The sequence below is a fragment of the Halococcus morrhuae DSM 1307 genome (genome assembly GCF_000336695.1).
In the GTDB taxonomy this organism is placed as follows: Archaea; Halobacteriota; Halobacteria; order Halobacteriales; family Halococcaceae; genus Halococcus; species Halococcus morrhuae.
This window is the reverse complement of the sequence record NZ_AOMC01000070.1, coordinates 1-99,045: the sequence shown is the minus strand read 5'-3', so window position 1 is coordinate 99,045 and position 99,045 is coordinate 1. Positions and strand designations below refer to the sequence as shown.

Annotated in this window: 104 protein-coding genes, 1 tRNA gene and 3 pseudogenes; 49 read left to right on the top strand and 59 right to left on the bottom strand. The window is 65.3% G+C overall.

The annotated features are described in order from the left end of the window. Positions 1-233 precede the first annotated feature (233 nt). Together C448_RS04810 and C448_RS04805 are read left to right on the top strand one after the other, a co-directional pair. Positions 234-422, top strand: coding sequence for a DUF4177 domain-containing protein (locus tag C448_RS04810; RefSeq protein ID WP_004052187.1), 189 nt, complete (start codon positions 234-236; stop codon positions 420-422). Beyond that, positions 419-1,507: a hypothetical protein gene (locus tag C448_RS04805; RefSeq protein WP_004052186.1), complete on the top strand. Its 1,089-nt coding sequence runs from the start codon at positions 419-421 to the stop codon at positions 1,505-1,507. The genes C448_RS04810 and C448_RS04805 overlap by 4 nt, the downstream gene beginning before the upstream one ends. Here the strand turns inward: C448_RS04805 and C448_RS04800 are convergent, their stop codons facing one another. Further along, positions 1,508-1,906 (bottom strand): hypothetical protein, encoded by a 399-nt coding sequence (locus C448_RS04800; RefSeq protein ID WP_004052185.1) that lies wholly within the window; start codon positions 1,904-1,906, stop codon positions 1,508-1,510. Between the two features lie 88 nt (positions 1,907-1,994). Here C448_RS04800 and C448_RS04795 point away from each other — a divergent pair, with 88 nt between their 5' ends. Continuing rightward, the gene (locus C448_RS04795) at positions 1,995-2,177 is read left to right on the top strand and encodes a hypothetical protein (protein WP_004052184.1); all 183 of its coding nucleotides are present in this window, start codon (positions 1,995-1,997) and stop codon (positions 2,175-2,177) included. Positions 2,178-2,325: 148 nt separating this feature from the next. After that, on the top strand, positions 2,326-2,985 hold the full coding sequence (locus tag C448_RS04790; protein ID WP_004052183.1) for a helix-turn-helix domain-containing protein: 660 nt from the start codon (positions 2,326-2,328) through the stop codon (positions 2,983-2,985). Between the two features lies 1 nt (position 2,986). On the opposite strand, the gene C448_RS04785 is transcribed toward C448_RS04790, so the two are convergent. From C448_RS04785 to C448_RS04755, 7 genes are all read right to left on the bottom strand, one after another. Further along, positions 2,987-3,373: a DUF2267 domain-containing protein gene (locus C448_RS04785; protein WP_004052182.1), complete on the bottom strand. Its 387-nt coding sequence runs from the start codon at positions 3,371-3,373 to the stop codon at positions 2,987-2,989. A 64-nt stretch (positions 3,374-3,437) separates the two neighbouring features. After that, positions 3,438-4,310 (bottom strand): amidohydrolase family protein, encoded by an 873-nt coding sequence (locus C448_RS04780; RefSeq protein ID WP_004052181.1) that lies wholly within the window; start codon positions 4,308-4,310, stop codon positions 3,438-3,440. Positions 4,311-4,463: 153 nt separating this feature from the next. After that, positions 4,464-5,279 (bottom strand): hypothetical protein, encoded by an 816-nt coding sequence (locus tag C448_RS04775; protein WP_004052180.1) that lies wholly within the window; start codon positions 5,277-5,279, stop codon positions 4,464-4,466. A gap of 149 nt (positions 5,280-5,428) precedes the next feature. Continuing rightward, positions 5,429-5,890, bottom strand: coding sequence for a MaoC/PaaZ C-terminal domain-containing protein (locus C448_RS04770; protein WP_004052179.1), 462 nt, complete (start codon positions 5,888-5,890; stop codon positions 5,429-5,431). A gap of 111 nt (positions 5,891-6,001) precedes the next feature. After that, entirely contained in the window at positions 6,002-7,390 is a 1,389-nt protein-coding gene (locus C448_RS04765) for a zinc ribbon domain-containing protein (RefSeq protein ID WP_049916048.1), read from the bottom strand. Further along, positions 7,387-8,559, bottom strand: coding sequence for a thiolase C-terminal domain-containing protein (locus C448_RS04760; protein WP_004052177.1), 1,173 nt, complete (start codon positions 8,557-8,559; stop codon positions 7,387-7,389). Before C448_RS04760 ends, C448_RS04765 begins: the two co-directional genes overlap by 4 nt. Before the next feature lie 42 nt (positions 8,560-8,601). Then, the gene (locus C448_RS04755; RefSeq protein WP_004052176.1) at positions 8,602-10,170 is read right to left on the bottom strand and encodes an O-antigen ligase family protein; all 1,569 of its coding nucleotides are present in this window, start codon (positions 10,168-10,170) and stop codon (positions 8,602-8,604) included. Positions 10,171-10,281: 111 nt separating this feature from the next. Here C448_RS04755 and C448_RS04750 point away from each other — a divergent pair, with 111 nt between their 5' ends. Both C448_RS04750 and C448_RS04745 read left to right on the top strand, forming a co-directional pair. Then, positions 10,282-11,100 (top strand): undecaprenyl-diphosphate phosphatase, encoded by an 819-nt coding sequence (locus C448_RS04750; protein ID WP_004052175.1) that lies wholly within the window; start codon positions 10,282-10,284, stop codon positions 11,098-11,100. A 38-nt stretch (positions 11,101-11,138) separates the two neighbouring features. After that, positions 11,139-12,335 carry a GNAT family N-acetyltransferase gene (locus tag C448_RS04745; protein WP_004052174.1) on the top strand — a complete coding sequence of 399 codons (1,197 nt, stop codon included), beginning with the start codon at positions 11,139-11,141 and terminating at the stop codon, positions 12,333-12,335. Between the two features lie 15 nt (positions 12,336-12,350). On the opposite strand, the gene C448_RS04740 is transcribed toward C448_RS04745, so the two are convergent. Next, positions 12,351-13,499: an acyl-CoA dehydrogenase family protein gene (locus tag C448_RS04740; protein ID WP_004052173.1), complete on the bottom strand. Its 1,149-nt coding sequence runs from the start codon at positions 13,497-13,499 to the stop codon at positions 12,351-12,353. A 68-nt stretch (positions 13,500-13,567) separates the two neighbouring features. Continuing rightward, a pseudogene (locus tag C448_RS04735) lies at positions 13,568-14,428 on the bottom strand (AMP-binding enzyme); the annotation flags it as partial. A 129-nt stretch (positions 14,429-14,557) separates the two neighbouring features. Here C448_RS04735 and C448_RS04730 point away from each other — a divergent pair. Further along, a complete protein-coding gene (locus tag C448_RS04730; protein ID WP_049916046.1) occupies positions 14,558-15,955 on the top strand; it encodes an IS701 family transposase in 1,398 nt (465 codons plus the stop codon). A 174-nt stretch (positions 15,956-16,129) separates the two neighbouring features. Here the strand turns inward: C448_RS04730 and C448_RS04725 are convergent. Together C448_RS04725 and C448_RS04720 are read right to left on the bottom strand one after the other, a co-directional pair. Continuing rightward, positions 16,130-16,996: pseudogene (locus C448_RS04725) on the bottom strand (AMP-binding protein); the annotation flags it as partial. 93 nt (positions 16,997-17,089) lie between these two features. Beyond that, positions 17,090-17,656: a thioredoxin family protein gene (locus C448_RS04720; protein WP_004052169.1), complete on the bottom strand. Its 567-nt coding sequence runs from the start codon at positions 17,654-17,656 to the stop codon at positions 17,090-17,092. A gap of 112 nt (positions 17,657-17,768) precedes the next feature. Between C448_RS04720 and C448_RS04715 the strand changes: the two genes are divergently transcribed. The 4 genes from C448_RS04715 to C448_RS04700 all read left to right on the top strand — a co-directional run bounded on the left by C448_RS04715 (position 17,769) and on the right by C448_RS04700 (position 24,541). Then, positions 17,769-21,200, top strand: a complete 3,432-nt coding sequence (locus C448_RS04715) for a PAS domain S-box protein (RefSeq protein ID WP_049916045.1) — start codon at positions 17,769-17,771, stop codon at positions 21,198-21,200. A gap of 90 nt (positions 21,201-21,290) precedes the next feature. Continuing rightward, positions 21,291-22,877, top strand: a complete 1,587-nt coding sequence (locus C448_RS04710) for a bacterio-opsin activator domain-containing protein (RefSeq protein ID WP_239640523.1) — start codon at positions 21,291-21,293, stop codon at positions 22,875-22,877. Between the two features lie 39 nt (positions 22,878-22,916). Beyond that, complete coding sequence (locus tag C448_RS04705; protein WP_004052166.1) at positions 22,917-23,405, top strand: Lrp/AsnC family transcriptional regulator; 489 nt, start codon at positions 22,917-22,919, stop codon at positions 23,403-23,405. Beyond that, positions 23,402-24,541 carry a pyridoxal phosphate-dependent aminotransferase gene (locus C448_RS04700; RefSeq protein WP_004052165.1) on the top strand — a complete coding sequence of 380 codons (1,140 nt, stop codon included), beginning with the start codon at positions 23,402-23,404 and terminating at the stop codon, positions 24,539-24,541. The genes C448_RS04705 and C448_RS04700 overlap by 4 nt, the downstream gene beginning before the upstream one ends. A 113-nt stretch (positions 24,542-24,654) precedes the next feature. Here C448_RS04700 and C448_RS04695 read toward each other — a convergent pair whose 3' ends face one another. After that, the gene (locus C448_RS04695) at positions 24,655-25,566 is read right to left on the bottom strand and encodes a hypothetical protein (protein WP_004052164.1); all 912 of its coding nucleotides are present in this window, start codon (positions 25,564-25,566) and stop codon (positions 24,655-24,657) included. Between the two features lie 155 nt (positions 25,567-25,721). After that, a complete protein-coding gene (locus C448_RS04690) occupies positions 25,722-26,951 on the bottom strand; it encodes an inorganic phosphate transporter (protein WP_004052163.1) in 1,230 nt (409 codons plus the stop codon). An 87-nt stretch (positions 26,952-27,038) separates the two neighbouring features. On the opposite strand from C448_RS04690, the gene C448_RS04685 reads away from it, so the two are divergent. Genes C448_RS04685 through C448_RS04675 form a run of 3 tightly spaced genes read left to right on the top strand, consistent with a single transcriptional unit; the run spans position 27,039 to position 32,813 of the window. After that, positions 27,039-29,165 (top strand): type II/IV secretion system ATPase subunit, encoded by a 2,127-nt coding sequence (locus C448_RS04685; protein WP_004052162.1) that lies wholly within the window; start codon positions 27,039-27,041, stop codon positions 29,163-29,165. Beyond that, positions 29,162-31,168 (top strand): type II secretion system F family protein, encoded by a 2,007-nt coding sequence (locus C448_RS04680; protein WP_004052161.1) that lies wholly within the window; start codon positions 29,162-29,164, stop codon positions 31,166-31,168. Before C448_RS04685 ends, C448_RS04680 begins: the two co-directional genes overlap by 4 nt. A gap of 1 nt (position 31,169) precedes the next feature. Continuing rightward, complete coding sequence (locus C448_RS04675; RefSeq protein ID WP_004052160.1) at positions 31,170-32,813, top strand: Ig-like domain-containing protein; 1,644 nt, start codon at positions 31,170-31,172, stop codon at positions 32,811-32,813. Positions 32,814-33,098: 285 nt separating this feature from the next. Here the strand turns inward: C448_RS04675 and C448_RS04670 are convergent, their stop codons facing one another. From C448_RS04670 to C448_RS04660, 3 genes are read right to left on the bottom strand one after another with little or no spacing between them, the layout of a single operon-like run. Further along, on the bottom strand, positions 33,099-33,395 hold the full coding sequence (locus tag C448_RS04670) for a hypothetical protein (protein ID WP_004052159.1): 297 nt from the start codon (positions 33,393-33,395) through the stop codon (positions 33,099-33,101). A gap of 55 nt (positions 33,396-33,450) precedes the next feature. Next, positions 33,451-33,891 carry an adenylyltransferase/cytidyltransferase family protein gene (locus C448_RS04665; RefSeq protein ID WP_004052158.1) on the bottom strand — a complete coding sequence of 147 codons (441 nt, stop codon included), beginning with the start codon at positions 33,889-33,891 and terminating at the stop codon, positions 33,451-33,453. Then, a complete protein-coding gene (locus C448_RS04660) occupies positions 33,888-34,370 on the bottom strand; it encodes a Mov34/MPN/PAD-1 family protein (RefSeq protein ID WP_004052157.1) in 483 nt (160 codons plus the stop codon). Before C448_RS04660 ends, C448_RS04665 begins: the two co-directional genes overlap by 4 nt. A gap of 98 nt (positions 34,371-34,468) precedes the next feature. Between C448_RS04660 and C448_RS04655 the strand changes: the two genes are divergently transcribed. Together C448_RS04655 and C448_RS16110 are read left to right on the top strand one after the other, a co-directional pair. Then, on the top strand, positions 34,469-36,361 hold the full coding sequence (locus C448_RS04655; protein ID WP_004052156.1) for a DHH family phosphoesterase: 1,893 nt from the start codon (positions 34,469-34,471) through the stop codon (positions 36,359-36,361). 150 nt (positions 36,362-36,511) lie between these two features. Continuing rightward, the gene (locus C448_RS16110) at positions 36,512-36,661 is read left to right on the top strand and encodes a hypothetical protein (protein WP_160162776.1); all 150 of its coding nucleotides are present in this window, start codon (positions 36,512-36,514) and stop codon (positions 36,659-36,661) included. 29 nt (positions 36,662-36,690) lie between these two features. Here C448_RS16110 and C448_RS04650 read toward each other — a convergent pair whose 3' ends face one another. From C448_RS04650 to C448_RS04640, 3 genes are read right to left on the bottom strand one after another with little or no spacing between them, the layout of a single operon-like run. After that, positions 36,691-38,319, bottom strand: a complete 1,629-nt coding sequence (locus tag C448_RS04650; RefSeq protein ID WP_004052155.1) for a phospholipase D-like domain-containing protein — start codon at positions 38,317-38,319, stop codon at positions 36,691-36,693. A gap of 54 nt (positions 38,320-38,373) precedes the next feature. Beyond that, complete coding sequence (locus tag C448_RS04645; protein ID WP_004052154.1) at positions 38,374-39,693, bottom strand: HEAT repeat domain-containing protein; 1,320 nt, start codon at positions 39,691-39,693, stop codon at positions 38,374-38,376. Positions 39,694-39,716: 23 nt separating this feature from the next. Then, on the bottom strand, positions 39,717-40,421 hold the full coding sequence (locus C448_RS04640) for a protein sorting system archaetidylserine synthase (protein WP_004052153.1): 705 nt from the start codon (positions 40,419-40,421) through the stop codon (positions 39,717-39,719). A 98-nt stretch (positions 40,422-40,519) separates the two neighbouring features. Between C448_RS04640 and C448_RS04635 the strand changes: the two genes are divergently transcribed. After that, the gene (locus tag C448_RS04635) at positions 40,520-40,936 is read left to right on the top strand and encodes a plastocyanin/azurin family copper-binding protein (RefSeq protein ID WP_004052152.1); all 417 of its coding nucleotides are present in this window, start codon (positions 40,520-40,522) and stop codon (positions 40,934-40,936) included. Position 40,937: 1 nt separating this feature from the next. Here C448_RS04635 and C448_RS04630 read toward each other — a convergent pair whose 3' ends face one another. Genes C448_RS04630 through C448_RS04615 form a run of 4 tightly spaced genes read right to left on the bottom strand, consistent with a single transcriptional unit; the run spans position 40,938 to position 43,398 of the window. Beyond that, positions 40,938-41,573 carry a 30S ribosomal protein S3ae gene (locus tag C448_RS04630; RefSeq protein WP_004052151.1) on the bottom strand — a complete coding sequence of 212 codons (636 nt, stop codon included), beginning with the start codon at positions 41,571-41,573 and terminating at the stop codon, positions 40,938-40,940. Further along, complete coding sequence (locus C448_RS04625) at positions 41,570-41,830, bottom strand: KEOPS complex subunit Pcc1 (RefSeq protein WP_004052150.1); 261 nt, start codon at positions 41,828-41,830, stop codon at positions 41,570-41,572. The genes C448_RS04630 and C448_RS04625 overlap by 4 nt, the downstream gene beginning before the upstream one ends. Beyond that, positions 41,827-42,936, bottom strand: a complete 1,110-nt coding sequence (locus C448_RS04620; RefSeq protein WP_004052149.1) for a hypothetical protein — start codon at positions 42,934-42,936, stop codon at positions 41,827-41,829. The genes C448_RS04625 and C448_RS04620 overlap by 4 nt, the downstream gene beginning before the upstream one ends. Then, positions 42,937-43,398 carry a 30S ribosomal protein S15 gene (locus tag C448_RS04615; RefSeq protein WP_004052148.1) on the bottom strand — a complete coding sequence of 154 codons (462 nt, stop codon included), beginning with the start codon at positions 43,396-43,398 and terminating at the stop codon, positions 42,937-42,939. A 177-nt stretch (positions 43,399-43,575) separates the two neighbouring features. On the opposite strand from C448_RS04615, the gene C448_RS04610 reads away from it, so the two are divergent. The 5 genes from C448_RS04610 (at position 43,576) to C448_RS04595 (ending at position 46,223) form a co-directional block, all read left to right on the top strand. Next, positions 43,576-43,647, top strand: a tRNA-Ala gene (locus C448_RS04610). A gap of 298 nt (positions 43,648-43,945) precedes the next feature. Further along, the gene (locus C448_RS16255; RefSeq protein WP_169316344.1) at positions 43,946-44,113 is read left to right on the top strand and encodes a hypothetical protein; all 168 of its coding nucleotides are present in this window, start codon (positions 43,946-43,948) and stop codon (positions 44,111-44,113) included. Positions 44,114-44,209: 96 nt separating this feature from the next. Further along, positions 44,210-45,517: an acetamidase/formamidase family protein gene (locus tag C448_RS04605; RefSeq protein WP_004052147.1), complete on the top strand. Its 1,308-nt coding sequence runs from the start codon at positions 44,210-44,212 to the stop codon at positions 45,515-45,517. Between the two features lie 65 nt (positions 45,518-45,582). Continuing rightward, entirely contained in the window at positions 45,583-45,897 is a 315-nt protein-coding gene (locus tag C448_RS04600) for a DUF433 domain-containing protein (RefSeq protein ID WP_004052146.1), read from the top strand. Positions 45,898-45,899: 2 nt separating this feature from the next. Then, positions 45,900-46,223 (top strand): DUF5615 family PIN-like protein, encoded by a 324-nt coding sequence (locus tag C448_RS04595; protein ID WP_004052145.1) that lies wholly within the window; start codon positions 45,900-45,902, stop codon positions 46,221-46,223. 14 nt (positions 46,224-46,237) lie between these two features. Here C448_RS04595 and C448_RS04590 read toward each other — a convergent pair whose 3' ends face one another. From C448_RS04590 to C448_RS04565, 6 genes are all read right to left on the bottom strand, one after another. After that, positions 46,238-47,515, bottom strand: a complete 1,278-nt coding sequence (locus C448_RS04590) for an RNB domain-containing ribonuclease (RefSeq protein ID WP_004052144.1) — start codon at positions 47,513-47,515, stop codon at positions 46,238-46,240. 86 nt (positions 47,516-47,601) lie between these two features. Next, a complete protein-coding gene (locus C448_RS04585; RefSeq protein WP_004052143.1) occupies positions 47,602-48,357 on the bottom strand; it encodes a DUF5803 family protein in 756 nt (251 codons plus the stop codon). Beyond that, positions 48,354-49,019, bottom strand: a complete 666-nt coding sequence (locus tag C448_RS04580; protein WP_004052142.1) for a DUF2110 family protein — start codon at positions 49,017-49,019, stop codon at positions 48,354-48,356. The genes C448_RS04585 and C448_RS04580 overlap by 4 nt, the downstream gene beginning before the upstream one ends. Beyond that, positions 49,019-49,534, bottom strand: a complete 516-nt coding sequence (locus tag C448_RS04575) for a transcription factor TFIIE subunit alpha (protein WP_004052141.1) — start codon at positions 49,532-49,534, stop codon at positions 49,019-49,021. Before C448_RS04575 ends, C448_RS04580 begins: the two co-directional genes overlap by 1 nt. 39 nt (positions 49,535-49,573) lie before the next feature. Beyond that, a complete protein-coding gene (locus C448_RS04570) occupies positions 49,574-50,116 on the bottom strand; it encodes a tRNA (cytidine(56)-2'-O)-methyltransferase (protein WP_004052140.1) in 543 nt (180 codons plus the stop codon). Then, positions 50,116-50,769 carry a DsbA family protein gene (locus C448_RS04565; RefSeq protein WP_004052139.1) on the bottom strand — a complete coding sequence of 218 codons (654 nt, stop codon included), beginning with the start codon at positions 50,767-50,769 and terminating at the stop codon, positions 50,116-50,118. The genes C448_RS04570 and C448_RS04565 overlap by 1 nt, the downstream gene beginning before the upstream one ends. Before the next feature lie 115 nt (positions 50,770-50,884). Between C448_RS04565 and C448_RS04560 the strand changes: the two genes are divergently transcribed. Continuing rightward, positions 50,885-51,814 (top strand): NAD-dependent epimerase/dehydratase family protein, encoded by a 930-nt coding sequence (locus C448_RS04560; protein ID WP_004052138.1) that lies wholly within the window; start codon positions 50,885-50,887, stop codon positions 51,812-51,814. Position 51,815: 1 nt separating this feature from the next. On the opposite strand, the gene C448_RS04555 is transcribed toward C448_RS04560, so the two are convergent. Continuing rightward, complete coding sequence (locus C448_RS04555) at positions 51,816-52,148, bottom strand: BsuPI-related putative proteinase inhibitor (RefSeq protein ID WP_004052137.1); 333 nt, start codon at positions 52,146-52,148, stop codon at positions 51,816-51,818. 80 nt (positions 52,149-52,228) lie between these two features. Here C448_RS04555 and C448_RS04550 point away from each other — a divergent pair, with 80 nt between their 5' ends. The 3 genes from C448_RS04550 to C448_RS04540 are packed head-to-tail and all read left to right on the top strand — an operon-like array spanning position 52,229 to position 53,929. Then, positions 52,229-52,957: a DUF2797 domain-containing protein gene (locus tag C448_RS04550; RefSeq protein ID WP_004052136.1), complete on the top strand. Its 729-nt coding sequence runs from the start codon at positions 52,229-52,231 to the stop codon at positions 52,955-52,957. A gap of 45 nt (positions 52,958-53,002) precedes the next feature. Further along, complete coding sequence (locus C448_RS04545; RefSeq protein WP_004052135.1) at positions 53,003-53,431, top strand: hypothetical protein; 429 nt, start codon at positions 53,003-53,005, stop codon at positions 53,429-53,431. A gap of 57 nt (positions 53,432-53,488) precedes the next feature. Then, complete coding sequence (locus tag C448_RS04540) at positions 53,489-53,929, top strand: hypothetical protein (protein ID WP_004052134.1); 441 nt, start codon at positions 53,489-53,491, stop codon at positions 53,927-53,929. 35 nt (positions 53,930-53,964) lie between these two features. Here the strand turns inward: C448_RS04540 and cysE are convergent, their stop codons facing one another. Then, the gene (gene cysE / locus C448_RS04535) at positions 53,965-54,561 is read right to left on the bottom strand and encodes a serine O-acetyltransferase (protein ID WP_080503153.1); all 597 of its coding nucleotides are present in this window, start codon (positions 54,559-54,561) and stop codon (positions 53,965-53,967) included. A 67-nt stretch (positions 54,562-54,628) separates the two neighbouring features. On the opposite strand from cysE, the gene C448_RS04530 reads away from it, so the two are divergent. Next, a complete protein-coding gene (locus C448_RS04530; protein ID WP_004052132.1) occupies positions 54,629-55,771 on the top strand; it encodes an acyl-CoA dehydrogenase in 1,143 nt (380 codons plus the stop codon). An 11-nt stretch (positions 55,772-55,782) separates the two neighbouring features. Here the strand turns inward: C448_RS04530 and C448_RS04525 are convergent, their stop codons facing one another. From C448_RS04525 to C448_RS04515, 3 genes are all read right to left on the bottom strand, one after another. Further along, a complete protein-coding gene (locus tag C448_RS04525; protein WP_004052131.1) occupies positions 55,783-56,097 on the bottom strand; it encodes an AzlD family protein in 315 nt (104 codons plus the stop codon). Further along, positions 56,090-56,833 carry an AzlC family ABC transporter permease gene (locus C448_RS04520; protein ID WP_004052130.1) on the bottom strand — a complete coding sequence of 248 codons (744 nt, stop codon included), beginning with the start codon at positions 56,831-56,833 and terminating at the stop codon, positions 56,090-56,092. The genes C448_RS04525 and C448_RS04520 overlap by 8 nt, the downstream gene beginning before the upstream one ends. Positions 56,834-56,971: 138 nt before the next feature. Next, positions 56,972-57,241 carry a hypothetical protein gene (locus C448_RS04515; protein ID WP_239640522.1) on the bottom strand — a complete coding sequence of 90 codons (270 nt, stop codon included), beginning with the start codon at positions 57,239-57,241 and terminating at the stop codon, positions 56,972-56,974. A 148-nt stretch (positions 57,242-57,389) separates the two neighbouring features. Here C448_RS04515 and C448_RS04510 point away from each other — a divergent pair, with 148 nt between their 5' ends. Next, positions 57,390-57,665, top strand: a complete 276-nt coding sequence (locus C448_RS04510) for a DUF7111 family protein (protein ID WP_004052128.1) — start codon at positions 57,390-57,392, stop codon at positions 57,663-57,665. 103 nt (positions 57,666-57,768) lie between these two features. Here C448_RS04510 and C448_RS16895 read toward each other — a convergent pair whose 3' ends face one another. Next, positions 57,769-57,903, bottom strand: coding sequence for a hypothetical protein (locus tag C448_RS16895; protein ID WP_004052127.1), 135 nt, complete (start codon positions 57,901-57,903; stop codon positions 57,769-57,771). A 35-nt stretch (positions 57,904-57,938) separates the two neighbouring features. Then, the gene (locus C448_RS04505) at positions 57,939-58,136 is read right to left on the bottom strand and encodes a DUF5800 family protein (RefSeq protein ID WP_004052126.1); all 198 of its coding nucleotides are present in this window, start codon (positions 58,134-58,136) and stop codon (positions 57,939-57,941) included. Between the two features lie 86 nt (positions 58,137-58,222). On the opposite strand from C448_RS04505, the gene C448_RS04500 reads away from it, so the two are divergent. Beyond that, positions 58,223-59,182 (top strand): polymer-forming cytoskeletal protein, encoded by a 960-nt coding sequence (locus C448_RS04500; RefSeq protein WP_004052125.1) that lies wholly within the window; start codon positions 58,223-58,225, stop codon positions 59,180-59,182. 7 nt (positions 59,183-59,189) lie between these two features. Then, entirely contained in the window at positions 59,190-60,368 is a 1,179-nt protein-coding gene (locus C448_RS04495) for a redox-regulated ATPase YchF (protein WP_004052124.1), read from the top strand. A 93-nt stretch (positions 60,369-60,461) separates the two neighbouring features. On the opposite strand, the gene C448_RS04490 is transcribed toward C448_RS04495, so the two are convergent. The 5 genes from C448_RS04490 to dnaJ all read right to left on the bottom strand — a co-directional run bounded on the left by C448_RS04490 (position 60,462) and on the right by dnaJ (position 65,952). After that, positions 60,462-61,313, bottom strand: coding sequence for a UbiA family prenyltransferase (locus C448_RS04490; protein ID WP_004052123.1), 852 nt, complete (start codon positions 61,311-61,313; stop codon positions 60,462-60,464). Positions 61,314-61,416: 103 nt separating this feature from the next. Next, on the bottom strand, positions 61,417-62,847 hold the full coding sequence (locus C448_RS04485; RefSeq protein ID WP_004052122.1) for a sugar porter family MFS transporter: 1,431 nt from the start codon (positions 62,845-62,847) through the stop codon (positions 61,417-61,419). Between the two features lie 207 nt (positions 62,848-63,054). After that, the gene (locus C448_RS04480) at positions 63,055-64,176 is read right to left on the bottom strand and encodes a pyridoxal phosphate-dependent aminotransferase (protein ID WP_004052121.1); all 1,122 of its coding nucleotides are present in this window, start codon (positions 64,174-64,176) and stop codon (positions 63,055-63,057) included. A 44-nt stretch (positions 64,177-64,220) separates the two neighbouring features. Beyond that, positions 64,221-64,370 carry a hypothetical protein gene (locus tag C448_RS16250; RefSeq protein ID WP_004052120.1) on the bottom strand — a complete coding sequence of 50 codons (150 nt, stop codon included), beginning with the start codon at positions 64,368-64,370 and terminating at the stop codon, positions 64,221-64,223. Positions 64,371-64,758: 388 nt separating this feature from the next. Beyond that, the gene (gene dnaJ, locus C448_RS04475; protein WP_004052119.1) at positions 64,759-65,952 is read right to left on the bottom strand and encodes a molecular chaperone DnaJ; all 1,194 of its coding nucleotides are present in this window, start codon (positions 65,950-65,952) and stop codon (positions 64,759-64,761) included. A gap of 104 nt (positions 65,953-66,056) precedes the next feature. Here dnaJ and C448_RS04470 point away from each other — a divergent pair, with 104 nt between their 5' ends. Continuing rightward, positions 66,057-66,737, top strand: a complete 681-nt coding sequence (locus C448_RS04470; protein ID WP_004052117.1) for a helix-turn-helix domain-containing protein — start codon at positions 66,057-66,059, stop codon at positions 66,735-66,737. A 30-nt stretch (positions 66,738-66,767) separates the two neighbouring features. On the opposite strand, the gene C448_RS04465 is transcribed toward C448_RS04470, so the two are convergent. Both C448_RS04465 and C448_RS04460 read right to left on the bottom strand, forming a co-directional pair. Next, entirely contained in the window at positions 66,768-67,499 is a 732-nt protein-coding gene (locus C448_RS04465; RefSeq protein ID WP_004052116.1) for an RNA methyltransferase, read from the bottom strand. Then, complete coding sequence (locus C448_RS04460; RefSeq protein WP_004052115.1) at positions 67,499-67,993, bottom strand: hypothetical protein; 495 nt, start codon at positions 67,991-67,993, stop codon at positions 67,499-67,501. Before C448_RS04460 ends, C448_RS04465 begins: the two co-directional genes overlap by 1 nt. Before the next feature lie 81 nt (positions 67,994-68,074). Between C448_RS04460 and folP the strand changes: the two genes are divergently transcribed. Both folP and C448_RS04450 read left to right on the top strand, forming a co-directional pair. Further along, a complete protein-coding gene (gene folP, locus C448_RS04455; RefSeq protein WP_004052114.1) occupies positions 68,075-68,893 on the top strand; it encodes a dihydropteroate synthase in 819 nt (272 codons plus the stop codon). Then, positions 68,890-69,582 carry a 6-hydroxymethylpterin diphosphokinase MptE-like protein gene (locus C448_RS04450; protein ID WP_004052113.1) on the top strand — a complete coding sequence of 231 codons (693 nt, stop codon included), beginning with the start codon at positions 68,890-68,892 and terminating at the stop codon, positions 69,580-69,582. The genes folP and C448_RS04450 overlap by 4 nt, the downstream gene beginning before the upstream one ends. Here the strand turns inward: C448_RS04450 and C448_RS04445 are convergent. The 3 genes from C448_RS04445 to C448_RS04435 are packed head-to-tail and all read right to left on the bottom strand — an operon-like array spanning position 69,579 to position 72,979. Next, a complete protein-coding gene (locus C448_RS04445; protein WP_004052112.1) occupies positions 69,579-70,547 on the bottom strand; it encodes a quinone oxidoreductase family protein in 969 nt (322 codons plus the stop codon). The two genes, C448_RS04450 and C448_RS04445, sit on opposite strands and share 4 nt — an antisense overlap. Positions 70,548-70,592: 45 nt before the next feature. Next, entirely contained in the window at positions 70,593-71,858 is a 1,266-nt protein-coding gene (locus C448_RS04440) for an AI-2E family transporter (protein ID WP_004052111.1), read from the bottom strand. A gap of 47 nt (positions 71,859-71,905) precedes the next feature. Beyond that, positions 71,906-72,979, bottom strand: coding sequence for a mechanosensitive ion channel family protein (locus tag C448_RS04435; protein WP_239640521.1), 1,074 nt, complete (start codon positions 72,977-72,979; stop codon positions 71,906-71,908). A gap of 276 nt (positions 72,980-73,255) precedes the next feature. Here C448_RS04435 and C448_RS04430 point away from each other — a divergent pair, with 276 nt between their 5' ends. After that, positions 73,256-74,665: an FAD-binding oxidoreductase gene (locus C448_RS04430; protein WP_004052109.1), complete on the top strand. Its 1,410-nt coding sequence runs from the start codon at positions 73,256-73,258 to the stop codon at positions 74,663-74,665. 3 nt (positions 74,666-74,668) lie between these two features. Here C448_RS04430 and C448_RS04425 read toward each other — a convergent pair whose 3' ends face one another. Continuing rightward, positions 74,669-75,538, bottom strand: coding sequence for a DUF7537 family lipoprotein (locus C448_RS04425; protein ID WP_004052108.1), 870 nt, complete (start codon positions 75,536-75,538; stop codon positions 74,669-74,671). 42 nt (positions 75,539-75,580) lie between these two features. Continuing rightward, entirely contained in the window at positions 75,581-77,269 is a 1,689-nt protein-coding gene (locus C448_RS04420) for a thiamine pyrophosphate-binding protein (protein ID WP_049916050.1), read from the bottom strand. An 80-nt stretch (positions 77,270-77,349) separates the two neighbouring features. Here C448_RS04420 and msrA point away from each other — a divergent pair, with 80 nt between their 5' ends. Both msrA and C448_RS04410 read left to right on the top strand, forming a co-directional pair. After that, on the top strand, positions 77,350-77,892 hold the full coding sequence (gene msrA, locus C448_RS04415; protein WP_004052106.1) for a peptide-methionine (S)-S-oxide reductase MsrA: 543 nt from the start codon (positions 77,350-77,352) through the stop codon (positions 77,890-77,892). Positions 77,893-77,948: 56 nt separating this feature from the next. After that, positions 77,949-78,986 (top strand): DNA-methyltransferase, encoded by a 1,038-nt coding sequence (locus tag C448_RS04410; RefSeq protein ID WP_004052105.1) that lies wholly within the window; start codon positions 77,949-77,951, stop codon positions 78,984-78,986. 33 nt (positions 78,987-79,019) lie between these two features. On the opposite strand, the gene C448_RS04405 is transcribed toward C448_RS04410, so the two are convergent. Next, entirely contained in the window at positions 79,020-80,027 is a 1,008-nt protein-coding gene (locus C448_RS04405; RefSeq protein ID WP_004052104.1) for a TIGR04024 family LLM class F420-dependent oxidoreductase, read from the bottom strand. After that, on the bottom strand, positions 80,024-80,794 hold the full coding sequence (locus tag C448_RS04400) for an SDR family NAD(P)-dependent oxidoreductase (RefSeq protein WP_004052103.1): 771 nt from the start codon (positions 80,792-80,794) through the stop codon (positions 80,024-80,026). Before C448_RS04400 ends, C448_RS04405 begins: the two co-directional genes overlap by 4 nt. A gap of 161 nt (positions 80,795-80,955) precedes the next feature. On the opposite strand from C448_RS04400, the gene C448_RS04395 reads away from it, so the two are divergent. Both C448_RS04395 and C448_RS04390 read left to right on the top strand, forming a co-directional pair. Beyond that, positions 80,956-81,651: an HAD family hydrolase gene (locus C448_RS04395; RefSeq protein WP_004052102.1), complete on the top strand. Its 696-nt coding sequence runs from the start codon at positions 80,956-80,958 to the stop codon at positions 81,649-81,651. A 32-nt stretch (positions 81,652-81,683) separates the two neighbouring features. After that, positions 81,684-82,886, top strand: a complete 1,203-nt coding sequence (locus C448_RS04390; RefSeq protein ID WP_004052101.1) for an alpha-hydroxy-acid oxidizing protein — start codon at positions 81,684-81,686, stop codon at positions 82,884-82,886. Here C448_RS04390 and C448_RS04385 read toward each other — a convergent pair whose 3' ends face one another. The 3 genes from C448_RS04385 to C448_RS04375 are packed head-to-tail and all read right to left on the bottom strand — an operon-like array spanning position 82,887 to position 85,604. Then, on the bottom strand, positions 82,887-84,059 hold the full coding sequence (locus C448_RS04385) for a CaiB/BaiF CoA transferase family protein (protein ID WP_004052100.1): 1,173 nt from the start codon (positions 84,057-84,059) through the stop codon (positions 82,887-82,889). It lies immediately after the preceding gene. Between the two features lie 37 nt (positions 84,060-84,096). Then, complete coding sequence (locus C448_RS04380; RefSeq protein ID WP_049916049.1) at positions 84,097-85,083, bottom strand: BtrH N-terminal domain-containing protein; 987 nt, start codon at positions 85,081-85,083, stop codon at positions 84,097-84,099. A 44-nt stretch (positions 85,084-85,127) separates the two neighbouring features. After that, a complete protein-coding gene (locus C448_RS04375) occupies positions 85,128-85,604 on the bottom strand; it encodes a redoxin domain-containing protein (RefSeq protein WP_004052098.1) in 477 nt (158 codons plus the stop codon). 73 nt (positions 85,605-85,677) lie between these two features. On the opposite strand from C448_RS04375, the gene C448_RS04370 reads away from it, so the two are divergent. Together C448_RS04370 and C448_RS04365 are read left to right on the top strand one after the other, a co-directional pair. Further along, entirely contained in the window at positions 85,678-85,923 is a 246-nt protein-coding gene (locus C448_RS04370; RefSeq protein WP_004052097.1) for a glutaredoxin family protein, read from the top strand. Positions 85,924-85,965: 42 nt separating this feature from the next. Further along, a complete protein-coding gene (locus C448_RS04365) occupies positions 85,966-86,454 on the top strand; it encodes an HVO_2922 family protein (protein ID WP_004052096.1) in 489 nt (162 codons plus the stop codon). A gap of 45 nt (positions 86,455-86,499) precedes the next feature. On the opposite strand, the gene C448_RS04360 is transcribed toward C448_RS04365, so the two are convergent. Next, the gene (locus tag C448_RS04360) at positions 86,500-86,898 is read right to left on the bottom strand and encodes a cupin domain-containing protein (RefSeq protein WP_004052095.1); all 399 of its coding nucleotides are present in this window, start codon (positions 86,896-86,898) and stop codon (positions 86,500-86,502) included. A 58-nt stretch (positions 86,899-86,956) separates the two neighbouring features. Beyond that, on the bottom strand, positions 86,957-88,168 hold the full coding sequence (locus C448_RS04355) for an acyl-CoA dehydrogenase family protein (protein ID WP_004052094.1): 1,212 nt from the start codon (positions 88,166-88,168) through the stop codon (positions 86,957-86,959). Positions 88,169-88,411: 243 nt separating this feature from the next. On the opposite strand from C448_RS04355, the gene C448_RS04350 reads away from it, so the two are divergent. The 5 genes and pseudogenes from C448_RS04350 to C448_RS04330 all read left to right on the top strand — a co-directional run bounded on the left by C448_RS04350 (position 88,412) and on the right by C448_RS04330 (position 92,122). Continuing rightward, positions 88,412-89,479, top strand: a complete 1,068-nt coding sequence (locus tag C448_RS04350) for a phosphotransferase family protein (protein ID WP_004052093.1) — start codon at positions 88,412-88,414, stop codon at positions 89,477-89,479. Positions 89,480-89,531: 52 nt separating this feature from the next. Beyond that, a pseudogene (locus C448_RS04345) lies at positions 89,532-90,743 on the top strand (3-hydroxyacyl-CoA dehydrogenase); the annotation flags it as partial. A 23-nt stretch (positions 90,744-90,766) separates the two neighbouring features. After that, positions 90,767-91,219: a PaaI family thioesterase gene (locus C448_RS04340; RefSeq protein ID WP_004052091.1), complete on the top strand. Its 453-nt coding sequence runs from the start codon at positions 90,767-90,769 to the stop codon at positions 91,217-91,219. After that, the gene (locus C448_RS04335) at positions 91,216-91,656 is read left to right on the top strand and encodes a MaoC/PaaZ C-terminal domain-containing protein (RefSeq protein WP_004052090.1); all 441 of its coding nucleotides are present in this window, start codon (positions 91,216-91,218) and stop codon (positions 91,654-91,656) included. The genes C448_RS04340 and C448_RS04335 overlap by 4 nt, the downstream gene beginning before the upstream one ends. Positions 91,657-91,699: 43 nt before the next feature. After that, the gene (locus C448_RS04330; protein ID WP_004052089.1) at positions 91,700-92,122 is read left to right on the top strand and encodes a universal stress protein; all 423 of its coding nucleotides are present in this window, start codon (positions 91,700-91,702) and stop codon (positions 92,120-92,122) included. A 6-nt stretch (positions 92,123-92,128) separates the two neighbouring features. Here the strand turns inward: C448_RS04330 and C448_RS04325 are convergent, their stop codons facing one another. After that, entirely contained in the window at positions 92,129-92,653 is a 525-nt protein-coding gene (locus tag C448_RS04325; RefSeq protein WP_004052088.1) for a winged helix-turn-helix domain-containing protein, read from the bottom strand. A gap of 91 nt (positions 92,654-92,744) precedes the next feature. Next, on the bottom strand, positions 92,745-93,881 hold the full coding sequence (locus C448_RS04320; RefSeq protein ID WP_004052087.1) for an acyl-CoA dehydrogenase family protein: 1,137 nt from the start codon (positions 93,879-93,881) through the stop codon (positions 92,745-92,747). A 140-nt stretch (positions 93,882-94,021) separates the two neighbouring features. On the opposite strand from C448_RS04320, the gene C448_RS04315 reads away from it, so the two are divergent. After that, complete coding sequence (locus C448_RS04315; RefSeq protein ID WP_004052086.1) at positions 94,022-95,083, top strand: zinc-dependent alcohol dehydrogenase family protein; 1,062 nt, start codon at positions 94,022-94,024, stop codon at positions 95,081-95,083. Between the two features lie 41 nt (positions 95,084-95,124). On the opposite strand, the gene C448_RS04310 is transcribed toward C448_RS04315, so the two are convergent. After that, a complete protein-coding gene (locus C448_RS04310; RefSeq protein ID WP_004052085.1) occupies positions 95,125-95,496 on the bottom strand; it encodes a 30S ribosomal protein S8e in 372 nt (123 codons plus the stop codon). Between the two features lie 81 nt (positions 95,497-95,577). On the opposite strand from C448_RS04310, the gene C448_RS04305 reads away from it, so the two are divergent. The 3 genes from C448_RS04305 to C448_RS15845 all read left to right on the top strand — a co-directional run. Next, the gene (locus C448_RS04305; RefSeq protein ID WP_004052084.1) at positions 95,578-96,024 is read left to right on the top strand and encodes a DUF2240 family protein; all 447 of its coding nucleotides are present in this window, start codon (positions 95,578-95,580) and stop codon (positions 96,022-96,024) included. Positions 96,025-96,277: 253 nt separating this feature from the next. Further along, positions 96,278-97,837 (top strand): aldehyde dehydrogenase family protein, encoded by a 1,560-nt coding sequence (locus C448_RS04300; RefSeq protein ID WP_004052083.1) that lies wholly within the window; start codon positions 96,278-96,280, stop codon positions 97,835-97,837. A gap of 262 nt (positions 97,838-98,099) precedes the next feature. Next, positions 98,100-99,045: IS66 family transposase (locus tag C448_RS15845; RefSeq protein WP_394294941.1), on the top strand; the 946-nt coding region annotated here is incomplete at its 3' end.

The window sequence follows — 99,045 nt, the reverse complement described above, 5'->3', positions numbered from 1 at the left end:
GCGGCTCAGGATTTCGGGGTAGTCGTGGCTCCACGACTCCCGTGCGATCGCCGTGATCGCCTCGGCATCGTCGATCGCGGCCTCGCGTATTGTCATATGATGACGTACTACATGAAAATGTATAGCCATTGCGACGCTGCCAGCATCGAGCATGTCACTCGTCGGGACGGAACTGTCGAAAGCATAGCCATTTAGCATTCGAGTGGCGACGGGGTACGTGTGACTATCGACCAATGATCGAGTGGGAGTACGAGACGTTGCGCCCGCCGCGCGGGCCGACACAGAAGGAGACGAGCGATCCGAAGGCGGAGTTGAACGAACTCGGCGCTGCGGGCTGGGAGCTCGTCACGAGCGTCGAGTACGCCGGCGGCGGGACGAAGTTCCTGCTGTTCAAGCGACCCGTCGACGAGGCATCGGAATGAGCGCCGACCCCGATGCGCGCACGGACGTCGGGGTCGATCCGGAGACCGAGAGCGAGATGGGTGCGGCAATCGATCCCGACGTCGATATCAGCACCGCGAACACGATGCGCGAGCGCGCGAACGAGAGTCGCATCAAGCTCTGGGTGATGCTCGGCGCGAACCGCCTGCTCATCACCGGGCTGCTCGCGCTGTTCGTCTTCGCCGCGTTCGTCGCCCTCGGGGTGTTCGTCTACCCGCCGTTCGAGGCGAGCCTCCGGAGCGCCGACACGATCGAAACGATGTTCTCGACGATGATCGGAGCCATCGTCACCGCGACGACGCTCGTGCTCACCATCTCACAGCTCGTCATCTCTCAAGAGAACGGCCCGCTCGGCGAACAACACGCCCGCATGAGCGACACGATGGACTTCCGGTCGTACACCCGCGACCTCATCGGCCAGCCGATGCCGGCCGACCCCTCGATGTTCCTGCGCGTCGTCATCGACGCGGCACGGCGGCGTGCCGAAGCCCTGCGCAGCGCCATCGCCGACAACGACGACGACCAGCTCCGCGCGGAGGTCGACGAGTTCACCGAGTCCATCGTCGGCAACGCCGAGGAGGTCGACGAGGAGCTCGACGGGGCGACGTTCGGCGAGTTCGACGTGCTCTTCGCCGCGCTGAACTTCAACTACGGCTGGAAACTGTTCCAGGTCGAGCGCATCGCCGACGATCACGAGGAAAGTCTGACCGACGAGGATCACGCGATTCTCGACGAACTCCGCACGTCGCTGTCGATGTTCGGTCCGGCGCGCGAGCACATCAAGACGCTCTACTTCGAGTGGGCGCTGATCGATCTCTCCCAGCTCATCCTCTACGTCGCGGTGCCGGCGCTGGTCGTCGCCGCCGCGATGCTCGCGTTCGTCGACGGGAGCACGCTGACGGGTGCGACGGTCGGAATCCCGGATATCCTCTGGCTCGTCGCCGGCGGGTTCACCGTCACGACGCTCCCCTTCCTCCTGCTCATCGCCTACATCGCCCGCGTCGCGACGATCGCGAAACGCACGCTCGCCATCGGCCCGCTCATTCTGCGCGGCTCCCAGCGCTAGTCAGAACAGTTCGTCGCCACCGGCTTTGACGCTCTGACTCTCGATCGTCGTACCGTTGATCGAATCGGTGGCGGTGATGGTCGCGTTCTCGCCCGCCGGGAGATAGAGGGTGAGCCCGCGGCTCTGGCCGCTGCTGACGGTCGTCGAGTCGAAGCTCTTGCCGCTCTCGGTCGTCACCGTCAGATCGGTGACGTCCTGCTCGCTGGTCGCGTTCGCGGCGAGCGTGATCGAGGCCCGGACGCGACCGCTCGCCCACGGCTCGTCGGTCGCTATCTCCTCGAAAACGGCCGATCCCGCGGTGTCGGCATCTACCGTCGGATCGAGCGTGAGACAGCCGCCGAGGCCGAGACCGGCGGCGAGCGGGAGTGTAGCGAGAAATCGGCGACGAGGCTGGGGCATTGTCCCGGGTTCGAGGTGTGACGCCTTGAATCTGTAGCCCGACCGATGCAGGCAGCGCGCTTTTCCGTCGGCCACCGACACGGACACCATGCTCGGCAGCACGGCAGCGATGAAAGCGGCGAAAAAGGGCTACAAACGATACGGCGTCCCCGGGGCGCTGGCCGCTGGCGGTGGCGCGATCCTCGGGATCCGGTTCATCAAGCGACGGTTTCTGAGCGGCACCAGCGAGAACGATACCGGCGACGGCACGGCAACGACCGACGACCAGTAACCCGCGAACGCCCTCTCCGGTCGTAGGTCGCGTTCGGGATCGTGCTCGGTCCTGGGATGCGAGTCCGCGGGGATGCGTTCCGACCGCTCCGCCGCACGACGCCCGATCCCGCTTATTTATCCGTTTGCTCCCGGTAACCCGTGTATCGATGGCGACAGTCGTCAAGGGACGCGTACCGGCCGGCGAGTTCGCGCTCTACGAGACACTCACAGCAGAACCCGACATCGAGTGTGAGATCGAGCGCATCGTCGAGACCGGTGACGACGTCGTCATGCCGCTGGTCTGGCTCCGCGGTGCTCACACCGAGAGCTACGAGGCGGCGCTCGCCGACGATCCGAGCGTCGACGATCCGACGCTGCTGAGCGATCTCGACACCGAATCGCTCTATCGGATGGAGTGGATCGGCGACATCCAGCTCGTTCTCCAGATGCTTACCGGCGTGGAGGCGACGATCCTCGACGCCTACGGAGCCGACGGCTGGTGGTATCTCCGCGTTCTCTATCCGACCCGTGAATCGCTGTCCGAGACCTACGAGTTCTGTGACGAGAACGGCCTCACCTTCGAGGTCGAGACCATCCGCGAGATGGACGGCAACCCGGTCGGCCGGCACGGCCTCACGAAAAAACAGTACGAGGCGCTCCGGCTGGCGACCGAGCAGGGCTACTTCTCGGTGCCGCGCGAAACCGATGTCACCACGCTCGCCGACGAACTCGGCATCTCCCATCAGGCACTTTCCGAGCGGCTGCGCCGCGCTCAGCGGGTGCTGGCCGAGGACACGATCCTGATGGGCACGCGCTCGGACGAGTGAACTAGCCCGCCCGATAGAGGCGCTCGTACTCGTCGGGGAGCTGGCCCCGAACGTCGTTCCAGGTCGTGCCGTCGACCGACTGCGCGAGGCTCTCGAAGACGGCCTGGGTGTGGAGCCGTGCTCGGTCGACGTCGACGTCGGTCGTTTTCTCGCGTACGGCCTCGCGCACCCAGTCGACGAACTCCTCGGGCGTGAACCCGGCAGCTTCCTGGCCGGCACCGTCGAGTGCCGCCGCGAGGTTCCCCGTGAGCTCGTCCGCAAGCGCGTCTGTCGTGTCGAGTCGCTCGCCGAGCACGTCGAACACCGATTCGGCTACCGCGACCGTCTGCTCGCGTGAATCGAGGTTGGCGCGCGATTCCACGTCGGCGAAGAACTGCTCGTCGTCCATGTGGGCTCGTCGCCCACGCGCAGTTCGGCGTACTGCCTGCAAGCGACGGTTTCGTTTCCCGTCGTCAGAGTCCGAGAAAGTCCTCGGCGTTCTCCCAGAGGAGCTTGCGCTGTGTTTCCTCGGAGAAGTCGGTGTGCTCGGCGAACGATTCGAGCCACGCCTCGGGGCGGATCATCGGGTAGTCGGTGCCGAACATCACCTTGTCGCGGAGCAGCGAGCCGGCGTACTGGAGCACCTGCTCGTCGATGTACTTGGGGAGCCAACCCGAGAGATCCATGTAGACGTTGCCCTTCTGCTGGCAGATGGCGAGCTGTTCTTTCTCCCAGGGGAAAGCCGGATGGGCGAGTAGGATCTGCATGTCCGGAAAGCGCGCGGCCACGTCGTCGACGAGCAGCGGGTTGCCGTGGCGGACCCGCAGCCCGCGCCCGCCCGGCGCGCCGGCCCCGAGCGTCGAGTTGCCGCCGTGGAAGACGACCGGAACGCCGAGATCTTCGATCATCGCCCAGAGCTCGTCGTGCTCCGGCGCGCTCGGATCGAACCCCTGGGCGATCTGCTGAAACTTGAACCCCGAAAGATCGAGCTCCTCGATCGCGCGCTCGGCCTCCGCGACGCAGTCGTCCTTGAGCGGATCGACGCTCGCGAACCCGGTGAAGAAATCGGGGTAGTCGTCACGGACTTCGGCGACGTAGTCGTTCTCCACGGGTGGGTTGCCCGTGTTCGTTTCGGCATCCCATCCCAGGAGAACGGCGTGGCGGATGCCCGCTTGGTGATACTCCTCGCGCATCTCCTCGTAGCCCCACGTTTCGAGTTCGGTGCCGAATTTGCCGGCCGCGTCGCGCATCATCTCGCCGCCGGCGTCGTGGAGGAACTCCGCGGTCGGCTGGTGGGCGTGGGTGTCGATGGCGCGTGGCTCGTCGAGCAGGTCGATATTGGCCATGTTCACGTGTCTCGTAGCCGCCGGATAAATAGCTGTGTGGCGGTGGACGATCGGAGCAATGGCCTGCGGAACCATCACCGATCTCGGTGTCTGCTCCGTGTCGTCGACAGTCTCGATCCCGGCAATCGGGTCATGCGATGCCGAACAAGGTGGTCACACCGAGACGGACGCTTCCTCACTGACCGTCAGCGACAGCAGCATCTCCTCCGTCTGCTGGTCGACCGACGAGGAGTACGCCGGCTCCGGGAGGGTGATCGCGGCGGTATAGAGGGTATCACCGACGAGCGTGAGAACCGCGTTCTGTCGAATGCGCATGGCGACGTCGGCCGAACTGAGTCGCAGATCGAGATAGATGGCATCGTACTCGTTCGGGAGCGTGACCTCTCGCCGGTCGAGCGTTTCGTGCTCCAGATCGCTTTCCCCGGCGGACTGCTGATAGCCGCTCAGGAACTGGTCCGTCGCCTGTTCGAGCGTCACCGACGACGGCGCATCCTCGCTGATGTAGATGGTGAGATCGCCGGGTGTGGCCGGACTCGTGAAGGAAACCTCCGTGGGATCGGTTTCGTCGACTCGCCACTCGGTCGGATATTCGATCGTGTACGGGTAGGAGTCACTGCTGTAGGTTTCGCGATCCGAGAGGTCCATCTGCATCGACTGCATGGTCGTGGCCATCGCTGCCGTTTCGGCAGCCGTGGTTGCTGACGTGGGCCGGGCTGTCGCCGTCTCGGTCGGGGTGGGAGTGGCAGTAGCAGTCCGGGTTTGCGTTCGAGTGCGCGTCCGGGTGGCGGTCTCCCGTGCGGTTTCGGTCATCGTGGTCGCGACCGTCGTCGCAGTCGACTCGTTGTCCGCCGTCGTGTCGGAACCGTTTGCGGACTGGGTGGCGTTGCCGCCGCTACCATCGGTACTACTGCAGCCGGCGAGGAGCGAGGCACCTGCTATGAGACCAGTCAGGACTCGGCGTCGTTGCATAGCACTGATCCGTTCATACAGTACATGAAGGTTCCTCTTTCTGCATCGAGAATGCAGAAAAATCAGGATTCATTCCGCAAGAAACAGCGATACTCTCGCGGACGGTTCGTCTGCGAGTGACTGGCCCCGATTCCAATGGGTGCTGACGCTCACTCTTTGTTCTTGAACAGGAATTTCATATCTCCCTCCAACTTTACCTCTCCCTCGTGGTTGGTGGTCACGACATCGACGACGACGAGGCCGGCGTCGTCACGGCTCTCCAGGTCACGTTTCTCACCGATCTCGAACTCGCAGCTGATCGTCTCCCCGATCCCTATCGCATTGGGGAGGTCCATGTAGTTCATCCCGAGGAACGCCACCACGGTCCGCTCAACGATCCCCGTGCGCTGGAACAGCCCTGTGGAGAGGATGAACGTCATCGGTCCTTGGGCGATGCGTTCGCCGAACGGTCCGTCTTCGGAATACTCCTTATTGGTGTGGAGTTCGGTCCAGTCGCCGGTGAACATCGAGTGGAGGGCGAAATCCGTCTCCGTGACCGTGCGCCCGGCGCTCTCGAAGCGCTGACCCACGTCGAGATCCTCGAAGTAGTGTGGTTCGTAACTGTATGGCATACCCAATCATCGACGGTGTGGTATATGAAACCCACTGCTGATATCCCGCAATTTGCCTCCTTCGATCACATCCTCGCTTTCGTTCCGACCGCACTCCCGACGCCGCCGCGACTATTCGGTCGGGACGAACTTCACGCCGTAGCGCGCGATCCCCTCCTGTTCGTAGATCCGACGGACGACCGCCCGGAGCTTGTCGCCGATCGCCACCGATTCGGGATCGCAGTCAGTGAGCTGTGCCGGCAGCGTCGCATCGATCTCCTCAAAACCGACCACGACGACCCCGTAAGCTCCGTCACGGCGCTGCTGGGCGGCGAATTCCGGTGGCGCGCCACCCTGACCAACGACCGTTCGCGCCTTCACGATGCCGACGTTCGGCAGGTCGTACGGCTCGAACGCCGCCCGTGAGCCGCAGTTCGGACAGGCACCCTCTGGCGGGAACGCCACCGTCTCGCAGTCGGGACAGCGCCCGGCGCGGAGTCGGTAGCGCTGGCCGAGACTCTCGCGCCACGTCGGGAGGCTGACGCGTGCGCCGCCGCCAGCAACCTCTTCCTCGTCGAGCACGCCGCGCTTGCGGAGGGCGTTCGTGTACGAAATCCGCTCGCCACTGGGAATCTCTCCATCAGCGAGCCCCGCGGTGTCGAGGCCGCCATCGAGGACGAACGCCGCTCCCGCGCCGCCGCTGCCGAACGCGCCCACGAGCGTCCGGTCGTTCGCGTCGGCACCCCCGAGCGCGCGAGCCAGCCCCAGGAAGACGGTGGCCGCGCCGGCATCGCCCACCCGATCGACGACGGTGCCGCGCTCGATCGCCTCGTCGTCGATCGGGAGGTCGCCCGCGATACGGCTCGGCATCCGCGCGTCGGGCTGGTGGAGCGCGGCGTGCGCAACGCGCTCGATGTCGTCGATCCCTGCGGCAGCTCCGGCCACGCATTCGCGGATCGCGTCCCGCTCGTACGTCGTGACGCCGATCGACTTCACCTCCTCCGAACCACGCTCGCGATAGCGGAGCCCCGGATACTCGTCGGTGTGCCATGCCCGTTCGGGGACCCCGACAGCGGCGTCGTCGGCGACGAGAAATGCGACCGCGCCGGCACCCCAGCCGTCGGCCGGATCGCCGGCGGGGCAGTCCGATATGACCACGAGCGCCGATCCGTCGGCGTCGATCGCCCGTGAGAGTGCCTCGGCACCGGCGAGCGTGCTTCCCGTGTGCTCGCTCGTTTCCACGTTCCGTCCCAGCCCGAGCGCGCGGCCGAGTCGCGGCGCGAACAGCCCTTCGTCGAGCAGTGGTGTCGTGCTCGCGAGGGCGACGTGTTCGATCGCCTCGCGCTCGGCACTCGTCTCGAACAGTTGCTCGGCCGCCGCGATAGCCATGGTGAACGCGTCCTCATCGGCTCCGGGCACCACCATCTCTCGGTGCGGGCTTCGGCCCCATGCCTCTTCGACCGCCTCACCGGCGAGTCGATATTGCGGGAGGGAGACCGCGGCGGCGTCGATTCCCCTCATCGCGCTCCTCCCACGTCCGTGCGTTCGAGAACCGTCACCGTGGCTCCGCCGCCGCTTCCGCCGACGTTGTGGGCAAGGCCGATCTCGGGCGAATCGACCTGGACGTGCGCGGTGCCCTGCAGCTGCTCGAACAGCTCGACGAGCTGTCCGGTACCGGTCGCGCCGATCGGATGACCCTTCGATTTCAGACCGCCGGATGTGTTGACGGGCAGTTCGCCGTCGGGATCGGTCCGTCCGTCGTCGAGGAGTATCCCTGCCTCGCCGCGCTCGCAAAAGCCGAGGTCCTCGTAAGCTAGCAGTTCGGCGATGGCGAAGCAGTCGTGGACCTCGGCGACATCGACGTCTCCTGGGCCGATGCCGGCGCGCTCGTAGGCACGCTCGGCGGCAGCTGCACTCGCCGGGATCGAGGTGAGAGTGTCTCGCTCAAACAGACCGACACGACCGCTCGCCGCACCGACGCCCGCGACGCGAACGGGTGCGAACTCTTCGGCGACGTCCTCCGAAACGACCAGCACGGCGCTCGCCCCGTCGGAGATCGGACAGCAGTGATAGCGGTTGAGGGGCTCGGCCACCGGCGGCGCGTTCGTCGCGTCGTCCATCGAGCAGGCGAACCCGAGATGTGCGTTCGGGTTCTCGGCACCGTTGGCGTGATTCTTGACCGCGACCCGTGCAAGTGCGTCCGGGTCCGTGTCGTATTCGTGGAAATAGGCGTTCGCCATCTGGGCGTACACTCCCGCGAACGTCGTCCCGCTGAGGCGCTCGTACTCGGTGTCGCCGCTCACGCCGAGCCACCACCGGGTCTGATCGGCGCTCGTGTCGGTCATCACCTCGTAGCCACCCGCGAGAGCGACATCGGCCCGGCCCGACTGCACGGCCGTGACCGCCGACCGGAACGCGTAGCCGCCGGCCGCACAGGCGTTCTCGACGCGCGTCGTCGGAGTCGTGTGGAGACCGACGTGTTCGGTGACGGCCGGCGCGCTCAGACCGATCTGACGGCCGCCGACGCCGAGCGTTCCGAGGAAGGCTTCGTCGATGCGGTCGGGATCGAATCTCCCACTGGTGCTGTCGAGCGCGCGCTCGAAGGCCGTCTCGAACAGCGAGCGGTAGGTCGCGTCCGGGAACGAGCCGAACGGCGACTGGGCCGCACCGACGACGTATGCATCGCGCATGCGAACGGTATCGCCGCGGATCGGTAAAACCGCTCGGTGGGGTCAGCCCTGGACGCGACCCGTCGTCGACAGTTCGTCCTTTTCCACCCCGGCGTTCGTCGGCCAGCCACGGTATCGGCGACTCGCCGCGCCGATCGTCGCGCCGGCGAGCAGCCAGAACGCCGCGTTGCCGACCGTCCAGTGGTAGGCCGCCATCCACGAGGAGTAGGCGTGGAAGGTGGCCATCGAACAGAGCATGGCGATCCACAGCAGGCGCTCGATGCCGTCAGTGCTCACGATCAGCCGGAAAGCGACGAACGCCACGGCGAGAGCGGCGAGGAGATAGAGGCCACCGCCGACGAACCCCGTCGCGGCGAGGTTCGACAGGATGGTGTTGTGAACGCCGAGATCCGCCGGCAGCCCATAGCGCTCCGAGAACACGTAGAAGTTCTTCCCGCCGATGCCGAACAGCGGATATTTGACCGCGAGCTGGATCGCCGTGACGTACTCCTCGATCCGTATCGCGAGCGTATCGGTGCGGAAGATCGACGTGTCGCCGTCACCCGATTGGAGGACGAACAACAGCACGCGGGCGATGACCCCCCAGACGGCGATCGCGACAACGCTGGCGGACGCCGTCACGGCGATCGAATGGCGTCGCTTCGCGGTGACGAGCAGCCAGAGAGTGAGACATGCGCCGAAACCGAGTCCGAGCAGGATGAGCGTCGCCCAGCCGGCATCCGTGTCGGCGACGCGGATCGAGAGCACCGAAACGACGGCCGCGGCCGCGACGAACGGCGAGAGCCACGCACGCCGGATCGCGACGGCGACCGCGAGTGGGAGCGCGAGCAACAGCACCATTACCAGTTCGCGGCCGTGGCCGACGAACCCGCCCGCGTAGAAGCCGGTCGCGATCTCGAACGAGCCGAGCACGAACGAGCGCAGATAGCGGTCGGGCGGCTCGCCGAGAAACGGGAAGCCGAGCATCCCCTCGTTGACGATCTGTGCGAGCGAGAGCAGCAGGTTGCCCGCGACGGCGATGAGAAACGGGTAGACGACACAGCGGATGTCCGATCGGTGGACGATCAGCGCGGCGACGGCGAACACGACGAGATTGCGCAACTGCTCGATGGCGTACATGACACCGGCCCCCGACGAGCCCCCGTTGGCGACGAGGCCGGCGACGAACGCCCAGACGACGAACGCGATCAGCCCGAACGTCGCGATCGACCGCCCGTTGAACCCCACCGACGGTCGGTCGTCGAGAAACTCGTAGAGGAGGACGAACAGCAGCGGGACGGTGACGACGTCGGCGGCCATCACGTCGATCATCGCGATGCCGGGACCCTCGACGAGCGTCGTGGAGATGTCAAACAGTGTGAGGACGATGGCGGCGCTCGCGAGCCCCGCGAGGGCATGTCCGCTCGCGAACACGACCGCGAGATAGCAGAGACCGGCGACGACGACGAGCACCGGGGTCGGGAGACCGCTTGCCGCGGCGACCACGGGCACGCAGACGGCGATCAGTGTGGTCAGCAGTAGTGCCGTCCACACGTAGGTCCGCACTTCGCTTTCGCCGACCGCCAGGGCGTTGTCCGCCGTCCCGAATCGCTCGGCGAGATGTCCACTCACGTCTGTACTCTGACAATATAGGTCGCATCCCCACATACATCTATCGGTTTTCGGAGTTATGTCGCGGCGACGATCGAACCGCCTTTATCCGGGGCCCGTGGCCGGTCGAACATGGACCCCTCGGTCGCGCTGTCGCTCATCGTCGGAATCCTGCAGGGTATCTTCGAGTGGCTGCCGATATCGAGCGAGGGGAACATCACGCTGTATCTGACGGTGGTCGAAAACGTCTCGCCGGCGGTCGCCGTCCAACTGTCGCTCTTTCTTCATGCCGGCACCGCGCTCTCGGCGCTCGCCTACTACCGCGACGAGGTCGCGGCCCTGCTCGGCGAGATTCCAAACTGGCGACCCGATCGGGCGTTCGACCGCGATCGCTCCGAACTCACCTTTCTGGTCGTCGCCACGCTCGCAACCGGTGTCGTCGGACTGCCCGCGTACGTGGTGCTCGAAGAGGTCGTCAGCCAGCTCGCGGGCGGGGCGTTCGTCGCGCTCATCGGTGCCCTGCTGATCGTGACGGGTCTGGTCCAGCGCGGGGTCGAGGGCCGTGGCGGACGGCGCGGGACGCCGGACCTCATCGATGCGGTACTCGTCGGCGGGCTCCAGGGATTGGCGATCCTGCCGGGCGTCTCCCGGTCGGGAACGACCGCGAGCGCGCTCCTCCTGCGGGGTCACGACGGTCCGTCGTCGTTCCGACTCTCCTTTTTGCTCTCGATCCCGGCGGCACTCGGCGCGGGGGCGATCACGACGCTCAGCGACGGGATCCCGGCGATCTCGCCCGCGATGGCTGGCGTCGCGCTCCTGACGAGCGCGGTCGTCGGCTACCTGACCATCGACGCGCTGATGCGACTGGTCGAACGCGTCTCGTTCTGGCTGGTCTGTGTCGGGCTCGGGTCGCTCGCAGTGATCGGCGGTGCTGGCGTCTTCCTCGTCTGACCGAGTGGCTATTTCACCGTCCGGATCGCAGGCATCCCATGCCCACCTACCGCCCGGTGTCCGACGACCGGATCGACGAGTTTCGGGCGATCCAGCAGTACGCCTTCAGCCTCGCCGAGCCGACGGAGCCCGTCGAGAGCGTCGACGAGCTTCCGCGACGGGCGACACTCGGCGCGCGCCGCGGTCTCTTCGACGGCGGGGAACTGCTCTGTACCGGTACTCATCACTGGTTCACGACCACGGTGCGCGGCGGCGAGCATCCGCTGGCGGGGCTCGCGGGTGTCGCCACGCCACCGGAGAACCGCCGACAAGGGCTGATCGCACGGCTGCTCAGCGAATCGCTCGCCGAGTACCGCGAGCGCGGTCAGTATCTCTCGGCGCTCTGGCCGTTCGAGTACGCCTTCTACCGGCAGTACGGCTGGACACAGGCCGGCACCACCGCGATCTACGAGTGCGATCCGGAGGCGCTCGCCTTCGCGGCCGAAACCGAACGCGACGGGGAGTTTCGGCGACTCGACGCCGACGATTTCGAAACGATGGACCCGGTGCTCGCGGCCGCCGGCGAGGGCGTCTCGCTCTGGATGCGCCGCAGCGAGGAGTGGTGGCGCGATCGGGTCTTCACCGGTCGCGAGAACGACCCCTACGTCTACGGCGTCGAGCGCGATGGCGACCTCCGAGGATACGTCGTCTACCACGTCGATGCCGACGACGGGCGCACGATGCGGGTCAAGGAGTGCAACGCGATCGACAACGCGGCATTCCTCGATCTCCTGCGATTCCTGTTCTACCACGATTCACAGGTCGAGCGCGTCCGCATCCGTGGCCGAGCCGACTGGCCGCTGGCCGATCTCGCCGACGATCCCCGTGCCATCGACTGCGAACTGGTTCCCGACGGGATGGTCCGCATCGTCGACGTCGAGCGTGCGCTCGCTGCTCTCGACTATCCCACCGCTGCCGAGGGACGCGTCGTTCTCTCGGTCGAGGACCCGACCGCCGCGTGGAACGACGACACGTTCGCGCTCGCGGTACGGAACGGAGAGGCGACCTGCACTCCGGTCGACGAATCACCGGATGCACGCATCGCGATCACGACGCTCTCACAGCTGTTCGTCGGTCATTTCTCGGTCGAACACGCGAGGATGGCTGGCGATCTCACCGTCGAATCAGGTGAGGTGGCGGCACGTCTCGCAGCGATGTTCCCACAACGAGAAGTGATCCTTAGTGAAGACTTCTGAGCCGGGAGTAGTTACCTACTGGCGCTGGCTGTAGATCAGGTTGCGCTGGACGGCGTTCGCACCCTCGTAGATGACGGGCACCCGGCAGTCGCGGTAGACACGCGCGATGCGGTTCTCGGTCAGCACCGAGCGTCCGCCGTGGAGCTGCATGCCGGTCTCGGCACAGTCGACGGCCGCTTCCGTCGAGTTCGCCTTGGCGAGAGCGGCCCAGTAGCCCGCGTTGTTCTGGTTGGCGACCTTCTCGGCGGCGCGCCAGTTGAGCGCGCGAGCGCTCTCGAACTCGATGAGCATGTCCGAGAGATCGTGCTGGACGGCCTGGAACTCGCTGATCTCGCGGTTGAACGCGTCGCGGTCGTGGACGAACTCCCATGCCTCCTCGATGGCCGCCGCGGCGAGCCCCAGTCCGTGACCGCCGACGACGACGCGACCGTGGTTGAAGAACTCGGCGAGCATGTAGAAACCGGTACCCTCGTTGCCGATGAGGTTCTCCTCGGGGATCCGGCAGTCCTCGAAGAAGATGTGACCCTGTTTGGAGGCGCGAAAGCCCATCTTCTCGGGGATATGCTCGGCCTCGTAGCCCGGCGCGTCCGTCGGCACGATGAACATCGAGTAGTTCGAGTAGCGGTCGTCGGAATCGCCGCTCTTGGCGTAGACGGTGAGCCAGTCGCCCTCGACGGCGTTGCCGACCCAGTATTTCTCGCCGTTCAGCACCCACTCGTCGCCGTCCTTCTCGGCGGTGGTCTGCATCCCGGCGAGGTCGCTGCCGGTCTGGGGTTCCGAGACCGCTAATCCAGTGATCTGCTCGCACTCGGCGACCGGCCGGAGATACTCCTCGTGTTGATCCTCGTTGCCGTATTTCTCGACGATCTCCGCGCCGAAACTCGCCAGCTGGAGCGTGAGTGCGATGCCCGCGTCAGCCCTGTAGAACTCCTCGCCGATGGCGAGCATCTGCTCCAGATCGAGGTCGCACCCGCCGAGTTCCTCGTTGATGTCCTGAGCGACCAGCCCCGCCTCCTGTCCGGCTTCGAGGATCTCCCAGGGATACTCGCCCGTCCGGAAGTACTCCTCGGCGTTCGGGGCGATGTGTTCGTCGGCGAACTCGCGAGCGTCCTGCTTGACCTCGTGAGCGTGTTCGGGAACGATCGACTCGTCCAGTAGCTCCATGTCCGTCGGTCGGGAGCGCGACGCAAATAACTCGTGTAAACCGGCAACGAGTCACGGAGAGTTGTCGGTCAGTCGCTCTCGGGCGCGGCCTCCTCCGGTGCCTTGCCCGCGATCAACGACTCGTCCGAATATTCCTCGCGAAGGTCCTTCTTCGAGAACTTCCCGGTGGCGGTCTTCGGCACTTCGTCGATGAACAGCACGTCGTCTGGCACCCACCACTTCGGGTAGTCCTCGGCGACGAGATCGATCAGCTCGTCCTTGAGCGAATCGCGCTCCTCGCCGGCGACGACGAAGGCGACGGGGCGCTCCTGCCACTTCTCGTGGGGCACCCCCACGACTGTCGCCTCGCTCACGTCGTCGTGGGCCATCAGCGCGTTTTCGAGTTCCACACTTGAGATCCACTCGCCGCCGGATTTGATGACGTCCTTCGCTCGATCGACGATCTCGATGTAGCCGTCGGGATCGACGCTCACCACGTCGCCGGTCTTGAGCCAGCCGTCCTCGAAGTCCTCGGCGTTCGCCTCGGGTCGCTCGAAGTATTCGGTCGTGACCCACGGCCCGCGGACCCAGAGCTCACCGAACTCCTCGCCGTCCCAGTCGATCTCGTCGTCGTCCTCGTCGATGACTTTGAACTCCAGTCCGGGCACCATCAGTCCCTGTTTGGCGCGCTTGGCGTAGCGATCGGTGTCGTCCCACTCGTCCATCCCGTTCTTGAGCCGTGCGACCGAGCCGATGGGGCTCATCTCGGTCATCCCCCACGCGTGGAGCACGTCCACGCCCAGTTCGTCGAACCGTCGAACCACGGACTCGGGGGCGGCGCTCCCGCCGATGATGACCTGTTCGAGCGAGGAAAGATCGACCTCGTTGCTCGGCTTGGCAACTCTACGGTACGCTCGCTGACTGGTCAGCGAGCAGTAAGTCATGAGACCGAACGGCGGTTGTCGGTGTAGTCCTGANCTCGGCTTGGCAACTCTACGGTACGCTCGCTGACTGGTCAGCGAGCAGTAAGTCATGAGACCGAACGGCGGTTGTCGGTGTAGTCCTGATGTTTTCGTCCTGTGCTCGGTGTTACTCGTCTTCCGCCGTGGTTCGAACAAGCTCTCTCGACGTTTGAGCCAGCATTCTCCGACAGCCGTAACGTCGATTCGTTCAAACACCTCGTAAGCGCGCTGATTCACAGTGAAACGCAGTGGACCGTGAGTGGACTCTCCGAAGGGATTTCGCGTCCTGACGTGGACGCGAAATCCCGTAGAGCCTACGACTACTTCTTCGGTGGTGCCAACTGGTCGGCCACCGATCTCGCCCAGTTCCACGCTGAGTACGTCTTCGACCAGCTCCAGGTCGGTGCTGGTGACGACGTTCTCCTCCACATCGACGATACGTTCGCTCCCAAAACCGGCGACGCCACCGATGGCGTCGCCCGGTTGTACAATCCCGTCGCTGCCGAGACCGAACTAGGCAACAAGATCGTTACTTCCTGTCTCCAGATCGGCGACGTCTATGTTCCGTACCTTGCGCGGATGTACGTTCCAGAGGATCTCGCACCGAATTTCGACGAGCCGTTCAAGAAAAAGACCGAGATCGCCGTCGAAGAGATCGTCACGCCGCTCCAGCTGCCGGCTGGAGCGGCTCTTACCGTCGTTTTTGATTCTGCGTACTACGGCGACGAGAGAGTGGCCACGATCCAAAATCAAGGTCATGACGTCGTTTGTCGGCTGAAATCCGACAAACACGTCTCACCACAAGGTGTTGTCTGGACCCAACGCGTCGACGCCTTCGCGTCGACGCTGGAGTACGAATCGACGACGATCACCGTTCGTGGGAAGGAGAAAACCTACGACGTTGCGAGCGAGGTCGTCGAAATCGAAGGCGTCGGTCCAGTGAAGGTCGTCGCGAGCAAGACCGAGGACACGATTCGGCACTACTTGAGTACGGATCTCGGCCGGTCAGCGGCCGAGATCCTCGAACTCATCGAGCAGAGGTGGAACATCGAGACGGTCCACGAGGAATCGAACGCGAAGTTCGGCTTCAAGCAGTACCAACTGGAGCGAAAACAGGCGATCGAGCGCTACCTCCAGTTAGTGTTTCTCGCATGGACGCTGGTAACGTTCGCTGAACGGGCGAACGTGGCGTTCTGGGACGAACGAGGCGGACTGAGCGTCCGCCTCGATCATGCCAAAGAAGCGTACCTCGTGGAGACGTTGCTCGAAATCAACGACAGGGTTGCCCCGTCGCTCCCACGAGCGGAGCGACGGGAGCAACTGCATGAACTGGTNTACCTCGTGGAGACGTTGCTCGAAATCAACGACAGGGTTGCCCCGTCGCTCCCACGAGCGGAGCGACGGGAGCAACTGCATGAACTGGTACGTGAGTTCTCGTGGTCTTCTCTTGCGATTTCGTTTATTCCAGCCGTCAAAGTATATACTCGATTGAATTATTGGTGTGGTTTCTATTGATGGTTAGTTCGTAGATCCAGTTATGATGAACCGAATGCGAAACTTCTGAGGATTTTAGCCACAATCCACTGAGTCAAACGATCTTGCCAAGCCGAGNTTCGTAGATCCAGTTATGATGAACCGAATGCGAAACTTCTGAGGATTTTAGCCACAATCCACTGAGTCAAACGATCTTGCCAAGCCGAGCTCGTTGTCGGTCATGTATTCGAGCAGTCCCAGCCACACCGTGGGGACGCCCGCCGTGATCGTGACGCCTTCCTCCTCGATGAGGTGAGCGAGATCGGCGGGATCGGGCGATGGGCCAGGATAGACGTGTTTCGCGCCCGCCGCGGTCGCCGTGAAGGGCATCCCCCACGCGTTGACGTGGAACATCGGGACGACCGGCATCACCACGTCGGTGTCGTCGAGGCCCAACCCTTGGGGCGTGATCGTCGCCATCGTGTGCGACCAGAGCATCTGCTGAGTGTACTCGACGCCCTTCGGCTTGCCGGTGGTGCCCGAGGTGTAACACATCCCGGCCGGCCGATCCTCGGAGAGCGTCGGCCAATCGTACTCGTCGCTCCGACCCGCGATGAACGACTCGTAATCGGTCGCGTCGAGGTCCGTTTCCGGTACCGTCTCGCCCATCACGACGAACTGCTCGATCGAGGCGAACGCATCGGGATCGGCCGCGCCGGCGAGCTTCTCCAGGAGAGACGGATCGACGAACAGGAGCTCGTCGCTCGCGTTCTCGACGATGAACTGGATGTGTTCGTCCGGCAACAGCGGGTTGATCGTGTGGAGCTGCCGGCCCGAGTCGGGCACGCCGAAGTACGTCTCGAAGTGGCGGTGGTGGTTCCAACAAAAGGTCCCCACGCGTGCGTCGTCACTGATTCCGGCCTCGTCGAGGGCGTTCGCCAATCGGGCGACGCGCCCGCCGAATTCGGCGTAGTCGTAGCGTTCGATTCCGTCATGGGTGCGCGAGACGATCTCGACGTCGGGATACATGCGCTCGGCGCGCCACAGGAACGGTCGCAGGGTCTGGTCGGTGCCTCCTGGCATACGTTCACAGTACGACCGCTCGGTAATGATTCTTCCCCACGGTAGCACGTCACGTGTTTCCAAAATGATGGAAAGCGAAGCGAACCAGAGAGTTCAGCGCCACTTTATCGAACAGCCGCGCGAGGGGCGGAACTGCTGGTCGACGGGGACGCCCCCGAGCACCGATTCGATCGCTCCGGCCATCTCGAAGCCTGCCTCGCCCGACGGCCGCTGGTCGGGGCCGTGGGCGTCGTCGAAACGACCGTGGTAGGCGAGTTCGAAGCCCGCATCGCCGTTGCGAAAGAGGAACGGATCGGGGGTACAGACCGCGCCGTAGGCCCGTGCCACGTCCTGGGATTCGTCGCGCAGGTAGGCATCGTAGTCGACGGTGCCGTCGGCGACGAGCTCCTGCATTCGCTCGAAGGAGTCGTCGGGATACTCCTCGGCGTCGTTCGGGTTGATGCCGACGACGGCGACGTCGTCGTAGAGGGCGGTGAGTTCGTTGAGCGTCTCCATCTTCGCCTGTGCGTAGGGACAGTGGTTACAGGTGAAGACGACGAGCAGTGCCCGATATTCGTCGAAGTCGCCGAGTGTGTGCGTTTCGCCGTCCGCACCGGGCAGTTCGAAATCGGGGGCCGTGTCGCCGCGTTCGAGTTCGCGCGTGGACTCTTCGAGGACCATGCGGGCCGCACGACCGCGAGGGCTAAAGGTTCGACGAACCACACGACGCCACCATTGGAGCGTGATCCGAGACAGGTTTTTCTCGCTCCGGCGGCATTCGAGCACAACGAAGATGTCAGAGGCGATGTCGGTGCTGATGGTCGACGACGAACCGGCGGTCGCCGACCTCGCCAGCACCTCTCTCGAACGGATCGACGACAGGCTGACAGTCACGACCGAGACGGATGCCGAAGCGGCGCTCGACGCGCTCGCGGAAGCGGGGGTCGACTGTGTCGTCAGCGACTACCGCATGCCAGGAATGGACGGGATCGCGCTGCTCGAACGGGTGCGCGAGCGCCATCCGAACCTCCCCTTCATCCTCTTCACCGGCGAGGGCGGCGAGGGGGTCGCGAGCGAGGCCATCTCGGCCGGCGTCACCGACTACCTCCGGAAGGGGACGGGCAGCGAACGGTACGAACTGCTCGCCAACAGCATCACCAATGCCGTCGAGAGCTACCGTGCCGAGCGCGCGCTCGCCGAATCCGAACGGCTCTATCGCTCGCTCATCGACGCCACGCCGGACGCGGTGGTGATCGCCGACGCAGGAACGGGACGGATCGTCGAGACGAACGACGTCGCTGCGACGCTGTTCGGTCGCCCGCGCGAGGAGCTCGTCGGCATGGATCAGACGGTGCTCCATCCCGCCGACCAGCGGGAGCGCTATCGCGACCTGTTCGAACAGCATGCCGCGTCGTCGAGCATCGACGCTGCCCGGTTCGGCGACGGCTCGGCGGTATTGATCGAAACCGCCGCCGGCGAGACGATACCCGTCGATCTCAGAGCACGCACTGTCGAGATGGACGATCGTACGCTCCTCCATGGCGTGTTCAGGGAGCGCTCGACGCGGACCGAACGCGACCGCGACCGGGAACGCGCCATCACCGACGGCTTTTTCGAGGTGCTGCCGGATCCGGCCTATGTTCTCGATCCCGACGGCACGATGGTTCGCTGGAACGGGGAGTTCGCGTCCGTCGTCGGCTACGACGACACGACGATCGCCGAAACGGACTATTCCGAGTTCGTCCCCGATGCGGATCACGACCGCATCGGCGAGCGCATGCAGGAAATCCTTCGAACGGGCGAGAGCGCCGTCGTCGAGTCGGCGCTCGTGACGAACGCCGGCGAGACGATCCCCCACCAGTTCAGCGGCGCGCGCGTTCCCCTCGGCGACGGCTACGGCATCGTCGGCGTCGGGCGCAACGTCGTCGAGCAGCGCCGCCGCGAGCGGGCAATCGGGGCGCTTCACGAGGCGACGCGGCGGTTCGTGGCCGCCAGGGATGCCGACGGGATCGCCGACGCCGTCACGACGACGATCGAGGAGATCCTCGGCTTTCCGATCGCCGTGGTACGGCTGCACGACGACGAGCGCGACAGCCTCAATCCCGTTTCCGTGACCGCTGCGACGCGTGAGCGTCTCGGCGAGCGGCCGCGCTACGCGCGCGGCGAGGGGTTCCCGTGGCGAGCGTTCCGTGCCGGCGAGGCGATCGTCGTCGGCGAGGCGAACGCACCCGACGACGGCATTCCGCTGCGCCATCGGCTCTACCTCCCGCTCGGCGACCACGGCACGATCACCGTCGCCTCGCCCGACGAGTCGTTCGACGACAGCACCGTCAGACTCGCGCGCGTGCTCGCGGCGAATGCCGAGGCGGCGCTCGACCGTCTCGAACGCGAGGAGCGACTGCGTCGGTACGGCCGGATGCTCGACGCCGCCGGCGACATGATCTACACGCTCGACGCCGACGGGCGATTCGAGACGGTCAACGACACGCTCGTCGCGGAGACGGGCTACGCTCGCGAAGAGCTCCTCGGCGAACCCGTCTCGATGCTGCTCGATGAGGACGACATTGCACTCGGCCGGTCGGTGATCCAGCGGCTGCTCGCCGACGGTGCCAACGCCGTCAGCGATTCCTACGATGCGACCGTCCGCACCGCCGACGGCGACTTCATCCCGTGTGAGATCCAGCTCACGGTGTTGGAGAGCGACGCCGGCTTCGCGGGCACCGTCGGCGTCGTCCGGGACATCACGGCCCACAAGCGTCACGAGCGACTGCTCGAAGCGCTCCACGACGCCAGCCGGGAGATGATGACGGCCACCACACGGCGCGAGGTCGCCGACGTCGCGGTCGAAACCGCTGCCGACGTGCTCGACATGGAGCTGAACGGTATCTGGCTCCACGAGGCGGGCGAACTTCGGCCGGTAGCGATCTCCGAGGCCGGTACGGAGCTGTTCGACGCGCTACCGACCTTCGCCGGCGACGAGAGCCTCGCGTGGTCGGTCTTCGAGTCCGGCGCAATGCAGCAGTACGACCGCGTCGACCGTGCTTCCGGCGCTCACAACCCGAACACACCGATCAGAAGCGAGCTGCTGTTGCCGCTCGCCGACCACGGGGTGTTGACCGTCGGCGCGACCGAACCGGGCGTGTTCGACGATCGCGACGTCTCGCTGGCGAAACTGCTCGCGGCGAACACCGAGGCGGCGCTCGAACGCGCCGAACGCGAGCGCGAACTCGTCGTCGAGCGCGATCGCCTCACGGCGCTGTTCGAGAACGTGCCCGACGCGGCGCTGCGCTACGAACTGGTCGACGGCGAACCGATCACCAGACGGGTGAACGAGCGCTTCGAGACGGTGTTCGGCTACAGCGCGGCGGAGATCAGGGACGAGAACGCCGGCGATTACATCGTTCCGTCGGATCGCGAGCCGGCCATCGAGCCGATCGACGCGGCGCTCGCCGACGGCGAGAGCCGCCAGACGACCGTCCGCCGGCTGACGGCCGACGGCGTGCGCGACTTCCTGGTGCACATCGCTCCGCTTGAACCCGGCGGGCGCAACGGCGGCTACGCCATCTACACCGACATCACCGATCAGAAGCGCCGCGAGCGCGATCTCGAACGCCAGAACGAGCTGTTGGACGGGTTCGCGAGCGTCATCTCGCACGACCTCCGCAACCCGATGGGCGTCGCGCGCGGCCGGCTCGAACTCGCCGAGGCCGATCACCACTCGGAGCATCACGACGCGGCGCTGTGGGCTCTCGACCGGATGGACACGCTCATCGAGGACGTGCTCACACTGGCCCGTCAGGGACGGGTCATCGACGACCCGGAACCCGTCGAACTCGCGAGCACGGCCGAGCGGGCGTGGCGGACGGTCGACGGCGCGGACGCGACGATCGACGTCGAGCTTTCGGGGACGGTCGCGGGCGATCCCGACAGGCTGACGCGGCTGTTCGAGAACCTCTTTCGCAACGCGATCGATCACGCCGGCAACGATGTCCACGTCACCGTCGGCACGACCGAGACGGGCTTCTTCGTCGCCGACGACGGCCCCGGCATTCCCGACGGTGAGGGCGAGCGGATCTTCGAGCACGGCTACTCGACCAGCGAGTCAGGCACCGGACTGGGACTGATGATCGTCCGGAGAATCGCCGACGCACACGGCTGGACGGTCTCGGCCACCGATGCGGCCGACGGTGCTCGCTTCGATGTCCGTACCGTGGACGACGGGTGACGGCTACTGACGGCGCAGCGATAGCAGTGAAACTATCGGTTTGTCGGCATACTGTTTTTTGTTTATGCGCCCACTGTTGTATCGCAGACCGTGACCGAACGGATGGATGGCGAGGACGAGGTTCGCGTGCTCTTCGTCGACGACGAGCACCACGTCGTCGAGCTGGCAGCGACGGCGCTCGAACGCGCGGGCGAGGGGTTCGTCGTCCACACCGAGACGAGCGGCGCGGCGGCGCTGTCACATCTCGACGAGGCACGCGTCGACTGCGTCGTCAGCGACTACCGCATGCCGGGAATGGACGGACTCACGCTGCTCGAACGGGTACGCGAGGAGTATCCGAACCTCCCCTTCGTTCTCTCGACTGGCGAGGGCAGCGAGGACGTAGCGAGCGAGGCCATCTCGGCCGGTGTCACCGACTATCTCCAAAAGGGTGGCGGGCTCGATCAGTACACGGTGCTCGCCAACCGCATCGGGAACGCGGTCGCCCAGCGACGTGCCGAGCGCCGCCTCGAAAGCCAGCGCGACGAACTGGCGACGCTCGATCGCATCAACGTCGTCATCCAGGACATCGTCCGTGGGCTGGTGGCGGCGGCGACGCGCGAGGAGATTGCGGCCACGGTCTGTGAGCGCATCGCGGCCGCCGAGCTGTACGAGTTCGCATGGATCGCCGAGCGCGACGCCGGCGGCGAGTTCGCCGTCCGGAGCGGTGCCGGCGTCGACACCGATGCCGTCGAGATCGCGGCTACGGACGGCGGCACGGCGCGGCTGCCCACTGAACTGCCCGAGACGGACGTCGTGGAAGTCTTCGAGAACGGTGGGGGCCCGTGGCAGACGGACGGCGAGATGACGGGCCCGGTGGCGGCCGTCCCGCTCTCGTACAACGAGGTGGTCTACGGCGTGCTCGTGGTCGCGGCGACGCGGCCCGACGCCTTCTCGGAGCGCGAGCGCGCCGGCTTCGCCGTGCTCGGCGAGGTGGCCGGCTTCGCCATCGACGCCGCACAGAACACGAAGCTGCTGCTGTCGGACACGGCGCTCGTGCTCGAACTCCGTGTCGTCGACGAGGCGGCGTTCCCGACGACGCTGACGCGCCGCCTCGACTGTCGGTATCTCGTCGACGGGGTCGTGCCGGCCGGCGACGGGATCGTCCTCCAGTACGTCACTGTCGAGGGTGCCGATCCCGATCGTGTGCGCGAGCTCGCCCGGGAGTCGTCGGTCGTCGAGGACTGCCGACTCGTCAGCAGCCACGACGAGGGTGGCGTCTTCGAGATCGCGACGCGGGAGTCGCCGGTCAACAGCATCGTCGCCGCCGGCGGCACGATCGACGAGTGGTTCGTCGAGGACGGCGACGGAACGATGGTCGTCGCGGTCGCTCCCGAAACCGACGTGCGGACGATGATCACCGCGTTCGAGCACGCCCATCCGGGATCGGAACTGCTCTCGAAACACACCGTCGATCGATCGGACGACGCGACCGCTCGACAGGCGGTCGACGAGCGCCTCACCGACAAACAGCGGGCGGCGCTGCGGGCGGCGTATTTCGCGGGCTACTACGAGTGGCCGCGCCGATCGACCGCCGAGGAGATCGCCGATTCGATGGGCGTCTCCTCGCCGACGCTGCACAACCACCTCCGGAAGGCCCAACAGCAGCTGCTCGTCGCCTTCCTCGGCGAGGAGTAGCGACGGAACGCTTTTGTCCCATGGCGCTGGCGTCGCTGTATGGACATCCGCGCGGAACTGCTCTCCTTGCTCCGTGAGAACGCGCGCTACACGACCGCCGATCTCGCGCGCATGCTCGGGGTCGACGAGAGCGAGGTCGCCGAGCGCATCGAGAGCCTCGAAGACGAGGGCGTCCTCAAGGGCTATCAGGCGGTCGTCGACTGGCGACGGACGGACGAGGAGCCGGTGCGCGCGCTGGTCGAGTGCAACGTCACGCTCGATCGCGAGACGGGCTACGACGACATCGCCGCGCGGCTCGTCGGATTTCCCGAGATCCAATCACTCAGACTCGTGAGCGGTGAATACGACTTTTCCCTGACCGTGGAAGCGGATTCGATGGGCGAGGTCTCCCGGTTCGTCTCCGAGAAGGTCGCACCCGTGCCCGAAATCACCCAGACGGTGACGCACTACCTGATGGAGTCGTACAAGGAGCGCGGCATCGAGTTCAGTAGCGATGGGGACGACGATCGGCTCTCGGTCTCGCCATGAAGATCTCCGAGCGCGTCGAACGCGTCCCGCCCTCCGGAATCCGGCGGTTTTTCGAACTCACCGAGGAGATGGACGACGTGATCTCGCTCGGTGTCGGCGAGCCGGATTTCACCGCGCCGTGGAGCGCACGCGAGGCGGCCATCGACTCGCTCGAACGCGGCCGGACCTCCTACACCGCCAACCGTGGGATGATGGAACTCAGGGAGGCCATCGCCGAGCGCTCGCGCGAGCGCTACGATCTCGACTACGATCCCGACGAGGAGGTGCTCGTGACCGCCGGCGCGAGCGAGGCCATCGACGTCGCCTTCCGCGCGTTCGTCGATCCCGGCGATCGGGTGGCGATCGCCCAACCATCGTACGTCTCGTACGTGCCGGGCGTGACCTTCGCCGGCGGCGAGCCCGTGCCGATCCCCACCAGGGAAGCGGACGATTTCGAACTCACTGCCGAGGCACTCCGCGAACACGGGGCCGCGGACGCCGAGGCGCTCGTCTTCTGCTATCCGAACAACCCGACGGGCGCGACGATGAGCGAGCGCGATCTCGAACCGATCGCCGCCTTCGCCCGCGAACACGATCTGACTGTGCTCGCCGACGAGATCTACGCCGACCTGACCTACGAGGGCGACCACGCCTCGATCGCGACCCTCCCGGGCATGCGCGAGCGCACGGTCGTCTTCAACGGTTTCTCGAAGGCCTACGCGATGACCGGCCTCCGGCTCGGCTACGCGCTCGCCCCGCCCGAGGCGATCACGGCGATGAACCGCGTCCACCAGTATTCGATGCTGTCGGCTCCAACGACGGCACAGCACGCTGCCATCGACGCCCTCGACAACTGCGAGGCACAGGTGAGAGAGATGCGCAGCCAGTACGACCGCCGCCGTCGGTTCGTGCTCTCGCGGTTCGACGAGATGGGCATCGACTGCTTCACGGCCAAGGGCGCGTTCTACGTCTTCCCCGAGAGCCCCTGGGAAGATGCCGAAGCGTTCGCCGAGACGCTACTTGACGCCGAGGGCGTGGCGGTCGTTCCCGGCGACGTGTTCGGTGCCGGCGGCGAGGGTCATCTCCGCGTCTCGTACGCCACGGGGATGAACGAGTTACGCGAGGCGATGGATCGGATCGAGCGGTTTCTCGACTGAGCGCGGTTCACAGACCTCGTACGTTACGGCAACAGTCAACTTCGAACATATCATCCGAGAGAGCTATCCAGCTGTCTTCCCCCCCCCCAATGGCCGTCTGTCGTTCTCGATTCCTACGGACCGTTCATCGGATCGACCCCGCCCGGTCCGACCGTCGTTTTCAGCTCTCCGTCGATATACACCTGTAGCGTGGCGTTGCCGTCGTTGGAGAACCCTTCGAGATACGGCCATTCGACGCTGTACGTGTCCTTGGCGTGATCGCCGGTGATACCCTTTGCCGTCGGGAAAATCCCGTCGTTTTCCGTGTTCACTATCGCATCCGTCTGCTCGGTGTCCTGGGCGGGATACGCACTTTCGCCGACACCGTTCGCGACGTACTGTGACGTCCCATCATCGATGGCTCGTATCGTGAGATTGTGAGTCGGGCCATCGTCGTCCGCCGTCGTGGTCGATGGGCTCGCGTTCCCGTTCGGCTCGTACGTCCCCTGCAGTTCCCCGTCGATGTACAGCTTGAGCGTTGCCGTCCCGTTGTTCACGACCCGCCCGACGCTTTCGGTTCGGATATCATAGGTGTCTGCGGCCCGCTCCCCGGTGATGCCCGTGGCGTAGGTCGCCGTGTCGTTTGCAACGACCGAGTCCGTTTTCTCGGTACCCGCTGCGGTCTTCGCGCCGTCTCCCACGCCGAAGATCGTATAGCTCGATGTCCCGTTGCCCACGGCCTCGATTTTCATCGTATGCACGTCCGATCGTCCATCCGCCGTCGCGGTCGGTGTCGCAGTTCGTGTTGCCGTCGCTGAGGACGTCGGTGCGGTCGTGGTATCGGACGTTTCGGTCGCTGTCGTCGCTGTGGTCGACGTTTCACTCGAACCGACGGTCGTCGCGTTCGCCACCGTTTCCGTCGGGGTCTCCGATTCCCGGATGACCGTCGGTGTCGCGGTCGATTCGTCGTCGTTTCTGGCGAGACTCGAACACCCGGCTGATACCACCAACATCACGAGGAGGACGGTACCAACTGACCGTTTCATGCCTCATCAACACGTGACCGGCATATAATCGTCCGGTCTCGGATCGTCGACTGTTGGAAATACGACAGCCGAGAGCGATGAAACTCTCGTGAACGATGGCATCACCCACGACGGATCGTCGACAGCCTGGAACGCGAGTCGTGTGTCCGCGTCGGCTACGCACCGCCGTAGACGGGAAGGAACTCGAAGAGCAGGAAGGAGGCGATCGCCGACAGCGATGGCGTGAGGATCCAGAGCATGACGACTCGCCCCGTGGCCGAGGGATCGAACAGTTCCTCCGAGGTGAGCTCGGTCGGTTCCTCGTCGCCGATCGGGCGGACGCGCTCGCCCGCTCCTGGGCCGTCGGCGGTGCCGGCGTTGCTCGTCCTCCCAGGTGTCTCGGCGGCGAGCGCACCCGTCGAGAGCGTCGCGCTCTCCTCTCCCTGGATGGCCGCCGACGCGGCGTCGGCGATCGTCGTCGTCCGCGTCGCGCGCCCCCAGCCGAGCCCGACGATACACATCGTCGCGCTGACCGCGAGGCTCGCCGGGATGCCGAGCTGTGAGAGCACCGAGATGATCGAGGCGCTCACGCTGGCGACGATGAGCGAGGCTAGAAGTGGGAGATCGGTGAGATCGTTGCCGATCGTGTCGAGCGTGCGCCGGGCGATCGTGAACGCGCCGACGCCGATGGCTCCGACGGCGAGCAAAACGCCCTGGTCGATCGTGATCGAACCGTTGCCGACCAGCGGTGCGACCGCGTTGGCGACGTTCGACGCGCCCGCGGAGAAGGCCATGTAACAGCTGATGGCGAGGACGATGGCGCTCCAGAACACCTCCTTCGGTCGGGTCGTCTCGGCGAGGCGCGGGAGCGGAACGGCCCCCGATCGATCGATCTCGAACAGGGCGTCGTCGGACCTGTCGAGGGCGAACCACGCGTCGAGATAGGGGTAGAGATACCGGCCGATGACCGCACAGACCCAGAACGCGAGCACGGGAGCGACCAGCCACCACGAGACGATCCGGCCCATCACCTCCCAGTCGAGCGTCCCGCTCGCGAGTCCCAGCCCCGCGATCGCGCCGACGGCGGTCATCGAGGTCGAAGCGGGGACGCCGAAGAGATTGGAGATGAGTAGCGCGAGCCCGACGAAAAAGAGCACGCCGACGCTCGCGGCGAGCGTGAACTGGCTCGACGGGACGATATCGCCGCCCAACGTCGCCACGACGTTGCGCCCGACCGTCCAGCCGCCGATGAGCGCGAACAGCGTGAACAGCCCGGCTGCACCCGTCTTCGAGACGAGACGGCTGCCGACCGCCGGCCCGAACGCCACGCCCGTCGAGGAACCGCCGATATTGAAGCCGACGAAGACTGCAACCGCGAGACCGACGAGAAGAAGGACCGTACTCATATCCGATACTAGCTCTGGCGTCGGGTAAACGGTATCGTTCTCGCCAGGCCGAGGGTTTTTGTGCGATACCGCGGCCATCGACTCCCAATGTCGGATAGTGGTGCAGATGGTAGTACGGACGACGGCGGCACGGGCGACGCTGGCGACGACGTGCGCGGCCGTCTCGCGGACGCGATCGACACCGCGACCGCCCTCGCGGGCGTCGTCGACGACCGAACCGTCGCGACGGGCCCCGACGACGAGGACGCGTTCTTCACCGGGTCGGATGGACGGACGACGATCGCGAACCGCTACGATCTCGAAAAGACCGTGTCGACCGGGCGCAAACGTCACTTCCGCGAGGTGACGCGCTACTGGGTCAACGAACCCTACGCGTTCGTCGTCATCTTCCACTCGACGCGCGAAAACGAGGGGAAATACTATCTCGTCGAACCACATCTCACCCCCATCGAGGCGGAGCTCAAGGAGTTCCTCACCGGGAAGCTGAAGACCGCGATCACGTATTCGGGCGAGGACAGCGCCATCCAGGACGACGACGCCGAACGCGCGGACGTCATCGAAGCCGTGACCGGGCGCTTGCTCGACAGATACGACCTCTACGACGGCTCAATTGCCGGCGCGGGGCGTTCAGGATTGATGTCGAAACTGAAGGGACTGTTCGGCGACGACCCGGACGACTCGCCGACGGAACGAGGGGTGTCGGGGATCGCCGCCCGGCCGGAGCCGGCGGTGGTCGACGAGGACGCGAAATCGCTCACCGAATACCAGGTCGAGAAGCTGCTCTACTATCTCAAGCGCGATTTCATCGGCTACGAGCGCATCGACGGCATCAAACACGACGTCAACGTCGAGGACATCTCGTGTGATGGCTACGACTCACCCGTCTTCGTCTATCACGCCGATCGCGAGCAGCTCATCACCAACGTCCACCACGGCGAACAGGATCTCGACGATTTCGTCGTGAAGCTCGCCCAGCGCTCGGGCAAGGGGATCTCGAAACGCCAGCCACAGGTCGACGCCACGCTGCCGGACGGCTCGCGCGCCCAGCTCACGCTCGGTTACGAGGTCTCGGATCACGGCACGAACTACACCATTCGCCAGTTCAAGGACGTCCCCTTCACCCCAGTGGATCTCATCAACTGGCATACGTTCTCGCTCGAAGAGATGGCGTATATCTGGCTCTGCATCGAGAACAACAAGTCGATGCTCTTCGCCGGCGGCACGGCATCGGGCAAGACGACGAGCCTGAACGCCGTCTCGCTGTTCATCCCGAGCAAGGCGAAGATCGTCTCGATCGAGGACACCAGAGAGCTCGAAATCCCCCAGCGCAACTGGGTTGCCTCGGTGACGCGCCCCTCGTTCACTGGCGACGAGGCCGGCGATATCGACGAGTTCAAACTTCTGGAGGCGGCGCTGCGCCAGCGGCCCGAATACATCGTGATGGGTGAGATCCGTGGCGAAGAGGGGCGGACGCTGTTCCAGGTCATGAGTACGGGCCACACGTCGCTCACGACCTTCCACGCCGACAACGTCGGCGAGGTCATCAAGCGGTTCACGACCGACCCCATCAACGTCTCGAAGACGATGTTCACGGCGCTTGACCTCGTGAGTATCCAGACCGCGACGCGCGTGCAGGGCCAGAAAGTCCGCCGGAACAAGGCACTCACCGAGATCAACTACTACGACGCCGAGAACGACGAGATCAACGTCCAGGACGTCTATCAGTGGCAGGCCGAGACCGACGACTACCTGAAACTCGGCACGTCGAACACGCTCGAATCGATCAAGTTCGACCGCGGCTGGAGCCAGGAGCGCCTCTCCGAGGAGCTGTTCCAGCGGAAGGTGGTGCTCGCCTATCTCGTCGATCGCGGCCTCAACACGTACACGCAGGCTGCGGCCACCCTGCAGGCGTTCATCAACGATCCGGAGGCGATCCTGACGCTCATCGCCAACGATCGCTTGGAGGAGAGTCTCGACGATCTCCGGGGGATGGAGAGCGTCCACATCGACACCGACCCGGCGATGGAGGCGATGGTGCCGCGGCCGGACCCGAGCGAGGAGCTGCGCGAGCACACCGCGGCGATCCTCGACGAGGCCGACGAGCGTCTGTTCGACGAGTACGCCGGCCACGAGACGCCGGATCTCGCCTCCGCCATCGCCGACGGCGGACGGGCCGGCGAATCGGCGGCGACCGGTAACGAGGACGCGAAATGAGCTACGGCACCGACGGCTACGGCGGGCACACGCGGACGCTCGGCGATCGCTTCTACCCGCTGTATCGGTATCTGTTCGACGAGGACGGCGATTTCGTCGATGACGTGCAGCGGAAGCTGGCCGCGGCGCGCATGGCCGATACGGTCGAGATGTATCTCTCGCGGGCGCTCGCGATCGGCGTCATCGCCGGTGGACTGCTCTGGCTGCTTGCCTCGCTCTCGGGCTACGCGGTCGTCGAGCTGTTCGTGACGGAAGTACCGAAACTCACCGATCTCCGGGTGCTTCACGGGCCGGCGCTCGCGGTCTTCGAGGCGGTAAAGCTCCCATTGCTCGTACTGCTCTCGGGGCTGGTCTGTGGGCTGGTCGGGTTCGTCGCCGGGTTCGGTACGCTCGTCGCCGTGCCCTACGTCCGGGCGAACTCACGCAAACGCGAGATCAACATGTTGCTCGCCGATTCGGTCTCGTTCATGTACGCACTGTCGATCGGCGGGCTGAACCAGCTCGAGATCTTCGAGGCGATGGCCGACGCCGACGACACCTACGGTGCGGTCGCCGCGGAGTTCGAGAGCATCCACCTAGAGACGGAGTATTTCGACACCGACTACCGAACCGCCATCAGAAAACAGGCGCTTCGGACGCCGAGCGAGGAGTTGAGTCAGTTTCTGACCGACATGCTCTCGATCATCGACTCCGGTGGCGACATGACCGACTTCCTGAACGACAAGAAGGACAAACATCTCCGCACCACCAAACAGGAGCAGTCGCTCGTCCTCGAAACGCTCGAACTGTTCGGCGAGATGTATATCACCCTCTCGGTGTTTCCGCTCCTCCTCATCATCATTCTGGTCGTAATGAGCATGATCGGCGGCTCGCAGACGCTACTCCTCTACGTGACCGTCTACGGGCTGATCCCGCTCATCGGGATCGGTTTCACCGTCATGGTATCAACAGTCAAACAGGACGAGGTGGGCGATGGCTATCTCCATCCCGAGGGAGACGACGAGGACGGAGCGACGACGGGTATCGATCGCATCAGCGATCTCGGGCTCGTCGAACGCTACACCGATTCGTACGGCGTCTTCGAGCGCGTAAAGAGCCGCGAAGGAACCCATCGAACGATGGAGCTGCTCGCCAACCCGCACCACTTCTTCCGCGACCACCCGCTGGCCGTGCTCGCGCTCACGCTACCGGCCTCGATCGTGCTGGTCGCCTTCGCGGTCGTGTCGGGGCGTGCGCCGACCTCGGTCGACGGGTTCATCGAGCACTCCATCGTCGGCACCGTCCTCTGGGTGTACGTCCCGCTGTACGTGAACTGTCTGCCGGTGGCGGTGTTCTACGAGTGGAACGTCCGCACCCGCCGACATATCACGGGCAAGCTCTCGGAGAACCTTCGGAAACTGTCGAGCGCGAACAGCACGGGGCTCACGCTGCTGGAATCGTTGAATCTCGTCGCCGACACCTCCTCCGGCCGGCTCGCCGAGGAGTTTCACACGATGTATGCGAAGGTGAACTACGGGACGAACCTGACGACGGCGCTGGTCGAGTTCAACAACAAGTACCATATTCCACGGCTCTCGCGCACGGTGAACGTCGTCAGCAAGGCTCAGGAGGCGTCGAGTCAGATAACGGAGGTGCTTTCGACGGCGGCGCGAGCGAGCGAAAATCAGGACGAGATCGAGCGCGAGCAGCGCTCGCAGGCCCGGATGCAGATCGTCATCATCGTGATGACCTTTTTCACGCTGTTGGCGGTGATGGCGATCCTGAAAACGAACTTCCTCGACACGCTGGCGGGGCTCGACACGAGCGGTGCGGGCGGCCAGGCCGGTCTCGGGGCCAACATCGACGTGGAACTGATGGGGATGCTGTTCTTCCACGCGGTGACGATCCAGGGGATCATGTCCGGGTTCATCGCGGGCTACATCCGCAGCGGCGACCTGCTCACGGGCGCGAAGTTCGCCGTCGTGTTGCCGACGTTCGCGCTCGCCATCTTCGCGGTGATATAACATGAAGGAGACACTCAAACGACGGCTGCAGCGGTTCGTGGACGACGAGCGCGGCGTCTCGCCGGTCGTGGGGTTCGTGTTGATCTTCGCGCTGGTGATGATCGTATTCACGCTCTATCAGTCGAGCGTCGTCCCGGCACAGAACGAGGAAATCGAGTTCAAACACAGTCAAGAGGTCGAAGGAGAGATGGATGAGTTGAGTGCCGCATTCGTATCTACAGGGCCAGAAGATCCGCCCAAAGCAGTGTCCCTCCAGCTCGGCGTCCAATACCCGAATCGGGTACTCGGAATTAATCCAGGGACTCCGATTGGAAAACTCAACTCCACAGACCCCCGCACTATCGAACTCGCAAGCGACGACGGTAGCGAGAATCTCAGTACCTCGTTCATCAATTACAAGCCGAGCTACAACCTGAAAACCCAGGAAACCCAATATTCTATCGAACACGGAATGTTGGTGAAAGACTACTCCGGGTCCAGCGCCACTCGTCTTGCGTCGCCCGGGGCTCTTTTTTCGTCTGACGGGGAAGACGTCAATCTAAATCTGATCAGTGGAGATGTATCGGCAAACGAGATGTCGACGGTAGTCACGACCGATAACGTCGACACTCACAACATCACCGTCATGTCGGACAATATCACGATTACGCTCCCGACTACGCTGGAAGAAGACGAGTGGAATAGAACACTGTACACTGAGGATACCAATTACATATCACAAGTTGACGACCACGAATACTTATCCGACTCTTCTGAGATCAGGATCAATTTGGAGAACGGGACTGAGATTGATCTGAATAAGGTTACGACCGGCGATACTCCCAACGATAGCGAAAACGAAATCGAGATGGACCGACGGATTACGAACGTGACGCCCCTCCATCCCGCCGTAGGGTCTGTCAGTTCCAAGAGAAAACTTACTGTTCGAACGACAGACATATTCGGCAGTTCACTCAGTGGTGTTGGGGTGAACTGGAGTACGGATGGCTCCGGAAAATTATCGGCAAACAATACGATATCAAGCGACGGCAACACGACAATAACCTACGATCCGGTCGCTGCCGACAGCGGGAGTACGGTGGGTATCACTGCCGAGCTCGCCAACGCGAGCGGCGGCAACAGCTCCGTGACGTTCGGACTGAACTATCCACCTGCGTCAGGCCCTCCTCGCTGTAACCTGGGATCGGAACTCGAATCTCCTGGTTTGTATAGTTCAGAGCCTGAACAGCTCAACTTCGAAATCACGCCCAGCTCATCCGTCAGCATAGAAAAATTCTCGGTGATAACTGCGAACGATCTCAAAGATGTGAAAAAATCTCGATCCCCTCACGAGTTTGTAATTAAAGATGGCGGTAGTGAAATTCTGAGCTATTCGACTAACCCTCAAACTACCCCAATAATCTTCAATGAATCAAATGAATATCGATTCAACAGTGGCCCCACGGCGGTTAATACCTCTACCGTCTATATTGATATGTTCGATGACGAGGATGACGTGGATGGCGAGGATGACCGGGATATTAAATTTGAGAGTCTCGCTTCTTCATGCAAAGATGCTGATGTAATTGTGAACTTCATACTTGAAGACGGCACCGAGCGTCCAGTTTTCATTGATGCTACTGTCGGAGATGACGATGATGATTGACCTTTAGATAAGATAAACTCAATGGACGTCATACGATCAATAAAATACCGTTCCACATCTTCGTGTTCAGCGCGATACACCAGCCCTAGCCGTGCCCGCTATTGCGTACTGTCTTCCGCTCCTGAGTGATCCCGCATGTGCCGATTCCCCCTCTTTAGAGCAAAATTCGTCTTCGTCGGTGAGTGGAGTTCGACGCTGATCGGGGCTCATACCCGGAAGTCGTGGTGGAGAACAGCGTCTGGTCGTTTCCACTACGTGTCATAGCGATCGCCTCGTCGCCGCTACTCATTCAGGCACGTACCGCCACGTCGCCGTGCCCGGTCCGGGCGGCGACACACCGGGGAGTTCGCGGAGCAACGGCGAGACCAGCAGTTCGTACCACTCCCGCGAGTCGAGTCCAGCGTCCCGGCGCGGATGGACGTTCGCCACGAGGCCGAGCCGCGAGACGCTCCGATGGGTGATGAGATACTTGTAGGCGGCGAGGACGGCATCGTCGCGGGCTGGCGTCCGATCGAGCGGAGCGTCCCGATAGGAGAGCGACTCGACGACCGCACGCGCGTTCGTCGCATGGGTGGTTGACATACTCTCAGTGGGTGTGCGCTACAATAAAAGGCTCAGTCAGACGGTCGTCGGACGGTCAGCAGCGCTGTTCGCAGATGCGCTCGATGATCCGCCCGGTCGAGAGCAGCTCGTCGTCGAATTCGGGCTCGCGGCCGGAGGCGCGCGCGACCGCACAGTCGATGCCGCGTTCGGTCAGCGCGTGTTCGATGCCCGCTTCGTCGTGGTGCTGGTCGTGACCGAGCACGATGACGTCGGGATCGATGCGCTCGATCGGGACGAAGATGTCCTCCCTGTCGCCGAGCAGCGCGCTGTCGACGGGATCGAGTGCGGCGATCATGTCCCGACGCTGGCGGTCGGCGAGCACCGGCTGTTGCTTGTGGGTGACGTTTTCACGGCGGGCGATGATCACGTGTAGGACGTCGCCCATCGCCGCCGCCTCGCGGAGATAGTGGAGGTGGCCCGGATGGAGAACGTCGAAGGTCCCCTGTGCGATGACCGTCGTGGCGTCGTCGCTCATCGGAGCTCCTCGTCGATGTCGGCCTGTGTGAAATCGAAGAACTCCTCGGGATCGGGGAGCGAGACGTCGAGCACGGGGAGATCACGTTCGTCGCCCTCGCGGTCGAACGCGCGCCAGTCGTCGGGCCCGTAGGGTGCGCCGAGAATGACGTGTGCGTCACCCTTGCCGAACGTGGCGCGGTCCTCGGCGCTCGGTCGGAGCACGCCGTTGGGATGGGAGTGGATCGATCCGGCGGCGCGCATGTCGTTGGGCACGAGGCTCGTTTTCACCGTGGCGCTGACCGGGTTCGACTCCGTCGCGGGGATGACGAGCACGTCGGTGATCACGCTGCCGGCGTCGTCGAGATCGAGCTCGTCGGCGGGTTGGCTTCGCAGGAGCCCCATATACTCGTTCGGGTGGGTCTCGGCGGCCGCCGAGCGAGCGAACTCCATGGTGTCGGCGGCGATGCCGAGTAGCTCACGTGACCGGAACAGCCCCATATGGGCACACGTCGCTCGGCGTCCATCTAAGCGTTCCGGAGCGCCGACCACCGTGTTTGCCAAGCGTTAAAGTCGGTCGCGGCGAACGACTGTCAAGAATGTCTACGCCATCGCGCTCCGAGGCGACCGGGGACGACCCCGTGTACGATCTCGCTCCCGACTGTACGATCGAGGACGTCGAGGAGGGTGCGTGCTACCGGGCGACGGTCAACGGTGTCGTCGAATACGGTGTCTTCGTCGATCTCTCTGCATCGGTCTCCGGTCTCGTTCACGAATCGAACCTCGACGGGAGCTACGACGTCGGCGACGAGCTCACCGTACGCCTCGTCGACGTCAGGGAGAACGGCGATCTCGGGTTCGAATCGATCGATGCCGCGGACCGCGAGACGGTCCAGGTCGACCACGATCCCGACATCACGGCGACCGACGATCTCACCGAGCGGGTCGGTGAGTCGGTCACCGTCGAGGGCGAGCTCGTCCAGATCAAACAGACCGGCGGGCCGACCGTGTTCACGCTGCGCGACGGCGTCGGGATCGTTCCGTGTGCGGCCTTCGAGGCAGCCGGCGTCCGTGCCTACCCGTCGTTTGAACTCGGCGACATCGTCAGAGTCACCGGCCGGGTCGAGCGCCGCGAGGGCGCGCTCCAGCTGGAGGTCGAATCGCTCGACGCCGTCGACGAGAGCGACGAGATCCGCGAGCGCCTCGACAGCGCGCTCGAAGAACAGGCGACGCCCCACGACGTGCAGCCGCTCGTCGACTGGCCGGCGCTCGAAACGATGCAGGACGATCTCGAAGCCGTGGCGACGCGTCTACGTCGTGCCGTGCTGGAGAACCGACCGATCCGCATCCGCCATCACGCCGACGGCGACGGGATGTGTGCCTCGATCCCCATTGCGCTCGCGCTCGAACGGTTCATCGAGGAGGTCCACGGCGACCCCTCGGCGGCGCGCCATCTGCTCAAGCGGCTGCCGAGCAAGGCACCCTACTACGAGATGGAAGACGTCACTCGCGATCTGAACTTCGCGCTCGGCGACCGCGACCGCCACGGCCAGCAGCTCCCACTTCTGGTGATGCTCGACAACGGATCGACCGAGGAGGACGTCCCGGCCTACGAGGCGCTCGCCCAGTACGACATCCCCATCGTCGCCGTCGACCACCACCATCCCGATCCCGATGCGGTCGACGGGCTGCTCGCCGAACACGTCAACCCCTACCTCCACGGCGAGGATTATCGAGTGACGACCGGGATGCTCTGTGTCGAACTCGCCCGCATGATCCATCCCGAGATCACCGATGAACTCACACACGTGCCGGCGGTCGCCGGTCTCACCGACCGCTCGGAGGCCGACGCGATGGCCGACTACCTCGCCCTCGCGCGCGAGGCAGGCTACGACGAGGACGACCTCCAGTCGATCGGCGACGCGCTCGACTACGCGGCCCACTGGCTGCGCTACAGCGCTGGCGAATCGCTTCTCACGGACGTGCTCGGCGTCGATGCCGCCGACGACTCCCGACACGACGCCCTCGTCGAGTTCTTCGCCGAACGGGCCGCACGCGACACCGACGAACAGCTCGACGCCGCCATGCCACACGTCGAGAGCGCGACTCTCGACAACGGTGCCGATCTCTACCGGATCGACGTCGAGCGTCACGCCCACCGATTCACGTATCCGGCCCCCGGCAAGACCACGGGCGCGATCCACGACCGCAAAGTGGCCGACAGCGACGGGCCCGTCGTCACGGTCGGCTACGGCCCCGACTTCGCCGTGCTCCGTTCGGACGGCGTGCGTCTCGACATCCCGCAGATGGTCGAGGAGCTCGAAGCCGAGACCGACGGCGGCGTCAGCGGCGGCGGCCATCTCGTCGTCGGCTCGATCAAGTTCGTCAAGGGGATGCGCGAGGAAGTCCTCGACGCGCTCGAAACGAAGATGGGTGCGGCGGAGATCGACGAGGAGCTCGGCAGCGCATCCGTCGCCGGCTTCGAGGACTGAGAGACCCGGCGAAACCCGAACAGACCCCACCGGCCGACGGACCTAAGCACGTGTAGCGCCTATTTTGCATTCCATCATGAGTGTCGCACCGCTCTTCATCGAGACGAATCGGTATCGGGTGATCGAACGTGTTCGGAACGGGTGGTCCTGATGCCTTGGGGCGTTCACACCGAGTTCACCGAAGAGGAGGGCCCGGAAGTCGAGATCGATGAGGATCAGGAAGGGGTCGATCGGGGTGAGGAAGGCTCCGAGCAGACCGAGGCGTTCGACATCGACGACGCGATAGCGGAGCTGGACTGAACGGCAGGCCGACCTGACGAATTACTCGTCTACTCGAACTCGATGCGGCGAGCGACGACGGCAGCGAGCACCACGACGCCGGCCACCGCCGCGATCACACCTACGGGAAGCGGTGTCTCGGTCCCGGTGTCGAGGCTGCGTTCCTCGCCACCGGTCCAGTCGGCCTCGAACACCTTTCCGTAGTAGTCGCCGGCCGCCTCGCCGTCGAGCACGAGAGCTATTTCACGATTTTCCCTGGCGGAGTTGTTGTTCCAGTTCATGCTGCCGACCACGACCTCCTCACCGTCGATGATCACGCCCTTGGCGTGGATCTTCTCGAAGCGCGATCCCGATTCGGCGACCTTCGCTTCGAGCGAGAGGTTTCGGGCGGCGGCTCTCCCGTTCAGCCACTCGGCGAGGGCGCTGTTGTCCTCCTCGGAGTACCACGCGCCGCCGAGCAGGATTCGCACCCTGACGCCGCGTTCGGCCGCGCGGATCGCCGCCCGGAGGAACGGCTGTTGCCGACTGCCGATGGAGGCCTGGACGATGTCGATCGACTCGTCGGCGTCGTCGAGCCGCTCGACGAGCGCGTTTTCGGCGTTGTCGGGCGCGGCGAGCAGCTGGGCGCTCTCGATGCTCACGTTCGTCGGCTCGAAAGTCGTCGGATAGCTCTCGTTGGCCACCTCGTCGTCCTCGAACGTGTGGTTCGCGCGGAACGTGCTCCACGGGGCGGTGTCGCGCCAGTCCGCGTCCGCGTGGAATACCGCGGCGAGTCGGTCGGCGACGTCACCCTCGACGACCGCGCCCCAGCCACGGCTCGACTTCCCGCCGATACCCGACGGCTTCCAGTTTTCGGTCATGACGAGCGCACGGTCGTCGACGACGGCGTATTTGGGATGGTGATAGTCGTATCGTGCCCAGTCACCGCCGATGACGTCGACCGGGATGCCCGCCCGCGTGAGTTCGTCGAGCAGTTCGGCCTGTCGCTCGCTGATGCCACCGACCGGTGCGTCGTCGACCACCATCCGCACCTCGACGCCGCGCTCGGCGGCCCGTTCGAGCGCACGCGCGGCGCGCTCGGAGGAAAAGGAGTAGCCAGCGAGCAGGATACGTTCGTCCGCCGAATCGAGAACGTCGATCGGGACGTCCGGTGCGTCGGGCAGAACGAACGCCCGCGCCGTCGCAGCCTCGGATCGCACCGCCTGGAAATCAGTCGCGCCGCGATGTTCCCACATCCAGCCATCGGCGGTCCGGTTCCATACCTCGGCGTCGGGCGCGTTCTCGTAGGTCGTTTCGTCGACGACGCTCCCGCCGTCGGCGAGGACGAGTTCCTCGCCACCGTTGGCGAGACTCAACGAGTCGTTCGAGATCACCGTCGACGCCGAGAGGTTCGTCGCGTTCGGATCGTTCGTCACCGCGACGCGCCCCTCGGCGGTCTCGTTGGGTAGCGCGATCGTCGTCTCGTTATCGCCGATCGACAAGCCCGAGAGGTTCGTCCGGTCGGGAACGTCGACGACGACGTACTCGCCCGCATCGCCATCGGCGAGGGGGTTGGGATAGACCGTCTCGATATGTGGACCGTCGGGTTTCTCGACGGATTCGTTGTCGGCCGCCAGCACCGACCCGCTCAACGAGGCGACGACGAGAACCAGTGCGAGCACGACGGCACGAACGGACACACGCCGCGATGGTCGCGTTCGAGTATATAAACGTTCGTCTCGATGGAACGCGTCTCAGGCGGTCGTTTCGGCGGCGTCGCCGTTCTCGTCGGCCAGCGCGTGGTCGGCCTTCTCTGCCTCGCTCTGGACGAGGAACGAGCGGTCGTCGGCGTGCTCGCGGGCGGCGTCGAGCGCGTTCTCGGTGCCGATCTGGTTGAGCGCCCACGCCGCGCTCGCGCGCACGGCGTTCGAGTCGTCGTCGGAGAGCACGTCGGCGAGTGGCGCGATCGCGCGCGTGTCGCCGATAAGGCCGAGCGCGCGTGCCGCATTCGAGCGGACGGTCTCGTTGTCGGCCACCAGCCGGTCGGCCACAGGTTGTGTCGACTCCGTCGAGCCGATCTCGCCGATGGCCTTGATCGTGACCTTCTGGAGCGCCGGATCGCTCTCACCTTCGATATACTCGTGGAGAGTGTCGAGTGCGCGATCGTCGCCGATCTTCCCGAGCACCTCGATCGGCGGTTTGTTGCGCTTCTGAGCGCGCTCCTCCATCACGTCGTAGGCCTCGGGCGCGCCCATGCGCTTCAGCGACTCGATGCAGTGTTCCTCCATGAACTCCGACCCGAACATGTCGAGTCCGCGCAGGATGGGTTCGGGATCGCCCTGCTCCTCGTAGATCTTGATGGCGTTCCACTCCGGCGGGAAGTCCTTCCGGGTCTCGGGCGTGAGCACGTCGTAGAACCCCTCGACGGTGAGTTTCTCTCGCACCGAGAGATCGTCCCACTCCTCGGCGTCGTCGAGCCCCGTCGTGAGATCGTCGGCGGCCTCGATCAGTTCGGCGACGGTTTCGGCATCGTCGTCGGGATCGAGTGCTCGCTCCTCGATCGCCTCGATCACGTCGTCGAGCGCCGCCGCGAGCCCTTCGGATTCGTCGTTCGCGGCCGTGAACTCCTCGTCGAGCGTCTCGCCGACGGTGTCGAGGAAGGAGTGCACCGTGTCGGCGATCTCGTCCTCGCCCTGCTCGGTCCAGCGCGTCTCGGTGAGCGTCGATTTCGCACCCTCGATCTCCTCGACCGCGTCCTCGGCGTACGGGCCGCGCTGGTCGTCGAGCGCGTCGCGTAGTTCCGTCACGCGCGATTCGAGCTCCTCGCGCGGGTCGTCGGCGTCCTCCTCGTCTTCGTCGGGTTCGGGGAGATCCGCCGCTTCGATCTCCGCTTCGACCTCGTCGAGATCGCTTTCGACGCTATCGAGGTCGGCTTCGGTCTCGGCCTCGTCGAGTTCCGCTTCGATCTCGTCGAGACGTTCGTCGAGCGCCTCGGGCGTCCGTGCCTCGAGTTCGCCCCCGTCCTCGTCGGCCGGCTGCTCGCCGTCGTCCGCAGGCTCGTCCCCGTCGCTCATGCTGCGGCGTTCGCCCGAATCGCCTAAGTGCGTTTCCCTTCGCCGCCCGTCGGATAGAATCGCGGCCCGAGCACGAGATACGCGAGCGCGCAGACGAGGAGTGCGCGCGGAAATACCCGAAAGAGAACGGTCGGCGCAACGATCGCCCCCGCCTGCACGACGCCCATGATGAGCGCGTCGCGCACGCGGAGATCGGGATAGCCGATCGGCGCGACCATCAGCCCGGCGAAGACTGCGGTCGCGCCGATGAGGACCGCCGGCGTCGCGATCCCGGCGAGCAAGCCCGCTGCCAACACCGTCGCCGCGAGCGTCGTCTGGACGCCCTCGGTCAGCCCGCGCTCGACGTCGTAGGCCGTGTAGAGGCCGAGTCTGACGACGCCGCTGACGACGAATAGCGCCGCGACGGCGAGCGCCAGCCATTCCATCCCCGCCGACAGCGTCATTCCCCGTCCGAGGCGCACTGTCGAGACGACCAGCAGCGCGGGCGCGACACAGAACGATGCCACGTCGGCCAGCGAATCCAGGAACTCGCCGACGGGCGTGCTGCCGACGTGCGTCGCGAGCACGCCGTCGAGTCCGTCCGCGACCGCCGCCAGCAGGACAAGTCGGGCGGCCAGCGGGGGCGAGAACGGCGCGAGCGCGGCCGCGAGAAAACCGAGGGCGGCGTTCGTCGCCGTGACGCCGTCGGCGAGGCTGAGGGCGGCGACGAACCGCGGCCGAGTAGCCATGTCAGCGCCATCGCCGACGGGCGGTTTAGGCGTTTCTGCTCGCCGTCGGACGGGCCGGTATCGCGGGGCCTATACCCCCGGCGCTCGAAGCCGAATCCATGAACCGCCGCGCGTTTCTCACCGCGACCGTGGGCGTTGCCGTCGGTCTCACCGGCTGTATCGGCTCCTCGCGCGAGCAACCCGACTACGACATCGGGATGAGTTCGAGCGACTTCCTCCCCGAGGACGACTTCGAGCCACGCGTCGGCGAGCCGGTCGTCTGGCACAACACGGGTTCGCGAACCCACACCGTGACTGCCTACCAGTCACGCATCCCCGACGCGGCGACGTTCTTCGCCTCCGGCGGATTCGACGACGAGGGAGCCGCCCGCGAGGCGTGGAACTCGAACGGTGGCGGCGGTATCGCGAGCGGCGAAACGTACAAACACACCTTCGAGGTACCTGGGACGTACAACTACTTCTGCATTCCACACGAGCCGACGGGAATGGTCGGAAAATTTACCGTTGTCGAGTAGCTCAGACCTCGACGTCGCTCTCGTCGACGTCGACGGCGGTCGCTTCCTCTTCGGCGACCTCGTCGGGGTGTGCATCGAGCGCGAGCTTGCCGATCTCGACGCGTCGCAGCGGGTAGATCGTCCGTGCCTCGCCGTAGATGGCGCTCGACAGTCGCCCCTGCGTGACGCTGTCGGTGAGCTCCTCGAAGGTGCGCTCGCTCGCGGCCTCCTCGACGAGCTCGGTCATCTCCTTGCGGATCGCCTTCTCCTGGCTGTCGTCGGCCTTTTTCGTGGTGAAGGCCACCGGCTGGATGCGCACGCGATAGTCGTCGCTCGTGCGCACGGTGAGGTAAGCCTCGACCTTCGAGGCACCGCGGCGCACCAGGCTGCCGAGGTAATCGCGCGTGAGTTCGTGTTTCTCGAACTCGGTGTAGGCGGCGTCGCTGCCGATGTCGGTGATGCGGAAGGTGAGCTTGACGTTGTTCGCACCGGCATCGTCGGTCAGCTCGCCGAGGGTCGTTTCGATGGTGCGATCGAGCACCGCGTTCGGTTCGTCGGCGGGGGTCTCACCGAGCTCGGCCCGGTCGAAGGACTCGGGCGCGAAGACGGTGTACCACCGCTTGGTCTGCTGCTGTCGTGATACTGAACGTTCGCTCATGCTATGTCGTTGTCCGTTCTGTCGTCGTCCGCTTCGTCGTGTTCGTTCGCGATCCGTACGATTCGTTCGGCCACCGTGAGGTTGACGACGTAGTCGTCGACCGTCGAGCGCAACCCGCCGACCCGCTCGCGCTCGAGCACCGTCTCGATGCTGTCGCCGACGACCGCAGTGTCCATCTCCGCCGTGTTGTCCGGTTCGAGCGCCGCCGCGACGATCCCCGCAGCTGCGGAATCCGTCCGGAGTCGTGCGCGCTTCACGCCGACGCCTCCCGGAACGCCGTGACGAACGCGTCGGCGTCCTCGAAGCGCGCGCGACCGCGCCGGGCGCTCCCGTCGCCGTCACCGCCCGCGGCCGCTGCCGCCTCGTCCATCCGTCCGCCGATCTTCACATCGTCGATCGCTGCGGCCGCTGCACGCGTCTCCGAGACGGCGAGCGCGACCGGTTCCGGCGAGCGGAAATCACGCAGAAGGCGGGCGACCGTTGCGAGCGGTGCGTCGTCGACACGGGCAACGAACAGGCCCCGATGGCGTTCGGTCGTCATCCCGTCGAGCGCCGCGTGTGCCCGGTTTCCATGTGTCCGCCAGGCCGCGAGCGCGGCGTCCCACACGTCGTGACCGAGCGCCAGCGCGAGGCCGACGCCGGGTCGCTCGCGGGCACACGCACGGAGCACGTCGGCGTAGCCGCCGACAGTCACCGGCTGCCCGCTGATCGCGCGTTCGTCATTCTCGATGATGGTGTACGGTCTGAGCGCACGCGCCACCGACTCGGCGGCCCGTGGCGTCGCGTCGTCCGCGGACGCCACCGAGAGCGCGAGCAGGGAGGCGATCTCCCGGGGATCGTCCCGTCCATCGAGCGTCGCCGCGGCCGCCTCCTCGTCCCCCGAGAAGGGGGCGTGGACGAGCGTCGTGTGCGCCAACCCGTCGGCGAGGTCGGCGACCGGCACCGCGACGCCGGGCCGCTGCTCGACGAGATCACGCTCGCGGGCGTCCGCGAGGGCAGTGCTCTCGTCGAAATCGGTCGGAAAGGAACCGGCGAGCGCGAGAATCGGGTCGGGATCGCCACCGAGATCGCGGGCGATCCCGACGGCCGTCTCGCTGGCCGACGGTTCCCCGAAGAGGGTGAGATCACCACCCTCGACACCGATGTGGACGGTCGTCGCATCGTCGGTCGCCGCCGTGGCTCGCCCGGTGACGCGCGCCTGGAACGGGACGTCCCGCTCGGCGAGCGCGCGACCGAGCAGTCCGGCCGCCGCGAGCGAGTCGGCGTCGTCGCTCGCGAGCAGTCGGACGAACGCGGCCTCGCGAAGCGCGTCGGCGGCGCTGTCGGCCGCGGGCGAGTCCTCGGGGCGACCGGCGATCGCCATCTACAGGAGTTCCTCTGCGTGCTCGTAGGTGTACTCGAAGTCCGCGTCGAGTTCGTCGCCGCGGTAGTAGTCGGCGAGCCGGCGGACCTTCGCCTCCGTGTTCTGGAGCGCGCGCTTGTTTTGGGCGTCGTTCGGGTTCGTGGTCATGTGCTCGCGCAGTCTGACGGCCCGTTCGAGCAGGTTCCGGAAGTCCTCGGGGAGCCCCGACGCCGCGTCGTGCTCGTCGAGGATCTCGGTGACTTTCTTGTCGGTCGCCAGCTGGACGTTCGGCACCGGCGTGCCCTGGACGCCCTCGTCGCGGAGCTTGAGACCGATCTCGCTCGGGCTGTGGCCCTGTTCGGCCAGCTCGACGACGCGGTTCTCGACCGCGTCGGCGTCGACGTCGCTCCACTCCGGTGGATCGTCCGCCACGGGCTTGTCCGAATCGGACGAGCCGCGGCGTCGTGTATGCATTCGTGCCATTGTTGAGGATAGGAGTCGCACGAAACGCTACGGACACTACCGCAATCTCGGAGTCCACGTGGACGAGTCGGATTTGCGGCCGTGCTGTTCCCACTCCCAACACTTCCCGCACCGAAGTAAACCGTTTCGACTCGATGACGATGGGTTTATGAGATAGACGGCGATAGCAGGGGATGCGGGCTCGTAGATCAGTGGTAGATCATCCCCCTGGCACGGGGAAGGCCTCGGGTTCAAATCCCGACGAGTCCATCCCACCTTTTTGCACTTCGCTCGCGCGCCAGCGGCGCGCTTCGCTCAGGCAAAAATCTGGACCAAAAAGCGCATCGGACTCCCTCCGGTCGTCCTCGCGCCCGCTCGCTCACTGCGTTCGCTCGCGGTGACGGTGGCTCGCACTACCGCTCCGGAGTGGATGATGATCGTCTCTTTGCTCGCGAAACCGCCTTCCTGCGTTCGTCGAAGCTCGTGGTCGAATTGACCCGATAGTGAATCATGGACGCTTGCATAGGACGGCCAAACGGTGAGGGGACGTCACCTCAATGGAACGAGTATGGGCGCAATCACCGACCTCGCGGAGAGCATCAACGACGCACGGCGTTCGATCTGGGGCGAGGCGAGCACCGTCGGCAAGATCCTGATTCTCGTGGTACTCATCGCATCGGGCATCGGCATCCCGGTCATCATTATCGCGCTCGTTGCACAGGCGATCGCCGAATAGTCGGTCGGGCTCGTCCGGCGCGATCCACCGGTATGGGTTCTTGGCATTGATCCGACAGAGGTGCTTATGTCATTGTGTGTCATAGTGACTCTGGTCATGGCACAACGCGAGATCCAAGAAGAACTCACCGTCGACCAGTACACGCTCGGGTTGGTCGGCCCCGATCAGGAGTGGGCCGGCACCGTCGCCGACGGTGGCACCGTTCGCACTCACACGCCGCCGGCGTGCTGGGGACCGATGATCACGCCCGACTTCAGGGGTGGCCACGAGGTGACACGGCCGATCGCCGTCGAGAACGCCGAGGTGGGCGACGCGATCGCGCTCACGATCGAGGACATCGAAGTGACGAGCGTCGCGACGAGCACCGGCAGCATGCGAGAGCGCGACGAGGCCTTCGGCGACGATCCGTTCGTCGATCATCGCTGTCCCGAATGCGGCACCGAGTGGCCAGAAAGTATCGTCGAGGGCACAGGCGAAGAGTCCATCAAGTGTGCCGAGTGCGGTGCAAACGCCTCGTCATTTGGCTTCGAGTTCGGCTACACCGTGGCCTTCGACGAAGACAGGTCTGTGGGGCTGACGATGGACGATGCGGCGGCCGAGGAGCTCGCCGAGAACGCCCGCGAGGCGATGGCGCTGCCCGAGAACTCCCGCCAGCATCCGATCCTCCTCTACAAACCCTCTGGAATGGCCGGCACGCTCGGTCATCTCCGACCCTTCATCGGCAACGTCGGCACCACACCGCCGGTCGAACTGCCGGACTCGCACAACGCCGGCGACTTCGGTCAGTTCCTCATCGGAGCCGAGCACGATTGGGGGCTTCCGGACGAGGAGGCGCTCGCGGAGCGCACGGACGGCCACATGGACGTCAACGCTGTCCGCGAGGGCGCAGTGCTCATCTGCCCGGTGAAGGTCGACGGCGGCGGGGTCTACGTCGGCGACCTCCACGCAAACCAGGGCGATGGCGAGCTATCGCTGCACACCACCGATGTGAGCGGGCGCACCGAACTTGGCGTCGAGGTCATCAAAGGGCTCGACATCGACGGCCCGCTCTTGCTCCCGAACGAAGCGGATCTCTCGCACATCGCAGCGCCCTACACCGAGATGGAACGCGAGACCGGCCGCGCGCTCGCCGACGAGCACGGCGTCGAGATGGTCGAGGAGATGGGGCCGATACAGGTCATCGGCAGCGGCGAGACCATCAACGCCGCGACCGAGAACGCCTTCGACCGCGCGGGCAATCTGCTCGACATGTCCGAGGGCGAAATCCGCGGCCGATGCACCTTCACTGGCGGCGTCGAGATCGGTCGCCTGCCCGGCGTCGTGCAACTCACGATGCTCGCGCCGATGGACCGTCTCGAAGAGCGCGGCATCGGGGAGCTGGTGAGAGGGCAGTACGACCTCTAACGGCGGGCATCCACTACGACTGCACGCCGCGATAGGTTTTATCCGCTGGCGTGCATAGAGCCCACATGGCCGAGATCGTCTCGACACCGGAGGTACTGGGCGGCAAGCCCAGAATCGAGGGGCGGCGTATCGGCGTCCACCAAGTCGTCTCGCTAGTCGTCGACGGCAACCTCATGCCCGAGGAGATGGCCGTCCGGTACGACCTCGAACTCGCGGACATCCATCGTGCGATCACCTACTACTACGACAACCCCGAGGAGATCAGAGCGGTGCAGAAGCGCCGCCAAGAGAACATCGAAAACGCGGATCCGATCCGACCCGAGGACCTCGGCATCGAACCGCGAGACACCGCCGACCCGAAACCGAGATCGGACGACTGATCGTGCGGATCATCGTCGACGAGAACGTTTCGGACGCTGTCGTCAACGCGGTTCGCGCGGCGGGCCACGAACTCGAACTCGTTCGGGATGCGTACGGAACCGGGACCGACGATACCGAAATCGAGAGCAGAGCCGGCGAGGACGCCCGAGCAGTGCTGACTCATGACGACGATTTCCTCGGTTTGGACGCGCCACACGCCCCGGTTCTGTTCATGCCGGATGATTCCCCATCGGTGGCACGCGTCGCCAGTGCGATCAACCGGATGGAGGACAATGGAATCGACCTGACCGACGGCGAGTTCTTCGTTCCCGATGGCTGGGCCTGACCACGACTGAACCGCTATTCGTCGTCGACGATCTCGATTCCCCGATTGTTCACTGCATCCGCATCCAGGCCGACCTCCTCCAGGAACTGCTTGTACTCGCGTTCGCATTTCTCGGCGGCCTGCTGTTGGTCGGAAGCGTGATCGCAGAGTCCCAGCAGGTCCTCGGGCACGTCGTTTTCGTGGACGATCCAATGGTTCACCAAGTCCGACAGCCGGCGGATCGGACTCGTGAAGTGGCCATAGATGTCGAAATTGAGCGCGTGATGGCCCCCGAACGGATCGTTCATGTAGCGTGCGCGGGGCATGACCTTCATCACGGCGAACTGGATCTTGCCGAGCTGGCGCTCGGGTGCCTCTTCGAGCGTGGCGTTGACCGCGATGCGCGGGTCGTCGCCCCATGCCTCGCCGGGGATCGAGACGCCGTCAAGCTCCTGGATCTCCTGGAGTGCATCGTCCCACTGCTCGGGCGAGGGCTGTGGGTGGACGCGGTACATCGCCTCCACACCCCTGTTCCACATCAGTTCGTGCGTGACGGCTTTGTTCGCCTTCAGCATGCACTCCTCGATGATGGTGTGTGCGCGGTCGCGGCGCGGGTTCAGCACCAAGGAGCCGTCGGCCTTGCGCTGTTCATGCATGCGATCGGCGAGTTCGAACACCAGCGAACTCTCCTCGTGGAGATCGCTCTCGGAGTCGTCGAGGCGCTCCTCGGCCTGCGTGTAGGTCAGGCGTTCGTCGCTGCGGATCACCGATTTGTAGATGTCGATCTCCTCGTACGTGAGCGTCTCGCGGTCCAGGTGCATCTCGACGGTGTGGGCGAGTCGGTCCTCGTCGGGGACGAGCGAGCAGACCGTCTCGGCGAGCGCCGCGGGCAGCATGTGGATGGTGTAGTCGGGTAGGTACACCGTGTTCGCGCGCCTGACGGCTTCGGCCCACATCTCGCTGTCGGGATCGACGTAATGAGTGACGTCGGCGATGTGGACCCAGAGCACGTACTCGTCGTCGCGTTTCTCGATGCTCAGCGCGTCGTCGAAATCGCGCGCGTCGATCGGATCGGTCGTCCACGTCGTCAGCTCCCGGAGGTCCTCGCGCACGTCGAGTTCGGTCTCGATGTCCCCGGCGATGTCGTCGGTACGCTCGGCGGCCTCGTCGAGCACTGCGTCGGGGAACTCGTCGTGGACACCGAACTTCTCCAGCAGCTCCTCGCGCTTGTTTTCGAGATGGCGGGCGAGTTCGTCGTCGATCTCGACGGGTCCCTGTGCCTCGACGGTCCCGGCGGCTGCGTTGTCGCTCATAGGGTTGCTACGCGCGGGCGTCAATTAGTCGTTCTGGCACTCGGTCGCGACGCAGTCATCGTCGAAAATCGAGCAATGGAGTGCTCTCAGAGACCAGGACCGTCGTTCTCGCCGGTATCGACGTCCGGACCGGCCTGCTCGCGCCGGCGCTCCAGTTCGCGGATCTGGCGGAGGTAGTAGAGCGCGCCGGCGAGCGCGACCACGACGAGCACGGCCGCCCCCGCGGCGAAGATGTAGAGGTCGCGCGCGAGATAGTAGCGGACGATGACTGCGTTGCTCTGGACGTCCGGCCAACTGATCTGCACCCGTCCGGTGTCGGTGCGCGTCGTCCGATGATCACCGGGTGAGACGCGCGCGAGCGGTTCGTAGGTGACGCGCATCCCCTGGGGGATCGTCACCTCGTAGGTGCCCGAAACGAACGTCTGCGTCGAGAGTCGCTTGCCCTGTGCCGATGCGCTGAAGGCGAGCTTGCCGTTGCGCGCGGGCAGCGAGATCATCGTCCGTTTCTCCTGATTGGTCGCGTTCAGCGCCGGCGACGATGGACCGACGACCGTCCCGTTCGGATACTGGAACCTGAGCGCCGAGATCGCGAGCGGCCCTTCGCGGCCGAGTCCGTCGCGGCTGTGGATGGGGAACTGCGTGCGGTTGTCGACCTTGTAGACGGCCTCGTACTCGCCGCCGGTGACGTTGATCGAGGCGTTGGCATTGCTGCTCCAGTCGTAACTTTCGTTTTCCGCGAGCGCCTGCTCGTCGACGGAATCCGGACCGAGCACCGACGAACAGCCTGCAAGGACGAGAAAGGCGACCAGCAGGACGCCGGCGAGCGCTCGCTTGCGGCTCATGGCACGACACAGAGCAGCTCGGCCGGCAGGTAGCCACCGATGCTCGACAGCAGGCCGGGCGGGTCGGTCCCCTCGCCGCAGATGATGCTCTGTTCCAGCAGGCCGAGTCGCTCGACGGTGACGATGTCGGTCGCGTGGCCCGCACGGTTGACGGTCGCCCGCACCTCTCCGCGCGTCGCGCTGTTTGCGTTCACTCGCCCCGCACCGCGCGACCACTCGTAGAGCCGATCGCGCTCGGCGTCGGCCAGTCGGTGTGGCTCGCCGTAGACGAACTGCATGGGAACGTGCTGGACGAGCCCGAATCGCGTGCGGATCTGTTCGGGCGTGCCCGGCCCGAGCCCGAGCTCGGCGCTCGGAACGCGGATGTCTTCGCCGGCGTCGAGGACGAACCCGGACTCGTCCCACGATTCGAGCGTTCCGGTGTAGGTGTCACCGCTCTCGAAATCCGGCGTGATCGTCCCCCATCGCTCGTCGAGGACGTTCCTGGCGACGGTCTCGTCCTCGCCCTCGACGGTGACGCTCGGGAAGTCGTCGTGACGGACGCCGACGTCGTACTCGACGCCGAGCTCACCGATGGCGTTGTCGACCAGCGAGCGGAGCCCGTCGAGCGCGCGCTCGCGGGCGTCGCCCTCGACGTAGCATTTGGTTGCGAGAACGACCATCAGGCCACGTTGAGTTCGGCGCGGAGTTCATCGATGCGGTCGTCCATCGCCGTGACGAGGTGGTCGTTGTCGAGCGCGTCGAGCTCGGAGCCACACTGAGGACACTCGAAGTCGAACTCCATCGCCTCCTCGAACTCGAACCGGATGGAGTCGACCTCACAGAGGAAGAACTCGTGGTTGCGCTCGTACTCGCGGCGCTCTTCGAGCGCGTCGAGCAGTCGGTGCATCTCGTCGCGGAGGTTCTCGGGGATCGAGCCGTATTCGAGCGTCCAGAGATAGGTGAGCCAGCCCGAGTCCTCGTCGCGCAGCCGTCGGTAGTCGGCCAGATCGTTCTCGTAGAGGATGAACAGCGCTCGCCGGACGTCGTTGAGTTCGAGATCGAGCTCCTCGGCGAGCTCTTCGTCCGTCACTTCGCCATCGGGCGGCGCTGCGGCGACGGGCATCCCACGCGGACCGACGAGCTCGTGGAGATAGGTTTGGACGACGGGGTCTTCGAGAAGCTCCTCAAACGCCATTTACCGTACGGGGGTGCGCCAGCGCCGTAAACCCATCGTTCACCGCTCGTCGGTCCCCTCGACGCGCTTGCCGCGCTCCTCGGGAATCACGCGCCGGTCGGCATCGACCCACTCACGATCGAGTTCGCGTCCCTCGTGGAGTCGATCCAAAAAGACCGCGAGCGAGGCGACCTCGGAGTGGGGCTGGTTGGTGACGGCGACGTTGTGATCGGCCGCCTCGTAGACGTCGAACGGAACTTTCTCGGCCCCGACGACGACCAACAGCGGCCCGCTCCGATGCGTACTGCGGATCTCTTCTTCGACCTCCTGAACTGGTAGTCCGTACATCGTGAGATGGACGACGCGCCCATCGAACTCCTCCATGAGCGGTCGGTAGGAGTCACTTACCTCGACATCGAACGGGCCGCCGAAGCGGTCGGTGATGTCGGTGACGGTCTCCTTCGGTCCCTCCGCCTTGCCCGCGAACACCACCCGGTCGGCACCGAGCGCACGGGCGGTCAGGCCGACGTGCGTGCTCATGCGCTCGTCGCGGCCGGGCCGATGACCGAGTCGGAGAACGGTGAGTTCGGGATCGCCCCGCATCAGGCCGACTCGATGGCCGAGCTGATCGCCTCGACCGTCGGCTCCACGGTTGTATCGCCGACGAACACCGTCGGCGTCCCCTCCACGCCACGATCCTTCCCGGTCTGCTTGTTCGCCGAGACGGTCGATTCGTGCGTCTGGTTTTCGGCGGCCTTCCGGACGGCGCTCCCATCGAGATCCATCTCCTTGGCCAGCGAGGCGTAGGTCTTCGATCCGAGCGACGACTGGTTCTCGTAGAGCGCCGTCGCGTATTTGAAGAACTGCTTCGCGCCGGTGCGTTGCTGCACTGCGCGGGCGGCGCTCGCCGCGCGCCAGGAGATATCGTTGACGACCGGGAAGTCGTAGTGTTCGTACCGGATCTTCCCCAGGTCGATATACTGCGAAGCGATCGTCGGCAGGACGTCGAGGACGTACGTCTGACAGTGCGGGCAGGCGAAGTCCTCGAAGACGGTTACGGTCGTGCTCGCTTCGGGGTCGCCCTGCACCGGCGTCGGCAGCGTGTCGCCACCGCCGGAGCCGTTGGAGCCGCTCGACGCCCCGCCGAGACAGCCGGCCAGCGTGCTCGCGGTCAGCCCACCGATGCCGAGTAACGCTCGTCGCCTGTCGATGCGCGGTAGGCCCGGCGAAGCGGGCGAATCGCGGTCCTGGTTCATTGGTCCGTTATCGCGGCGGACCGGGGATAAATCCCGCGACCGTCGACGCCCAGATGGGGACGGACGGCCGAATAGCAACCGGAAGACACATGGTTCGAGCCTCGGCATCCGAGACATGCAACTCTCCGGCAAGCGCGTGCTCGTTACCGGCGGGGCGGGACTCGTCGGCTCGCATCTCGCCGCGCGGCTCTGTGCCGACAACGACATCGTGGTCGCCGATGACCTCTCGAAGGGTTCGCGTGAGCGCGTTCCCGACGGCGCGACGTTCGTCGAGGCCGATATGACCGATCCCGACGACGTGGCGTCGGTTCTCACCGAGGATCTCGACTGCGTGTTCCACTTCGCGGCCTACACCGATACCAACTACGCGGACCCCCGAAAGCTGTTCGAGGAGAACGGCGCGATGACCTACAACGTGCTCGAACGCGCCCGCGAGGTCGGTGTCACGAACGTAGCATTCACCTCTTCTTCGACTGTGTACGGTGAAGCGCCGATGCCGACCCCCGAGGACTACGCGCCGCTCGAACCCATCTCCATCTACGGCGCGAGCAAGCTCGCCGACGAGGGGATCCTCTCGACGTACGCCCACTCCCACGAGTTCACCGTCTGGCTCTTCCGCTTCGCGAACATCGTCGGCCCGCACCAGCGCGGCAACGTCGTCCCGGACTTCATCGAGAAGCTCGCCGACGATCCCCACGAGCTCGAAATCCTCGGCGATGGCCGTCAGGAGAAGTCCTATCTCCACGTCGACGACTGCATCGAGGCGATCACCCACGTCGTCGAACACGGAGACCGGTCGATGAACACCTACAATCTCGGGACGCGGACGACGACTTCCGTCACGCGCATCGCGGACATCGTCGCCGACGAGATGGGACTCGATCCGGAATACAGCTACACGGGCGGCGATCGCGGCTGGACCGGCGACGTGCCACGGATGCGCCTCTCGATCGAGAAACTCTCGGCGCTCGGCTGGTCGCCCGAACTGTCGAGCGACGCCGCGGTCCGTCGTGCGACACGCGAACTCATCACGGAACTGACCTGAGCTACATCGAGATCTCGGTGCTGGCCTCACAGTTCTGATTGTCGGCTTCGAGCGTCGCCACCGCGGTGTGCGTACCCGTTTCCGGCTGCTGCCACTCGCCCTCGTAGCTCACCGACTCGCCGGGATCGATCGATTCGGACTGAAGCGCCTGGGTGAACATCCGGCCGTGTGACCAGCGCCAGCGCTCCTCGTCGCCGTCGAGAACGGCGAAATCGGCGCTACACGAGTCCCGAAAGGAGAGGGTCACGGGGTCGTCGCCGTCGTTTGCGACGGTGAAGGTGAACGAGACGCGATCGGATTCGACGGTCGCGTCGAGACTGCCGGTGAGTGCCATGCGGAGTGTCGAGCAGCGATAGAAAAAAGCGTGCGGGCCGATGGCGGTGGGGTTTTGTCCCGCGCCCGCCGACAACCGGTGTGCAGATCGTGGGGTATCGCAACGACGAGCCCGCCCTCCTGGTCGCCGAGGCGGGAGCCGTCCGCCGACTGTCGCTCGCCCCCGGAACCGAACTCGCCTACACCCTCTCCGAGCGCCACTGTGCCGGGACGATCGACGGCGAGCGCCACATTGCTTGTGAGCGCGATCGCTCGCCGTACTGCGAACTCCACACCACGCCATGGTCAGTGGCGAACAACCGCGACTCCGAGGCCGAGCACGCGATCTACCTTGCCGCCTTTGCGCCAGCCGTTTTCAAGGTGGGCGTCACCAGACTGGAACGGCTCGAAACCCGCCTGCGCGAGCAGGGTGCCGACCGCGCCGCCCACGTACGAACCGTTCCCGACGGCCGGATCGCGCGCGAGCGCGAGACGGCGATCAGGGTCGAACACGACATCACCGAGCGCGTGCGCGTGGCGACGAAGATCCAGGGATTCGGTGAGATCATCGACGAAAACGCTTGGAACGACCTCCTCGCCGAGTTCGACGTTCGCAAGCAGTTCACCTTCGACTACGGACTCGACCTGGATGGACGCCCGCTCGCCGAGACGATGCTGAGCGGCGTCGTCCGTGGGAGCAAGGGACGGGTGTTGGTGCTCGATCATCGGGGCACGACCTACGCGGTCGATCTGCGCGATCTCGTTGGCTGCGAAATTGACGAAGGAGCGACCGATCGGGAACTCCAGGCCAGTCTCGATGGGTTCGCTTGATATCGGTACCGAACGCTTTTCCGGCGGGCCGGCGAACCGGGGCGCATGGCAGACGACGAACCCGAACACACCGACGACGAGGCGACCGAGCAATCGGGCGAGGACGAGGAACAGTCCTTCCGCGAGCGCGTCGAAGAGATCCGCGAACAGCGCGACGAGGAAGGAGAGGGCGACGAGATGAGCCGCGAGGAGCGCATGGAAGAGATGATGGGCGGCGGTGGCGGTCCCGGCGGCATGGGTGGCGGTGGCGGCAACCCGTTCGCACAGATGATGGGCGGCATGATGGGCGGCGGTCCCGGCGGCGGCATGGGTGGCGGCCCGGGCGGCATGGGCGGCGGTCCGGGTGCAGGCCCCGGCGGCCCGGCCGAAGAGGGTAGCAACGAGGAGATGGTCCGCGAGGTCCGCCAGCTCCGCGACGAGGTCCACGACATCCGCCGAACGCTCGAACGCATCGCCGACGCGCTCGAAGACTGAGACGACCACTTTTCGTGACACGCGAACGAACTATCCACGGATGAACCGATCCGACGGATGATCGACCCGCGAGCCGTCGTCGCCGGGAGCGGGGTCGCCATCGCGGCGGCTGTCGTGGGGGCCACGGTGCCCGTTCCCGAACTCTTGTGGCCGCTCGCGATCGGTCTCGTTCTCGCCGTCGGCCTCGGCTGTGGTTTCGTCGCCGGCCGCCGATCGGCTGGTCGGTGGCGATCACGAGCACGCACGGGTGCGCTGGCGGGGTTTCTCGGCGGCACGATGCTGGCGATCGTTCTCTGGGCGAGCATGAGCAACGTGCTTCCGCGGGCGGAGTACAGCCCGTTCTGGCTGCTGAACGCGCTCGTCGCGGCCAATCCGATCGGCATCGAGCGCGTGCCGTGGCTTTACACCGGCAACACGCTGTTCTGGCCGCTGCTCGCGGCGTTCACCTGCCTGTTCGCCATCGAAGGCTACGTTGCCGGTGGTGCGACGAGTGGTTGAGAAGCGGGATCGAAACGCGTTCGGTGATCGAGCAGCTACTCCGCGAACTCGCCACCGAGTTCGACGCCCTCGTCGTCGAGACAGTCCCCGACGAGCTTCGCGGGGTTGCCGACGACGGTGCAGTTGGGCGGCACCGATTCGAGCACGACGGAGCCGGCACCGACGCTCGCGCCCTCGCCAACGGTGATCGGGCCGAGCAGGGTGGCGTTCGCCCCGATCGTCGATCCGTCGTCCAGTGTCGGATGGCGCTTCTCGTCGTCGAGCGTGTCGCCACCGAGCGTCACGCCCTGATAGAGCATCACGTCGTCACCGATGTCTGTCGTCTCGCCGACGACGACGCCCGCCCCGTGATCGATGAAACATCGCCGGCCGATCTCGGCTCCCGGATGGATCTCGACGCCGGTGAGCAGTCGGGTGATATGCGAGAGAACTCTGGCGAACAGCCCAAACCCGCGCTTCCAGCAGGCGTGTGTGAGTCGGTGTGTCCAGAGGGCGTGCATGCCCGGATAGGCGAGCACGACTTCGAGCGCGCTCTTGGCCGCCGGATCCTTCGCCAGCGCCGTCTCGATGTCCTCTCGAACCCGCTCGATGATCGATGGCATGGATATACACACTCGGGAGCCGATAGCCATAAGCGACGCGACCGGGTGTGCGATCGCTGGGCGGAACAGTAAAGCAACGCGGGCCGGATGAACGATTATGGACTTCAGTCTCTCGGCCGAGCAGCGCCAGATCGAGGAGATGGTCTCCGAGTTCGTCGACGAGGAGATCAAACCCCGTGCCGCCGAGATCGACGAGACGGACGAGTTCCCCCACGATCTCGTGAGCGAGATGGGCGAGCTCGGACTGATGGGCATGCCCTTCGCCGAGGAGTACGGCGGTGCGGGGCTCGACTACCACTCCTACGCCATCGGCCTGTCGGAGATTGCACGCGGATCGGGCGGGCTCGGCACCGTCGTCGCCGCCCACATCAGTCTCGCGGGCAACATGCTCGCCGAGTTCGGGACCGAAGCACAGAAAGAGGAGTATCTGACGCCGCTCGCGGAGGGCGACGACATTGGCGCGTTCGCGCTCTCGGAGGCCGGTGCGGGCAGCGACGTGCCGGCGATGGAGACCACGGCCGAGAAGGACGGCGACGAGTACGTCGTCGACGGCGGGAAGCTCTGGATCTCCAACGGCTCGGTCGCCGACACGATCACCCTGTTCGCGAAGACCGATCCCGACGCCGGCAACAAGGGGATCTCCTCGTTCATCGTCCGACCCGACGAGGACGACGGCTTCCACGTCGAGGGAACCGAGGACAAACTCGGCGATAAGGGCTGTCCCACGGCCGAACTGCGATTTTCGGACATGCGCATCCCCGAGGAGCGACGCCTCGGCGAGGAGGGGCGCGGGTTCGTCCACGCGCTCAAGACGCTCAACGGCGGCCGCATCACCATCGCCGCTCGCGGTGTCGGCATCGCACAGGCCGCACTCGACGAGGCGCTGGCGTACGCCCAGGACCGCGAGCAGTTCGACCAGCCGATCAGCGAGTTCCAGACGATCCAGCACAAGCTCGCCGACATGGACACCAAGCTCCAGGCCGCCCGCATGCTGATGCATCGCGCGGCGGATCTGAAGATCCGCGGCGAGGAGTTTCGGAAGGAGTCCGCACAGGCGAAACTGTACGCCAGCGAGATCAGCCGTGAAGTGGCCAACGAGGGCATCCAGATCCACGGCGGCTACGGCTACACGAAGGACTTCCCTGCCGAGCGGTTCTATCGGGACGCGAAGCTCAACGAGATCTACGAGGGGACGAGCGAGATCCTGCGCAACACGATCGCCGACAACCTGCTCGACTGAGCCACGCGACGTCAGACGACGCTTCTAACGGCCAGTACGGTGCCCACACCGACACCGAGCGACAGCAACAGACTTCCGGTTTTGTGGGCGACGGCGACGGTCGCACCGGCGGCGACCCACTCCGGAACACCGCCGTCGGCGAGCGCAGGCGCGATGAACGCGACGACAACCGCGCCCGGCAGCACGTCGAGACCGGCCTCGGCGCGCTCGGAGAGGTCGATGCGACCGACCAGCCAGAGCCCGCCGGCCTTCGTGGCGTAGGTGACGGCCGCCATTCCGACGATGAGGGCGACGACCGTGGGATCGAGCGCGAGCGCGTTACTCATAGCTCACCATTCTGACGACTGCGCCCGCGAGCGCGCCGACGATGACGTACCACTCGCCGGGGAGGACGGCGTTCGCGACGAGCGCGACACCCGCGGCCGCGAGCCACGGCCGGATCGATTCGCGGCCCTGCCAGAGCCCGACCGCGAGCGTGAGGAACAGGGCCGTGAGGACGTAGTCCAGCCCGTACTGTTCGGGCGTGCCGAGGAAATCGCCGGCGGTCACGCCGAGGACGGTCGCAACGATCCACAGCAGCCAGAGCACGAGGCCGCTACCGAGCAGGAACGCACCTCGCTTGCTGCCCGAGCGGAGCTTGCCGATGGTGAGCGCCCAGTTCTCGTCGGCGGTGAAGAAGACGCTGCCGTAGGCCGCCCGCGGCGAGAGCTGGCGAAACCAGGGACGCAGCGCCGCGCCCATCAGGAGATAGCGGAGGTTGACGATCCCGACGGTAGCGACGACGGTCGCCATCGGCACCGAGTCGGCCCAAAGCTCGACCCCGATCAGCTGTGCCGCCCCCGCGAGAACGGTCGCACTCATCAGCGCCGCCTCGGCGACGCTCAGCCCCGCCTGATCGGCGATGACGCCGAAGACGACGCCGTAGCCCGCGACGCCGACCGCGACCGGAAAGCCGGTGATGAACCCCTCGCGGACGCCCGCGAACGTGAAGGTCATGCCTCCGTCGTCGGGTTCGGTATCCGTCTCCACCGAGCGCTCGGTCGCCGACTCCGCTTCAGCCACTGCTCTCACTCCGTCTGGCGCACATCATCGACAACGACGGCACTGGCGTTCATAATGGTTCTGTCATCGGAATGAACCGCGGGTGACGCGCGATTCGAAAATCGGTGGTTTTCGATCGGTGCTACTGGCCGCTCGTCGTTACATCGTCAGCAGGTAGACGACCCACGTGAGGACGCCGACGCCGCCGACGCCGGCGATCAGACCACCCTGGAGGCGATCCTTGTGCTGGTAGACGACCCAGCCACAGTAGACGGCCACGAGGCCGACGACTGGCACGATCAGCCACGAGATGAGCGCGGCGATGATGCCACCCCACATGTAGCGACGCATGTTTCTGTCCTCCCCGGAACCGCTGTCCGACAGCGGGCTGCCGTCGGCCATTGCCGCTCCGGAATCGGAACTGCCCATACTGTAACTGAACGGTCAGTCAATTATAGGCCTTTTGGGTGAGGACGTGTCGATCCGCACGATGGCGGCGCGGCGAGCGAGTCGTTCGGGGTGCAAGCACGACACACGACCCGGCGCGCTTTTGCGGCGGCCCGCACAATGCGGATCGATGACCGACGAGACCGCCGCGGCGAACGGCATCACCGCCCGCTATACCGAGACTGACACCGAGCGCGTGCTCGCCCTCGAATCGGATGGACGATCGGCAGCCATCGCACAGAATCAGGAGGGGTACGCGATGCTCAAGGTACGACCGACGGCCGACGGCGACGAACTCGAACGGTACTACGGCTTCGACATGGCGCTCGACCACGCCGCCGAGTTGTTGGGAACGTCGCCACACGATCTCCCGGTGCCCGAGTCGGCCAGCGATATGGGGATGTGATACTGTCGGTCGGAAGTGCGTAAAGGGAAGATCGTGGAACTCCACCACAACGGGCGACGTTTGCGCCTCGTGAATCTCCGATCAGCTCCGTTCGACAGTACGATCAGAGCAGCGTGAAAAGCAGGTACGGAACCAGAAAGAGGACGACGGTCATCGCGATCAGGATCACGCCGTAGCCGACGACCGTACTCGCGATCGTCAACCACGCCGGGTGATCGTATTTCGAGAGCGCGCTCATGGTCGAGCCAGTCCGGGCGGGAACTTAAATCCTGCTCAGGCGGTGATGTCGCCGATGCGTTTCGGTTCGCCCGAGAGGTTCGGGTCCGGGGCGACGATCTTGAGCACTTCGTGGTCGGTGACGTCGGGATAGGTCTTGCCGGTGGCCTCCTCGACGAGGGCGCGTTCGAGGCGGAACTCCGTGCCTTCGTAGACGACATCGACGCCCTGCTCGTCGAACGACAGCGCAGTCATACCCCGATTACGCCCGTCACGGATAAAAGCCGCTCGCGTTCGTGACGGGAGGCGGGATTTATTAGCGATGGCCCCGGATCGACGGTGTGTCGTTTCGCTCGGACCCGCTTTCCGAACTCGTCGTGCCAGACGGGACGACGGTCGAAGAACACGCCATCGTGACCGACGTCGACGTGATCGTCGGCACCCAGAGCACGATCTCCCTGGGCGTGCGCGGCCGGAACGTCGTCGCCGGCGAGCAGGTCTCCTTCGAGGGCGATATCGAGGCCAGCTCCGACTGCCGGCTCGACATGTGGTGTACGGTCTCGGGCAACGTCCTCGTCGGCGAGAACGCCTACATCGGCGAGCGCGCCGAGATCGACGGCCAGCTCGTCGTCGCCGGCGACCTCGACATCGGCGACGACGTCGAGATCGCGGAGGGGTTCGACGCCAACGGCTGGATCGTCATCCGCAACCCGGTGCCGACGCTCGTCTTCCTCTTTACGTATCTCACCCATCTCCTCAGACTCGGCGAGGAGGAGATGGCCGACGACGTGCTCTCGGAGGTGTTCGAGGGCCACGACGAACAGCCGGTCGTGGTTCCGAAAAACGCCACCGTCGGCGACGACGCCTGGCGCGTCTCGACGCCCGCTCGGGTCGGCGACGACTGTCGGCTCCACGGCAACCTCCGTGCCGAATCGATCGTCGTCGGCGAGGACAGCGAACTGTTCGGCAGTCTCCGTGCACGCGAATCGATCACCGTCGAGCGGGGCACTACTGTACACGGCGACGTGACGACCCGCGGTGGATCGGTCGAGATCGCCGCAGGAGCCCACGTCCGTGGCGATATCGCCTGCGAACAACTGCGCCTCCACGAGGGGGCGGTCGTCGAGGGAGCGATGCGCACCCGCGGCGAGATGACCATCGTCCAGGGGCGCGACGACCTCGCTGCCCCCGCTCCGGCCGACGGCGACGAAAGTGACGAGTCGGTCGACGAACGGGCGGAATCGACCGACGAGCGGGCCGAACTCGACGAATCGAAAGGCAGTTTCACATCGGCCGAGTAATCGAGCCATGCTCTCGCTCGCGCTTGCTGGCAAGCCGAACGCCGGCAAGTCGACGTTCTTCGCCGCGGCGACGATGGCCGACGTCGACGTCGCGGGCTATCCGTTCACGACGATCGACCCGAATCACGGGGTCTCGCACGTCCGTACCGACTGTCCATGTCTCGCACGTGACGAGCGCTGTGGCGACGACGACTGCCACGACGGCACACGCTATGTCCCGATCGAGCTGCTCGATGTCGCCGGGCTGGTGCCGGGCGCACACGAAGGACGAGGACTGGGCAACCAGTTCCTCGACGAACTCACGAGCGCCGACGTCATCCTCAACGTCGTCGACGCCTCCGGCGGGACGAACGCCGAGGGTGAACCAGTCGAGATCGGTGCCCACGATCCCGCCGAGGACGTCGACTTCGTCACCGAGGAGATCGAGCGCTGGCTTGCGGGCATCATCGCGCGCAACTGGGAATCCGTCGAGCGCCAGTCCCGATCCCCGGGGTTCGATATCGACGAATCGCTCGCGGAGATGCTCACCGGCGTCGGCGCGAGCGAGGCGGCGATCGCTGCGACGCTGCGCGAACTCGACTACCCCGCCGATCCGCGCGAGTGGACCGACGACCATCGGCGCGAACTGGCCCGCGACATCCGTGCGCGCACGAAACCGCTCGTCGTCGTGGCGAACAAAGCCGATATCGCGCCCACAGGCAACGTCGAACGGCTTCAGGAGCTCGCCGAGACGATCCCGGCGAGCGCCGAGGGCGAACTCGCGCTCCGCCGTGGCGTCGAGGGTGGGGCCATCGACTACGATCCCGGCGACCCCGACTTCTCGGTCGCTGGCGAGCTCACGGACGCCCAGCGCACGCAGCTCGACGAGTTGCGCGACCTCATGGCGACCCACGGCGGCACCGGCGTTCAGCGAGCACTCGATACGGCCGTCTACGACCTGCTCGACAATATTACTGTGTATCCCGTCCAGAACGAGACGAAGTGGACCGACGGCCAGGGCAACGTCCTACCGGACGCGTTCCTGTTGCCGAGCGGCTCGACGCCGCTCGATCTCGCCTACGCCGTCCACTCGGACATCGGTGACGGCTATCTCCACGCCGTGGACGCGCGCTCGGATCGGCGGATCGGCGACGATCACGAACTCGAAGAGGGTGACGTGGTGAAGATCGTGAGTACCGCCAACTGATGGAGTTTCGGGGCTCCATCGAGGAGCGACAGCCGAACCAACTGTTTCTCAGCGGGCACACTCCCCCCGGAACGGGAGATGCCGGCGACCGACTCACGACAGCGGACGGACGAGTACGGCGAGAAAGAGCAGCGCCAGGAACAGATACGAGCCACGCATGAGTAGTTCGGTCGCGCGCTGAGGTTCGAACCGACGGGTAGCGAGCGCGACGACGCCGAAGGCGGCAGCGGCGAGGGCGGTACTCGGCGGGAACAGTTCGAGGAACGCACCGGCGAGCACGCCCACGAGTGCGAGCCCGATGAGAGCGTGGGCGCTCCGGCGGGCCCGCTCGCGACCGAGCGCCACCGCGACGGTGCGCTTGCTGATCGAACGATCGTAGTCGTAGTCCTTCGCGTCGTCGATGACCTTGATCCCCGAGAGGAGCACGAGGAAGACCGCCGCGAAGGCGAGCAGCGGGGCCGAGATCGTCGTGGTCTGTGCGTAGTAGCCGCCGACGATCGCGAGGGCGATGCCGAGCGGATAGCCGAGCGTCGCGCCGATCGGGTTGGTGTCGAGCTGAGGTGCGTGGAGGTAGGCGATGAACCACGTCGGCAGGGTCACAATCGCTGCACCCGGCCCGACGGCGAGCCAGAGCCAGCCGGTACAGAGCGCGAAGCCCGTCGTCGAGAGTGCGAGTCCGAGGCGACAGCCCGCCAACGTCAGCGGGTGGTCGTCGTCCTCGCTACGGAGGTAGAAATCGACGTAGCCATCCTTGACGTGGGCGGTGTAGACTGCGAAGAACATCGCCAGCATGTGGACGAACGCCACCTGCGGCAGAAGCGACGGAGCGAGCACCGCGCCGAACCAGGACGCGGCGAGCGGTGGCAGCATGAACACCGGGTGGACCTGCGAGGCAAGCGCGGCGAACTCACCACCGATCCCGTCGCCGTGCCGTGCAATAGCCATGCCCACACTAGAACTGTCAATCACATAGTTGTATGGGCAGTCGTCGACCCGTCACGTCGGGCGATGTGGGCCGCTCTTACGAACGGTTGTGACCGAAGCGATCTCAGTCGTTCGTCACGGATTCCGGGCGTTCCTCGCTGTCAGAGCCAACGATGGCGCTCTCGCGGAGGTCGGCCTCGATCTCTTCGAGCGAGCGTCCCATCGTCTCGGGAACGCGCGCGTAGATGAACACGAACGCGAGGAGGCAGAACCCGCCGAGCAGCCAGAACGAGAGCCCCTCGCCGAGCCTGTTGATCAGCGGGAGGAAGGTCAGCGCGACGAGGAAGTTCGCACCCCAGTTGAACACGCTGGCGACGCCCTCGGCGGTCCCGCGGATGCGAAGCGGATAGATCTCCGAGATGAGCAGCCAGAACACCGGGCCGAGGCTGATCGCGTAGAAGGCGACGTAGCCGATCATGCTCGCGAGCGTCACGTAGCCGACGACGCCCGACAGCCCTGGCAGGACGAAGCCGAGGCCCAGTATCCCGAGCATCACAGTCATCCCGGCGGTACCGACGAGCAACAGCGGCCGCCGGCCCACACGATCGACGAGAAGGATGGCGACGACCGTCAGCAGCACGTTGACGACGCCGACGCCGACCGTCCCGACGATCGAGGCGATCTCGTTGAACCCGATGTTGTTGAGGATCGTCGGTGCGTAGTAGATGACGGTGTTGATGCCGCTGACCTGCTGGATGACCGCGAGGCCGACGCCGATGACGAGCGCCGGGCGAACCCACGGTTCGAGCAGATCCGAGAGGCCACCCTTCTCCTCAATCTCGCTGACCTCGCGGACGTTATCGATCTCATCGTCGACGTCGTCCGTGTCGCGAATGCGCGAGAGCACGCTCTTTGCCTCCTCGATCCGGTCGTGCTCGATGAGCCAGCGCGGGCTCTCGGGCAGGAAATAGGTCCCGATCGCCAGCACCGTGGCGGGCACCGCGCCGAACCACAGCATCCAGCGCCAGCCGGTGATGCCGAGGAACTCGGGGGCGAAGGCGTAGTTGACGACGTACGCCAGGAGGATGCCGATCGTGATCATCAGCTGCTGGAGGAAGCCGAGCGCGCCGCGGATGTCGGAGGGAGCGGTCTCCGAGATCAGCAGCGGGCCGACGATCGACGCGACGCCGACGGCGGTACCCTCGACGACCCGCCAGAAGACGAGCCACTCGATCGTCGGCGACAGCGCCATCCCGAACGAGCCGACGAAGAAGACGGCCGCACCCGCGAGCGTCAGCCGACGACGGCCGAATCGATCGGCCAGTTTCCCGCCGGTCGCCGCGCCGATCATCGCTCCCACGAGCACGCTGCTGGTGACGACCCCTTCCAAAAACGGCGACAGCGTGAACGTCTGGTCGATGTAGAGCAGTGCACCGGAGATGACGCCGATATCGAAGCCGAACAACAGCCCGTTGAGAGCGGCGATGGCGGCGATGACGTAGACGAAGGTGCTGTGTTCGCGCTCGGCGTTGAGCAACCGGTCGGCGATATTCATCGACAACCACCGGACATCGGCCGGACTCGATCGGGACGGTTCCGCTGTGGCTGTTCTCGATGACACACGGAGACTCTCGTTCGGTCTGTTCGATGAACCATTACACAGACATTAACACGGACGCGAGTAATATATTATGATGTAGCGTTCGGTACCGATCACGACATATTACGGGAAATTTGCCCGTCCGGCGGAGCGTTAGCGGTGTCAGCGAACCGCGTTCGCGGCGTCGCCCATGATCTCGATGGCGTCTTTGAGCTCCTCGATGCCCGTCGCGTAGGAGATGCGGGCGTACCCCTCGCCGCCGTTGCCGAAGGCCTCGCCAGGAACGACGACCACGCCGCGGTCGAGACATTCGTCGACCCAGCCCTCCGGCGCGTCGGGCATCGCGTAGAACGCACCCTCGGGCGTGGGCGTGTCGAGACCCGCGTCGGCGAGCCCGTCGAGCAGGACGTCACGGCGCTGCTCGAAGGCATCGACCATCTCGTGAACGGGATCCTGTGGGCCCGAGAGGGCGGCTGCGGCGGCGTACTGGGCGGGCGCGCTCGCGCAGGCCTGGACGTACTGGTGGACGCGGAGCATGCGGTCGGTGCGGCGCTCGCTCGCCGCGATCCAGCCGAGCCGCCAGCCGGTCATCGAGTAGGCCTTCGAGCAGGCGTTCACCACGACGACGTTGTCCGTTTCGGCGAATTTCATGGGGCTGTGGTGTTCGCCCTCGAAGACGATGTGCTCGTAGACCTCGTCCGAGATGCAGAGCACGTCGTGTTCGTCGGCGATCCGGGCGAACTCGCGCATGTCCTCTTCGCTCTGGACGGCCCCGGTGGGGTTGGCGGGGCTGTTGACGACGAACGCGGCGGTATCGTCGGTGATCGCCTCCTCGACCGCCGCGGGACTCATCGTGAGATCCTCGCGGAGTTCGATCGGAACGGGCTCGCCACCCGCGAGATGAGTGAGTGCGGCGTAGGAGACGAAGCCGGGATCGGGAACGATGACCTCCTCGCCCGAACTCACGTGGGCCTCCATCGCGAGATGGAGTGCCTCGCTCCCGCCGGCGGTGGCGATGATCTCGTCCGGATCGACATCGAGATCGTTGTCCCGAGCATGTTTGTCGCTCACCGCCTCACGGAGGTCGGGGATGCCGGCGTTCGAGGTGTAGCCGTCGGCCGCGCCGCTCTCGATGGCGTCGACGGCGGCCTGTCGTGCGTGATCGGGCGTCGGGAAGTCGGGCTGTCCGAGGCCGAGGTTGATGGCGTCGCCGCCGGCCGCCTCGAACACTTCACGGATGCCGCTGATGGCGACCGATTCGACCCGGTTCGAGAAGTCCGTCATGTCTCTACTCGCGGCCCGAAATGCGATAACTGTTCAGGTTTTCGCTACGATTCGAGATCCTCGCGCAGCGTGTCGACGTGTGATTCGAGCGTCGACAGCGCTGCATCGGGGTCCACGTAACCGTTCTCGTAATCCTCGAACACCGCGTCCGCACGGTCCAGAAACGTCTCGACGGCGGGTTCTGTCTCTGCCATGTCGATACCAGCGCTCGCCGACGGTTATACTCGGTGGCTCGCCGTGCGCCTGCCGGCTACGCGGCCGCGGTGCGGTCCTGGTGGATGAAGGGCGAGGGGCGCGAGCGAGCGAAGCGAGTGAGTAGCGACCGAAGGGAGCGCGCGCCGAGGGCTTCGGCGGAGGCGTGCTGTGCGGTTGTGGAGCAGTCGTGTCCGCGCGAGCGAAGCGAGGTTCGACCGGAGGGAGAACCTCGGAAAGCGAACGGTGAACGAAGTGAACCGTGAGCAGCGAGCGCGGTTCACCGTGAGCGAGGCCGAAGGCCGAGTGAGCGGGAGTTTTTAGTCCAGGTTTTTGCGACGAGTGGTGCGCGAGCAAAGCGAGCGCACCCGAGGAGTAAAAAAGTGGGTTCTAGAGCGAGTGTTTGAGCTTCTCGAAAAACCCTTCCTCGACCTCGATCTCCTCGCCGCCGGCCTCGGCGAACGCTTCGAGCGCGTCGCGCTGGTCCTCGTTCAGTTCGTCGGGGGTGATGACCTGCGTGCGGACGAAGAGATCGCCGGTGCCGCGGCGGCGCAGGCGGGGCATGCCCTTCCCTTCGAGGCGGAAGGTCTCGCCGCTCTGAGTGCCGGCAGGGATGTCCATTTCGACGGTGCCGTCGAGCGTGGGTACTTCGATGGTTGCGCCGAAGGTCGCCTGGGGGAAGGAGATGGCCGCGCGGTGGGCGAGATCGTTGCCTTCGCGATCGAACTCGGGGTGTTTGCGGACGCTGATCTCGATGAGCAAATCACCATTGGGCCCGCCGTTCTCGCCGGGTGCGCCCTCGCGCTCCATCCGGAGGGTCTGGCCGTCGCGGATGCCAGGGGGGACCTCGACCGAGAGGCTGGCTTCGTTGCGTACGTGGCCGTCGCCGCCGCAGGTCGAACAGTCCTCGGAGTAGAGTGTGCCGTCGCCGCCACAGCGCCGACAGGTCTGGGTCTGCTGGACGCGGCCGAGCGAGGTCTGCTGGACCTGTGTCGTCTGGCCGCGGCCGTCACACTGCGGGCAGGTTTCGGCGTCGGCGCTTTCGGGATGGCCCGATCCCTCACAGTCCGGGCAGGTCTCGGGGCGGGTGATGGTGAACTGCTTTTCTGCGCCCGCGGCGGCCTCCTCCAGTTCGATCGAGAGGTCGGTTCTGAGATCGGAGCCCTGGCGTGGGCCGCTCTGGCCACCGCCGCCGCGACCGCCACCGCCGTTGAAGAACTGCTCGAAGATGTCGCCGAGCCCGCCACCGCCCATCCCGCCGCCACCCATGCCGCCGAACGGGTCGCCGCCGGCACCGCCCATGCCGCCCATCCCGCCGCCCCGCCCCGCACCGCCGCCGTCGAACCCGCCGCGTTTTTCGGCCTGCTCGAAGCGCTCGTGACCCATTTGGTCGTAGGCCTGGCGTTTCTGGTCGTCGGTGAGCACCTCCTTTGCCTTCTTCGCCTGTTTGAACTTCTCGTCGGCGTTCGGGTCGTCGGAGACGTCGGGGTGGTACTCGGCGGCCTGCTTGCGATAGGCCTGTTTGATTTCGTCCTCGCCGGCGTCGCGCGAGACGCCGAGTACCGAGTAGAAGTCCTCACTCATTGCCCAGTATATTGGCTTCGGACACTTCAACAGAACGGGTTCGATACTCGTGCTCGATCGAGGAGGGAAATAGTTATTCCGCCGCGTAGCCCACGACTGGGTGAATGAGCACCATCGGCGAACTATCGGTCGCTGCCGAGACGTTCGCACTCGGGGAGGCCATCGAGCGCGTGCCCGAGGCGACCTTCGACGTCGAGCGGGTCGTCGCCCACGACGTCGACCGCGTCATGCCGTTCGTCTGGGCGAGCGCGTCCGATCGTGAAGCGCTCGAAGACGCCTTCGCGTCGGACCCGAGCGTCGAGAACGTCGAGCGACTCTCCGATCTCGATGGCGAGTGGCTCTACCGGATGGAGTGGATCGCCCGCGTCCAGTTCGTCGTCCACGCGCTTCTCGAAGAGCAGGCGACCGTGCTGAACGCCGAAAGCGAGCGGGGACGCTGGCAGCTCAGACTGCTCTTTCCCGACCGCGATGCGCTGTCACGGACGTACGATTTCTGCCAGGAACACGACATCGAGATCGATGTCGAGGCCATCTACGCGATGGAAAACGAACGTCACGCCCGCTTCGGCCTCACCGAGGAGCAGGCCGAGGCGCTGGATGCGGCGTTCGAGCACGGCTACTACGAGGTGCCGCGCGATCTCTCGGTCGCCGATCTCGCCGACGAGCTCGATATCTCCCATCAGGCGCTCTCGGAACGGTTCCGGCGCGCACACGGCAACCTCGTCGAAAACACGCTGGTCATCAACGACGGGGAGACCGAACCGCAAGCGACGCCGGATCTGTAGTCGGCGTCGGTTCGACTACGATCGGTCCGACTACGATTCCTCGTCTCGTGCACGGTCGATCTGCATCTCCGCCCGGCGGAACAGTCCGCGCAGCGTCGTGACCTCCCGCCCCGTCGGGTGGGCGCGCCCGAGCACGCGCCGGAGCATGCGCTCGGTTTTCGCGCGTTTTTCCTCCGGTCGGTCGATGGCAGCCAGAAACGACTGGAACTGGTCGTACAGCCCTTCGAGCGCGCGCTCGTCGGCCCGATCGTGGCGATCGGGATGGTGCATCTCGTCGAGTGTGAGCCCTCGAAGTTCGTAGAGAGCGACCGTGGCCGCCTGGCCGAGATTGAGAACTGGGTAGTCGGGGCTGGCCGGGATCGAACAGACCTCGTCGATGCGGGCGAACTCCTCGTTCGATAATCCTGTGCCCTCGCGCCCGAAGACGAGCGCGATGTCGCCCTCGACATCCGCGAGGTGCTCGGCGAGCTCGGCGGGCGTCTTGAACGGATAGCGGACGTGTCGCCCCTCGTCACGGCCGGTCATGGCGGTGAACCCCACCGTGTAGAACTCCGAGACCAGTTCGTCGAACGTGAGCACGTCGTGGTTCGGCAAGACGTCCTCGCGGGCGTGACCGGCGAACCCGTAGGCCTCGCCGTCGGGATCGAGGTCGGGCGGGTCGACGAGTTGCAAACTACCGAACCCGAAGTTCTTCATCGCCCGCGCGATCGTCCCGACGTTGCCCGGCGTCTCGGCATCGACGACGGCGACGGCGACCCCCATCAGATGTCGAGGCTGTCGAGGTCCACGCTCTGGGCCTCCTGTTCGGCATCGGCCGCCGATCCCGTGCCTGACACCGAGGGGACCGCCGTCGGGTCGGTGTCGACGTGCTCGACCGGTTCGTACTCCTCCGGTGCACGCCCGCCGTCGGCGAACCACTCGTGGAAGGCGTCCTGAAGCGCCGGCTCGCCGCGGTGGTCGGCCCCGCCCTGCTCACGAAACCAGTAGCGGAAGTCGGGTTCGTGCTCCTCGCAGAGGACGACCTCGCTCAGCGGTTCGCCGTAGACGGCTGCCGCGTCGTTGCAGGCGTCGAGCTCGCTGTCGCCGTGGATGAGCCAGCAGGCGTGACACGGGGAGTCGATGAGCTGGCGAAGCCTGACGATGCGCTCTCTGGTCGTCGGTTCCATCTCGTCGATCGGTTTGATATCACCGTCGTCGGTGAACACCGCCGACTCGTCGAACCGCCAGCCGCGCAGCGCGATATTGACCTTGCCCATACCCCGGATACGACGGTTGTGCCTAAAAGTCGCGCGTCCCTCGAACGGGTCGCTTTTGCCCACGCTCGCCAACGTTCGACCATGCAGACCGTCGAGGCCGCCGGTCTCCCGATCGGCGACGGACACCCAGCGCGGATCATGGGTGTGCTCAACGTCAGCGACCAGTCACCCTACGAGCCGAGCGTGTTCGCCGACCCCGCCGACGCCGCCGCCTACGTCGACGAGCTCATCGACGAGGGCGCGGAGATCATCGACGTGGGGCTCGAATCGGCGAACAAGCGCTTCGAGGTGCTCTCGGCCGCCGAGGAGCGCGAGCGACTCGATACGGCCATCGAGACGATCGAGCGCGTCACGGGGGAGGCGGTGTTCTCGATCGAGACTCGATATCACGAGGTCGCCGCGGCGGCGCTCGACGCGACCTTCGACATGGTGAACGACGTCTGTGGCTTCGCCGATCCCGAACTACCTCGCGTCTGCAAGGCGCACGACGCGGCGGTCGTGAAGATGGCCAGTCCGCCGGATCTCGAACGGCCCGGCGCGCTCGCGGACGTCGACGACATCTACGACGCGCTCACCGAGAACCTCACCGGCAAGACGATCATCGATCCCGCCTTCGGCGGCTGGAGCGAGGACAAAACCCTCGACGACGACCGCGAGACGTTCCGCCGGCTCGCGGCGTTCGGAGCCATCGACCGCCCGATGCTGGTCTCGATCAACCGGAAGAACTTCCTCGGCGAGATCGTCGGCCGCGAGACGGACGGCCGACTGCCCGCGAGCCTCGCCGCGACGGCGCTGGCCGTCGAGCGCGGTGCGGACGTGATCCGCACCCACGACGTCGCCGAGACCCGCGATGCGGCCCGCATCGGTGACACACTCGGCGACAGAGCTGCGCTGCGATGAACTTCACCACGTGGGAACCAGTCTACGGGGCGATTCTCGCCGACTTCGGCTTCGACCGCGCAAGCGACGAGCACGTCCGCGACCGCCTCGCCGATCTCGTCGGCCCGTTCGACCTCGATCGACTCGACGTGACGGGTGAGACGGTCGTGATCGCCGGGGCCGGCCCATCGCTCGAAACCGATCTCGATGCGGCCGACACGACGGACGGCAGCGTGTTCGCCGCCTCGACCGCCGTCGACCGTCTCCAGGAAGCCGGCATCGCCGTCGACTGCATGATCACCGATCTCGACAAGAATCCGGAGACGGTACGGGTGCTCACGGCAGCGGGCACGCCGGTCGCGGTCCACGCCCACGGCGACAACGGTCCGCTGGTCGAAGAAATCGTACCGACCCTCGATATCGAGCACGTGCTCGCTACGACCCAAGCCGCGCCAGCCGGTCCGGTGGTGAACCTCGGCGGGTTCACCGATGGGGATCGCGCGGCCTTCCTGGCCGATCACTGCGGGGCGAGTAGTTTGCAGTTCGTCGGCTGGGATTTCGACGACGAATCGGTGGCTCCGATGAAGAAACGGAAACTCGTGTGGGCCGAACGACTGCTCTACTGGCTCGAACGCCGGCGCGGCGAGCGGTTTTCGGTTCTCGACGGGCGGCGCGATGGGATCGACACGAGCGTGCTACCGGTCGATTAGGGTTCGAGAACGACCTTGCCGCTCGACTTCCGGTTCTCGATGTACTCGTGAGCATCGGCGGCCTCGGCCAGCGGGAACGTCTCGCCGACGACCACTTCGAGTTCGCCGTTCGTGAGCAGTTCGGTCAGATGCGGGACGGCATCGAGCACGCGCTCGGGGGCGCGCTGCATCGACTGGCCGAGATGGTAGCCCTGGATGGTGAAGTTGTTGAACAGCAGCGTGCTCGTGTCGGGATAGCCGGGTTCGCCGCTCGCGGCACCGTACGAAACCATCCGGCCGAAGTGGGTGAGACAGTCGAGGCTGTCAGTCGTGGTGTCGCCGCCGATCCCGTCGAGAACGAGATCGACGCCCTCGCCGTCGGTAGCGTCGTTCACCGCTTCGGCGAACTCGGTCTCGGTGTAGTTGATAGGATGGTCGAGCCCGAGGCGTTCGGCGAGATCGAGCTTCTCCTGCGTGCTCGCGGTGCCGAAGACCTCCGCGCCGGCCTCGCTCGCGAGCTGTGTCGCGGCGGTCCCGACGCCGCCCGCGGCCGCGTGAATCAGCACGCGCTCGTCCTCTTCCAACCCACCCCACTCGAACAGCGTGTTGTGGGCGGTCAGGAACTGGACGGGAAAGCCCGCTGCTTCGGGAAAGCTCATCGATTCCGGGATGTCGAACAGTCCGGCGGCGTCGGCGGTGGTGTACTCGGCGTAGCCCTCGTCGGTCATGGCGACCACGCGCTCGCCGACCTCGCGGTCGACGCCGTCGCCGACCGCATCGATGGTGCCGGCAGCTTCCATGCCCGGCACGTACGGCGGCTCCGGACCACCGACGTAGTGACCACGGCGCTGCATGATGTCCGCGAAGTTGATCCCCGCTGCCTCGACGGCGACACGGACCTCGCCGTCGCCGGGCTCCGGGACCTCGCGCTCGGTCGTCTCGATGACGTCACTGTCGCCGAATTCGGTGATTTCTACGGCTTTCATCACCGATGGTTAGGGGTCTACCCGGATAAACCATCCGGGCGTGGTTTATTCCCTATTTCCAGTCCCGTCGTCGAGCGATCGTGACGACTCGTCGTCGGCAGGCCCTGCGCCATCGGTCTCGGCGTCCGACTCGTCCGTCGGATCGACCGGTTCCGGTTCAGGGACGGAGAGCTCGTTGGACGGGTGGAGCGGGTTGCCCGCCGTCGCCCGTGCGGTGAGCGGTTCGCCACGGATGAGCTCCGGCAGGAGGATGCGGGCGAAGTGAACGAACAGCACGAGCAACAGCGGCCCGAGGAAGAGTCCGTACCAGCCGAAGAGGAGTGGACCGATGATGTAGGCGATCATCACCGAGCCGGTGTGGAGATCCCGGCCGGAGACGTAGGGTCGGAGCACGAGGTCGGGGATCGTATCGACGATGACCAGCGAAACGGCTGCGAAGACGAGCGGGAACCAGAGCAGTGCGGGGCTGACGAGAACGGCCTCGACGCCGAGCAACAGCGCGACCGGGACGTAGACGATCTTCATGCCGATGACCGGTACGAGACTGCCGACGCCGGTGAGCAGTCCCAGAAGCGTGGGCGAGGGCACGGCGACGCCGGCCGGGCTGACGGCGTTGAGCAGGTTGTACGAGATCGCCGCGAGGATCGCCGTCGAGAAGGCGTTCAGGATGTTACCGAAGTAGATCGTCTTCAGATTGCGATCGACCGCGTCGAGGTAGGCGTACATTGGCGTCCCGTCGCCGGCGAGCTGGCTGCGAAACCACGCCGCGAGCTTGTGGTCGTCGCGCAGGAGGTAGAAGGCGAGCGCCAGCACGACGAACAGGTGGATGAGCGCGTTGCCGAACGCGCCGAGATACGCGAACAGCGGCGTCGCAGCCTCGGTGATCGCGTCGATCACGCCGCCGCTCAGGAACTGCTGTGGGTTCTCGATCGCCGAGCTGATGACGGCCTGTGGCTCGGTGCCGACGCCAGCGTTCTCGACGTACGGTTCGAGTGCGTCGAGCACGGGTTGGAGGTTCGCACTCTCGGCGATATCGGCGAGCTGAAACGTCCCGACGTAGAGCGTGTAGCCGATGAGCACGATCACCGGCAGCGCGACCGTCGACAGCGAGACCGCCGCCGCGAGGCTCGACGTCGGGATGTGATCGGCGAGCCGACGGTGGATCGGGCGCGTGATGTAGTAGACGAACAGTCCGAGAACGAACGTCCCGATATATCGCCAGATGATGAACGAGAGCGCGAGCGAGAAGACGACCGCCAGGAGCCAGACCGGGATCCGCGAGCGGTCGTAGTCGCCGAGCAGGCTAGCCATGCCGCGAACAGAGCCGGAACGGGTAAAAAGTCGTTGTGCGAACGGGTTCAGACGTCGGGGTCGCCCGTGCCACTCGGCCCGGAACCGCCCCGCGTGTCGTCGTCGAACGTGTCCCGGTCGTCGGTACCGCGAGTTCCGGTAGTCCCACCCTCCTCAGTGAGATCGTCGGCACTACTGCGCGCGCTCGACAGCCAATCGTCGATGTTCTCGGCGACGTAGTCCTTGCTGCCCCAGCCGAGACCGATACCGATGGCGAGGGCGAGAGCGACCGCGAGCGCGCCGAAGAAGGCGGTCACGAACGAGGTGAACAGCGTCGTGAGCACAGTCGCATCGAAACCCATCGTGTCGAGCGCGATGGTGATGGCGAGGTAGTAGACGAACAGTTTCACCCCGAGGCCGACGAGATCCGTCAGCCGGCTCCCGTCGGTGCTGGCGACGACGTCCTCGACGAACTCCGCGGCGAGTGCGCCGACGATGAGGACGGCCACCCCGCCGATGAGCGCCGGAACGAACCCGGCGAAGTCGTTCAACAGCCGCGACAGCGCCGGGATCTGCAGGATACCCGCCGCGGTGAGCAGCGTGAGGAAGTAGATGTAGTACTCGACGAGCGTGCCGACGATGCCGCCGATGCCGCCGGCCGACCGCGTAACCCGTTCGAGCGGCGTGTCGTGGAAGTAGCTCCCGAGGTTGAACCCGCCGACGACGTCCGCGATGATGCCGCCAACGATCCGTCCAACGACGAACCCGATGACGAGAACGACGACCGCTGAGAGGATGACCGGCAGAAACGTGCCGATGTCCGAGAGCAACTGCGAGAGGATCGCGATGCCGAGGATGTCCGATGCGGCGAGTGCGGCGTAGAAATAGACGATGTATTTGACGAGCTTTCCGAGCGCGCCCGCGATACCGCCGTCGCCGCGATCGTCCTGTTCGAGCGGCGTCCCCTGTGTATACTCCGAGAGGCCGATCCCCTCGACGACGCGGGTGACGACGGCACCGAGGAGCCGACCGACTATCCAGCCGACGAGCAGGACGACGATGGCGCTGAGAAGCACCGGCAGGAACGCGATGATGCCCGCGACAGTCTCCTGGAGGAACTGTGGGACCTGTAGCTGTAGCACTGTGCTTTCGAGCGTGTATGCATGGTTCATGGTTCGTAGCGGCCGATCGTACGGGAGCGTTCCGCATCCGTGATCGACCGTACTATCGATATATGTTGAAAGGTAATAAAATATACCATGATTTTTCAGCCAGAACACAGATGAGATAATAGGATAATTTATGTGTTGCGGATCACGTTCCTCTGACAGCCAGCCGAAACGACGGGCGTGGTCGGGAATCATCGGTGCATCCCACTCGGAGCGGAGTTTTATCCCTGCCACCCGTGAAGCCAACACATGGCGTACGACTGTTCGTTCCTCACCGACCACCTCGCGGACGGGCAGATGTCGTTCGGCGACGACGACCGCGACGGCCACGCGGGTGACTGGGGAACCCCCGACGACGAGCGCGTGCGACCCGACGCGGTCTGTTGGCCCGAATCCCCAGAGGAGGTGAGCGCGGTGCTCGCCGCGGCCAACGAACGCGAGGTGCCGGTGACGCCGTACGCGGCGGGCACGGGGTTGGAGGGGAACGCACTGCCGGCCTTCGAGGGCATCAGCATGGACTGCACCCGGATGGATCGAGTGCTCGAAATCCGGCCGGAGGACTTCCAGATCGCCGTCGAGCCTGGCGTGCTCGGATCGGCGGTGAACGAGGCCGTCGCCGACGAGGAACTGTTCTTGCCCCCGTTGCCGCAGTCGGGCGACATCTCGACCGTGGGCGGGATGGTCGCGAACGATGCCAGCGGCGCGAAGACGGTCAAATACGGCGAGGTGAGCGACTGGGTGCTCGGTCTCGAAGCCGTCCTGGCCGACGGCACGGTGATCGAGACCGGTGGTCAGGCGGTCAAGACTTCGAGCGGCTACAACCTGACCGATCTCCTGATCGGCAGCGAGGGGACGCTCGCGGTCGTCACGCGCGTAACGTTCGAACTCGCCCGCCGACCGAAACAGATCCGTGGCGGGCGGGCGACCTTTGACGATCTCGACGCGGCCGCTGCGGCGATCGCCGCGACGATGCAGGCCGGCGTCGACGTGGCGACGATCGAGCTCATCGACCCGCTGAGCACGAAGATCGCCAACGCCTACTCCGGAACCGACCTCCCGAACGTTCCGACCGTCTTCCTCGAATTCCACGCGAACCACCACGTCGAGGCCGAGATCGAGGCGTGCCGCGAAATTTTCGCAGAGCACGACGCCGACCGCTTCGAGATGGCCGCCGGCGACGAGATGGACGAGCTGTGGGACGCCAGACGGAACCTCGCGAACGCCATGATCGCTTACGATCCGCCGCGTCGCCCGGCCAAACCCGGTGATGTTACTGTTCCGATCAGCCACTTCCCCGAGATCGTCCGCTACGCGAAGGCGCGCGGCGACGAGCACGGCCTCGACGTGACGACGTTCGGCCACGCCGGCGACGGCAACGTCCACTACAACGTGCTGGTCGATCCGAACGACGAGGACGAACTCGCAGCCGGCCGCGAGATCTCCGATGCCGTCGTCCAGCGGACCATCGAACTCGGTGGCACCGCGACCGGCGAGCACGGCGTCGGCCGGGGCAAGCGCGAGTACATGGTCGCTGAACACGGCGAGGGTAGCGTCGAGACGATGCGCGCGATCAAGCGGGCGCTCGATCCGAAGGACACGCTGAACCCCGGCAAGATCTTTCCCGAAACCGCCGAGGGCGAGCGTCTGCGGATCGATTGAATCTCAACCAGCAGTCGTCGTAACGGTCGAAACGTTTGCGATGGCTTCGCCGTACCACGGCGGGCGTTCGACGGTGGTGTTTCCGAAGTCCGTGTAGCGCACGTGTCGGCGAACGTCGACGGGAGTGCCATCGAGCGACGCCGTGTAATCGAGTCGATACTCGTGGACGAGCCCGCGCGAATCGACGAATGCGACGAGCGAGAGGTCCCGTGGGTCAGTCCATTGGACCTCGAAGGCGGCCGGGTTCATCACGTTCGTCGACTCGACGCGATGGATCGTCGTTCCGTTTCGCGTCTCGGTCCCGGTCACGCGGGTCTCGACCGAGCCGAGATAGGCGTACAGCTGTTGGCGCTTCGTCGGATCGATCGAGAGTGCCTCCCGGGGTGGCACCGACTCGCCTTCGACGTTCCGCGGGGATTCGTACGACGTACTGTCGTTCGCCGTGTCGGCCACGAGAACGCGCTCGCCGTTCGACCAGATCGCCCTGACGAATGCGCCGTCACCGAAGAGCAGCCCGGAGGCGTTTTGCCGGACGTAGTACCGATTGCTGTTGGCCGCGAGTCGGGCATCGGTCGTCCCCCGATTGTAGGCGGTCCCGTTCGCGTATTCGACGGAGAAATTCCCGTTCAGGGTGTAGGAGGCGTTGCCGAGAACAGACGCGTGGGCTTCACCGAGCGCGAACGCGTCGGTCACACCTCTCTCGGTGAGGCCCGGCGCGAGCCGTGGCACGGGCGTCGGCGTGGGCTCGTCGGTGGGGACGGCCGCGGGCGTCACCGTCCGGGCCGGGGTTTCGTCACCGCCGAGCGCGATCCCGTTGCAGCCGGCGAGGACGACCGCCGCTGCGCACAGCACGACGAGAATCGCCTTCCGCATTGTTAACGATGGTACGACGCCCGGCAAATGCTTTCCGTCGGGTCAGTCGTGGACCAGCACGTCGAGCACGTCCGGACCGTCCCTGTCGAGTGCTTCCTCAACGGCAGGGGCGATCTCTTCGGGCGATTCGACGAGCTGACCGCGCGCACCGTGGCTCTCGACGTTCGTCGGGATATCGACGGGCGGATCGAACTCCATGTCCTGCCAGTCGTACTCGTCTTCCTCGCCACCCATCACGTCGAGCGTGTTGTCCTTCAGGATCCGATAATTTCTGTTGTCGGGAATGACAACTGTGAGATCGAGGTCGTATCGTGCGGCGGTGTAGAGCGAGTGCGGGTAGTAGAGATACGAGCCATCGCCGACGAACCCCACGACGTCTCGTGGACTCTCGCGCTGACTCTCGGCGAGCGCCGCGCCAACCGATGCGGGAAGTCCGTAGCCAAGTCCGCCGCCCTTGTTCGAGATGTACTGCTCGGGCTGGAGCGGCCAGCGCGTCAGCATCGCGTATTTCGCGGTGATTCCCTCATCGACGATGTAGGCGTCCGGTGCGGCCGCTTCGAGCGCATCGACGAGTTCGGCTTTCGAGGCGCGCGGGTCGTCCTCGTCGCCCTCGCCCATCGTGGCCAGCTGCCCCTCGACCATCTCTTTCACCGAGCGCACCGTATCGAGCCGTTCTTCCTTCTGTTCGTCGTCGAGGCGTTCGCGAAGTCGGGTGGCGAGTTCGTCCATCACGTCACCGGGGTCGCCGACGACGGCCGCGTCGGCGGGCTGGTTCTTTCCGATCTCGTGGATCGCGTCACTCAGATGGATACAGGTCGTGTCGCTGGCGACGAGGTCGCCCTCGTGGCGCGTCAGCGTCGTGTTGGTCGAACAGCCGGCGAAAACCACGGTGTCGGCGCTCAACAGCGTCCGGGCGAGCTCCTCGTCCGGCGGGATCGGCGAGACCCACTGCTCGTGATCCATCGGGAAGTCGACCTCCGAGAGGAGGATCTCGCCGTGGACGCGCGCGCCGCTCGTCTCGGCCAGATCGACGGCCGCCGCGACCGCGTCCGCGCCCGCCCGAGCCACGTGGTCGCCGACGACCAGCACCGGCGCATCGGCTTCGATCAGAAGATCGACCGCACGTTCGATGCTCGCTGCGTCGCCGCCCCCCGCCGTGGGAATCGGTCCGAGTCGCTCGGGGCTGGCGTCGGTTTCGGCGAGCATCGTGTCCAACGGGAGTCCCAGAAAGACGGGTCCCGTCGGCGGCGTGAGCGCCGTCCGCACCGCCCGGCGGACCATCGTCGGAATCGCCTCGACATCGAGGATCTCCTGACTGTCCTTACAGAACTGTCGGGTCATCCTGAGGAGATCGCCCGAAAGGATCGGTTCCTCGTGGCGGAAGTCCAAACTGTGGTTGCCGGCCGTCACCAGCAGCGGCGCACCGGCGACCTTTGCGGCGTAGAGATTGCCGAGACCGTGGGCGAGCCCCGGCGCGAGATGGAGGTTCGCCACGCCGAGCGGGCTGATCGAGTCGTCGTGGTGGGCATGATACCGGCGCGTCTGGGCGTAGCCACCGGCCATCCCGACCGCGATGTCCTCGTGGAGCCCCAGCACGTACTCGATCTCGCTGTCGGCGAGGGCGTGGACGACCGGGAGCTCGGTCGTTCCGGGATTGCCGAAGACGTGCGTGACACCGTAGTCGGCGAGCGCGTCGACGAACAGCTCCGCGCCGGTGTAGTCACTCATCATCGATCCATCGTGGCCCGTGGTGAAATACCTCACCCCGACCGGGCCGATGGGTTTTCCCCCGAGCACGCCCAATCGAGCGTATGGCAACCGAAACCGAACGCGCGACGCTCGCCGGCGGCTGCTTCTGGTGTATCGAGGCCCCCGTCGAGGAGCTCGACGGCGTGCTCGACGTGACCTCGGGCTACGCGGGCGGTCACACCGAGAACCCGACCTACCGTGAGGTCTGTTCGGGCACCACCGGCCACGCGGAGGTCGTCCAGATCGAATACGACCCCGAGCACATCGCCTACGAGGACCTCCTGGACGTGTTCTTCACCGTCCACGATCCGACCCAGCTGAACCGACAGGGCCCCGACGTCGGCAGCCAGTACCGCTCGGCGATCTTCACCCACGGCGACGACCAACAGGAGAAGGCCGCGGCCTACGTCGACGCGCTCGACGCGGAGGGTGGTTACGATGACGACGTCGTCACCGAGGTCGAACCGCTCGACACGTTCTACGAGGCCAGCGAGGAGCACCAGAATTACTACGAGAAAAACCCCGACGACGCCTACTGCTCCATCCACGCACAGCCGAAGATCGAGAAGGTGCGGGAGAAGTTCGCCGAGAAGCTCGCGGCCTGATACTTTAGATTCGATCTCCGCGGACGTTTTCACCGACGGCGTGGTGGCTATCGCCAATGGAGACCAGCCATCGCGTCGTCGTCGGCGATTCACGGCAGCTCGACGGGGTCGCCGACGACAGCGTCGAACTCGTCGTCACCTCGCCGCCGTATCCGATGATCGAGATGTGGGACGACTTGTTCGCCGAACTCGACCCCGACATCGGCGATCGGCTCGACACCGGCGACGGGCGCGGGGCGTTCGAGCTGATGCACGATCAGCTCGGCGCGGTCTGGGACGAACTCGCGCGCGTGCTCGTCGACGGTGGCATCGCCTGCGTCAACGTCGGCGACGCGACGCGGAAGATCGATGGGAGCTTTCGCGTCTGGGGAAACCACTCCCGGATTATCGACGCGTTCGAAGCGCGCGGGTTCGAGCCCCTCCCCGAGATCCTCTGGCGGAAGCCGACCAACTCGGGCGCGAAGTTCATGGGCAGCGGCATGGTTCCGCCGAACGCCTACGTCACGCTCGAACACGAGTACATTCTGGTCTTTCGCAACGGCGGGACGCGGCAGTTCGAGCCGAACGCGGAGCGACGCTACGAGTCGGCCTACTTCTGGGAGGAGCGAAATCGCTGGTTTTCGGACCTCTGGACGGACGTCACCGGCGAGCATCAAACGCTCGACGGCGACGACCGCCGGGATCGATCGGCGGCCTACCCGTTCACGATCCCGTATCGACTCGTCAACATGTATAGCGTCGTCGGAGAGACGGTTCTCGATCCGTTCTGGGGGACGGGCACGACGAGCCTCGCCGCGATGGCCGCCGCGCGCGACTCGATCGGTTCCGAGCGCGCGGCGGCGTTCGCGGAGGCGTTCGACGAGCGCGTCGACGACGCCCCCGCGCTCTCACGGACCATCGCGAGAACGCGCCTCGACGATCACCGCGCGTTCGTCGACGGACACGGTGTCGACGATTTCGCCTACGAGGCCGACCACTACGATTTCCCCGTCACGACGAAACAGGAACGCTCGTTGCGGTTCCACGCGATCGAGGACGTGACCGCGACCGACGACGGCTACCGGATCGTCCACGAACCGATCGACACCGACTGACTGCTCCATGGAGGACAGCCTGAGTTGGACTGTTCAGGGAGCGAGTGCTGCGGTCGTCGCCTCGATCTCGTCGAGCGTCGCGTCGCGCGGGAACGACACCGAGACGCGATCGACGCCATCGATGGCGGCGAACCGTCCGAAACGTTCGCGAGCTTCTTCGGGCGTGCCGGCGACCGCGATCGCGTCCAGGAGCTCGTCGTCGACGGCCGCCATCGCCGCCTCGCGATCGCCGGTCTGCCAGTGTTCGTAGATCGTCTCGGCGGTGTCCTCGTGGCCGATCCGTGCGAGGCTGTCCCGGTAGAACGTTCCCATCCCACCGACGTAGAAGGCGAGATGCTGGCGGACGGACTCGCGGGCGCGCTCGCCGTCGTCGAGCGCCGCACAGGTCAGCGAGAGCGTCACGCGCACGTCGTCGGGGTCGCGGTCCGCGAGCGCCGCCCCACGCTGGAGGTCGTCGAGACGCTCGCGAATCCCCTCGCGGGTGAGCATGAGCGCGTGCCAGCCGTCGGCGAAGCGCCCGGCGAGCTCCACGCTCTTCGGACCCATCCCGGCCGCGTCGACCGCCGGCGCGGGCTCCGGTGGCTCGCAGCGCAGCCGGAAGCCCGAGAGATCGAAGTAGTCGCCGTCGTAGTCGACCTCTTCGCCCGTGAGCACCTCCTTGACGATCTCGACGGTCTCGCGCGTCCGGCGGAGCGGATTTCCGTAGTCGACGCCGTGCCAGTTCTCGACGACGATCGGTCCCGACGGGCCGAGACCCAGCCGAAAGCGCCCGTCCGAGACCTCCTGGAGCGTGGCGGCGGTCTGGCCGAGCAGCGCGGGCGAGCGCGAGTAGATGGGGACGATCGACGTGCCGATGCCGATCTCGTCGGTCCGGTGGGCGATCGAGGTAAGCACCGTCACTGCGTCGCGACCCCACGTCTCGGGCAGCCAGACCCGATCGTAGCCGAGTTCCTCGGCGCGTTCGGCCTGCTCGCAGAGCGCGTCGATGCTCGGCTGTGCACCCACCGGGAGGAACACGTCGCGATCGGCGGCGTCGCTCATTCTGGCGATTCCATGATGTCCGGCACGCCCCGTGCGGTGATCGTCTCGCCGGTGAGATACGACGCGGCGGGGCTCGCGAGGAACTGAGCGACGTCGGCGATCTCCTCACTCGTGCCGATCTTGCGATCTACCTCTTCCCGATCGATCTCGTCGGCGGTGACGCCCATCTGGCTCGCCACGCCCGGGGTGGCGACGAACCCCGGCGCGATGCAGTTGACCCGCACCCCGTCGTCGGCCCACTCGTAGGCGAGCGTCGAGGTGAGGTTCGCGACGCCCGCCTTGGCGGCGGCGTAGTGGCTCATGAAGGGTGCACCCTCCTGGCCGGCGACGCTCGCGAAGTTGATGATCGTCCCTCCGTCGCCCTCGCGCATCACCTCGCCAGCGGCCTGTGTGCAGTGGTAGGTCCCGTGGAGGTTGATGTCGACGATCGTCTTCCAGCCGTTCTCGGAGATCCCCTCGAAGTTCGCCATGAAGCTCGCGCCCGCGTTGTTGACGAGTGTGTCGAGTCCGTCGAACTCCGCGACGGTGGCCTCGACGAGCGCCTCGACGGACTCGCGGTCGCGCACGTCACACTCGACGGCGAGCGCCGATCCCCCGGATTCTTCGATCCCCTCGGCCACGGGATCGACGTTCTCCTGCTCGCGCGAGCAGATCACGACATCAGCCCCATCGGCCGCGAAGCGCTCGGCGATCGCGCGCCCGATACCGCTCGACGCGCCCGTCACGAGCGCCGTGTCGCCGTCGACGCTGAACTGCTCGGTCGTCATCGCCGCCTCCGCGTGGTGGTTCCCATCACATCGATCGTTACCGATGGCATCCTAATAAATACTGGCACCACCATCGATTGTCGGTGCGTATCGCTTAGTTACCACCGGTAACGTTTCTCCGTCGTCGGAAGACACTCGTCGCGCCGCCGAGTGGCATCGGCATGAACTACGAGGCGGTCTTCTGGGACATCGGCGGCGTGATCCTCGATCTCGGCTCGGTCCGTGCGGGCCATCGGGCGTTCGTCGGGACGCTCGCTGACGAGCACGAGCTCGATAGGGAGGAAGCGCTCGCCACGTGGCGCGACGAACTGGGATCGCACTTCAGCACGCGCGAGGGCACCGAATTCCGCAGCGCGCGGGTCGGTTACGAGCACGCGGTCACGGCGATGGTCGGCCACGAACTGCCCGAAGAGGAGTGGCTGCCGGCCTTCAGGCGTGCGACCCGCGAGAACCTCGAACCGGTTGCGGGAACCGTTGCGGCGATCCGCCGGCTCGAAACCCACGTCCACCAGGGCATCGTGAGCGACATCGACACCTGGGAGGGCGAGGCGCTGCTCTCGCAGTTCGGCGTCGCCGACCGGCTCGACGCGGTGACGACCTCCGAGGAGGTCGACCGGACGAAACCCGACCCGGCGATGTTCGAGACCGCGCTCGAAAAGGCGGGCGTCGAACCCGCCGCGGCGCTGATGGTTGGCGATCGCTACGAGAACGACATGCAGGGCGCGGCGCGGGCGGGTATCGACACCGTCGCGTTCGGGGGCAGTGCGAGCGAGGCCACCCCCGACGATCCGGCCGTCACGTATCGCGTCGATGATCCGCTCGAAATCGTCGATCTGGTCGGTATCGACGACGGGTGAAACTACTTGTGTCGGCCGTGCCAGGCGTTCGCATGAGTGACGACCCCTCGGAACCCTACGGCGAACACCGCCAGTGCAACGTCTACGCGTCGGGGATGCTCGCCGACGACCCGCCCGAGCATCCGGTTCGGTACGAGGAGCTCGAACGGCGAGCGATGGCCGCGATGAGCAACGAGGCGGCGGCCTACGTCGCCGGCGGGGCCGGCACCGAGGACACGATCACCGAGAACCGCCACGCGTTCGCCGACTGGCGGATCGTCCCGCGAATGCTCCGTGACGTCGCCGAACGGGACCTCCAGGTCGATCTCTTCGGGACCGAACTCGATCTCCCGGTCCTGCTCGCCCCGCTCGGCACGCTCTCGATCATCCACGAGGCGGGCGAACTCGCGGTCGCGCGGGCCGCGGCCGATCACGACGTCCCGATGGTGCTCAGTTCGGCGTCGTCGTACACGATGGAGGACGTCGCCGAGGAGCTGGGGGAGACCCCGAAGTGGTTCCAGCTCTACTGGTCGGCCGACCCCGACATCGCGAGCAGCTTCGTCGAGCGCGCCGAGAACGCCGGCTACGATGCGATCGTCGTCACGCTCGACACACCCCTGCTCGGCTGGCGCGAGCGCGACATCGAGCAGGGCTATCTCCCCTTCCTCGACGGCGAGGGCGTGGCGAACTATTTCTCCGACCCGGCCTTCCGCGAGCGCCTCGACGTCCCGCCCGAGGAGAACGAGGGCACGGCGCTCATGGAGTTCATCGATATCTTCGGCGACCCCTCACTCACTTGGGACGATCTGGCGAGCCTCCGTACGGAGACCGACCTCCCCCTGCTCGTCAAGGGCGTGCTCCACCCGGACGATGCCGAACGGGCCGTCGAATGCGGTGCCGATGGCGTGATCGTCTCGAACCACGGCGGCCGGCAGGTCGATGGCGCGATCGGCGCACTCACCGCCCTTCCGGGCGTGGTCGATGCCGTCGGTGACGTACCCGTCCTGTTCGATAGTGGGATCCGCAGCGGTGCGGACGCCGTGAAGGCGATCGCGCTCGGAGCCGACGCCGTCCTGCTCGGGCGACCCTACGCCTACGGACTGGCACTCGACGGCGAGGCCGGCGTCGGAACCGTCCTCGAGAACTTCCGTGCCGATCTCGATCTGACGCTCGCGCTCACGGGCCACACGAGTTTCGACGACCTCGATAGGACGATGCTGCTCGATCGCCGGCCATCGGGCGTGGACGGTCCCTGATCACTCGCCGAAAATCGCGGCCCCTGACTCGCGCAGCTCCGCGATATCGCGATCGGTGTAGCCCGCCTCGCGGAGGACCGCCCCGGTCTGTGCACCGTGTCCCGGAACGCCCGCTGCCGGGTCAGCGTGATCGGACGACCGCGCCGGAAAGCCGATCCGCTGTGGCCACTGCGTCCGCTCGACGATCCCTCGCGAGTCGGTCTGTGGATGGTCGAGCGCCTCCGGCAGGGTGCGAACCGGCTCGACGGTTGCGTCGCTGTCCGCGAACGTTTCGGCCCACTCGTCGCGGGTCTTCGCGGCGAACAGCTCTGTCAGTTCCTCGCGCAGCGCCGCACGCGTCGCCGCGTCGTCCGTCATGTGTGTCTCGACGAGGTCCTCCCGGCCGACGGTCTCGCAGAACGCGTTCCAGAACGGCGGTTCGAGCGCCGCGATCGAGACGAACTTTCCGTCGGCAGTCTCGTAGATCCCGTACCACGGCAACTCGCCCGTGAGAGCCGTCTTCCCGGGACGTGGCGTCTCGCCCGCGAGCGCGTCGGGCGCGAGCGCTTGCGAAAAGGAGAGCAACACGTCAGTCATGGCGATGTCGAGGTACTCTCCGTCGGTGTTGCCGAGCGCGCGCGAACAGAGCGCGCCGACGATCGAGAACGCGGCGAAGAGCCCGCCGGCCATATCGCCGACCGGAACGCCCGGCACCTGTGGTGTCGCGCTCTCGTCGGCACGGGTCATGTCGAGCAGGCCCGAAAAGGCGGCGTAGTTCAAATCGTGGCCCGCACGGGTGCGGTACGGCCCGGTCTGTCCGTAGCCCGACAGCGAGCAGTAGACGATCTCGGGGTTGTGCTCGCGAACCGAGTCGTCGTCGACGCCGAGGCGTTCGGTGACGCCCGGCCGGAACCCCTCGATCAGCGCGTCGGCATCGCTCGCGAGCTCGAAGAACGCCTCGCGCCCCGCGTCGGTTTTGAGGTCGAGCGCGACGCTTCGCTTGCCCCGATTGACCGCCTCGAACAGCGTTCCGTCGCTCCCCTCGCTCTCGAAACTCATCCAGCGGGTCGGATCACCGGTGGCGGTGTCCTCGATCTTGACGACCTCCGCCCCGGCGTCGGCGAGCAGTTGGGTGGCGTACGGGCCTGGCAAGTGACGCGTCAGATCGAGCACGCGGACGCCATCGAGTCGCATACCCAATGCTCCAGCGGCCGGATCATAACCCTTCGCGTCAATCTTCTCTCACCTCCCTGCGGAGGTCGACGAACAGTCCTTCCTCGCGATCGGCGATGATTGCAGCCTGCTCGTTCGCGCGCTCGAAGATCTCCGTGGTCGGCGTCTCGCTCGCCGCGCGGAGCGTCTCGCCGAGTGCGCTCCAGTCGTCGGCGATCGCGCGGGTCCGATCGGCGAACGAATCGTCCAGGAAATCGAGCTGAGCGAGGAAATCGGCGTACAGCCGCCGAAACGCACCGCCACCGGTGCCGCGGCGCTCGATGTTCTGGTAGGCGAAGCGTGCGCTCCAGGACACGTCGTTCAGCTCCGTCCATCCTGGCAACTCGCGTGCGAACCGACGGATCCCTGCCACGCCCTGCGTGCCCCACGCGCCGGATTCATCGTCGGTGAGCATACCCTCCGATGCCCGCACGATCGCCGCCCGTGCCGCGCTCTCGATCGACGCGTTCGGCGACGGTCGCTCGCCATCGACGGCGAGCCAGCGGTTCGACAGCGGCCCGACGAAGCCGTGTTCCGAACCCCATGCTTGCCGGAGGCGGTCGATCGGCAGCCGCTGGACGGTCTCGAACTCGCTGTCAGAGAGCAGCACGTCGTCTCCCTCGGTGCCGAGGCAGACGAGCGTGTGCGGGCCGAAGTGGGTGTCAGTTCCGTAGTAGTCGAGGTAGTATAGGTCGGCGAACAGCACGACGGGTGTTCCGCCCACGATTCGCGCGTTGACGGCCTCCCAAGCCGTCTCCCAGTCTGATCCGTCTTCCTCCGCAAACGGGATCGCGAGGGTGTCGAAGAAGCTCGATTCGAGCCACGAGGTTCGGCCCATGATGGTGCGGCTGGCGGGTCCCGCCTCGTAGTAGCCGAAGCCGATGCCCGCCCCGAGGCCGAAACAGAGCGGCTCGTCGAACCCCCAGCCGTAGCGCGCCGCCAGGTTGCGCAGCGAGGCCGACCCGCAGTGTGCGCCCGGCCGGTGTGGGTAGTCGGCGATCGACATACCGACTTCCTCGCGCGTCCGCGCCATAGCCGTGTCGGCGCTGCCTATCCGGTGAGTTCGGCGACAGCTGCCTCGATCTCCGCGCGTGGGACGGGCGAGATCCAGTCCTCGCCGAGCCAGCGGTGGACGACGCGCCGATCGTCGTCGAGGACGAAGACGGCACGGCGTGCGGTTCGCGTCTCGCCCATCCCCGAGCGCGTCGTGAGTAGATCGTACGCCTCGGCGGCCGCCCTCTCGCCGTCGCTGAACAGTCGAAACGGGCTATCGAGATAGCGGATGAACGCATTCTGGGCGTATGGGCCCTCGCGACTCACACCCACGACAGGGATTTCGAACTCGTTCCAGCCGGCACGCTCGTAGCGCTTCCACCAGTTCTCGTCGATGGCGCTGAACGAGAAGCCGTAGAAGACGACCACGCAGCCGCCGTCGCAGACGGTCGAGAGGCTGGCCGTGTGGAAGGTCTCGCCGTCACAGAGCAGCGCCGTGAAATCGGGCGCGCGCTCGCCCTCGGATGGTGGCATGTCCCATGCTGGACGGACGGGCACAAAACGACGTCGGCGGGAGGTTTTTGTCCGTGGCCATCGGACACGGGGCATGGCAATCACGCTCTACCGTCTCGAAGGCTGTCCGCACTGCGAAGCCGTCGTCGATCGCCTCGACGATCTGGACATCGACTTCGACAGCATCTGGGTCGAGGCGCTGCACTCCAAACGCGACGAGGTGAAGCGCGTCTCCGGCCAGCGCGACGTCCCGGTGCTCGTCGACGACGAGCGCGGCATCACGATGAGCGAGTCCGACCGCATCGTCGAGCATCTCGATCGTTCGTACGCCGCGGCCTGATCGGACACCTCCTTTTATCCTCGCGCCGCCTGGAACGACGGTATGGCCGACGAAACACTGTTCGAAAGCGAACGCCGGCGGAGCCGTGCAGACATCGCCGGCGTGCTCAGATCACTGGCGACGGCGCTCGAAAACGACGGGCCGGTGACGCTCGAAGACGGGACACAATCGATCGATATCGACCCGCCGGCGGCCCCGACGTTCGAGATCGAGGTCGAGCGCGAATCCGGAAAGCGGAGTTTGGAACTGGAACTCGAATGGGACGAACGCGACGAAGAGGGCGAGAGCACTTCTTCGGCCGCCGAGAGTGAGTCTACGGAGAGCGACGACGCCGGGGCCGAACCCGCTCACAGCCTCGGTCGTTTCGAGGTCTTTCGGGACAAGGCGAGCGAGTGGCGCTGGCGGCTCGTCCACCGGAACGGCAACATCATCGCCACGAGCGGCGAGGGCTACACGAGCAAGCAGAACGCGCTCAAGGGCATGCGGAGCGTGATGCAGAACGCCCCCGACGCCAGCGTCGTCTCCGAATAGAGTGTCAGAGAGTAAAAGTGATGGTCGGTACAGAGGAGAGAATAATCAGTCGAGGTCGTGCGGATCGAGTCCCGGATCCTCCACCGACGGTGCACCGATGGCGAGCACGATCCCCTGATCGTCACCCAGATAGCGGTGACCGTGACCGATCTCGGGGCCGGCGGCGTAGAACGTACCCGGACCGACCTCGTGGATCTCCTCCTCGCCCGAGCGGCCGAGCTTGACCGAGAACTCGCCTTCGACGATGTAGTAGAGCTCCTCCTGTTCTGCGTGGGCGTGGTACTGGATCTCCTCGCCGGGGTCGAAATACCAGAGTTTGACGTTCGTCTCGTCGGTATCGAGCGCGTCGTCGACCGAACGGATGTCGAGATTCGGCGGGAGCTCCTCGACGTCGGAGAGGTCGGTAACACGCACGTCGTCCGTGTGTACGATTCCGTGGTCCATGCATCATCGACGGTCGGCCGGCGCAAAAGGTTGTGCCCGGCCAGTCCGAACCCGACGATCAGCCGTCGAAACGCGGCACCGCCTCGATCTCGGCCGAGTCGGTGTCCTCGAAGACCGCACGCGCGATCGTTCGCTTGTGGACCTCGTCGGCCCCGTCGACGATGCGGAAGGCGCGCACAGCGTCGTAGAAGTCCGCGAGCGGCAGGTCCCTGCTGATGCCGGCCCCACCACAGCACTGGATCGCGAGATCGATCGTCTCCTGGGCGACGTTGGCGGCGAAGACCTTGCTCATCGAGACCTCGACTCTGGCCTCGTCGCCGGCGTCGAGCTTCGTCGCGGCGTCCCTCACCATCGTCCGCGCGGCGTGCAGGCGGGTTTCGGCCTCCGCGATCGCGAACCGCTGGGCCTGTTTGTCCGCGAGCGACGAGCCGAACGCCTCGCGCTCGTTCATGTAGGCCTTCGCCACGTCGAGCGCGCGATCGGCCATCCCGGAAAAGCGCATGCAGTGGGTCAGTCGCGCGGGTCCGAGGCGCTGCTGAGCGACCGTGAACCCCTCGTTCTCCTCGCCGAGGAGGTTTTCTTCGGGCACGCACACCCCGTCGAAGCGGATCTCGGCGTGGCTCTCGGGCATGAGATCCTGACCGAGATGGGGGATGTCGCGAACGATCTCGACGCCCTCAGCGTCGGTCGGCACGAGGATGATCGAGCAGCCGGCGTAGGGGTGGGCTTCCTCGTCGGTGCGAGCCATCACCAGCAGTACGTCGGCCGCACTGCCCTGGGTGGTCCACCATTTGTGGCCGTCGATGACCCATTCACCGTCTTCCTTTTCGGCCGTCGTGCGGAGCATCTTCGGGTCCGATCCGCCGCCGGGAGCTGGTTCGGTCATCGCGAAACCAGAACGAATCTCGCCCGCCACCAGCGGATCGAGCCACTCCTCTTTCTGCGCCGCGGTGCCGACGAGTTCGAGCGTGTGCATGTTCCCCTCGTCGGGCGCGTCGACGCGCATCGCTGGCGCACCGAGTAGGCTTCGGCCCGCCTCCTCGAACAGCGGTAGTACGTCCCGGAGCGCGATCCCCATTCCACCATGCTCTTCGGAGATTTGGGGTGCATACACGTCGTACTCGCGGGCCTGTTCTCGTAGTTCGTCGATCGTCTCCTGGGAGACGCTGCCAGCGGCGTTGGCGCGCTCCTTCGGTAGCACGACTTCATCCATGAATTCACGGGCGCGATCGCGCAGTTCCTGTGCGGTCGCCGAGTCGTCGTAGTCCATGCACCCTCTTCTCGGCACTACATTGTAAAACGGTAGGGCGATTACTGACGATTCCACACACAGTCGGTGAATGTGACTGGTTTCGCCGATCAAAGTCATCGGCCACATGAGGCCGCAGACGACGGGGAATGCCGACAGAAGTGTCGGTTGACGTAGATGTGTCCAGTAGATATTCGTAGCCGGGCGCACAATCGATCTACCAATGGTAACGAGATCGCAGTCGCCGTCGAATCGAGGGGTCCGATGAGCGACGAGTATTTCGCGCGCATCGTCGATCGGGAGTCGCTCGCCGACTACTTCGAGCGCGAACTCGGAGCGGTCGAGGCGTTCGACGTTCAGCACCATCAGGAGGGCCACTCGAACGAGACGCTGTTCGTCGAGTGGGGCGATCGCGACCTCGTGGTTCGCCGACCGCCACCCGGCGAGGTCGCCGACACCGCCCACGACGTGCTGCGGGAGTATCGCGTGATGGACGCGCTCCAGGACACGCCGGTCAGAGTGCCGCCCACCGTGTTGGCCTGCGAGGACCACTCGGTCTTGGGCTGTGATTTCTACGTGATGGAGCGCATCGCGGGCGACGTGCTGCGCGAGGGTGAGCCCGAACGTTTCGCCACGCCCGATCACCGACGACGGATCGGCGAGGAGCTCGTCGACGGACTCGCCGAGGTCCACGCGGTCGACTACGAGGAGGCGGGCCTCGGCGAGTTCGGCCATCCCGAGGGGTTCACCGAGCGGCAGGTGAGCCGCTGGTCCGAGCAGCTGACCTGGGCGTTCGACGTCACGAGCGAGGAGCGCGAGGTACCCGCGCTCTACGACGTGATGGAGTGGCTGACCGAGAACGTCCCCGACGCGCCGACGCACACGCTCGTCCAGGGCGACTACAAGCTCGACAACGTGATGTTCGGGCCGGGAACGCCACCCGAGATCGTCGCGGTGTTCGACTGGGAGCTGAGCACGCTCGGCAACCCGCTCGTCGATCTCGGCTGGCTGCTGTCGTACTGGTGGGACGAGGGCGATCCCGAACCCCCGGCGGCGACCGACTCGCTCACCGCGACGTTCATGACCCGCGAAGGCTATCCCAGTCGGCAGGAGCTCGTCGAGCGCTACGAGCAGCGGACGGGGATCGAGTACGAGAACGATCGGTTCTATCGTGCGCTCGCGGTCTACAAGCTCGCCGGGCTTGGCGAGATGTTCTTCCGGCGCTACCTGGAGGGCAACGCCGACGACCCGCTCTATCCGAAGATGGAGACGGGCGTGCCCGAACTCGCCGATCGCGCGGTGCGCATCATCGAGGGTGAGGAGCCACTATGAGCGGTTCGCCGGCGACGGGAGAGTTAAACCGCTGCCGATCGCTCGAAAGACCATGACGGACATCGAACGGGTGGCGGTGCTCGGCGCGGGCAACATGGGCCACGGCATCACCGAGGTCGTCGCGCTCGGCGGCTACGACGTGACGATGCGCGACATCGAGACGGATCTGATCGAGTCGGGCTCCGAGAACATCGAGTGGAGCGTCGGAAAACTCGCCGAGAACGGGATCGTCGACGATCCCGACGACGTGCTCGCGCGCATCGACACGACGACCGATCTCGCCGAAGCGGTTGGCGACGCCGATCTGGTCGTCGAGGCCGCCCCCGAACGGATGGCGCTGAAAAAGGAGATCTACACCGAACTCGACGAGCTAGCGCCCGACGAGGCGATCCTCGCCTCGAACACTTCCTCGCTGTCGATCACCGAGATCGCGAGCGCCACCGACAGGGCGGCGCAGGTGGTCGGCACCCACTACTTCAACCCGCCCGTCAAGATGGATCTCGTCGAGGTGATCTACGGCGAGCGGACGTCGGACGCGACCGCCGAGACCGCCCACGATTTCGTCGTATCGCTCGGCAAGACGCCGATCTACGTGCAGAAGGACGTCCAGGGGTTCGTCGTCAACAGCGTTCTGGGACCGTTCATGGTCGAACCCGCCTGGATGGTCTCCAACGACGAGGCCACCATCCGGGAGGCCGACGCCGCGATGGTCCATCGCCGTGGCTATCCGATGGGGCCGTTCGAGCTCGCCGATCTGACAGGGGTCGACATCGGCTACTCGGTCCGCGAGGAGGCCGGCATCACCAACCCGCCGCTGATCGAGGAGAAAGTCGAGGCCGAGGAGCTGGGCCGCAAGACGGGAAAGGGCTACTACGACTACGAGAACGGAGAGACGTCGGAGACGTCTCAGGCAGACGGCGAAGCCGTCGACGGCGACGGCGCGGACTACGAAGCGGGCGACGGCGAGGGGTTCGACACCCTGCGTGTCGAGGCCCGGATGGTCAACGAGGCCGCGAAGCTCGTCGGGATGGACGTCGCGACTCCCGAGGCCATCGATACCGGCATGCGACTCGGCGCTGGCTTCTCGGAGGGGCCGTGCCGGCGTGCGGATCAGGAGGGACTCGACACGTTTCTGGAAAAGCTCGAAACGCTCCACGAGGCGACCGGCGAGGAGCGCTTCGAGCCGGCCGACTACCTCGTCGAGCTGGTCGAGGGCGGGAACACGGGGCAGGAGAGTGGGCGCGGGTTCTACGAGTACGAGAACGGCGAGCCGGTCTCTGGGGGTCGATGAGCGACCTCTCGCCGGCCGAGCGGAGCCAGCTCGAAGCCATCATCGGCGAGCACGGCTTCTTCTCCTGGCTCGGCATCGAGATCGAGACGATCGAGCACGGCCGCGTCGTGCTCCGCGTGCCCTACGACGAGAAGTTCACCAACCTCGTGCCCGGCGGCGAGGCGAACGTCCACGGGGGCGTGGCGGCCACGCTCGTCGACACCGCGAGCGGGTTCGCGCTCCGCTCGACGTTCGAGAACCCCCAAGGCGCGGCGCTCACGACGACCGATCTGAACGTCTCCTATCTCCGCCCCGCGACCGACGATCTGACCGTCGAGGCAGAGGTCGTCCGCGCGGGCGGGTCGATGGGTGTGACGGATGCAACCGTGTCGAGCATCGCGCCGAACGGCGAGGAGAAGGACGTCGCGGTCGGGCGCACGAGCTACCGACTCTTCCGGGAGGGGCGATGAGTACCTTCGAATCGATCGACGAGGGCGAGACGAGCACGACTGCGCGGCGGACGGTGACGGAAGCCGACGTGACGAACTTCGCGGGCGTGAGCGGTGATTTCAACCATCACCATACCGACGCGGAGCGGATGGCGAATACGGAATACGGCGAGCGGATCGTCCACGGCGCGTTCGTCTTCTCGGCGATGACGGGACTGCTCTGGCAGTCCAGAACACCCGAACAGCGCGACGACGTCATCGCGTTCTACGGGGTCGATGCGCTCCGGTTTTCCGCCCCGACCTACATCGGCGATACCATCCACGTCGAGACCGAGGTGCTCGAAAAGGCGGAACGCGAGCACCCGCGGGCGAACGGGACGATCAGATACAGCGTGTCGGTGCTCGATCAGAACGGCGAGACCGTGCTCTCCTGTGAGCTGCTCTCGCTGGTGCGCTGACGATCGACGGTAGCTTCTTTTGTCGCCTCGTGGTAGGGTATGTATGGGCAAGCGGGTTCTGGTTCCGTTCGACGATTCGGAACAGGCACACGAGGCGCTCGAATACGTCCTCGACGAACATGCCGGGGACGAGCTCACGGCCATCCACGCCATCGATCCCGCCGAGTGGGGCTACGGCGCACCGGGCAACACCCTCGGCGAGCACTGGCAGCAGGAAGCGCGCGAGGAGAGCGACGAGATCCAAGAGAGTGCACAGGCGGTGGCCGACGAGTACGGCGTCGAGCTCACGACGGTCGCCGAGAGCGGCGTGCCCAGCGACGTCATCACCCAGTACGCCGACGACAACGGGATCGACCAGATCGTCATCGGGAGCCACGGCCGCTCGGGCACCAGACGCCTCCTGCTCGGCAGCGTCGCCGAGGAGGTCGCGCGCAAGGTCTCGATCCCGGTGACGATCATCGGCTGATTTCGGCTATTCCCTCGTTCGCGGCCCCTCGTTCAGGCTTTCGAGCAGTTCGGGGTCGGTCCCGAACTTGAGCACGTTCGTCACGACGGAGTTGCGGATGTTCGAGACCACGCTGCCGTGTTCCTTGTAGAACTCGTGGATCCAGCGCGATTCGGCCTCGCGCGTCGGGAACATCATCACCGTCTTCCACTGATACTCCCCATCAGAGAGGAAGTAGAACAGCGTGTTCGGCGAGTCGCGAATGTACTCCATCGCCGCGCGCCACTCGTCGGCGAAGTGCTCGGCGTTGAACTTGAACTCGAACAGTCCGAAGATGAAAAAGTCCTCGTTCGGGATGATCGCCTCACGGAAGACGCCCTCCTCGCGCATGCGCCGGATCGACTCGCTCACCGTGACGTGCGAGACGTCGATGTCGTACTTCTCGTCGAGGATCTCGGTGAGCTGGCGCGAGGAGATCTGCGGGTCGCCCGCGAGCTCGCGCAGGATCACCACGTCGCGCTCGGTGAATTCCCATTCCGGTGCCTCGCTCATCGTCGGCCTCCGCCCGCAGTGACTCGTCCGTCGGTTCGCGATCCGCCAGCATGCGGATGGTAAGTCCGTCCGTTCGACAGTCTGCCGTCGTTCATACCAGCCGATCGGCGATAATGTTCTTCTGGATTTCGCTCGTGCCCTCGTAGATCTTCGTGATGCGTGCGTCGCGGTAGTAGCGCTCGGCGGGATGATCGGTGACGTAGCCCGCACCCCCGAACACCTGGATCGCCTCGTCGGCCACGTCGACGGCGTGCTCGCTCGCGAACAGTTTCGCCATGCTCGCCAGCCGTACCGCGTCGTCGGCGTCGCTCTCGACCGCGCTCGCGGCCCGGTAGGCGAGCGATCGTGCGGCATCGACGTTCGTCGCCATCTCGGCGAGCTTGTGCCGGATGGCCTGGAACTCGCTGATCGGCTGGTCGAACTGCTCGCGCTCGGTCGCGTACTCACGGGCGGCATCGAGCGCACCCTGTGCGGCCCCCACGGCCTGGGCAGCGACGCTCGTTCGCCCGGAGGCGAAGAACTCCATCAGCTGGTAGAACCCCTCGTTCACCTCGCCGACAACGTTCTCCTCGGGAACTCTGACGTCGTCAAGTCGCAACTCGGCGAGGTCGGAGGCACGAATTCCGAGCTTGTTGTCGATCTTCTCGGCGCTGAATCCCTCACTGTCGGTCGGTACGAGAAAGGCCGTGATCCCCTGATGACCAGCGCCGGGATCGGTCTTGGTCATCACGATGGCGACGTCCGCGACCGAGCCGTTGGTGATCCAGGTCTTGTTCCCGTCGATCACCCACTCGTCGCCGTCCTGCTCCGCACGGGTCTCGATGCCCGCGACGTTCGAGCCGTGGGCGGGTTCGGAGATAGCGCTCGCCGAGACCGCTTCGCCGGCGGCGATCCCGGGCAGCCACTCCTCCTTCATCCACTCCGAGCCATACTCGATGAGCATGTCGCTGCCGAAACCCGCCGAGCCGACCGCGCTGCCGATGCCCGGGTCGGCGCGCCAGAGCTCCTCGGTCACGATCGATCCCGCGAGCGCGTCCATCCCCGCGCCACCGTACTCCTCGGGGATGTTCGGCGCGACGAAATCGTATTCGGCGGCCTCCTGTCTGAGTTCTTCAGGGTACTCGCCCGATTCGTCGTGCTCGCGCGCGACAGGGACGATCTCTTCCTCGGCGAACTCGCGGACGGCCGTCCGGATGGCCTCGTGTTCTCCCGATAGCTGGAACGCCATAGGTGGTCATGGGTTTCCAGCGAAAAATATCTTCCTGCCATCCGTGAACGACGGAAAATGGTGGTGGGCGGGCAGTTCAAAAGAAAGCAGTGTGTTCACACGATACATCTATTACGATGGGCATCGATAGCATACGAGCTATGCGAGCAGCAGTCCTCGAAGAACACGGCGAACCGCTCGACATCCAGAACGTGGACGCACCCGATCCGGAGCCAACGGGTGCGGTGATCGAAATGGAGGCCTGTGGCATCTGCCGAAGCGACTGGCACGGCTGGCAGGGCGATTGGGACTGGCTCGGTATCCGGCCTCAGGAGGGTCAGATCCTCGGCCACGAACCGGCGGGCACGGTCGTCGCGGTCGGCGACGAGGTCGAGAACCTCCAGGAGGGCCAGCAGGTCACGGTGCCGTTCAACCTCGGCGATGGGACCTGCAAACAGTGTCGCACCGGCCACGGCAACACCTGCGAGAACATCCGGCCGCTCGGCTTCGTCGAATCGGTACCCGGCGCGTTCGCCGAACAGCTCCACGTCCCGGCAGCCGATCACAACGCCGTCGTGCTCCCCGATGGCGTCTCCTCGGTCGACATGGCCGGGCTCGGCTGCCGGTTCATGACCTCGTTTCACGCGCTCGCCCACCGCGCCGACCTCGGCGGTGGCGACTGGGTGGCGGTCCACGGCTGCGGTGGTGTCGGACTTTCCGCTGTGCACATCGCCAGCGCGCTCGGCGGCAACGTCATCGCGGTCGATCTCCAAGACGAAAAGCTCGAAAAGGCGAAAGAACTCGGCGCGAGCGCGACGGTCAACGCGAGCGACGTCGAGAATCCGGCCAACGAGGTGAAAGCCATCGCGGACGGCGGCGCGGCGGTCTCGATGGACGCGCTCGGCATCGAAACCACTTGCCGGAACTCCGTGCTGAGTCTCGGCACTCGCGGCCAGCACGTCCAGGTAGGCCTCTCGACGCAGGACGAGCAAGGGATGGTCTCGCTGCCGACGGATGCGATGGTAATGGGCGAGATCAAGTTCATCGGCTCGCTCGGGATGGCTCCGACCAACTACGACGAGATCTTTCGGATGGTCGCCGACGGTACACTCGATCCGAGCGCGGTGGTCTCCGAGACCGTCCCGCTCGACGACGTCTCGGAGAAGCTGGCGGCGATGGACGATTTCGAGACGATGGGGATTCCCGTCATCGACAGCTTCTGAATCGACGAGCGTAGAAACGTTTTATTGGCGTTCTGTGGCCGCTACTCTTCGAGAACGGCGTTGACCTGGCCGTCTTGGCCGGGTCGGGAGGTCACCCGCGCGGTGCCCTCGCTGGTCTCGATGAGCGCGCCCTTGGTGATGATGTTCCGCCGGACGTAGTTCGGGTTCGCAGGGTTCTCGGCAACACCCTCGATGTCTGCACTTCGCGTCTCGCCGTCGACCGCGACGCTCGCGTGGTCGATCGAGATCGCCCGGACCGTCCGCGTGTTGCCGCGCGTGTCGACGGTCTTCAGCACCGTGTCGCCGACGCGGGTCTCGGTCGGCTCGCGGCCGAGCTGGTGTTTGCGCTTCTTCGTCGTTCGTCGCCGTCGCCCGCCGGTTCGCTTTTTGAGTGCGCGTCCCTGATCTTTCATATCCAAACGCGGGCGAGCGCACACTTGAATCGCTCGATAGCCCATCGACGGATTTAGCACGCCGCCGCCCGCTCATCCGTCGTGAGCCTTCGCAGCGCCGTCGCCGCCCCGTTCAAAGGTCGTGGCGAGGGCGAACTGGCCGAAAGCGAGTTCGTCGTCGCGCTCTCGCTCGATCGCGACTGGTTCTCGCCCGAGCAGGCGACCCGTCTGGCCGACATCGCCGTCGGCGAGGGGCTGCTCGAACGCACTAACGAGGCGCTCGTTCCCACGTTCGATCCCGCGGACACGACGATTCCCGAGGGGTTCGTCCCCGACGAGGAACTCCTGCGCCGGCGCTCGGCGTTCGAGCAGGTCCTCGACGCGCTCGTCGCTGACGGCATCGACAAACGGGAAGCGGTCGCCGAGATCAACGAACTCCAGCAGCGCCTCGCCGTCACCATCGAGGCCGCCGCGGTGCTCTACGCCAGACGGCGCGACATCGACGTGAACGAGGCCGCCGATCGCGCGCTTGCCGAGCTCGGCGGTTAGAGGCCACCAGACTAGTCAATAGATTTTACGAACTCGTTCTAGCAGTTGAGGGCGTCATAGAACGGTTGGCATGGTTTTCGGCTATTTTGTGAGGTTCAGAGGGTGGTTTCGAACCCAATCTAAATGAAAGAGCAAGCTCCCGACATCAGACACGTGACGGATTTGGTTGCGTTAGGATGAACCTCGCCCCGGATGGCGACGGTGAATTTCCGCTTCCAAGCGGTCCTTATCCATTCAGAACGTATCTTCGTGTGTGTCACAAGCAGTTGACTCTGAGCAACCGGAAATCTCGGTCGAGGCGGAGTGGAATCGGTTCTACATCGATGGCGAGTGGACAGCCAACAACCGCGACGCGATTACAGTAGAGAACCCGGCGACGGAGACCGCGTTCGCAGAGGTTCCACGCGGGACTGAAGAAGACATCAATGAAGCCTACGAGGCTGCCACGGCTGCACAGCCGGAATGGGCAGCGCAGTCGCCAGCCGAACGTGCCGAAGTCGTCTCGCAGGCTGTGTCGCTCCTACGCGAACACCGCGAGGACATCCTCGAACTGCTGGCCGTCGAATCCGGATCCAGTAAGATAAAAGGCAGTATCGAATTCCAGAGCGCGGCCGGAATCACCCAAGAGGCCGCGAGCTTTCCGACACGGATTTCGGGCGATCATCGCGCGTCGAATATCGAGGGCAAGGAGAACCTCGTCAAACGCGAACCCGTCGGCGTGGTCGGCGTCATCTCGCCGTGGAATTTCCCGCTCCATCTCTCGATTCGAGCGGTTGCCCCGGCGCTTGCAACCGGTAATTCCGTCGTGCTCAAGCCCGCTTCGGATACGCCAATCACTGGCGGCCTCCTCATCGCGCGAATCTTCGAGGCCGCCGGACTGCCCGATGGACTTCTCAACGTCGTCACTGGGAGCGGGTCGGAGATCGGCGACCGGATGGCGAGTCATCCGGCATCGTCGGCCATCGCCTTCACCGGATCGACCGGCGTTGGGACGGAAGTCGCAAAGAACGCAGTCGATCATCAGGCGTATCCGGCGATGGAGCTGGGTGGAAACGGCCCACACGTCGTTTTGGACGACGCTGCTGTGGACGACGCAGTCGATGCCGGCGCATTCGGAACCTTCCTCCATCAGGGCCAAATCTGTATCTCCATCAATCGCCATCTGGTCCACGAATCGCTCTACGACGAATACGTCGAACGACTCACTGAGAAGGCGAAATCCCTCCCCGTTGGCGACCCCGCAACCGAAGAGACGGTCATCGGGCCGATCATCAACGAGAGCCAGCGTGACCAGATGCTCGAATATGTCGAGGAGACGGTCGATGCAGGGGCGACGCTCGAAACCGGTGGTGCGGCCGTCTCGGCCGCTGATGTCGAAGGGACGACTGTTTCGGCCGGCGATCTCAGTAGTGACAGTTCGCTTGGCGATTCGAACGGTCTCTTCGTCCTTCCGACGGTACTTTCGGATGCAACGAACGAAATGGCTGCTGCTTGTAACGAGCACTTCGGACCCATCGCACCCGTGATCCCGTTTGGGGATGACGAGGAAGCAATCGAACTGGCGAACGATACGGAGTTCGGTCTTTCGTCGTCGGTGTACGGCGATATAGCTCATGCCGAACGAGTTGCAGATCACATCGAAGCTGGAATGGTTCACGTCAACGACCAGTCGGTGAACGACGAACCGCACGTTCCGTTCGGCGGCTACAAAGGCTCAGGAATCGGCCGGTTCAACGGTGAATACATTCTCGAAGAATTTACCCAGCCGAAATGGGTTTCCGTTCAGCGCGATCCGCGCGATTACCCGTTCTGAATCGAGGGCTTTGTCGAAATCTCGACCCAGAGATTCGGAGATGGTCACAGAGCGACACGGCTGATCCGATTTTTCACGGCGTTTGGGGCATCGTAGTTGGATAGCGACTTGACGACAGAACGATTTCGTAGCTGACTCATTCACTGAGTTCCAACGGCAGAGCAAGCGTGTCACTCAAATTTGGTGNGTAGTTGGATAGCGACTTGACGACAGAACGATTTCGTAGCTGACTCATTCACTGAGTTCCAACGGCAGAGCAAGCGTGTCACTCAAATTTGGTGGATCGCCAAATCTCTCGGATTTGGCGATTCCTGCCGCCAACGATTCATCACTTCGACTCCAGCTCATCTCTGCTCGCTCCGAGAATCTCCGTCTCCGTCTGCAAAATACGGTACTGGAACAGCAAAACACCTACCTCAGAAATCGGCTCCGACACTACGAAAACTCGAACACACCACCCAGCCAGGAAGGAGGCGCAGGAGCGCCTCCTGACGATGAATCGCCATCAACCGATGACGATGACGATGAGGAATCCGAGACGGATGACGACGACAGCGAGGACGAACATGGTGACCGAACCGAAGACGAAAGTGCTGGCGGCGACTCCGACGCCGCCAGCGACTCCTCGCCTGGTCGCAGTCCTGGCCATGAAGGAACAACTCGACCACCGCCTGACCCAGACGAAACCGTCTGGGTCGAGAACGGCTATTGTTCGGACTGTGATTGCATCCTCACCGATCCGGATAGCTATATCTCTCAGACGGTCGTTGAAACGCCTCATCCTGTGCCACTTACCGTCATCAAGTACAAACGAGGCCAACACCACTGCTCGTGTGGAAACGAGATTCTCGCCGAGCATCCTGATTGTCCCCAGACCGGGCGGTTTGGGCCGAACGTTCTGGCCCAAACCGCTCTCCGCAGGTTTCGTCAGCGAGTGCCCAACCGCAGGCAGGCGGAAGTCTTCGACTGGCAATTAGACCACCCAGTCTCGCACAGAACGGTCTACAACCTGACCAAGCGGGTCGCAGACCGGCTGCGACCCGCATACGAGGACGTGAAGGCCAAGATCCGAGAGAGCGACGTGGTCTACTGCGATGAAACCGGCTTGTCGGTTGATGGGGATCAGCACTGGACGTGGACGTTCGTGACCGACGAGGAGGTTCTGTACACGATCGATGAAAGCCGTGGCAGTCAGGGGTTAGAGGAGG

What these genes read in the sequence shown, in the direction of transcription:
- C448_RS04795 (WP_004052184.1), top strand. Translation starts at nt 1,995, where the DNA reads ATGCTCGGCAGCACGGCAGCGATGAAAGCGGCGAAAAAGGGCTACAAA.
- C448_RS04570 (WP_004052140.1), bottom strand. Translation starts at nt 50,116, where the DNA reads ATGCGGGGCGATCCCGAACTCACCGTTCTCCGACTCGGTCATCGGCCC.
- C448_RS04590 (WP_004052144.1), bottom strand. Translation starts at nt 47,515, where the DNA reads ATGAGCGACAACGCAGCCGCCGGGACCGTCGAGGCACAGGGACCCGTC.
- C448_RS04675 (WP_004052160.1), top strand. Translation starts at nt 31,170, where the DNA reads ATGAAGGAGACACTCAAACGACGGCTGCAGCGGTTCGTGGACGACGAG.
- C448_RS16250 (WP_004052120.1), bottom strand. Translation starts at nt 64,370, where the DNA reads ATGGCAGAGACAGAACCCGCCGTCGAGACGTTTCTGGACCGTGCGGAC.
- C448_RS04340 (WP_004052091.1), top strand. Translation starts at nt 90,767, where the DNA reads ATGAGCGACCTCTCGCCGGCCGAGCGGAGCCAGCTCGAAGCCATCATC.
- C448_RS04660 (WP_004052157.1), bottom strand. Translation starts at nt 34,370, where the DNA reads ATGGGGCTGTTCCGGTCACGTGAGCTACTCGGCATCGCCGCCGACACC.
- C448_RS04465 (WP_004052116.1), bottom strand. Translation starts at nt 67,499, where the DNA reads ATGGGGGTCGCCGTCGCCGTCGTCGATGCCGAGACGCCGGGCAACGTC.
- C448_RS04680 (WP_004052161.1), top strand. Translation starts at nt 29,162, where the DNA reads ATGAGCTACGGCACCGACGGCTACGGCGGGCACACGCGGACGCTCGGC.
- C448_RS04315 (WP_004052086.1), top strand. Translation starts at nt 94,022, where the DNA reads ATGCGAGCAGCAGTCCTCGAAGAACACGGCGAACCGCTCGACATCCAG.
- C448_RS04635 (WP_004052152.1), top strand. Translation starts at nt 40,520, where the DNA reads ATGAACCGCCGCGCGTTTCTCACCGCGACCGTGGGCGTTGCCGTCGGT.
- C448_RS04515 (WP_239640522.1), bottom strand. Translation starts at nt 57,241, where the DNA reads ATGGGCAGTTCCGATTCCGGAGCGGCAATGGCCGACGGCAGCCCGCTG.
- C448_RS04695 (WP_004052164.1), bottom strand. Translation starts at nt 25,566, where the DNA reads ATGAAACGGTCAGTTGGTACCGTCCTCCTCGTGATGTTGGTGGTATCA.
- C448_RS04705 (WP_004052166.1), top strand. Translation starts at nt 22,917, where the DNA reads ATGGACATCCGCGCGGAACTGCTCTCCTTGCTCCGTGAGAACGCGCGC.
- C448_RS04525 (WP_004052131.1), bottom strand. Translation starts at nt 56,097, where the DNA reads ATGAGTAACGCGCTCGCGCTCGATCCCACGGTCGTCGCCCTCATCGTC.
- C448_RS04805 (WP_004052186.1), top strand. Translation starts at nt 419, where the DNA reads ATGAGCGCCGACCCCGATGCGCGCACGGACGTCGGGGTCGATCCGGAG.
- C448_RS04485 (WP_004052122.1), bottom strand. Translation starts at nt 62,847, where the DNA reads ATGAATATCGCCGACCGGTTGCTCAACGCCGAGCGCGAACACAGCACC.
- dnaJ (WP_004052119.1), bottom strand. Translation starts at nt 65,952, where the DNA reads ATGAGTGAGGACTTCTACTCGGTACTCGGCGTCTCGCGCGACGCCGGC.
- C448_RS04380 (WP_049916049.1), bottom strand. Translation starts at nt 85,083, where the DNA reads ATGTCGATCGCCGACTACCCACACCGGCCGGGCGCACACTGCGGGTCG.
- C448_RS04770 (WP_004052179.1), bottom strand. Translation starts at nt 5,890, where the DNA reads ATGCCATACAGTTACGAACCACACTACTTCGAGGATCTCGACGTGGGT.
- C448_RS04790 (WP_004052183.1), top strand. Translation starts at nt 2,326, where the DNA reads ATGGCGACAGTCGTCAAGGGACGCGTACCGGCCGGCGAGTTCGCGCTC.
- C448_RS04555 (WP_004052137.1), bottom strand. Translation starts at nt 52,148, where the DNA reads ATGGCACTCACCGGCAGTCTCGACGCGACCGTCGAATCCGATCGCGTC.
- C448_RS04385 (WP_004052100.1), bottom strand. Translation starts at nt 84,059, where the DNA reads ATGCGACTCGATGGCGTCCGCGTGCTCGATCTGACGCGTCACTTGCCA.
- C448_RS16110 (WP_160162776.1), top strand. Translation starts at nt 36,512, where the DNA reads ATGCCTTGGGGCGTTCACACCGAGTTCACCGAAGAGGAGGGCCCGGAA.
- C448_RS04400 (WP_004052103.1), bottom strand. Translation starts at nt 80,794, where the DNA reads ATGACGACCGAGCAGTTCAGCGTCGACGGCGACACGGCGCTCGTGACG.
- C448_RS04325 (WP_004052088.1), bottom strand. Translation starts at nt 92,653, where the DNA reads ATGAGCGAGGCACCGGAATGGGAATTCACCGAGCGCGACGTGGTGATC.
- C448_RS04410 (WP_004052105.1), top strand. Translation starts at nt 77,949, where the DNA reads ATGGAGACCAGCCATCGCGTCGTCGTCGGCGATTCACGGCAGCTCGAC.
- C448_RS04615 (WP_004052148.1), bottom strand. Translation starts at nt 43,398, where the DNA reads ATGGCACGAATGCATACACGACGCCGCGGCTCGTCCGATTCGGACAAG.
- C448_RS04720 (WP_004052169.1), bottom strand. Translation starts at nt 17,656, where the DNA reads ATGGTCCTCGAAGAGTCCACGCGCGAACTCGAACGCGGCGACACGGCC.
- C448_RS04395 (WP_004052102.1), top strand. Translation starts at nt 80,956, where the DNA reads ATGAACTACGAGGCGGTCTTCTGGGACATCGGCGGCGTGATCCTCGAT.
- C448_RS04495 (WP_004052124.1), top strand. Translation starts at nt 59,190, where the DNA reads ATGCTCTCGCTCGCGCTTGCTGGCAAGCCGAACGCCGGCAAGTCGACG.
- C448_RS04420 (WP_049916050.1), bottom strand. Translation starts at nt 77,269, where the DNA reads ATGATGAGTGACTACACCGGCGCGGAGCTGTTCGTCGACGCGCTCGCC.
- C448_RS04765 (WP_049916048.1), bottom strand. Translation starts at nt 7,390, where the DNA reads ATGAGGGGAATCGACGCCGCCGCGGTCTCCCTCCCGCAATATCGACTC.
- C448_RS04760 (WP_004052177.1), bottom strand. Translation starts at nt 8,559, where the DNA reads ATGCGCGATGCATACGTCGTCGGTGCGGCCCAGTCGCCGTTCGGCTCG.
- C448_RS04510 (WP_004052128.1), top strand. Translation starts at nt 57,390, where the DNA reads ATGACCGACGAGACCGCCGCGGCGAACGGCATCACCGCCCGCTATACC.
- C448_RS04390 (WP_004052101.1), top strand. Translation starts at nt 81,684, where the DNA reads ATGAGTGACGACCCCTCGGAACCCTACGGCGAACACCGCCAGTGCAAC.
- C448_RS16255 (WP_169316344.1), top strand. Translation starts at nt 43,946, where the DNA reads ATGGGCGCAATCACCGACCTCGCGGAGAGCATCAACGACGCACGGCGT.
- C448_RS04430 (WP_004052109.1), top strand. Translation starts at nt 73,256, where the DNA reads ATGGCGTACGACTGTTCGTTCCTCACCGACCACCTCGCGGACGGGCAG.
- msrA (WP_004052106.1), top strand. Translation starts at nt 77,350, where the DNA reads ATGGCAACCGAAACCGAACGCGCGACGCTCGCCGGCGGCTGCTTCTGG.
- C448_RS04310 (WP_004052085.1), bottom strand. Translation starts at nt 95,496, where the DNA reads ATGAAAGATCAGGGACGCGCACTCAAAAAGCGAACCGGCGGGCGACGG.
- C448_RS04360 (WP_004052095.1), bottom strand. Translation starts at nt 86,898, where the DNA reads ATGGACCACGGAATCGTACACACGGACGACGTGCGTGTTACCGACCTC.
- folP (WP_004052114.1), top strand. Translation starts at nt 68,075, where the DNA reads ATGCAGACCGTCGAGGCCGCCGGTCTCCCGATCGGCGACGGACACCCA.
- C448_RS04320 (WP_004052087.1), bottom strand. Translation starts at nt 93,881, where the DNA reads ATGGCGTTCCAGCTATCGGGAGAACACGAGGCCATCCGGACGGCCGTC.
- C448_RS04370 (WP_004052097.1), top strand. Translation starts at nt 85,678, where the DNA reads ATGGCAATCACGCTCTACCGTCTCGAAGGCTGTCCGCACTGCGAAGCC.
- C448_RS04565 (WP_004052139.1), bottom strand. Translation starts at nt 50,769, where the DNA reads ATGAACCAGGACCGCGATTCGCCCGCTTCGCCGGGCCTACCGCGCATC.
- C448_RS04375 (WP_004052098.1), bottom strand. Translation starts at nt 85,604, where the DNA reads ATGCCACCATCCGAGGGCGAGCGCGCGCCCGATTTCACGGCGCTGCTC.
- C448_RS04490 (WP_004052123.1), bottom strand. Translation starts at nt 61,313, where the DNA reads ATGGCTATTGCACGGCACGGCGACGGGATCGGTGGTGAGTTCGCCGCG.
- C448_RS04605 (WP_004052147.1), top strand. Translation starts at nt 44,210, where the DNA reads ATGGCACAACGCGAGATCCAAGAAGAACTCACCGTCGACCAGTACACG.
- C448_RS04810 (WP_004052187.1), top strand. Translation starts at nt 234, where the DNA reads ATGATCGAGTGGGAGTACGAGACGTTGCGCCCGCCGCGCGGGCCGACA.
- C448_RS04335 (WP_004052090.1), top strand. Translation starts at nt 91,216, where the DNA reads ATGAGTACCTTCGAATCGATCGACGAGGGCGAGACGAGCACGACTGCG.
- C448_RS04425 (WP_004052108.1), bottom strand. Translation starts at nt 75,538, where the DNA reads ATGCGGAAGGCGATTCTCGTCGTGCTGTGCGCAGCGGCGGTCGTCCTC.
- C448_RS16895 (WP_004052127.1), bottom strand. Translation starts at nt 57,903, where the DNA reads ATGAGCGCGCTCTCGAAATACGATCACCCGGCGTGGTTGACGATCGCG.
- C448_RS04685 (WP_004052162.1), top strand. Translation starts at nt 27,039, where the DNA reads ATGTCGGATAGTGGTGCAGATGGTAGTACGGACGACGGCGGCACGGGC.
- C448_RS04445 (WP_004052112.1), bottom strand. Translation starts at nt 70,547, where the DNA reads ATGAAAGCCGTAGAAATCACCGAATTCGGCGACAGTGACGTCATCGAG.
- C448_RS04540 (WP_004052134.1), top strand. Translation starts at nt 53,489, where the DNA reads ATGATCGACCCGCGAGCCGTCGTCGCCGGGAGCGGGGTCGCCATCGCG.
- C448_RS04775 (WP_004052180.1), bottom strand. Translation starts at nt 5,279, where the DNA reads ATGCAACGACGCCGAGTCCTGACTGGTCTCATAGCAGGTGCCTCGCTC.
- C448_RS04585 (WP_004052143.1), bottom strand. Translation starts at nt 48,357, where the DNA reads ATGAGCCGCAAGCGAGCGCTCGCCGGCGTCCTGCTGGTCGCCTTTCTC.
- C448_RS04450 (WP_004052113.1), top strand. Translation starts at nt 68,890, where the DNA reads ATGAACTTCACCACGTGGGAACCAGTCTACGGGGCGATTCTCGCCGAC.
- C448_RS04715 (WP_049916045.1), top strand. Translation starts at nt 17,769, where the DNA reads ATGTCAGAGGCGATGTCGGTGCTGATGGTCGACGACGAACCGGCGGTC.
- cysE (WP_080503153.1), bottom strand. Translation starts at nt 54,561, where the DNA reads ATGGCTATCGGCTCCCGAGTGTGTATATCCATGCCATCGATCATCGAG.
- C448_RS04645 (WP_004052154.1), bottom strand. Translation starts at nt 39,693, where the DNA reads ATGAGCGACGGGGACGAGCCTGCGGACGACGGCGAGCAGCCGGCCGAC.
- C448_RS04655 (WP_004052156.1), top strand. Translation starts at nt 34,469, where the DNA reads ATGTCTACGCCATCGCGCTCCGAGGCGACCGGGGACGACCCCGTGTAC.
- C448_RS04630 (WP_004052151.1), bottom strand. Translation starts at nt 41,573, where the DNA reads ATGAGCGAACGTTCAGTATCACGACAGCAGCAGACCAAGCGGTGGTAC.
- C448_RS04530 (WP_004052132.1), top strand. Translation starts at nt 54,629, where the DNA reads ATGGACTTCAGTCTCTCGGCCGAGCAGCGCCAGATCGAGGAGATGGTC.
- C448_RS04580 (WP_004052142.1), bottom strand. Translation starts at nt 49,019, where the DNA reads ATGGTCGTTCTCGCAACCAAATGCTACGTCGAGGGCGACGCCCGCGAG.
- C448_RS04330 (WP_004052089.1), top strand. Translation starts at nt 91,700, where the DNA reads ATGGGCAAGCGGGTTCTGGTTCCGTTCGACGATTCGGAACAGGCACAC.
- C448_RS04545 (WP_004052135.1), top strand. Translation starts at nt 53,003, where the DNA reads ATGGCAGACGACGAACCCGAACACACCGACGACGAGGCGACCGAGCAA.
- C448_RS04780 (WP_004052181.1), bottom strand. Translation starts at nt 4,310, where the DNA reads ATGGCCAATATCGACCTGCTCGACGAGCCACGCGCCATCGACACCCAC.
- C448_RS04670 (WP_004052159.1), bottom strand. Translation starts at nt 33,395, where the DNA reads ATGTCAACCACCCATGCGACGAACGCGCGTGCGGTCGTCGAGTCGCTC.
- C448_RS04575 (WP_004052141.1), bottom strand. Translation starts at nt 49,534, where the DNA reads ATGGCGTTTGAGGAGCTTCTCGAAGACCCCGTCGTCCAAACCTATCTC.
- C448_RS04440 (WP_004052111.1), bottom strand. Translation starts at nt 71,858, where the DNA reads ATGGCTAGCCTGCTCGGCGACTACGACCGCTCGCGGATCCCGGTCTGG.
- C448_RS04405 (WP_004052104.1), bottom strand. Translation starts at nt 80,027, where the DNA reads ATGAGCGACGCCGCCGATCGCGACGTGTTCCTCCCGGTGGGTGCACAG.
- C448_RS04690 (WP_004052163.1), bottom strand. Translation starts at nt 26,951, where the DNA reads ATGAGTACGGTCCTTCTTCTCGTCGGTCTCGCGGTTGCAGTCTTCGTC.
- C448_RS04460 (WP_004052115.1), bottom strand. Translation starts at nt 67,993, where the DNA reads ATGGGCAAGGTCAATATCGCGCTGCGCGGCTGGCGGTTCGACGAGTCG.
- C448_RS04745 (WP_004052174.1), top strand. Translation starts at nt 11,139, where the DNA reads ATGCCCACCTACCGCCCGGTGTCCGACGACCGGATCGACGAGTTTCGG.
- C448_RS04800 (WP_004052185.1), bottom strand. Translation starts at nt 1,906, where the DNA reads ATGCCCCAGCCTCGTCGCCGATTTCTCGCTACACTCCCGCTCGCCGCC.
- C448_RS04640 (WP_004052153.1), bottom strand. Translation starts at nt 40,421, where the DNA reads ATGGCTACTCGGCCGCGGTTCGTCGCCGCCCTCAGCCTCGCCGACGGC.
- C448_RS04785 (WP_004052182.1), bottom strand. Translation starts at nt 3,373, where the DNA reads ATGGACGACGAGCAGTTCTTCGCCGACGTGGAATCGCGCGCCAACCTC.
- C448_RS04480 (WP_004052121.1), bottom strand. Translation starts at nt 64,176, where the DNA reads ATGACGGACTTCTCGAACCGGGTCGAATCGGTCGCCATCAGCGGCATC.
- C448_RS04355 (WP_004052094.1), bottom strand. Translation starts at nt 88,168, where the DNA reads ATGGACTACGACGACTCGGCGACCGCACAGGAACTGCGCGATCGCGCC.
- C448_RS04470 (WP_004052117.1), top strand. Translation starts at nt 66,057, where the DNA reads ATGAGCACCATCGGCGAACTATCGGTCGCTGCCGAGACGTTCGCACTC.
- C448_RS04365 (WP_004052096.1), top strand. Translation starts at nt 85,966, where the DNA reads ATGGCCGACGAAACACTGTTCGAAAGCGAACGCCGGCGGAGCCGTGCA.
- C448_RS04505 (WP_004052126.1), bottom strand. Translation starts at nt 58,136, where the DNA reads ATGACTGCGCTGTCGTTCGACGAGCAGGGCGTCGATGTCGTCTACGAA.
- C448_RS04740 (WP_004052173.1), bottom strand. Translation starts at nt 13,499, where the DNA reads ATGGAGCTACTGGACGAGTCGATCGTTCCCGAACACGCTCACGAGGTC.
- C448_RS04750 (WP_004052175.1), top strand. Translation starts at nt 10,282, where the DNA reads ATGGACCCCTCGGTCGCGCTGTCGCTCATCGTCGGAATCCTGCAGGGT.
- C448_RS04665 (WP_004052158.1), bottom strand. Translation starts at nt 33,891, where the DNA reads ATGAGCGACGACGCCACGACGGTCATCGCACAGGGGACCTTCGACGTT.
- C448_RS04620 (WP_004052149.1), bottom strand. Translation starts at nt 42,936, where the DNA reads ATGGCGATCGCCGGTCGCCCCGAGGACTCGCCCGCGGCCGACAGCGCC.
- C448_RS04700 (WP_004052165.1), top strand. Translation starts at nt 23,402, where the DNA reads ATGAAGATCTCCGAGCGCGTCGAACGCGTCCCGCCCTCCGGAATCCGG.
- C448_RS04560 (WP_004052138.1), top strand. Translation starts at nt 50,885, where the DNA reads ATGCAACTCTCCGGCAAGCGCGTGCTCGTTACCGGCGGGGCGGGACTC.
- C448_RS04600 (WP_004052146.1), top strand. Translation starts at nt 45,583, where the DNA reads ATGGCCGAGATCGTCTCGACACCGGAGGTACTGGGCGGCAAGCCCAGA.
- C448_RS04350 (WP_004052093.1), top strand. Translation starts at nt 88,412, where the DNA reads ATGAGCGACGAGTATTTCGCGCGCATCGTCGATCGGGAGTCGCTCGCC.